This window comes from Ruegeria sp. BG6, from assembly GCF_056538465.1.
On sequence record NZ_JBQFTB010000001.1, the window covers coordinates 901,525 to 992,741 of the forward strand.

The 91,217-nt window shown below is 56.1% G+C and carries 92 protein-coding genes and 1 tRNA gene (1 of these 93 running past the window's edge); 38 read left to right on the top strand and 55 right to left on the bottom strand.

All coding sequences use genetic code 11. The features are described from left to right. A protein-coding gene (locus ACR0JW_RS04495; RefSeq protein ID WP_480713614.1) for an efflux RND transporter permease subunit crosses the window boundary here: on the top strand, nt 1–2,389 show its 3' portion. It extends 1,409 nt beyond the left edge of the window; the window shows 2,389 of its 3,798 coding nt (coding positions 1,410–3,798); its start codon lies off the left edge, out of view; its stop codon occupies nt 2,387–2,389. A 30-nt stretch (nt 2,390–2,419) separates the two neighbouring features. On the opposite strand, the gene ACR0JW_RS04500 is transcribed toward ACR0JW_RS04495, so the two are convergent. The 3 genes from ACR0JW_RS04500 to ACR0JW_RS04510 all read right to left on the bottom strand — a co-directional run bounded on the left by ACR0JW_RS04500 (nt 2,420) and on the right by ACR0JW_RS04510 (nt 6,270). Next, a complete protein-coding gene (locus tag ACR0JW_RS04500; RefSeq protein WP_480713615.1) occupies nt 2,420–2,830 on the bottom strand; it encodes a DUF2147 domain-containing protein in 411 nt (136 codons plus the stop codon). A gap of 64 nt (nt 2,831–2,894) precedes the next feature. Next, entirely contained in the window at nt 2,895–4,700 is a 1,806-nt protein-coding gene (locus tag ACR0JW_RS04505; RefSeq protein WP_170676349.1) for an ABCB family ABC transporter ATP-binding protein/permease, read from the bottom strand. Nucleotides 4,701–4,779: 79 nt separating this feature from the next. After that, entirely contained in the window at nt 4,780–6,270 is a 1,491-nt protein-coding gene (locus ACR0JW_RS04510) for a LysM peptidoglycan-binding domain-containing protein (protein ID WP_170676347.1), read from the bottom strand. Nucleotides 6,271–6,396: 126 nt separating this feature from the next. Here ACR0JW_RS04510 and ACR0JW_RS04515 point away from each other — a divergent pair, with 126 nt between their 5' ends. Further along, a complete protein-coding gene (locus ACR0JW_RS04515; RefSeq protein ID WP_170676345.1) occupies nt 6,397–6,948 on the top strand; it encodes a TIGR00730 family Rossman fold protein in 552 nt (183 codons plus the stop codon). Between the two features lie 52 nt (nt 6,949–7,000). Here ACR0JW_RS04515 and ACR0JW_RS04520 read toward each other — a convergent pair whose 3' ends face one another. The 3 genes from ACR0JW_RS04520 to ACR0JW_RS04530 all read right to left on the bottom strand — a co-directional run bounded on the left by ACR0JW_RS04520 (nt 7,001) and on the right by ACR0JW_RS04530 (nt 9,165). Next, the gene (locus tag ACR0JW_RS04520) at nt 7,001–7,459 is read right to left on the bottom strand and encodes a baeRF12 domain-containing protein (protein WP_170676343.1); all 459 of its coding nucleotides are present in this window, start codon (nt 7,457–7,459) and stop codon (nt 7,001–7,003) included. A 221-nt stretch (nt 7,460–7,680) separates the two neighbouring features. Further along, nucleotides 7,681–8,562 (bottom strand): metallophosphoesterase, encoded by an 882-nt coding sequence (locus ACR0JW_RS04525; RefSeq protein ID WP_170824618.1) that lies wholly within the window; start codon nt 8,560–8,562, stop codon nt 7,681–7,683. Between the two features lie 3 nt (nt 8,563–8,565). After that, a complete protein-coding gene (locus ACR0JW_RS04530; RefSeq protein WP_170676338.1) occupies nt 8,566–9,165 on the bottom strand; it encodes a superoxide dismutase in 600 nt (199 codons plus the stop codon). Between the two features lie 100 nt (nt 9,166–9,265). Here ACR0JW_RS04530 and ACR0JW_RS04535 point away from each other — a divergent pair, with 100 nt between their 5' ends. Continuing rightward, nucleotides 9,266–10,027: an FkbM family methyltransferase gene (locus ACR0JW_RS04535; protein ID WP_170676336.1), complete on the top strand. Its 762-nt coding sequence runs from the start codon at nt 9,266–9,268 to the stop codon at nt 10,025–10,027. A 102-nt stretch (nt 10,028–10,129) separates the two neighbouring features. Continuing rightward, on the top strand, nt 10,130–10,516 hold the full coding sequence (locus ACR0JW_RS04540; protein ID WP_170676334.1) for a hypothetical protein: 387 nt from the start codon (nt 10,130–10,132) through the stop codon (nt 10,514–10,516). A 51-nt stretch (nt 10,517–10,567) separates the two neighbouring features. Here the strand turns inward: ACR0JW_RS04540 and ACR0JW_RS04545 are convergent, their stop codons facing one another. The 4 genes from ACR0JW_RS04545 to ACR0JW_RS04560 form a co-directional block, all read right to left on the bottom strand. After that, nucleotides 10,568–11,134: a sarcosine oxidase subunit gamma gene (locus tag ACR0JW_RS04545; RefSeq protein ID WP_170610149.1), complete on the bottom strand. Its 567-nt coding sequence runs from the start codon at nt 11,132–11,134 to the stop codon at nt 10,568–10,570. Beyond that, a complete protein-coding gene (locus tag ACR0JW_RS04550) occupies nt 11,127–14,141 on the bottom strand; it encodes a sarcosine oxidase subunit alpha family protein (protein WP_170676332.1) in 3,015 nt (1,004 codons plus the stop codon). Before ACR0JW_RS04550 ends, ACR0JW_RS04545 begins: the two co-directional genes overlap by 8 nt. A gap of 67 nt (nt 14,142–14,208) precedes the next feature. Further along, nucleotides 14,209–14,538 carry a sarcosine oxidase subunit delta gene (locus ACR0JW_RS04555; RefSeq protein WP_170676330.1) on the bottom strand — a complete coding sequence of 110 codons (330 nt, stop codon included), beginning with the start codon at nt 14,536–14,538 and terminating at the stop codon, nt 14,209–14,211. An 89-nt stretch (nt 14,539–14,627) separates the two neighbouring features. Next, on the bottom strand, nt 14,628–15,872 hold the full coding sequence (locus tag ACR0JW_RS04560) for a sarcosine oxidase subunit beta family protein (RefSeq protein WP_170676328.1): 1,245 nt from the start codon (nt 15,870–15,872) through the stop codon (nt 14,628–14,630). 176 nt (nt 15,873–16,048) lie between these two features. On the opposite strand from ACR0JW_RS04560, the gene ccmI reads away from it, so the two are divergent. The 3 genes from ccmI to ACR0JW_RS04575 are packed head-to-tail and all read left to right on the top strand — an operon-like array spanning nt 16,049 to nt 17,990. Continuing rightward, nucleotides 16,049–17,278: a c-type cytochrome biogenesis protein CcmI gene (ccmI, locus tag ACR0JW_RS04565; RefSeq protein WP_170676326.1), complete on the top strand. Its 1,230-nt coding sequence runs from the start codon at nt 16,049–16,051 to the stop codon at nt 17,276–17,278. After that, nucleotides 17,275–17,739 carry a Holliday junction resolvase RuvX gene (gene ruvX, locus ACR0JW_RS04570; protein WP_170610139.1) on the top strand — a complete coding sequence of 155 codons (465 nt, stop codon included), beginning with the start codon at nt 17,275–17,277 and terminating at the stop codon, nt 17,737–17,739. Before ccmI ends, ruvX begins: the two co-directional genes overlap by 4 nt. 17 nt (nt 17,740–17,756) lie before the next feature. Next, nucleotides 17,757–17,990, top strand: a complete 234-nt coding sequence (locus ACR0JW_RS04575) for a DUF1289 domain-containing protein (RefSeq protein WP_170610137.1) — start codon at nt 17,757–17,759, stop codon at nt 17,988–17,990. Between the two features lie 138 nt (nt 17,991–18,128). Here the strand turns inward: ACR0JW_RS04575 and ACR0JW_RS04580 are convergent, their stop codons facing one another. The 7 genes from ACR0JW_RS04580 to ACR0JW_RS04610 form a co-directional block, all read right to left on the bottom strand. Then, the gene (locus ACR0JW_RS04580) at nt 18,129–18,857 is read right to left on the bottom strand and encodes a SpoIIAA family protein (protein ID WP_170676324.1); all 729 of its coding nucleotides are present in this window, start codon (nt 18,855–18,857) and stop codon (nt 18,129–18,131) included. 36 nt (nt 18,858–18,893) lie between these two features. Further along, nucleotides 18,894–19,679, bottom strand: coding sequence for a hypothetical protein (locus ACR0JW_RS04585; protein WP_480713616.1), 786 nt, complete (start codon nt 19,677–19,679; stop codon nt 18,894–18,896). Continuing rightward, complete coding sequence (locus ACR0JW_RS04590; protein WP_170676320.1) at nt 19,673–20,497, bottom strand: sulfite exporter TauE/SafE family protein; 825 nt, start codon at nt 20,495–20,497, stop codon at nt 19,673–19,675. The genes ACR0JW_RS04585 and ACR0JW_RS04590 overlap by 7 nt, the downstream gene beginning before the upstream one ends. Before the next feature lie 34 nt (nt 20,498–20,531). Then, a complete protein-coding gene (gene dusA, locus ACR0JW_RS04595; protein WP_170676318.1) occupies nt 20,532–21,527 on the bottom strand; it encodes a tRNA dihydrouridine(20/20a) synthase DusA in 996 nt (331 codons plus the stop codon). A gap of 387 nt (nt 21,528–21,914) precedes the next feature. Then, nucleotides 21,915–22,412: a winged helix DNA-binding protein gene (locus ACR0JW_RS04600; protein ID WP_170676316.1), complete on the bottom strand. Its 498-nt coding sequence runs from the start codon at nt 22,410–22,412 to the stop codon at nt 21,915–21,917. Between the two features lie 78 nt (nt 22,413–22,490). After that, nucleotides 22,491–22,748: a succinate dehydrogenase assembly factor 2 gene (locus ACR0JW_RS04605; protein WP_480713617.1), complete on the bottom strand. Its 258-nt coding sequence runs from the start codon at nt 22,746–22,748 to the stop codon at nt 22,491–22,493. Next, nucleotides 22,745–23,137, bottom strand: a complete 393-nt coding sequence (locus ACR0JW_RS04610; RefSeq protein ID WP_170676314.1) for a helix-turn-helix domain-containing protein — start codon at nt 23,135–23,137, stop codon at nt 22,745–22,747. The genes ACR0JW_RS04605 and ACR0JW_RS04610 overlap by 4 nt, the downstream gene beginning before the upstream one ends. Before the next feature lie 91 nt (nt 23,138–23,228). On the opposite strand from ACR0JW_RS04610, the gene ACR0JW_RS04615 reads away from it, so the two are divergent. Both ACR0JW_RS04615 and ACR0JW_RS04620 read left to right on the top strand, forming a co-directional pair. Then, on the top strand, nt 23,229–24,431 hold the full coding sequence (locus ACR0JW_RS04615; RefSeq protein ID WP_170676312.1) for a pyridoxal phosphate-dependent aminotransferase: 1,203 nt from the start codon (nt 23,229–23,231) through the stop codon (nt 24,429–24,431). A 13-nt stretch (nt 24,432–24,444) separates the two neighbouring features. After that, the gene (locus ACR0JW_RS04620; protein WP_170676310.1) at nt 24,445–24,846 is read left to right on the top strand and encodes a hypothetical protein; all 402 of its coding nucleotides are present in this window, start codon (nt 24,445–24,447) and stop codon (nt 24,844–24,846) included. Here ACR0JW_RS04620 and ACR0JW_RS04625 read toward each other — a convergent pair whose 3' ends face one another. The 4 genes from ACR0JW_RS04625 to ACR0JW_RS04640 form a co-directional block, all read right to left on the bottom strand. Beyond that, nucleotides 24,847–26,223 (bottom strand): MATE family efflux transporter, encoded by a 1,377-nt coding sequence (locus ACR0JW_RS04625; protein WP_170619122.1) that lies wholly within the window; start codon nt 26,221–26,223, stop codon nt 24,847–24,849. It lies immediately after the preceding gene. 91 nt (nt 26,224–26,314) lie between these two features. Further along, nucleotides 26,315–27,241 (bottom strand): polyphosphate kinase 2, encoded by a 927-nt coding sequence (ppk2, locus tag ACR0JW_RS04630; protein ID WP_170676308.1) that lies wholly within the window; start codon nt 27,239–27,241, stop codon nt 26,315–26,317. 117 nt (nt 27,242–27,358) lie between these two features. Then, nucleotides 27,359–27,967 carry a peroxidase-related enzyme gene (locus tag ACR0JW_RS04635; RefSeq protein ID WP_170676306.1) on the bottom strand — a complete coding sequence of 203 codons (609 nt, stop codon included), beginning with the start codon at nt 27,965–27,967 and terminating at the stop codon, nt 27,359–27,361. A gap of 128 nt (nt 27,968–28,095) precedes the next feature. Next, entirely contained in the window at nt 28,096–28,914 is an 819-nt protein-coding gene (locus ACR0JW_RS04640) for a class I SAM-dependent methyltransferase (RefSeq protein ID WP_170676304.1), read from the bottom strand. A gap of 171 nt (nt 28,915–29,085) precedes the next feature. Here ACR0JW_RS04640 and parE point away from each other — a divergent pair, with 171 nt between their 5' ends. From parE to ACR0JW_RS04655, 3 genes are all read left to right on the top strand, one after another. Continuing rightward, nucleotides 29,086–31,044, top strand: coding sequence for a DNA topoisomerase IV subunit B (gene parE / locus ACR0JW_RS04645; protein ID WP_170676302.1), 1,959 nt, complete (start codon nt 29,086–29,088; stop codon nt 31,042–31,044). Next, entirely contained in the window at nt 31,041–31,925 is an 885-nt protein-coding gene (locus tag ACR0JW_RS04650) for a DUF5677 domain-containing protein (RefSeq protein WP_170676299.1), read from the top strand. Before parE ends, ACR0JW_RS04650 begins: the two co-directional genes overlap by 4 nt. 249 nt (nt 31,926–32,174) lie before the next feature. Continuing rightward, entirely contained in the window at nt 32,175–32,456 is a 282-nt protein-coding gene (locus ACR0JW_RS04655) for a hypothetical protein (RefSeq protein ID WP_170676297.1), read from the top strand. 16 nt (nt 32,457–32,472) lie between these two features. Here the strand turns inward: ACR0JW_RS04655 and ACR0JW_RS04660 are convergent, their stop codons facing one another. The 9 genes from ACR0JW_RS04660 to ACR0JW_RS04700 all read right to left on the bottom strand — a co-directional run bounded on the left by ACR0JW_RS04660 (nt 32,473) and on the right by ACR0JW_RS04700 (nt 42,097). Then, nucleotides 32,473–33,243: an alpha/beta fold hydrolase gene (locus ACR0JW_RS04660; RefSeq protein WP_170676295.1), complete on the bottom strand. Its 771-nt coding sequence runs from the start codon at nt 33,241–33,243 to the stop codon at nt 32,473–32,475. A gap of 73 nt (nt 33,244–33,316) precedes the next feature. Then, nucleotides 33,317–34,156, bottom strand: a complete 840-nt coding sequence (locus ACR0JW_RS04665; RefSeq protein ID WP_170676293.1) for a DMT family transporter — start codon at nt 34,154–34,156, stop codon at nt 33,317–33,319. A gap of 72 nt (nt 34,157–34,228) precedes the next feature. Further along, nucleotides 34,229–35,374 (bottom strand): iron-containing alcohol dehydrogenase, encoded by a 1,146-nt coding sequence (locus tag ACR0JW_RS04670; RefSeq protein WP_170676291.1) that lies wholly within the window; start codon nt 35,372–35,374, stop codon nt 34,229–34,231. A gap of 65 nt (nt 35,375–35,439) precedes the next feature. Continuing rightward, complete coding sequence (locus ACR0JW_RS04675) at nt 35,440–36,822, bottom strand: aldehyde dehydrogenase family protein (RefSeq protein ID WP_170676289.1); 1,383 nt, start codon at nt 36,820–36,822, stop codon at nt 35,440–35,442. Between the two features lie 99 nt (nt 36,823–36,921). Next, nucleotides 36,922–38,283, bottom strand: a complete 1,362-nt coding sequence (locus tag ACR0JW_RS04680; RefSeq protein WP_170676287.1) for a glutamine synthetase family protein — start codon at nt 38,281–38,283, stop codon at nt 36,922–36,924. Between the two features lie 57 nt (nt 38,284–38,340). After that, nucleotides 38,341–39,378: a TRAP transporter substrate-binding protein gene (locus tag ACR0JW_RS04685; protein ID WP_170610097.1), complete on the bottom strand. Its 1,038-nt coding sequence runs from the start codon at nt 39,376–39,378 to the stop codon at nt 38,341–38,343. 57 nt (nt 39,379–39,435) lie between these two features. Continuing rightward, nucleotides 39,436–40,761, bottom strand: coding sequence for a TRAP transporter large permease subunit (locus tag ACR0JW_RS04690; protein WP_170676285.1), 1,326 nt, complete (start codon nt 40,759–40,761; stop codon nt 39,436–39,438). Next, complete coding sequence (locus tag ACR0JW_RS04695; protein ID WP_321252206.1) at nt 40,761–41,285, bottom strand: TRAP transporter small permease subunit; 525 nt, start codon at nt 41,283–41,285, stop codon at nt 40,761–40,763. Before ACR0JW_RS04695 ends, ACR0JW_RS04690 begins: the two co-directional genes overlap by 1 nt. Continuing rightward, the gene (locus ACR0JW_RS04700; RefSeq protein WP_170676283.1) at nt 41,282–42,097 is read right to left on the bottom strand and encodes an N-formylglutamate amidohydrolase; all 816 of its coding nucleotides are present in this window, start codon (nt 42,095–42,097) and stop codon (nt 41,282–41,284) included. The genes ACR0JW_RS04695 and ACR0JW_RS04700 overlap by 4 nt, the downstream gene beginning before the upstream one ends. Before the next feature lie 107 nt (nt 42,098–42,204). On the opposite strand from ACR0JW_RS04700, the gene ACR0JW_RS04705 reads away from it, so the two are divergent. Beyond that, the gene (locus tag ACR0JW_RS04705; RefSeq protein WP_170676281.1) at nt 42,205–43,074 is read left to right on the top strand and encodes a MurR/RpiR family transcriptional regulator; all 870 of its coding nucleotides are present in this window, start codon (nt 42,205–42,207) and stop codon (nt 43,072–43,074) included. 851 nt (nt 43,075–43,925) lie between these two features. Here ACR0JW_RS04705 and ACR0JW_RS04710 read toward each other — a convergent pair. Continuing rightward, a complete protein-coding gene (locus tag ACR0JW_RS04710) occupies nt 43,926–44,600 on the bottom strand; it encodes a TIGR04283 family arsenosugar biosynthesis glycosyltransferase (RefSeq protein WP_170676279.1) in 675 nt (224 codons plus the stop codon). Between the two features lie 73 nt (nt 44,601–44,673). On the opposite strand from ACR0JW_RS04710, the gene ygfZ reads away from it, so the two are divergent. After that, nucleotides 44,674–45,411, top strand: a complete 738-nt coding sequence (ygfZ, locus tag ACR0JW_RS04715) for a CAF17-like 4Fe-4S cluster assembly/insertion protein YgfZ (protein WP_170676277.1) — start codon at nt 44,674–44,676, stop codon at nt 45,409–45,411. A 106-nt stretch (nt 45,412–45,517) separates the two neighbouring features. After that, entirely contained in the window at nt 45,518–46,462 is a 945-nt protein-coding gene (locus ACR0JW_RS04720) for an ABC transporter transmembrane domain-containing protein (protein WP_170676275.1), read from the top strand. Nucleotides 46,463–46,516: 54 nt separating this feature from the next. Here the strand turns inward: ACR0JW_RS04720 and efp are convergent, their stop codons facing one another. Continuing rightward, complete coding sequence (efp, locus tag ACR0JW_RS04725; RefSeq protein WP_170610085.1) at nt 46,517–47,080, bottom strand: elongation factor P; 564 nt, start codon at nt 47,078–47,080, stop codon at nt 46,517–46,519. A 219-nt stretch (nt 47,081–47,299) separates the two neighbouring features. On the opposite strand from efp, the gene ACR0JW_RS04730 reads away from it, so the two are divergent. Then, nucleotides 47,300–47,620 (top strand): DUF6280 family protein, encoded by a 321-nt coding sequence (locus tag ACR0JW_RS04730; RefSeq protein WP_037310273.1) that lies wholly within the window; start codon nt 47,300–47,302, stop codon nt 47,618–47,620. A 64-nt stretch (nt 47,621–47,684) separates the two neighbouring features. Here ACR0JW_RS04730 and ACR0JW_RS04735 read toward each other — a convergent pair whose 3' ends face one another. Next, nucleotides 47,685–48,062 carry a hypothetical protein gene (locus tag ACR0JW_RS04735; RefSeq protein ID WP_480713618.1) on the bottom strand — a complete coding sequence of 126 codons (378 nt, stop codon included), beginning with the start codon at nt 48,060–48,062 and terminating at the stop codon, nt 47,685–47,687. A gap of 251 nt (nt 48,063–48,313) precedes the next feature. On the opposite strand from ACR0JW_RS04735, the gene ACR0JW_RS04740 reads away from it, so the two are divergent. Beyond that, nucleotides 48,314–49,771, top strand: a complete 1,458-nt coding sequence (locus ACR0JW_RS04740) for a cobyric acid synthase (RefSeq protein ID WP_170676270.1) — start codon at nt 48,314–48,316, stop codon at nt 49,769–49,771. Between the two features lie 4 nt (nt 49,772–49,775). On the opposite strand, the gene ACR0JW_RS04745 is transcribed toward ACR0JW_RS04740, so the two are convergent. The 3 genes from ACR0JW_RS04745 to ACR0JW_RS04755 all read right to left on the bottom strand — a co-directional run bounded on the left by ACR0JW_RS04745 (nt 49,776) and on the right by ACR0JW_RS04755 (nt 52,782). Next, nucleotides 49,776–50,540 (bottom strand): hypothetical protein, encoded by a 765-nt coding sequence (locus ACR0JW_RS04745; protein WP_170676268.1) that lies wholly within the window; start codon nt 50,538–50,540, stop codon nt 49,776–49,778. Nucleotides 50,541–50,614: 74 nt separating this feature from the next. Further along, nucleotides 50,615–52,033, bottom strand: coding sequence for a TolC family outer membrane protein (locus ACR0JW_RS04750; RefSeq protein ID WP_170676266.1), 1,419 nt, complete (start codon nt 52,031–52,033; stop codon nt 50,615–50,617). Nucleotides 52,034–52,128: 95 nt separating this feature from the next. Further along, nucleotides 52,129–52,782 carry a protein-L-isoaspartate O-methyltransferase family protein gene (locus ACR0JW_RS04755; protein ID WP_170676264.1) on the bottom strand — a complete coding sequence of 218 codons (654 nt, stop codon included), beginning with the start codon at nt 52,780–52,782 and terminating at the stop codon, nt 52,129–52,131. A gap of 225 nt (nt 52,783–53,007) precedes the next feature. On the opposite strand from ACR0JW_RS04755, the gene ACR0JW_RS04760 reads away from it, so the two are divergent. Together ACR0JW_RS04760 and ACR0JW_RS04765 are read left to right on the top strand one after the other, a co-directional pair. After that, nucleotides 53,008–53,081: transfer RNA gene (locus ACR0JW_RS04760), tRNA-Cys, on the top strand. Between the two features lie 162 nt (nt 53,082–53,243). After that, complete coding sequence (locus ACR0JW_RS04765) at nt 53,244–54,659, top strand: tyrosine-type recombinase/integrase (RefSeq protein WP_480713619.1); 1,416 nt, start codon at nt 53,244–53,246, stop codon at nt 54,657–54,659. 12 nt (nt 54,660–54,671) lie between these two features. Here the strand turns inward: ACR0JW_RS04765 and ACR0JW_RS04770 are convergent, their stop codons facing one another. The 5 genes from ACR0JW_RS04770 to ACR0JW_RS04790 form a co-directional block, all read right to left on the bottom strand. Then, nucleotides 54,672–54,998 (bottom strand): hypothetical protein, encoded by a 327-nt coding sequence (locus ACR0JW_RS04770; protein ID WP_170816635.1) that lies wholly within the window; start codon nt 54,996–54,998, stop codon nt 54,672–54,674. 8 nt (nt 54,999–55,006) lie between these two features. Continuing rightward, complete coding sequence (locus tag ACR0JW_RS04775; protein WP_170816636.1) at nt 55,007–55,897, bottom strand: AbaSI family restriction endonuclease; 891 nt, start codon at nt 55,895–55,897, stop codon at nt 55,007–55,009. Further along, a complete protein-coding gene (locus tag ACR0JW_RS04780; RefSeq protein WP_170816637.1) occupies nt 55,890–56,222 on the bottom strand; it encodes a hypothetical protein in 333 nt (110 codons plus the stop codon). Before ACR0JW_RS04780 ends, ACR0JW_RS04775 begins: the two co-directional genes overlap by 8 nt. A 116-nt stretch (nt 56,223–56,338) precedes the next feature. Further along, nucleotides 56,339–56,767, bottom strand: coding sequence for a hypothetical protein (locus tag ACR0JW_RS04785; RefSeq protein ID WP_260025167.1), 429 nt, complete (start codon nt 56,765–56,767; stop codon nt 56,339–56,341). A 75-nt stretch (nt 56,768–56,842) separates the two neighbouring features. After that, the gene (locus tag ACR0JW_RS04790; RefSeq protein ID WP_170816638.1) at nt 56,843–57,595 is read right to left on the bottom strand and encodes a hypothetical protein; all 753 of its coding nucleotides are present in this window, start codon (nt 57,593–57,595) and stop codon (nt 56,843–56,845) included. Between the two features lie 117 nt (nt 57,596–57,712). Here ACR0JW_RS04790 and ACR0JW_RS04795 point away from each other — a divergent pair, with 117 nt between their 5' ends. From ACR0JW_RS04795 to ACR0JW_RS04820, 6 genes are all read left to right on the top strand, one after another. Further along, nucleotides 57,713–58,531: a hypothetical protein gene (locus ACR0JW_RS04795; RefSeq protein ID WP_170816639.1), complete on the top strand. Its 819-nt coding sequence runs from the start codon at nt 57,713–57,715 to the stop codon at nt 58,529–58,531. Nucleotides 58,532–58,543: 12 nt separating this feature from the next. Continuing rightward, nucleotides 58,544–59,221: an ATP-binding protein gene (locus ACR0JW_RS04800; RefSeq protein WP_170816640.1), complete on the top strand. Its 678-nt coding sequence runs from the start codon at nt 58,544–58,546 to the stop codon at nt 59,219–59,221. 142 nt (nt 59,222–59,363) lie between these two features. Beyond that, nucleotides 59,364–59,660 carry a hypothetical protein gene (locus tag ACR0JW_RS04805; RefSeq protein ID WP_480713620.1) on the top strand — a complete coding sequence of 99 codons (297 nt, stop codon included), beginning with the start codon at nt 59,364–59,366 and terminating at the stop codon, nt 59,658–59,660. Nucleotides 59,661–60,303: 643 nt separating this feature from the next. After that, nucleotides 60,304–60,642 (top strand): DUF6626 family protein, encoded by a 339-nt coding sequence (locus ACR0JW_RS04810; RefSeq protein ID WP_170741129.1) that lies wholly within the window; start codon nt 60,304–60,306, stop codon nt 60,640–60,642. Between the two features lie 136 nt (nt 60,643–60,778). After that, nucleotides 60,779–61,351: a tyrosine-type recombinase/integrase gene (locus ACR0JW_RS04815; protein WP_480713621.1), complete on the top strand. Its 573-nt coding sequence runs from the start codon at nt 60,779–60,781 to the stop codon at nt 61,349–61,351. Between the two features lie 126 nt (nt 61,352–61,477). Next, the gene (locus ACR0JW_RS04820) at nt 61,478–62,596 is read left to right on the top strand and encodes a DNA cytosine methyltransferase (protein ID WP_480713622.1); all 1,119 of its coding nucleotides are present in this window, start codon (nt 61,478–61,480) and stop codon (nt 62,594–62,596) included. Here ACR0JW_RS04820 and ACR0JW_RS04825 read toward each other — a convergent pair. Continuing rightward, the gene (locus tag ACR0JW_RS04825; protein ID WP_480713623.1) at nt 62,561–63,385 is read right to left on the bottom strand and encodes a Cfr10I/Bse634I family restriction endonuclease; all 825 of its coding nucleotides are present in this window, start codon (nt 63,383–63,385) and stop codon (nt 62,561–62,563) included. The genes ACR0JW_RS04820 and ACR0JW_RS04825 overlap by 36 nt on opposite strands. A gap of 123 nt (nt 63,386–63,508) precedes the next feature. Here ACR0JW_RS04825 and ACR0JW_RS04830 point away from each other — a divergent pair, with 123 nt between their 5' ends. Both ACR0JW_RS04830 and ACR0JW_RS04835 read left to right on the top strand, forming a co-directional pair. Then, a complete protein-coding gene (locus ACR0JW_RS04830; protein ID WP_480713624.1) occupies nt 63,509–63,934 on the top strand; it encodes a very short patch repair endonuclease in 426 nt (141 codons plus the stop codon). 218 nt (nt 63,935–64,152) lie between these two features. Beyond that, nucleotides 64,153–64,959, top strand: a complete 807-nt coding sequence (locus ACR0JW_RS04835) for a site-specific integrase (protein WP_170824627.1) — start codon at nt 64,153–64,155, stop codon at nt 64,957–64,959. A gap of 517 nt (nt 64,960–65,476) precedes the next feature. Here the strand turns inward: ACR0JW_RS04835 and ACR0JW_RS04840 are convergent. Together ACR0JW_RS04840 and ACR0JW_RS04845 are read right to left on the bottom strand one after the other, a co-directional pair. Next, complete coding sequence (locus ACR0JW_RS04840; protein ID WP_170388915.1) at nt 65,477–68,038, bottom strand: ATP-binding protein; 2,562 nt, start codon at nt 68,036–68,038, stop codon at nt 65,477–65,479. 46 nt (nt 68,039–68,084) lie between these two features. Beyond that, nucleotides 68,085–68,564, bottom strand: a complete 480-nt coding sequence (locus ACR0JW_RS04845) for a putative pterin-binding protein (protein WP_170388914.1) — start codon at nt 68,562–68,564, stop codon at nt 68,085–68,087. Nucleotides 68,565–68,699: 135 nt separating this feature from the next. Between ACR0JW_RS04845 and ACR0JW_RS04850 the strand changes: the two genes are divergently transcribed. Beyond that, nucleotides 68,700–69,314 (top strand): response regulator transcription factor, encoded by a 615-nt coding sequence (locus ACR0JW_RS04850; protein ID WP_170388913.1) that lies wholly within the window; start codon nt 68,700–68,702, stop codon nt 69,312–69,314. Nucleotides 69,315–70,148: 834 nt separating this feature from the next. On the opposite strand, the gene ACR0JW_RS04855 is transcribed toward ACR0JW_RS04850, so the two are convergent. The 6 genes from ACR0JW_RS04855 to ACR0JW_RS04880 form a co-directional block, all read right to left on the bottom strand. Continuing rightward, nucleotides 70,149–71,456, bottom strand: a complete 1,308-nt coding sequence (locus ACR0JW_RS04855) for a TRAP transporter large permease (protein ID WP_170422451.1) — start codon at nt 71,454–71,456, stop codon at nt 70,149–70,151. Beyond that, a complete protein-coding gene (locus ACR0JW_RS04860) occupies nt 71,456–71,953 on the bottom strand; it encodes a TRAP transporter small permease (protein WP_171238378.1) in 498 nt (165 codons plus the stop codon). The genes ACR0JW_RS04855 and ACR0JW_RS04860 overlap by 1 nt, the downstream gene beginning before the upstream one ends. Nucleotides 71,954–72,018: 65 nt before the next feature. Continuing rightward, complete coding sequence (dctP, locus tag ACR0JW_RS04865) at nt 72,019–73,032, bottom strand: TRAP transporter substrate-binding protein DctP (RefSeq protein WP_170676256.1); 1,014 nt, start codon at nt 73,030–73,032, stop codon at nt 72,019–72,021. A 93-nt stretch (nt 73,033–73,125) separates the two neighbouring features. Further along, on the bottom strand, nt 73,126–73,737 hold the full coding sequence (leuD, locus tag ACR0JW_RS04870) for a 3-isopropylmalate dehydratase small subunit (RefSeq protein ID WP_170676254.1): 612 nt from the start codon (nt 73,735–73,737) through the stop codon (nt 73,126–73,128). After that, complete coding sequence (leuC, locus tag ACR0JW_RS04875) at nt 73,737–75,143, bottom strand: 3-isopropylmalate dehydratase large subunit (RefSeq protein ID WP_170824629.1); 1,407 nt, start codon at nt 75,141–75,143, stop codon at nt 73,737–73,739. The genes leuD and leuC overlap by 1 nt, the downstream gene beginning before the upstream one ends. Continuing rightward, the gene (locus ACR0JW_RS04880) at nt 75,140–75,943 is read right to left on the bottom strand and encodes a GntR family transcriptional regulator (protein WP_170676250.1); all 804 of its coding nucleotides are present in this window, start codon (nt 75,941–75,943) and stop codon (nt 75,140–75,142) included. The genes leuC and ACR0JW_RS04880 overlap by 4 nt, the downstream gene beginning before the upstream one ends. 146 nt (nt 75,944–76,089) lie before the next feature. Here ACR0JW_RS04880 and ACR0JW_RS04885 point away from each other — a divergent pair, with 146 nt between their 5' ends. The 8 genes from ACR0JW_RS04885 to ACR0JW_RS04920 all read left to right on the top strand — a co-directional run bounded on the left by ACR0JW_RS04885 (nt 76,090) and on the right by ACR0JW_RS04920 (nt 85,200). Then, nucleotides 76,090–76,656: a tautomerase family protein gene (locus ACR0JW_RS04885; RefSeq protein WP_170676248.1), complete on the top strand. Its 567-nt coding sequence runs from the start codon at nt 76,090–76,092 to the stop codon at nt 76,654–76,656. Beyond that, entirely contained in the window at nt 76,653–78,347 is a 1,695-nt protein-coding gene (locus tag ACR0JW_RS04890) for a hydantoinase B/oxoprolinase family protein (protein ID WP_170676247.1), read from the top strand. The genes ACR0JW_RS04885 and ACR0JW_RS04890 overlap by 4 nt, the downstream gene beginning before the upstream one ends. Continuing rightward, nucleotides 78,344–80,404: a hydantoinase/oxoprolinase family protein gene (locus ACR0JW_RS04895; RefSeq protein WP_170676245.1), complete on the top strand. Its 2,061-nt coding sequence runs from the start codon at nt 78,344–78,346 to the stop codon at nt 80,402–80,404. The genes ACR0JW_RS04890 and ACR0JW_RS04895 overlap by 4 nt, the downstream gene beginning before the upstream one ends. Next, nucleotides 80,405–81,025 carry a cysteine hydrolase family protein gene (locus ACR0JW_RS04900; RefSeq protein WP_170676243.1) on the top strand — a complete coding sequence of 207 codons (621 nt, stop codon included), beginning with the start codon at nt 80,405–80,407 and terminating at the stop codon, nt 81,023–81,025. Further along, nucleotides 81,022–81,888: an isocitrate lyase/phosphoenolpyruvate mutase family protein gene (locus tag ACR0JW_RS04905; RefSeq protein WP_170676240.1), complete on the top strand. Its 867-nt coding sequence runs from the start codon at nt 81,022–81,024 to the stop codon at nt 81,886–81,888. The genes ACR0JW_RS04900 and ACR0JW_RS04905 overlap by 4 nt, the downstream gene beginning before the upstream one ends. After that, complete coding sequence (locus tag ACR0JW_RS04910; protein ID WP_480713625.1) at nt 81,854–83,239, top strand: FAD-dependent oxidoreductase; 1,386 nt, start codon at nt 81,854–81,856, stop codon at nt 83,237–83,239. Before ACR0JW_RS04905 ends, ACR0JW_RS04910 begins: the two co-directional genes overlap by 35 nt. Before the next feature lie 831 nt (nt 83,240–84,070). Then, nucleotides 84,071–84,874, top strand: coding sequence for a VOC family protein (locus ACR0JW_RS04915; protein ID WP_480713626.1), 804 nt, complete (start codon nt 84,071–84,073; stop codon nt 84,872–84,874). Next, nucleotides 84,871–85,200: a hypothetical protein gene (locus tag ACR0JW_RS04920; RefSeq protein ID WP_170676236.1), complete on the top strand. Its 330-nt coding sequence runs from the start codon at nt 84,871–84,873 to the stop codon at nt 85,198–85,200. The genes ACR0JW_RS04915 and ACR0JW_RS04920 overlap by 4 nt, the downstream gene beginning before the upstream one ends. A gap of 319 nt (nt 85,201–85,519) precedes the next feature. On the opposite strand, the gene ACR0JW_RS04925 is transcribed toward ACR0JW_RS04920, so the two are convergent. Together ACR0JW_RS04925 and ACR0JW_RS04930 are read right to left on the bottom strand one after the other, a co-directional pair. Beyond that, entirely contained in the window at nt 85,520–86,197 is a 678-nt protein-coding gene (locus ACR0JW_RS04925) for an ankyrin repeat domain-containing protein (protein ID WP_170676234.1), read from the bottom strand. A 213-nt stretch (nt 86,198–86,410) separates the two neighbouring features. Beyond that, nucleotides 86,411–86,935: a GNAT family N-acetyltransferase gene (locus tag ACR0JW_RS04930; protein WP_170676232.1), complete on the bottom strand. Its 525-nt coding sequence runs from the start codon at nt 86,933–86,935 to the stop codon at nt 86,411–86,413. A gap of 529 nt (nt 86,936–87,464) precedes the next feature. Between ACR0JW_RS04930 and ACR0JW_RS04935 the strand changes: the two genes are divergently transcribed. After that, on the top strand, nt 87,465–88,136 hold the full coding sequence (locus ACR0JW_RS04935; RefSeq protein WP_170676230.1) for an ion channel: 672 nt from the start codon (nt 87,465–87,467) through the stop codon (nt 88,134–88,136). Between the two features lie 6 nt (nt 88,137–88,142). Here the strand turns inward: ACR0JW_RS04935 and ACR0JW_RS04940 are convergent, their stop codons facing one another. Beyond that, on the bottom strand, nt 88,143–88,907 hold the full coding sequence (locus tag ACR0JW_RS04940) for a bestrophin-like domain (protein ID WP_170676228.1): 765 nt from the start codon (nt 88,905–88,907) through the stop codon (nt 88,143–88,145). Between the two features lie 361 nt (nt 88,908–89,268). Between ACR0JW_RS04940 and ACR0JW_RS04945 the strand changes: the two genes are divergently transcribed. Continuing rightward, nucleotides 89,269–89,784 (top strand): hypothetical protein, encoded by a 516-nt coding sequence (locus ACR0JW_RS04945; RefSeq protein WP_480713627.1) that lies wholly within the window; start codon nt 89,269–89,271, stop codon nt 89,782–89,784. A 65-nt stretch (nt 89,785–89,849) separates the two neighbouring features. On the opposite strand, the gene ACR0JW_RS04950 is transcribed toward ACR0JW_RS04945, so the two are convergent. Together ACR0JW_RS04950 and ACR0JW_RS04955 are read right to left on the bottom strand one after the other, a co-directional pair. Beyond that, entirely contained in the window at nt 89,850–90,851 is a 1,002-nt protein-coding gene (locus tag ACR0JW_RS04950; protein WP_170676225.1) for an AraC family transcriptional regulator, read from the bottom strand. Nucleotides 90,852–90,981: 130 nt separating this feature from the next. Continuing rightward, nucleotides 90,982–91,217 (bottom strand): hypothetical protein (locus ACR0JW_RS04955; protein ID WP_480713628.1); only part of this gene is annotated, 236 nt, incomplete at its 5' end.

A 91,217-nucleotide genomic window follows, 5' to 3' on the forward strand; every position in this document is an offset into this window, starting at 1 on the left:
CGTTCTGTCATCCTCTCTGATTGTGGCGCTGATCTATCTGCCCGTGATGGGCGGTGTTTCGGGCCGGTTGAGCCGGACTTTTGACCGCACGTCGAACTGGCTGCGCGCGCGAACCCGCTGGTGGGTACGCGCCGTATTGGTGCCGCCATCGCTCTACCTGATTTTCCTGGGTGCGATGCAGGTGCTGAACCCGACCTATCTGCTTCCAATCGGCGGCACCGCAGGCAGTTTGTTCGGCGCGTTCCTGTTTCTGACGGGTGCCTTTGCAGGGTCGGTCACGCTGAGCGCGGCAAAGATCGAACGCCGCGAAGACGACCACGTGCACACGGCCAAAGAACACACGGTCTTTGGCTATATGGTAAAATTCCTCGTTGGCAATCCGATCATGCCGATCGTCTCGATCTCGGTGATCGGCTTTGCCGTTGTATCTGTGATGACGGCCTTTTCGAACAACAACCGCGGCGTCGAGTTTTTTGTCGAGACTGAGCCCGAACAGGCCACCGCCTATGTCCGCGCCCGTGGCAACCTGTCTCTGGCGGAAAAAGACGCAATTGTTCTGGCCGCTGAACAGACCATCAGCGCGCACCCGGCTGTTATCAACGTCTTCGCCTTTGCCGGTGAAGGTGGGCTGAACCAGAACACCGGTGGCGCGCAGGCCCCCGGCGACACCGTTGGCCGTGTGCAGTTCGAAATCATCCCGTGGGAAGACCGCCCGAATGTGTCAGAGCCGATCCTCGGCGGGCTGTTTGACCGTCATTTCATCGATCCCAAATACGACGGCGATAGGGTGCTTGAGGAACTGACCGCAAGTCTGGCCGAACTGCCCGGCATCATCGTCGAGCTTCAGCCGCTGGATCAGGGTCCGGCCTCGGCCAAACCGGTGCATCTGCGCATCAAGGGCAACAATTGGGAGGAGTTGACCTCAGCAACCCTGTCCGCGCGCGAGGCGTTCGACACCACCCCCGGTCTGGTCCGGATCGAAGACACCCTGCCCCTGCCCGGCATTGACTGGCAGATCGACGTGGACGTGGCCAAGGCGGGCCGGTTCGGGGCCGATGTGGCGACTGTAGGCGCGATGGTGCAACTGGTGACACGCGGTATCCTGCTGGGTGAGATGCGCCCGGACAATACCGATGAAGAGGTCGAGATTCGTGTGCGCTTGCCCGAAGAAGACCGCGTTCTTTCCACGCTGGATTCGCTGAAGGTCCGCACTTCGGACGGTCTGGTGCCGTTGTCGAATTTCGTAACCCGCAAGCCGGTTGAAAAACTGGCCGAGATCAACCGCATCAATCAGGAGCGGTATTACGACATCAAAGCGGACGTAGAACCGGGGCTGAGCAAAGTCGTTATCACCGACGCGGACGGCACAGAACAAAGGCTGGCCGTTGTCCGGGCGGTTGCGGAAGGCGCGGAGCCTAAGGACGCGACCCTGACCAGCCCCGATGGTGAGGCGTATGAGATTGTCGAGCTGACCGGCAGCCAGAGCGCCGAGGATATCCGGTCGGCGATCGAGGATGGCGACGCGCAGTTCTCACTGATCAACCCCAATGAACGGATTGCCGTCCTGACGGAGTGGTTGGATACTGGACCTTTCTCGAAAGCGGTCAGCTGGGAATGGACCGGCGACCAGGAGGAACAGGAAGAATCCGGCGCCTTCCTTGTGAATGCATTCATGGGTGCGCTGGGATTGATGTTCGTGATCCTGCTGGCGCAGTTCAATTCGTTCTACAACTCGGTGCTGGTGCTGCTGGCGGTTGTTCTATCCACAACCGGGGTGCTGATCGGAATGATGATCATGCAACAGCCGTTCTCGATCATCATGACCGGGACGGGCATCGTGGCGCTGGCCGGGATCGTGGTGAACAACAACATCGTTCTGATCGACACTTATCAGGAATACAGCCGCTACATGCCCCGGATCGAGGCCATCGTCCGCACCGCCGAGGCGCGCATTCGTCCGGTTCTGCTGACCACTTTGACCACGATGGCGGGTCTGACACCGATGATGTTCGGTCTGTCGCTGGACTTCATCAACGGCGGCTATTCCATCGACAGCCCCACCGCCCTGTGGTGGAAACAGCTTGCCACTGCGGTCGTTTTTGGTCTGGGTATCGCGACCGTACTGACGCTGATCGTGACACCATCGCTGTTGGCGTTGCGAGTCTGGGTGGCGACCTACACAATCTGGCTGGGCAAGGCACTGGCCCGCGCCTCGGCAGGCCGCGCCAGCCGGCTGGCACAGGATATGGCCATTGGACGGGCGGCGAGAAAAGCGCAGGCGACCGAGGTTATCTGGGAGGACGATGAGGTCACAGACGCTCTGTCCGTGGCGAAGTCGGACCAGGCGTCGGATCAACCACCTAATCCGCCCCTGAAAGCAGCTGAATAAAGATCATGGGCCGGCCAACACCGGCCCTTTTCATTTCTGCAATCGCGTCCAGGTCTGATGGCCGCAGAGGTGATGTTCACATCCTTTGACTTTGAGCGTATCGCCCTGCAACGTCATCTGAGGCACCGCCTCGACATCCAGCAGTGGCACCCAGAACTCTCCGCCGCCATATGTGCCCGAACCTTCGCTGGACACATCCCAGAACAGTTTCTTCCCGATATTGGGCGTCTGCACCTCATTTCCGGATTTGTCATAGGCCGACAAAATCTGACCGCAAAACTTGTCGCCACACGCCATGATCTTGATGTGCGAGATCAGGTCCTTTCGATCCGGCTCGGTCTTCCAGACGCCTTCGATCGGATCAGCTGCGGCCAGTGTGGGAAGGTTGATAGCCACGGCAAGTATGCCCGCAATTGTGCCTTTTCGAACAAATCGACGCATCGGAAATCTCCTGTATGAACAGGCTTGTTTTATCACAAAATCATCCTGTCGGACACAACGCGCGTCAGGCAGCCTGCGTGTCCGATTGCTGCCGGTTCCATAGCTGAGCATAGCGCCCGGCTCGAGAGAGCAACTCGTCATGCGTGCCCTGTTCCAGGATCTCGCCCCGTTCCAGCACAACGATGCGATCGGCCTCGGCAATCGTGCTCAGGCGGTGGGCGATGGTCAACACAGTGCGCCCCTCTCCCGCCCGCGCTAGGGCGTCCTTGATGTCCTGTTCGGTGTCGGTATCCAGCGCCGAGGTCGCCTCATCCAACAGCAGGATCGGCGGATTCTTCAGCAAGGTGCGCGCGATACCCACGCGCTGCTTCTCACCGCCTGAAAGTTTCAGCCCCCGCTCGCCAACCTTTGTGTCATAGCCGTCAGGCAGGCTGGCGATGAAGTCGTGTATCTGAGCAGCTTTCGCGGCCTCTTCCACGTCGGACTGGCTGGCCCCTTCGCGGCCATAAGCAATATTGTAGCGGATCGTGTCATTGAACAGCACGGTGTCTTGCGGCACGACACCGATGGCCGCGTGCAGACTGGTCTGACTGACATCGCGGACATCCTGTCCGTCGATTTTCAGCGCGCCACCGGTGACATCGTAGAACCGGAACAAAAGCCGCCCGATAGTCGACTTGCCGGACCCAGTCGCCCCGACGATGGCAACGGTCTGCCCTGCCGGTACGGTCAGGGATACCCCTTTGAGGATTTCCCGGTCGGCCTCATACCCGAATCGCACATCCTCGAGCGTTACCTGGCCGCCATTCACCTTCAGATTGGGTGCACAAGGCTTGTCGGTTACTTCAGCGGGCTGTTCGAGCAGATCGAACATCTGCCCCATATCCACCAGAGACTGGCGGATTTCGCGATAGACCGTGCCCAGGAAATTCAGCGGCACGGTGATCTGGATCATGTAGGCGTTCACCATCACGAAATCGCCCACCGTCAGGCCTCCGTTCTGCACGCCGATGGCCGCAAGAACCATGACACCGATCAGCCCGCAGGTGATCAGGAAGGACTGTCCAAAATTCAGAAAGGCCAGCGAATAAGCGGTCTTGAGCGCGGCCTTTGCATAAGCCTTCATCGAAACGTCATACCGTTCGGATTCGCGCATCTCCGCATTGAAATACTTGACGGTTTCGAAGTTCAGCAGGCTATCGATCGCGCGCTGATTGGCTTCGGTGTCCTGATCATTCATCTCGCGGCGCAGCTTGACCCGCCATTCCGTCACCGCGAACGTGAACCATATGTACAGTGTGATGGTGACGGCGACGACAACCAGGTACCACACGTCGAACAGCCACATCAGGATGATCGCAACCAGCAGCAGTTCCAGGATCAGCGGCCCAATCGAAAACAACAGGAACCGCAGCAGGAACTCTACCCCTTTGACGCCCCGCTCGATAATCCGGCTCAGGCCGCCTGTTCGGCGTGTCACGTGATAGCGCATGGACAATTGGTGGATGTGCTGGAAGGTTTCCAGCGCAAGCGCACGCAAAGCACGCTGTCCAACCGGTGCAAAAGCCGCATCGCGCAATTGCTGGAAGCCAACGGTCATCATCCGCGCGACGCCATAGGCCACTGTCAGCCCGACAGCACCAAGCGCTATGGGCGGCACACCTTCGCCCGCCAACGCATCGACCGCGCCCTTGTACAGAATCGGCGTATATACCGCGATCAGCTTGGCCACGACCAGCATCGTCAGCGCCAGAACAACGCGGCGCTTAACCCATGGCTCATCATCGGGCCACAGGTAAGGCGAAACCTTTCGGATCGTGCGCCAGCCAGAGCGCCGTTCGTCAGGTTCTGACCCGTTATCAGATTGCATTGGGGCTGTCCGTCGCTTCAAGTGTCTGTCCTGAGATCAGAAATAGGCCCCCGCCCCCAAAAGGGCCAGAGCCGGGTGGTCATTCGGGAATGGTAAAGATCTGACCCGGATAAATCAGGTCCGGATCACGGATCGAGTCGCGGTTGGCCTCGAAAAGTTTGACGTAGAGAATACCGTCACCAAAACGTTCCCGCGAAATCGCCCAGAGTGTGTCGCCTTTCTGAACCGTGACCGACCGGATTGCGGCGGTTTGGCTCTCGGCATCCGCTTCATCCAACTGATCAGCCGCCTGCAGCGTCTCGATTGGCTCTCGCTTGAATGGGGTTTCCAGTCGACTGACGACGGTTCCGTCCGGGGCTACCTCATCCACCCGCAATGTATAGATACCTGGGTCGATACCCTCGATCTCGCCCCGCCATTTTCCGTCTTCCGCGGACGGAAGATCGCCGACAAGGCGGTTGTCCAGATAAAGGCGCACAGCCGATCCGCCCTGCGCACGCCCTGTCAGCTCGACTTCGCCGGTTTCCGAATAGCCAATCGTATCCAAAGCAATCTGATCCGGCTGCTGAGTTTGCGTCGCAGGAGGCTGCACCAGTTCGACACCTTCTTCACCAGACCGCAATACGGCGACCTGCTGATCCTGAGAAGCCTCGGCTGCCGGTTCAGATACGGTGGGTTCAGTTTCTGCCTGTTCAGTTTCTGCCTGATCAGTTTCTGCGGTGTCGGTTTCGGCGGTTTCAGTATCTGCCGTTTCGGATTCGGGCTGAGGCTGATCCTCAGAAGATGCCTCTGCCGTCTGCTCCTCTTGCGAAATCACAGGCTGTTGGTCTATTCCCGTGTCTTCCGCTGCTGCGGTCTCGGTCGGTTCGGGTTTCGTGACTTCCACTTCGGATGCACCGGGCTCAACCGTTTGCACTCCGGCTTCCTCTGACGGCTCGGCCGAAGCCACCTCGGTCTGTTGCGGCTCGGGCGCCGGTAGCGCCGCTATCAGGTAATCATCCGAACGCGACGCCGTGTCTCCGTCGGATGTCTCCAGCACCAAGCCCCTTGCGATATCGGAGAACGGGATCACCAGAAACTCGGCAAATTGCCCGCTGGCATCGACCGTGAAGCTGTGCACGGGCTCACCATCCAGTAACACGCGGACTTCGGAACCCGGTTCGGCGGTGCCGGACAACAGGGCGTTCCCGTCCGTTTCTATGAAAACCTGATCCAGAGCAGGCGCGATGACCGGCGTGGGCGCAGGTTCAACTGCCTCCCCGGTCTCGGCCTTTTCCTCGCCCGCCGGTTCCGGTTGGCTCTCGCCTTGCCCGGCCTGATCTACAGACTGCTCAGGCTCCGCCGTTTCCGCAGGCTGCGCGGGCTTTTCAGCGGTTTCTCCTGCTTCGGTGGTGACATCTTCCTGTGGCGCTTCGGCAGCGAGTTCAGTCTGCTGAGGCACCGGAGTGTCCTGTTCATCGCCAAAAATGCCGGACAGATACAAACCTCCCGCTCCGATCAGAGCTGCAATTCCAGCGATCAATCCCCAGAGGAAGTTTCCAGAGCTTCCGCTTCCCGACTTGGCGTCCATTCTTTTCCTTTCACTCCGCAGCGCAAATGCTTTGACTTTCACACATTCTGCCTGACGGTTGAGGCAACCTATCAATCCCGCTATCAGGGGTCAAAACCTCAGACACAAGCCCGGAGAACCCATCTGATGTCTCAGAAATCAGTCTGTGTGTATTGCGGGTCACGCAATGGCACAAATCCCGCCTATGCCGCAGCCGCCGAAGCGTTCGGCACATTACTGGCAAATGAAGGCTGGCGTCTGGTTTATGGTGCCGGAGATGTCGGGCTGATGGGCAAGGTCGCGCGCGCGGCGCAGTCCGCCGGAGGGGAAACTTTCGGTGTCATCCCGGTGCATCTGGTCCGGCGCGAGGTCGGCAAGACCGACCTGACCCATTTCGTGATCACCGAGACCATGCACGAGCGCAAGAAGGTCATGATCATGAATGCCGACGCGGTTGTCGTTCTGCCGGGTGGCCCCGGGTCGCTGGACGAACTGTTCGAAGCCCTGACATGGCGGCAGCTAGGCCTGCACGACAAACCCATCCTGATCCTGAATGTTGATGGATACTGGGACAAGCTGCGCGAACTGGTCGCGCAGGTCATGGATCAGGAATTTGCCGATCCATCGCTAGGCGAGTTCCTGACCTGGGTGGACTCCCCAACAGGGGCCATTGAGGCCCTGCGTTCGCTTCTGACTTAACTTAGGATGTTCGGAACCCCGGGGACCCTTTGGCCTCCCGGGGAAAAAATAGTCAGGCAACCGCAGGCTTTGCCAAGCGCTGACGCAAAACCTGTTCGACCTTGTGCAACGGGTGGTTGGTCAGGGTCTTGTCGACCTCGGCGACCACTTTGGCCAGCACCTCGCTGTGAAGCCGTCGGCGCAACAGGCCCAGAACATGAGGGCTGGCGACAAGAACAAGCCGTTTGAACGCACCTTTCAGCCCCTTTCGATTCAGCAAATCCGCCACATCCTGAACGAACAAGGATTTGGCGTGGGCTTTCCAGTTCGTCTCTTCCATGGCCGACTTCTGGTTCGGCCCGGAATCGAACCGGCGTCCTGCCCTGTCCTTGGGTTTGTTGTCCGCTGTGTCCTGCTCTTCAACCGAGACGACGACAAGATTGGGATCTTCGGCGTCTGTGATGTTTTCCATCACCAGCGCCTTTTCCCCGTCTGCGATGATAACCCATGTTCCCTGTTCAATTGCGACCATAGTGATCTCCTGTATCGGCCGTTGAGGTCGCCCCCCGCCCTTTGGGCACAAGTCTTTTAAAGCGTGCCAACACTGGATTGGCGCGCTTACTGTCGCTTGTCTATTTGATTTGCAGCTCTCTCCTGCCGCCTACTTTACGTAAGGTCTGCGGGGCACGATACAATCCCGGCGAAGGCAAAAGTCGACGTATCGGCAGGTTTTCACCAGCGGTAAGAAAAGGATCAGGCCGACATTTCGATCACTGTAATCTCAGGCGTGACCCCCAGCCGAACGGGCAGGATTGAACAGCCAATACCGCCTGAAACCACCAGATCCCGCCCATCTTCCTGCACGTGCCCATAGGCGTACCGATTGCCATAGCGGGATGGCACCACGGGCGACCAGCCAAACAGGCGCACCTGTCCGCCATGAGTATGCCCGGACAGGGTAAGCGCAACTTTCTTTGGTACTTTTGGAAAAATATCCGGTTCATGCGCCATCATCACGACCGGCGCATCGTCCGTTACCTGACTCAAGGTGCCCGGCAGATCATCCAGCCCCTGATACCCGCCGCCTTTGCGCCGGATAGCCCACTGATCCTCAAGCCCGGCCAGCCAGAATCCTAACGCCTCAAGCTTGATCGCAGTGTTCGACAGAACCGGGATGCCTTTGCGTCCCAGCGCCTCGGCGTGGATATTCGGCCCACCACCCCGCTGCTGAGCCTGCCGGTCATCCCACCAATCGTGGTTGCCCAACACCGAAAACACCCCGTGCGGCGCATCAAGATCAGAAAGAACGTCGGCCAGATCGTCCGGCCTGACCGGCTGCATGAAGGTTTTTAGGTCTGCCGAGTAATCCCCAAGCAGCAATATGAGATCCGGCGCCAGTGCGTTGGTGCGCCGCACGATCTGGCGAATGCGGTCAAGCCCGATCATCGGCTCTCCGACATGCAGATCGGCCAGAACCGCAATACGAACCGGGGGCGCAGTCCAGTCGGTTCGTTTCAGGCGCCATTTACGTACGCGCAGCCGCAGGGCCGGCTCGATGAAAAAGCCATAAGCCGCAGTAAAAAGGCCTGCCAGCGTAACCGCCAGCAGACCTCGTATGAACCCTCGTCGGGTCAATGATTACATCCGCGATGCAACGTTTTCCCAGTTCACCAGATTGTCGAGGAAGTTCGAAAGGTAAGCCGGACGCTTGTTGCGGAAGTCGATGTAGTAGGAGTGCTCCCACACATCACAACCCAGCAGTGCGGTTTGGTTAAGGCACAGCGGGTTCACACCGTTTTCGGTCTTGGTCACGGCCAGCGAGCCGTCCGCATTCTTGACCAGCCACGCCCAGCCCGAACCGAACTGACCGGCACCAGCAGCACTGAACTGCGACTTGAATTCGTCAACCGAGCCGAAGCTTTCGGTCAGGGCCTTTTCCAGCTCACCGGGCATGGCGTTGCCACCGGGGCCCATCATTTCCCAGAACTGGTTGTGGTTCCACAGCTGGCTGATGTTGTTGAAGATGCCATTCTGGGCGACAGCGTTTGCGTCATAGGTGCCAACGATGATCTCTTCCAGCGACTTTCCGTCCCACTCTGTCCCGGCGATCAGCTTGTTGCCGTTGTCGACATAGGCCTTGTGGTGCAGGTCGTGGTGATATTCCAGTGTTTCCGCGGACATACCCTTGGCTGCCAGCGCGTCATGTGCATAAGGAAGATCAGGAAGTTCAAAAGCCATGTCGGCCCCCTGTTAAAATGTAAGTTGCGGTTCCCAAGGTTAAATGCTTTGGCAGCCGCCGCAGGTCAAGGGCCGAGACAAGAAAACCCGGAGGCAGGCGATGCTGACACAGGCGCGCAAGATGTTCTACCGCGCCCGCGGATACTATGCGGGCAACCTGAACGGCGAGCCGTTTCGCCTTGACCCCTATCATTCGAAATTCTGGCGCAAGGCGACTGCGGGTGACTGGGAACCCGAGACCTTCGCCGTCCTTGATGAGTACCTGACGCCGGGCAGCGATTACCTTGACATCGGTGCGTGGATTGGCCCCACCGTCCTTTATGGCGCACGCAAGGCGCGGCATGTCTGGTGTTTCGAGCCGGACCCGACGGCCTACCGACATCTGGCGTGGAATCTGGACCTGAACGACATCCACAACGTGTCGGCCTTTGGTGTGGCGCTGTCAGACCAGTTCGGTGTGGCCCGCATGGCATCCCTGCGCGGAGAGCCCGGCGATTCCACCAGTTCATTGCTTCATGACGGCGCACATGGCAGCGATGCGCTGACCATTGCCTGGGATCAGTTCGAGGCGGTGAATGATCTGTCTGGCGTGTCACTGGTCAAAATGGATATCGAAGGGGCCGAGTTCTTCGTACTGCCAACCCTGTTGTCATGGTTGGAAAAGGTACGGCCTGCACTGTATCTCTCTCTCCACTCCCCCCTGTTGGCCGACGAAGATCGCCTGACCCGCACATCCGAGCTGCTGGAAAGCCTTTCCTTTTACTCCAATGTTTGTGACGAAAGCGGGCAACCGGCAGACGTTCAGACAATGCTCAAACCCGAAGAATTGACACGCTATCGCGCGATTGTTCTGCACGGGTAGAATGCGACAATCCACCTTCTCATTTTACACGCGGTTCTGCTTGTTTCCCCGAGCTAAACCTGTTTCCTTCCGCCAGTAACTCATTGATGAATAAGATAAGAAATGAAACGACTATTTGGAATTATCATTGCGGCATTTGCTGCTCAGACGGCAGCGGCTGAAGATTTGACATATCATTGCAAGGTCAAGGGTCGGGAAGGCTGGATCGCACCGGAATACTACTTTCGCATTGATCCAGAAGCCAACAAAGCGCAGGTCGTCAGTAACTACCACGACTGGATGGACGCAAACCTGAATACCCGCAGAAACGACATTTACCAGATGAGCTGGAAGGTCACATTGCCGAGTTCGGACGGTCAGGCGGTGCGCATGCGGTATCAGGCAAACCTCGATCAAGCCAAAAACAAGATCAAAGTCCGCGGTAGCTTTGGCAACGTAAGTGCATCAAACAAACCATACGGGACCGGAAACTGCGCGTTGGTCAAATAAAAAAGCCCCGGATGACCCGGGGCTTCTATTTCAACTGCACTTAGGCAGAGGTCAGTAAACCCCAACTTCACTGCCCGGCTGCGCCGCGACTTTCAGCAGTTTGAACACATAATCTGCGGCGGACCGGAAACAAACCACCCGGAAGGTTTCGGTGTCATCCATCCAGAACGCACCTGCCACCTGTGCCAGACGCGAGCGCCGAATTTGGCCGGGCTGGAATGCCTCTTCCGAGAACTCGACCGGAGCCAGCTTGCCCAGTACCTCGCGAGCGCTGCCGCCCGAGATGCGGAACACTGCGCGGGCATCCGAGACGTTGACGGCCAGGGCGTGTGTGCCGCTCAGGGCATTGGTCATCGCGGCCAGCTTGGCTTCGACCTCGGCGTAGGGCACCAGCACCAGCAATTCGTCGGTCGACATCCAGCAAACGCCGGTATCGCCGTTCACCAAAGCCTCGCGCTGGCCAGGAACCTTTTGGCCCGTGGCGTCTTTGACCGCCTTGGCAAGCACCTTGTCGGACAGGTCGCCGCGCAGAGTGATCATACCCTGCAGACCGCATTCCTCGACCTTGGCAATGCCGTCGAAGCTTGCGTGATTCAGTGCGCTGATGGGTTCAGACATTCTGCTTCTCCCCGTCCTTGTCGTAGAAGATCGGATCCACGATCTTGGCTTTGTAGACTTTGTCATCCGTTCCCGGGAACTCGACAATCTCACCCATCCGGTCAGGCCCGTGTTTGATCAGACCCATGGCGATGCCCTTGTCCAGGTTGGCCGAGTAATAGGTCGAGGTCACGCGTCCGATCATATTGCGCTGACCGTTGGCGTTGACGCCCTCACCCACTGCGTAGGCACCATCCGGCAGAACCGATCCATCCACAGTCTCAAGCCCGACCAGTTTCCAACGTTCAGGATCGGCCATGTGGCTTCGCGAATGGGCGCGTTTGCCCAGATAGTCCTCTTTCTTTTTCGACAGCGCCCAGTGCAGCCCCAGATCCTGTGGGATCACGGTGCCGTCGGTCTCGTCGCCGATCATGATAAAGCCTTTCTCGGCCCGCAGGATGTGCAGACATTCGGTGCCGTAAGGCATCACGCCGAACTCTTTACCTGCCTCCATCAGCGCGTCCCAGAATGCCTGACCCTGAGAGGCCGGAACCGCGATTTCATAGGACAGCTCACCTGAGAACGAAATGCGGTAGGCGCGGCAATCGAAGTCACCGATCTCGCCATCACGCCATTCCATGAAAGGCAGCGCTTCTTTGCTGACGTCCATGCCGCCCAGCTTCTCAAGCACCTTGCGGGCGTTGGGGCCGACCACGGCGACCTGCGCGTATTGCTCGGTCACGTTGGCCACGAAGACTTTCCAGTCCCACCATTCGGTCTGCAGCCACTCTTCCATGTGCCCATGGATACGCTCGGCCCCGCCGGTGGTGGTGTGGCACAGCCATGTGTCCTCGTCGACGCGGGCAACAACGCCATCGTCGATCAGGAAACCGTTTTCCGAGCACATCAGGCCATAGCGGCATTTGCCGACCTTCAGCGTGGACATCATGTTGGTGTACATCATGTCGAGGAACTTGCCGGCATCCGGGCCTTTGACAATCAGTTTGCCCAGCGTCGATGCATCAAGCAGGCCAAGGTTTTCGCGGGTGTTCTTGACCTCGCGATTGACCGCGTCATGCACGGACTCTCCGGGACGCACGTAGGCGTAGGTCCGGCGCCAGTGGCCGACCGGCTCCCAGTCGGCGCCGTTCTTGTCATGCCAGTTGTGCATCGGTGTTTGGCGGATCGGCTGGAACACTTCACCACGCGCTTCGCCGCCGATCGCGCCCATCGAAATGGGGGTATAGGGCGGGCGGAAGGTTGTGGTGCCCACCTTCGGAATCTCGGATTCCAGCGCATTAGCCAGGATTGCCAAGCCGTTGATATTGCTCAGCTTTCCTTGATCGGTCGCCATGCCCAGCGTGGTGTAACGCTTGGTGTGTTCAACGCTTTCGTACCCTTCACGCGCAGCCAGCTGGACGTCGGAAACTTTGACGTCATTCTGGAAGTCGAGCCAGGATTTCATGCGCAGCTGGATTTCGGCATTGGCAGGCATCAGCCAGACAGCTTCCATCGCCGCTTCGCCGGTAGCTTCCCCAGCCGGGGCCTTAGTGTTCTTCGGTTTGAACCCGGCCGCCTTGGCCGCCGCTTTGCCAGCGGCATGGGCATCGGACAGCACTTCGCCCAGCGCCAGCGGACCGTTCGAGGAACCCGCGGCAAGAACGAAACCTTCACCATTTGCACCCAAAGGCGGGCGCGCCGGATCGGGACGGAAATGGGCTTGCGCCTCATCCCAGATCAGCTTGCCCCCACAATGCGACCACATGTGAACCACCGGAGACCAGCCCCCCGACATGGCGACCGCATCGCATTCAACTTCTTCGCGAGCGCCCCCGATGCCTTCCTGATTGCAGATCGCAACTTTCTTGACACGTTTGCCGCCTTTGACTTTGGCGATGGCCTTGCCCGGATCGACACGGATGCCAAGCTGACGCGCCTCTTCGGCCAACGGCCCGGCAGATGTACGTGCATCGACAACGCGCAGGACATCAACGCCCGCCTGTTTCATCAGGATCGCCGTGCGATAAGCGTCGTCGTTGTTGGTGGCGACGATGACACGTTCCCCGGGGGTCACGCCCCAGTTGATCACATAGTCGCGCATGGCCGAAGCCAGCATCACACCCGGCACATCATTTCCGGCAAAGGACAGCGGACGCTCGATCGCGCCTGTTGCAGTCACGATCTGTTTGGCCCGGATCCGCCACAAGCGATGACGCGGGCCTTGCGTGCCCGGTTTGTGATCGTTCAGACGCTCGTAACCCAGTACGTACCCATGGTCATAAACCCCTGCGCCCATGCAACGGGACCGCATGGTGACGTTGCTCATTGTTTCGAGTTCGGAAACCAATTGTTCCACGAACTTATCCACAGGCTCACCATTGACGGTTCCGCCATCAACCGGAGCGCGACCGCCCCAATGTGCAGTCTGCTCGATCAGCAGAACCTTGGCACCGGATTGCCCCGCAGCTTTGGCGGCCTGAAGACCAGCCACACCGCCGCCGATCACCAGAACATCGGTGAAGGCGTAGAAGTGTTCATAGGTGTCCGCGTCCTTGGTTTCCTTGTCCGGTGCTTTGCCCAGACCGGCGGACTGGCGGATGAAGGGTTCGTAGACGTGCTTCCAGAACGGCTTGGGATGGATGAACATCTTGTAGTAGAAGCCGGCCGGCAGGAACCGCGACAGGTGAGTGTTGACGGCACCGATGTCGAAGTCCAGGTTCGGCCAGTGGTTTTGCGAGATCGCCGTCAGGCCGTTGAACAGTTCGGTCGTGGTGGCACGCTGGTTCGGCTCGAAGCGGCCGCCCTGCCCGAGACCGACCAGAGCGTTCGGTTCCTCGGCCCCGCTGGCGACAACGCCACGCGGACGGTGATACTTGAACGACCGGCCCATCATCATCTGATCATTGGCCAGAAGGGCCGAGGCAAGCGTATCGCCCTCGTAGCCCTGCATCGCGGTGCCGTTGAAAGTAAAGGTGACCTGTTTCGACCGGTTAATCAGTCGGCCGAGTTTTGCGAGACGGGTGCTCATTTTGCGGACCTTTCGCAGGTGGAGGTGTCGGAGCCTCCGGCGGGAGTATTTTTGAAAAGGTGAAGCATCAGGAGAACTCTCTCCACGTCCAGCCGGGCCGTTTGACGGTGATGGCATCCTTGATGTCTTGCGGCGGTTCGGAGGTCTGAGCGGTGTAAGTGCCAAAGACCTCGAGCGTTTGGGTACAACGCGCGGCGTGGAACCACTTGCCACAGCCATTGGCGTGCCGCCAGCGTTCGAAATGCACGCCTTTGGGGTTTTCACGCATGAACAGGTAGTCGTGGAATTCGTCATCCGACGAGCCGGGGCCAAAGCGCTTCAGATGCGCCTCGCCACCAGCGGCCAGTTCGGTTTCTTCGGCGTCAACGCCGCAATAGGGGCAATTCAGGATCAGCATTTTGTCATCCTTTCAGCAGCAAGCCGTCGTTTGACGTCCGCGCAATTCGTAGTCAGGGGCAGAGACGATTTTTCGGCGAAAAATCTCCATCAATGCGCCACCCCGGCGGCGACGCTCTCGTCGATGAAGCGGCCCTCTTTGAAGCGGTCCAGCGAGAAAGCTTCGGTCAGTGGCGAATGACCGGTGGCCATCAGCTGTGCCATGCCCCAGCCCGAACCCGGGATCGCCTTGAAGCCACCGGTGCCCCAGCCGCCGTTGATAAAGCAGCCCTGCAGCGGTGTTTTCGACAGGATCGGCGAGCGATCACCGGTCATATCCACGATCCCGCCCCATTGGCGCAGCATCTTCAGGCGCGATATCATTGGGAAGGTCTCGACCAGCGCGCGCACCGTTTCCTCGATATGGTGGAACGATCCACGCTGGGTGAAGTTGTTGAACCCGTCCGTGCCGCCGCCGATCACCATCTCGCCCTTGTCGGACTGAGACATGTAGCCGTGCACGGTGTTGGCCATTACGACAACGTCCATGCAGGGTTTGATCGGCTCGGATACCAGCGCTTGCAGCGCGATGGCTTCCAGCGGCAGGCGGAAGCCTGCCATCTCGGCCAGTTGCCCCGAGTGCCCGGCAACAACGATGCCCAGCTTGTCACAGTCAATGGCGCCCCTGGTGGTATCGACGCCAACCACGCGGCCATTGTCCGAACGGACGCCGGTGACTTCGCACTGCTGGATGATGTCCATGCCCATCGCGGAACAGGCGCGCGCATAGCCCCACGCCACTGCGTCATGGCGTGCGGTGCCGCCGCGTTCCTGCCAAAGCGCGCCCAGAACCGGATAGCGCGGGCCGTCAAGATTGATGATCGGCACCAGCTCCTTGACGCGTTCAGGCGTAATCCACTCGGTCTTGACGCCCTGCAAGGCGTTGGCGTGCGCCGTGCGCTGATAGCCGCGGATTTCGTGCTGGGTCTGCGCCAGCATCATCACGCCGCGCGGGCTGAACATGATGTTATAGTTCAGGTCCTGGCTCAGATCCTCATAGAGGCTGCGTGCCTTTTCGTAGATCGCAGCCGACGGGTCCTGCAAATAGTTCGAGCGGATGATCGTCGTGTTCCGGCCGGTGTTGCCACCGCCCAGCCAGCCTTTTTCAATTACGGCCACGTTCTGGATGCCATAGTTCTTACCCAGATAGTATGCAGTGGCCAGACCATGCCCCCCTGCGCCAACGATTATTACGTCGTAGCGTTTCTTGGGTTCGGGTGACCGCCAGGCGCGTTCCCATCCTGTGTGGTAACGAAGCGCTTCGCGCGCAACGGCAAAGGCTGAATAGTGTTTCATAAGCGAATCCATCCGGTTCGGTGATTGGGCGCAGATATGACCTGTGGCGACAGTTTACCCCTGCCGCACAACGCCGCAATATCGCACTATTGCGACATGTACGCCATTCGCGGCCATTTGTCCCTTTTGTCGGGCGGCCAGCGGGTCTAAGTCAGGGCAAGCGTTTCGGAGATACTATGACGTTCTGGGTCCTGATCTTACTGACTGCACTGCTGATTGCCGTGTTTTTGGGATATTCCATGCTGCGCAACAGGAAAAACCGCGAACCTGCCGCGGCCTACGACCTGCGCGTCTACCGTGAACAGTTGGCGGGCGTGGACCGGGACCTGGCCCGGGGTGTAATCCCAGCAGCGGATGCCGACAGGGTACGCACCGAAATCTCTCGTCGCATTCTGGCTGCGGATGCGCAGATGCAGCAGTCTGCAGCGGGCAACGGCCCGTCGCGTGCCGTTACGGTCGGATCACTTGTTGTCGTGGCGCTTGTTCTGGTGGGTGGTGCAATGGGGCTTTATCGTCAACTCGGTGCCAACGGGTTGCCGGATCAACCACTGGAAATGCGACTGGAAATGGCCAAGAGCCTGCGCGCCGATCGTCCGGCTCAGGCCGAATTTGAAGCGTCGACACCACACGCGCCGGCGCCTCAGCTGGAAGAAAGCTATGTCGAACTGCTGGGCCAGTTGCGCGAAACCGTTGCTAGCCGGCCCGACGACTTGCAGGGTCATATTCTGCTGGCCCAACATGAGGCCAACGCAGGCAATTTTCAGGCTGCTTACAAGGCGCAGCAACGCGTGATCGAACTGTCGGGTGATGCAGCGCCAGCGGATGCTTATTCCCACCTGGCCGAGATGATGATTCTGGCGGCGGGCGGATATGTTTCACCCGAGGCTGAGGACGCGCTGAAACAGGCGCTGGATCGCGACCCGCATCATGGACCTGCTCGGTACTATTGGGGGCAGATGCTTGTGCAGACCGGACGACCCGACCTGGCCTACCGGCTTTGGGCCGATGCACTGGCCCAAGCGCCCGCCGGCGCACCCTGGGCAGATGCGATCCGCGCCCAAATTGACGAACTGGCCTTCAGGGCGGGCGTTTTCAATGCTCCGGAAATCCCGGCACCTTCCACCGAGCCAGGCCCTGATCAGGCCGCTGTCGACGCAGCAGCGGAACTGACGCCGGAAGAACGTCAGGACATGATCCGCGGAATGGTCAACCAGTTGTCGGACCGGCTGGCAACCGAAGGCGGATCGCCCGAAGAATGGGCCCGCCTGATTGCAGCACTGGGCGTTCTTGGCGAAGCGGAACGGGCAAGCGGAATATACGACGAAGCGCAATCTGTTTTCGCCGGCAATGCCGATGCGCTGGACATGCTGGCCGCGGCCGCCCGAAGGGCAGGTCTGGAACCATGATCCACGATCAGTTCGAAGATTTCGCCGCCGCGCTGGCCCCGATGACGGCGCTCATGGGGTTGGACCTTGGCGAGAAGACGATCGGCGTGGCGGTTTCGGACCGGATGCGCGGCGTGGCCAGCCCGCTCGAGACGGTCCGGCGCAAGAAATTCACGCTCGATTCCGCGCGGCTTCTGGAAATTGTTGCTGACCGCGAAATCGGAGGAATACTTCTGGGCCTGCCCAAAAACATGGACGGAACTGAAGGCCCCCGATGCCAGTCAACCCGCGCTTTTGCCCGGAATCTGTCGCGCCTGACGGACCTTCCCATCGGTTTTTGGGACGAGAGATTAAGCACAGTTGCGGCAGAAAAGGCACTGCTTGAGGCGGATACGACACGAAAACGTCGCGGACAGGTTATTGATCACGTCGCTGCTGGTTATATTTTGCAAGGAGCGCTCGACAGGTTGCGCTTTCTTTAAAAAGGCGGGTTGGCGCGATGACAAACATGGTTTGGAAAAGGAATGAGGTGGAAAGCCCCTGCGTCCAGATCTGTGTTGTGCACCCGACGGAACGTATCTGCACAGGATGCTACCGCACCCTTGACGAGATTTCGCGCTGGTCCAAGATGGAAAGCAGCGAGCGGGCGGAAATCATGACAGACCTGCCGGCTCGTAAACCGCGTCTCGCGAAACGGCGTGGTGGCCGCGCTGCCCGCCTGAACAAAGGCTGACACTTCAATTCCAGAATAGACCGATCTAAAGCTGCGCCGCTGCGGGCCGATTGAACTCCGAGGGGGTTGAGTTCGCGGATCGTGAGTGAGTGGCCAGCACAGCGGCGCGATCAGTTCAGTTGTCTCTCCGCGAAGGGATCAGCCAGCCGTAAGCCAGGATTTTGCGTTTTCGATTTCTTCCGACGGGAAATACTGCGTTCGCGCTCCCAACACGTGGCTTGCCACTTTTTGCGCAATCCTCTGCCAGCCCTTGTCGCCAACAATTGCTGCGCGATCAAGCATCCCGATATGCCCCTGCGCCAGACGGAAATGTGCAGCCAGTGCCGTCAGCCCCTGCCAGCCATCAAATTCCCGCAGATCGATCAGTAACCTGAACCCGTCACGCTCGCGAAGCAGGCTGTCCAGATCGGTCTCGGCCTGCTTGTATTCATCGGGGTCCAACTTGCCCATCAAGGAAATCTGAATACACGGGCCGCCCAGATCTGTGACATGAATGGCCCCGAGGGACTCGCGCATCCAGCGCCGGGCGGCTTCCAACTCGGTCATCTCGAATACCTGCACCGGGCACGGCAGGATCGGAGCTGCCAGCCGGATGCTAGTCTGAACCCAGCCTTGATCGGCCACCACTGCGATCCGGTCGAAGCCGCGCCAATGGCTCAGACCAAGTTTGGTGTCAGACCACGCGGCTCCAAGGTCGTAACCTTTGAACTCCGGATGCACGATCGCCAGAAGGCGAACCGCGTCATGCTCGGTCAAAGCAGCTTCGATGGCCGGAACAAGGGTCGAAGCATAGTCGTCGGCAGTGATCTGGCCAGACAGTTCAACTTCAATCTGTGCACCATCAGAATTCGTGTGGACGGTCATCATACCGAAAATCCTCCAAAGCTAAACAATGGCAGGACGTTACGGAGTTTCGAGCCACTCGGCTACACCCCCGGCACATTCCGGGCGGAAATAGGCGATCATCCGTCCGTCGGGCCCACAACTTGCAGCTTCACCCCACGGGGCGACCCCATGCAGACAGTGTCGATGCAAAAGATAAGCCTCGCCCGGTGCCGCCGGCAGTTCGATTCGCGGACATGTGTCGAAGACTTCTCGTCGTGCCGTCTGGTAGATTTCCGTCACGTCGATCTGATGCAGTGCCTCATCCGGGTGTCCGGCCATGGCGTTCCGAAAGGCAGCCCCCATGATCTTGTGGCTCCCCTCCCACAGAACCATCGGCGAAGCATCGGCGCTGGCCTTGTTCAGGGGAATTCCCAAAATCCACGCGTGCGGCTCATCCACATGCCGGCGTCGGCCAGTGCCAGAGGGGCGCAGTCCGTCCACATGGGCGGCATCCTTGTTTCGCCTGTACCGTGCGGCCGCCTCGCTTTCGCCACGTCGGGGACACGGGTAGCCGGGGTAGAAGACCGAGACCTGCCCTTTGTGCAGCGGCAGAACACCGTACTGCCGGTTGATGAAGTCCATCGCTTGCCCGGCCAGCGGCAGCGAACGCCCCACCCTGCCCTGGCGATCATTGGTCAAAGCATCGACTCCGATGAACCAAGTCCCCTCGCAATCGAGCCACGGAGCGTGCGCCGGGTCCGAGACCGAGCTTCGGGCAGCAGGCAAAGCCTCTTCAACCCATTCGGCCAGAACCGGATCATAAGGAAACGAGATCCAGCCCTTATCTTGAAAATGGTCTACCATCCCACCGCCTTGCGAAGCATGTTGAGGGCGACCAGTGTCAGAAACACGGCAAAAACCCGTTTTAGGGGTTTCGGATCCATCGCGTGGGCCAGTTTCACCCCCCAGGGCGCCGTCATCATCGTCATTGCGACCACCACGCCAAACGCAACCAGATTAACCGCCCCGATTGTCAGCGGCGGACGATGCTCGACCGGGATTTCCACAAACAGAAAGCCCAGAACCGATGGCACTGCGATAATCACGCCGAACCCGGCGGCGGTGGCCACGGCGCGGTGAATGGGAGTGTTGAACAGGCTCATCAAAGGCACACCGAAACTGCCACCGCCGATCCCCATCAGCACAGACAAAAAGCCGACCGAGGGCGAAAGAACCGCGCGACGCGCCCCTTTGGGCATGGCGTCACCCAGCCGCCATTCTGACCGGCCCAGCCCCAGATAGGCACCGATGACCATGCCGAGTATCCCAAACAGGGCCTGCAGCGCTTCTGTTCGCAAGGCCGAAGCCACCAGCACACCCAGAACGGCACCTGTGGCAATACCAACGCCCCATCCGCGCAGAATATCCCAGTCCACCGCGCCTTTTTTGTTGTGCGCAAGCACGGACCGGACAGACGTGACGATGATCGTGGCCAGAGATGTCGCCAGACACAGCTGCATCAGTTGCGGCCCGCCATATCCAAGCGTCTGAAACGCATAGAAAAACGCGGGTACCAGAACAATTCCGCCCCCGACGCCCAGCAACCCGGCCAGCACTCCGGCCAAGGCCCCGATCACAAGCAAAAGGCCCAGCATTTGGGCCAGCAACATCGTCTCGGGCATTGTCCCCCCAAACCGGTGTCAAACCGGATTTCGTTTAAACCTCAGCCAGTGGCGCAACCTGTTCCAGCGCCTGCAGCATCACCTCGGGCCCGGCCCCGGAATGTACTGCCCCCTCGGACAGTGCGCGTCGCCATGCCCGCGCACCGGGTCGTCCGGCGAACAATCCCAGCATGTGACGCGTGATCTGGTGCAGTCGCCCACCGTCGGCAAGGTGTTTTTCGACATAAGGCACCATTTCATGGACAACTTCAAACGGGTCGGTGGCAAGTCCTGTTTGAAAGATCAGCGGGTCAGCATCGCAAAGAATGTCGGCGGGCTGATGATAGGCCGAACGTCCGATCATCACACCATCCAGCCCGGCGTCCAGATGCTCCCTCGCTTGTTTCAGCGAGGTGATACCGCCGTTGATCGAGACATGCAGATCAGGAAAAGCCGCTTTCATCCGATGCACCAGACCGTAGTCCAGCGGCGGAATATCGCGGTTTTCCTTCGGGCTGAGCCCTTGAAGCCAGGCCTTGCGCGCGTGGATCGTAACGCGACCACAGCCTGCCGCGCGGATTGCCTCCAGAAACGCAGGCAGCACTTCCTCGGCTTCCTGATCATCGACACCGAGGCGGCATTTGACGGAGACGTCTATTTTGACAACATCAATCATCGTTGCCACGCATTCGGCGACGCGAGAGGGGTCCTTCATCAACACCGCTCCAAACGTGCCCGACTGGACCCGGTCGGAAGGGCAGCCGCAATTCAGGTTAACCTCATCATACCCGGCTTCCGCGCCCAGGCGCGCTGCTTGTGACAATTCTTCAGGATCCGACCCGCCCAGTTGCAGGGCAACAGGGTGCTCCTGCGGGCTGTAGTCCAGCAAATGAAGTGCCCCACCCCGGACCAATGCCGGGGCCGTCACCATTTCCGTGTAAAGCAGGGTTTGACGACTGAGCAACCGATGGAAAAACCGACAATGCCGGTCTGTCCAGTCCATCATGGGTGCCACGCTCAGACGCGCTGCTTTCTGTGCGTTTTTCGTCAAAGCGCTGGCTCCGTGTTCGTGCAAGCAAAGCGCCACGAGGTTTGGCCGGGCTGTCTTGCCGGTTTCGGGGCACTGGGGTTTCTGATTCGAGCGTGCCACGGTGTAGCATATTCGGTGAGAGCGAACAGCGACTTGAACGCGATGTGATCCGGTACCCGTCACGCTCAAGGTTTTACTCAAATTTGCCCGAAGGCCGGCGATCAAACCACGGAAGGAAGATGCCCAGTTAGCGTACTGGGCTTTTTGTTGAGAGGGCTCGAAGTTGTCCGGCCCTCGACCTTCAGTCGCTATTTGCCGCGAATACGACGTTCCGGTCAGCACCCGCAGAGCTTGGATTGCACACCGATACCTGACGTTCACCTTTTGCCGAGCGACGTGCCCGAATGCTTAGTAAATATAGCGGATCTGATCGGTCCAGTATCGCTCGACCCGGCGCAAAGACGTGGTGATACGTTCGATCCCGTCAAATTCCAGAACACCACGGCTCTGCAAGCCTTCGGCATGGCGCGAGAACAGCTCGGCCACGATGTCGCGAATCTCTCGGCCGCGTGGGGTCAGGCGCACCCGGACGGACCGCCGGTCAATCTCACATCTCTGGTGATGCATGTAACCCATTTCGACCAGTTTCTTGAGGTTGTAGCTGACATTGCTGCCCTGATAGTAACCCCGGCTTTTCAATTCGCCCGCCGTCACCTCGTGATCGCCGATATTGAACAGAAGAAGCGCCTGCACCGCATTGATTTCCAGCACACCGACACGTTCGAATTCATCCTTGATGACATCCAGCAGCAACCGGTGCAGCCGTTCGACAAGGGCCAGCGCCTCAAGATAGCTGGTCATGAACCCTTTGGTTCCCGGCGCGGAAACCTGCAATTCCATACTCATCCGACCCTCCGATTCAGTCGCGCAGTTTCTGACACGATGAACCGAATTCCCGAAAAATCGGTTAAGCGGGATTTTCCGTTACTTTTGAAAGGTCTGCGCGATACCCGCGATCAGGTCTGCAAAGTTCTCAGGAGGCCTGACCTGCCCAGTCACCCATTGATAAAGGTCCTGATCGTTTTCGTGCAGCAGCGCATCGTAGGCATCCAGACCGACCGTATCCATGCCCGCAAGGTTGCGGTCGGCATAGGCCGACAGGATCAGATCCATCTCTTTGATCCCGCGCCGCATCGAGCGCATTTTCATACGCTTGATCCGAACATCGCGTGTTTCTGTCACTGTTGAGGCTCCAACATCAGGCGGATCTTTTTCTCAAGCCGCGCTGCGCGTTCGGCGCTGGCGCGCATTTCGCCGCGAATTGCGCGCAACTCGGCGGCGACGCCTGCCAACTCCAGACTTTCGGCATCCTCCTCCAAGGGGGCGCCCATCCCCTCACCTTCTCCGGTCAGCAACCACATGATCGAGACATTCACCATGCCCGCCATAATCGACAGACGGTTCGCGCGCGGCTCGGACAGATCGTTCTCCCACGCGACAATGGTCGCCTTTTTGACACCCAGCCTGCGGGCCATCTCAGATTGTGACATCCCGGCCGCTTCGCGCGCGCCTGCCAGACGATCCCCAAACGTTGCTGCATCCGGTCCGAACCAGTCGTATTCATCAGTCATCTGGGGCTCCAAATCTATTTTTCATAGCGCTTGATCGTCATTCGGGCGCACCCTATGACAGACAGGCCAAACATACAAACCGAGGCCGCTCATGAGTTTCCTGTCTGCGACACTGTCACGCGTAAAACCTTCGCCCACAATCGCGATGACGGCAAAGGCGGCTGAAATGAAGGCCGCAGGACGCGACGTCATTGGCCTCAGCGCGGGCGAACCGGATTTCGACACCCCGCAGAACATCAAGGACGCGGCGGTCGCTGCTATTGCCGCCGGCAAGACCAAGTATACTGCCCCCGACGGTATCCCCGAACTCAAGCAGGCGGCCTGCGCCAAGATGAAGCGCGATCACGGGCTGGATTACACGCCGGCCCAGATTTCGGTCGGAACGGGCGGAAAGCAGACGCTGTACAACGCGCTGATGGCGACGATGAATCCGGGCGACGAAGTTGTCATCCCCGCGCCATACTGGGTCAGCTACCCGGACATGGTGCTTTTGGCCGGGGGCACGCCGGTTGTGGTCGAAGCCAAACTCGAAAACAATTTCAAGCTGACCGCCGAACAGCTTGAGGCCGCGATCACGCCGAAGACAAAGTGGTTCATCTTCAACTCTCCATCGAACCCAACCGGGGCTGGATACAACCGGGAAGAACTGAAGGCGTTGACCGATGTGCTGATGCGCCACCCGCATGTCTGGATCATGTCCGACGATATGTATGAGCACCTGGCTTACGACGGGTTCGAGTTCTGCACCCCTGCTGAGGTTGAGCCGGGACTGTATGACCGTACGCTCACCTGCAACGGCGTATCCAAAGCCTATGCAATGACCGGCTGGCGGATCGGTTACACGGCGGGACCGGTCGAGATCATTGCGGCCATGCGCAAAATCCAGTCGCAATCCACCTCGAACCCGTGTTCAGTCAGCCAATGGGCCGCGGTTGAGGCACTGAACGGCACCCAGGCGTTTCTGGCCCCCAACAACGAGACCTTCAAACGGCGCCGCGATCTGGTCGTCGAGATGCTGAATGAAATCGACGGCATTTCCTGCCCCACGCCCGAAGGCGCCTTCTATGTGTACCCGTCCATCGCAGGTCTGATCGGAAAGACCAGCCCTGCAGGCACCCATATTGACAGTGACGAAGCCTTTGCCACCGCATTGCTGGAGGAAGCGGACGTCGCCGTTGTCTTTGGTGCGGCCTTTGGGCTGTCGCCGAATTTCCGGATCAGCTACGCGACTTCGGACGCGGCCCTGAAAGAGGCGTGTACCCGCATTCAACGGTTTTGCGCCGCACTGACCTGATCGGAGAAGAATCTTGTCGACAGACCTGCCGGAATACTATTTCCGTGTCCGCGAAAACGGAGCGGTCGTGTTCAAAATCGACACGGCAAATCGACATCGTCGGATCGAAATGGATCAGATCGCCGTTATCAACATCCGCAATGACGACATCAAACCTCATGGGCAGCATACGCTTTCCGATGCTGACAAGGCCGAGATCGAACGCTGGATGACAGAACGTAAAGCCCTGTTGGCGAAACGTGACATTGACGACATTCACCGCGCGGTCGACTACCTGAACCTGACGACACAGTGGGCCCAGTCCAAGGCCACGGAAGAACAGCTTGAAGATGTCAGCGATCGGTTGCTGATGGCGATGCACGACCTGCGGACTGTGCTTGTAAGGAAGAAGGCCGATCGCCTGAACAAAAACTGATCAGGCCGCCGGTCTTTCGACAGGCAACCCGACCTCACGCACGGACCTGAGCCAGAAACGGGCCATCAGCATCACCGCAGCGCAGGCCAGCCCAATGACAAGGCCAAGCCAAACTCCGATACCCTCCATACCCCGCATGAAGCCAAAGTAGTAAGAGGCTGGAATGCCGATCACCCAATAGCTGAGCGCGGCCATCACCATGGGGATCTTGGCGTCCTGCACACCGCGCAACAGGCCCAGCGCGATGACCTGAGCGCCATCAACCAGCTGGAACAGGGCCGCCATGGCCAGAAGCCCGGTGCCGATCGCCAGAATCTGCGGACGCTCGGGGTTGTCCGCTTCCATGAACAGCGAAATCAACGGTTCGGCGCAGGTCAGAAACAGGATGATCGTCAGCACTGACACAACCAGCGACATCCCGGTTACGGCAATCGCGCCTTTTTCCAGGTGCGCTCGATCCTTCCGGCCCAGCGCGTTGCCTGCCCTTATGGTGGCGGCGTTTGAAAGGCCCAAATGAACCATGAACGTTGCCGAGGCGAGGTTCAGCGCAATACCGTGCGCGGCCAGCGGAACCTGCCCGATCCATCCCATCATCAGGGCCGAAGTGGCAAACAGGGAAACCTCGGCCAGCATGGTCAGGCCGATAGGAACGCCCAACCGCAGAACACTGTGGAACATTTCCCAATCCGGCCGCCAGAAACGCTGAAACAGGCTGTGTTCAGGCAAAACGCGTACCGCATAGTAGATGACGCAAATCAACGAAACGATCTGCGTCACAACCGATGCGATGGCGGCCCCCATGACACCAAGTTCCGGAGCCCCCCAATTGCCAAAGATCAGTGCGTAATTCGTCACCGCGTTCACCAGGGCAGCGGCAACGGTAATCCACAAAACGATCTGTGTACGCTCCAACGCAGCCAGATAAGACTTCAGCACCATGACCAATAGCGCCGGGATGATCCCCCACCCTGCGACACGCAAGTACTCCGACGCTGTTTGAGCAACCTCCGGCTCCTGCTTCAGGGCGATCAGTATGGGATAGGACCACCAAAGCAGCGGCATGATCAGGGCCGAGTAAATCAGCGACAGCCACAAACCCATGCGGGTTGATCTTCGGATGCTGGTTTCGTTCTCCTCCGCCGCGGCCGTTGCGACCATGGGCATGACCGCCAAGCCGAACCCTGCGCCGAACAGGAACAGAACAAAGTAGTAGCTGCTGGCCAACGTCACCGCCGCCAGCGCTTCGACCCCATACCATCCCAGCATGATGGTATCGGTCAGGCCGATCGCATACTGCGCAAGATGCCCGCCGATCAGGGGCAGGCCCAGAACGGCAATCGCGCGAAAATGGCCGGGATATGACATGACTTTGCTCATCGCAACAGCCATAGGCCCGGCCATCGTCAGGGACAAGAGCCGATCAGCGAATTTTCAAACTGAGACTCCGAATTCCCGAAAGGCCAGACTCTTACAAACGCGCTTCGGGATGCAGCGACGTACCCAGCACGTGATCCGAACGATGTATGACGTGATGCGCCTGCCCGACGATCAGGGGATCAGGCTCGTCAACCAATTCGTGATCCTTGTCCGGGTAATCCAGCGTCGACAAGAAATGCCGCATACAGTTCAGCCGCGCGCGTTTCTTGTCATTCGATTTGACGATGGTCCAGGGCGCATCGGCAGTGTCGGTGTAAAAGAACATCGCCTCCTTCGCCTCGGTATAATCATCCCATTTGTCCAGACTGGCCTTGTCGATCGGCGACAGCTTCCACTGCTTCAGCGGATCGGTTTCGCGGCTCTTGAACCGCCGCTGCTGTTCGGGCTGCGTAACCGAGAACCAGTACTTATATAGCTGGATACCTGATCGCACCAGCATCCGTTCCAGTTCGGGCGTCTGCCGCATGAACTCAAGGTATTCGTTTGGCGAACAGAACCCCATCACGCGCTCGACACCTGCCCGGTTGTACCACGACCGGTCGTAGAACACCATTTCACCGACCGTCGGCAGTTCCTGCACATACCGCTGATAGTACCACTGCCCCTTCTCTTCCCACGTCGGTTTGTTCAGGGCTACCACGCGGGCCTGACGGGGGTTCAGATGCTCCATGAACCGCTTGATCGTGCCGCCTTTGCCCGCCGCGTCGCGTCCTTCAAACAGCAGAACAAACCGCTGGCCCGTCTCCTGCGCCCATAGTTGCACCTTGAGCAATTCAGCCTGAAGCTTCGCCTTTTCCGCCTCGTAGGTTTTGCGCGCCATCTTGTGGCCGTAAGGGTACTTGCCGCTCTCGAAAGCGTGCCGGATTTTCTCGGCGCATGGCTGCGAGGCATCCTGAACTTCAGCCTGTACAGTATTGATCTGAGTGGGTTTCAAGTCGGTCTGGACGATTGCCGCCATGCATATGCTCCTGGGTTTCAATGTTTCCCGGAACGCCTAGCAGAAACTCATAAAATTCGCTTTGATCGGCATCAAACTCCGACAGGCGCAACAGCCTGCCCACGCCCGCTTGCGCCCTTACCGATGGCCCCAATCGTCGGGGTTGTCGGAGTTGTTTGGCGACAGTCCCAAAACATCCCCCTTGGTCGAACACCCCAATCCCAAAACTGTCCGGTTGGCATAGGAAAAATAGGAACAGACCTGATTGATCTCGAGGATCTCTCCGTCGTCCCACCCCGCACCTCGCAAAGCGATCACATCGGCCTCGGTCAGTTCGGCCGGCGCTTCGGTCAGCTTGCGGGCATATCCCATCGCTGCCACCTGTGCTGCATCCAGCGGCGCCGTTTCCGGCTGTCGCGCCTCAATCGCTGCGCGTATGGCATCACCTCGCACAGTATCACCCAGCAACCGCTGCAACCCGTTGAAGTGATGTTCCACACAATAGCCGCACCGATTCAGCGAGCTGACCCAGACACCCAGGACTTCGAGAAACCATTTGGGAATCTGGTTGCCTGAATGGTGCAGCACGTTCTTGTAGATCGCCATGTGGCCTTCCATCGAATGCGGGCGCAGGCTGTGCGCCATCATGATGTTGTCCACGTTGTTGTCAGGGCCGGTCACTCGCTCATACAGCTTTCGCAACTTACCTTTCGCCTCGTCAAACGGAATGGTTTTGATCCAGCTCATTCGCAATCCTCTCTATGGGCCAAACGCCCTTGGCCGTGAACCCTCAGCGCTCTGTCGGGATATTGATGCCAAAGGAATAGGCGGAACAAAAGTCCTGAAAACAGCAGACTAAGAAAAGCCCGGATCTGTCACGCTTGGGTCTTGCGGCAAACAAATGTCGTAGCCGACAACGGCATCGTCATTTCGCTTGGGCCAAAAGTGCGGTGCAGAGCAGACGCCATTTCCTTGGCAACGTCATCCGAAGAAACTCCGCCTCGGGATCTGATTTCATCAATCAATGGATTCCCGAAAACCAGAGCTTTCGCAAATGTCTCGGGTGCCTCAATGCGTTTGTTCAGTCGAATGGTCTCGTACCTGATGTCACCCCATCCTGCCTCGGCAAGGTCCGCCTTGACCAACTGTGGATCACCGTAGTGAAAGGGAACCTTATAAAACCCGGGCGGATCATCCGGAAAAAACTGTCGGGCCACTTCGTGAGCCATCTGCGAAAACGGGTTCTCAGACATTGCGCTCCACACGTTGAAAACGTAACGGCCGCCAGGCTTGATAACTCGGGCTGCCTCGCGGAACGAGGCAACTTTGTCGGGAAAGAACATCACTCCAAACTGGCAAACCATAAGATCGAAACGGGCTTCCTCAAATGGTAGATCCATTGCATCCGCGACTGAGAACCGGAGATTATCGCCCTCTTCGAGTTTCTTTTTTGCCACCTCCAGCATCGGCCCGTTCAGATCCGTCACCAGCAAACTGGCGCCCTTCGGTAATCTGTCGCGCAGCTTGCCACTGACAATTCCGGTGCCGGCGGCCAGTTCGATTACATTTGCCACGGCCTCTGCACAGCATTCGTCGACAAGCCGGTCTGCATAGTCGACAAAAATATTGGGCCCTAGCCCCTTGTCGTAATGCTCAGGAATCTCTCCAACAAAACCGGACGCGCTCGTGTTCATCACCCCACTCCTTTGCAATAAGGCCGTTGCTCGAACCCAGACTAGCAAATTACCGTCGATCAGGCGAAAACTCAGCCGCCAGCGCATGTATCCACAACACCTCGCGCCCCTCTTCCCCCCGCACACATCACCTGCCATAATGGAGCAAACCCAAAAACAAGAGCAGCACCCATGCCCGACGATCTGTTGACGCCCAGCGCCACCGCCGCCTATGACGCCTCCTCGATTGAGGTGCTTGAAGGGCTGGAACCTGTCCGCAAACGCCCCGGCATGTATATCGGCGGCACGGACGAACGCGCTTTGCACCACATGGTTGCCGAAATCCTCGACAACTCGATGGACGAGGCCGTGGCGGGACATGCCAACCGGATCGAGGTCGAGCTGCACTCGGATTACGCCTTGACCGTGCGCGACAATGGGCGCGGTATACCGATCGATCCGCACCCAAAGTTCCCGGATAAATCGGCGCTGGAGGTCATTCTTTGTACCCTGCACGCGGGCGGTAAGTTCTCGGGCAAGGCCTACCAGACTTCAGGCGGTTTGCACGGCGTGGGTGCGTCCGTTGTCAACGCTTTGTCGGATTCGATGGTCGTGCAGGTGGCGCGCGACAAGACGCTGTTCCAACAGCGGTTCTCGCGCGGTATCCCGCTGGGCCCTGTCGAGAAAATCGGTGCGGCCCCCAACCGGCGCGGCACCACCGTAACCTTCCACGCGGATGAGGAAATATTCGGCCATCACCGGTTCAAGCCCGCCCGCCTGTTCAAGTCGATCCGCTCCAAAGCCTACCTGTTCTCGGGCGTCGAAATCCGCTGGAAATCCGCCATCGATGATGGTGAAACCCCGACCGAGGCGTCCTTTCACTTTCCCGGCGGCCTGTCGGACTATCTGAAAGAGACCATGAACGGCTCGTCCACCTATGCCGAGCAGCCCTTTGCCGGCACCGTGGACTTTAACGAGAAATTCGGCGCCCCCGGCAAGGTCGAATGGGCGATCAACTGGACGCCCTCGCGCGACGGTTTCATCCAATCCTACTGTAACACCGTTCCCACGCCCGAAGGCGGTACTCATGTCGCTGGCTTCTGGGCCGCAGTCCTCAAAGGGATCAAAGCGTACGGAGAACTGATCAACAACAAGAAGGCCGGTCAGATCACCCGTGACGATCTGATCACCGGTGGCTGTGCGCTGGTGTCGTGTTTCATCAGCGAACCGGAATTCGTCGGCCAGACCAAGGACCGGCTGGCCACGGTCGAGGCACAACGGCTGGTCGAAAACTCGGTCCGCGACCATTTCGACAACTGGCTGGCCGCTGATACGAAATCCGCCGGGGCGATCCTCGACTTCCTCATCCTGAGGGCCGAAGAACGCCTGCGCCGACGGGCCGAGAAGGAAACACAACGCAAGTCCGCCACTAAGAAACTTCGTCTTCCCGGCAAGCTGGTGGACTGTTCCAGTTCAACACGCGACGGCACCGAATTATTCATCGTCGAGGGCGATTCTGCGGGCGGCTCGGCCAAAATGGGCCGGGACCGCAAAACGCAGGCGCTGCTGCCCCTGCGCGGCAAGATCCTGAACGTGCTGGGCGCAGCCAGTTCGAAACTGGGTACCAATGCCGAAATCAACGACCTGACGCAGGCGCTGGGTGTGGGCCTTGGCACGAGGTTCAATGTCGATGACCTGCGCTATGACAAGGTCATCATCATGACCGACGCTGATGTGGACGGGGCGCATATCGCCTCGCTGCTGATGACGTTCTTCTTCACCCAGATGCGCCCGATGATCGACGCGGGCCACCTCTATCTCGCCTGCCCACCCCTCTACCGCCTGACCCAGGGCGCCAAGCGCGTCTACTGTCTGGACGAGGCCGAGCGTGACAAATGGCTTGAGAAAGGTCTGGGTGGCAAGGGCAAGATCGACGTCTCACGCTTCAAGGGTCTGGGCGAGATGGACGCCAAGGACCTGAAAGAGACCACGATGGACCCGGCATCCCGAAAGCTGATCCGCGTCACCATAGACGAGGACGAACCCGGCGAAACCGGCGACCTGGTCGAGCGTCTGATGGGCAAAAAACCCGAACTGCGGTTCCAATACATTCAGGAGAACGCGCGGTTTGTGGAGGAGTTGGATGTTTGAGTAAAGCTGCAGGCTTTTCTGAGCAAACTCCAACACTGCAAGGCGTTCAATCTGCCCAATTAACTGCTGTCTCAAAAATTCGAGATCAAATTCTCTCGTATTTTCAAGACACTCACATTGTGTCGCCAGCTGTCGGCACACTTTATCGGTTGATGATGTTTGCTAGCGAAAGAAGTCAAAGCATATCTTTTTTGACAAGCTGGGGGTACATTTGGGATGCCGAAATTCTCCTACGCCCCTTCACAGAAACCTGCTCCAAGGTTTGGTTTATTTGTTACACCCCAACCGCTGAACAGCCAGAATTGGTCGAAGAGTTTTGGACGGACCTTGAACACGTTCATGCACATCAACAAAGACATAAGGCCCATTTTGCTCAGAGTTTAGCGAGTGAACACGGGACGCATCTCGATCAGCGTATTTTTGAAGCCCTCCGCGATGACACAATTTTCGAGTTTGGTGAGCAGAACAAGCAAAAGCGAAAACAATTAAAGCAAAAATGGTCATTTTCCGAAATTATTGACTTCTTAGATAAGCGCAGCTTTGAAGGTATCCCAACAATAGGTTTTCGCGCCTTGGCCCACATGTACGGACTTCAAAGCCATTTGGTACATGGCGACAACAAAGCACTCGATTTAATGCTAGATGAACAACTGCGCGAACCGTCAGAAACAAAACTGAAACAGGATTCACAAGTCTGTCGGATAATGTCAGATCAACTACATTTTTGGATGTTTTGCCAAATGGCTCTATCGAAGCACTTCGGAAGAGAGATGATGTTCTCGGAATTCCAGCCATTGCTGGATGGCTTTGAAAACGAAGCCAAAGTCTTTAGGCAGGCATTCTCCGATTCACAGGAGAAATTCTATTCAAGTTACGAATAGGAAGACTTCGAACTGCAGGAGAAAACTGCACCCGCCCATTGGGGCGAGTCCGGGTGTGCTTAATGCTTTGCATCAAGCATTGGGTGGACAGCGCAGGACTTCCCCACAACAAGCCCGCAAACACGCCCCTTGCCTAACCCGTTGATCTCGTTCACACTTGCGCGCAATCCGCCATAGAACAACGAAATTTTGAGGTTCCGAGCGTCCAAGACCCAAATTGAATAACGGATATCCGAACGGGAGGACGACATGAAAACACTAACCCTCGGGCTGGCTTTTGCCGTGCTGGCCAGCCAGGCAAACGCGCAGCAGGCTCTGCTCACCGCGTCACCGATTCCGGTCGGGGCAGAGTTGCGGTTCTGCTACTATCAGGGCATGGCCTATTCACTGGATTCCTTCGTTGTGATCTCGGGCGACAACACCGTCACCACTACCTCAACATCGCGAGAGGAACATCTGCTCCGCTGTGTCAAACGGGATGATGGCACGATGAGCTGGCGGCCACAAAGCAGCTTTCAGACCAGCCGGTGATGCAATGGCGGGCCTGCTAGCCCACCTTTCCATCCAACCAATCGGCAATCTGCCCGGCGGGTTTTTCCCAGCCGGGTTCCATGAACAGAAAATGCGCGTGATCCTTTACGGGCATAAAGGTCGCGCGGTCTCCGTACAGTTCGGCCAAAGCGCGGCAGGTGTCAGGGTTTACCGCCCGATCCTCTGTGCCTGAAACGATCAGCACCGGGCAGCCGACCTTGTCGATGTCGACCTTCATCGCGTGGTGGTCGTCGAACATCCAGAAGAACATCTCGAACATCACCCGGCCGCTTTCGGCGCCCAACTGGTCAAACACCGCGTGTTGTTGCGCCTCGGGCATCTTGTTCAGCGCAAAGGGCGCCATCAGGTCGAACTCGACTCGCATGGGTTGCTTCCAGAACGCCCCGCCCTCCATCAGCGCGCGCGGCACGGCGCGTTCGTCGTCGGTTTCCGGCAAGGTGCCCCAGGCCGCGTTCGGGTTGATCAGGACGATGGCGCTGGCCAACCCGCGCGAGGCCACCTGCTGGGCCACCACGCCCGCAATCGCATGGCCAAGGAGAACCGGCTTGCTGTCCAGTCCCTTCACAAGTTCCGCGATGTCGTCCGCATAATCCGTCACACTGGTATCGGTCAGGCCCGGATCAGGCTCGGCCTTCGGATCTCCGCCATGATGTCGCAATGCGGGGGTGTGCACGGTCCAACCCCTGTCGCGGAAGAAACCCGCGTAATCCTGCATGCACCACGGCCCGGCAAAGGCCCCGTGGATCAGAACAATCTCTTTGGTCATGAAAACGCTCCCTCATCACTCCGACTCAATATGAGAGATCGGGGGCGCACTCAGCAAGATGGTCTTGGGGGGATTAAACGGCCAGCCCGATCAGCGCCACGCCCACGGCCATCAGAACCGCAGCCCCAAGCCGCCGCATCCAGTTGCCTTCTTTCAGGAAAATGAACCCGATCAGCGCCGCGAAGATGACGGAGGTTTCGCGCAGCGCCGAAACCGCGCCCAGCGGAGCAAAGTTCTTGGCGTAAAGCACCAACCCATAGGCCGCCATCGACACCAGGCCGCCCAACAGGCCAACAACCCACACGTTCATAGGATAATCCGCCAGTTTCTTTCGCCTGCGGATGCCGACGAATCCAGCAATAAACAGGTGCAGAAAAGCCCCCCAGGCCCAGTAGCTGAGCGTGTTTCCCGACAAGCGCACCCCGATCCCGTCGAACACCGAATAGATCGAGATACACACCCCTGTGCCTATCGCGAATAACAGGGTCGAGCGCCCGAGCCCCGAACGCAATGCCCTCCAGTTGCTGAGATGGATACCAACCGCAATCAGAGCAATCCCGGCCCACGCCTGCAGGGGCAGCATTTCGCCCACCAACAGCATCGCCCAGAGGGACACCAGCGCGGGTACGATCCCACGGGCGATGGGATAGACGACGCTCAGGTCACCATGCTGATACGCCTTGCCCAGCATGAAATAGTACCCGAAATGCACGAAGGTCGAGATCAGGATGTAAGGGAAGCTCTCGGCACTCGGCATAGGCAGCGCGATAACCATGATCGCACCGGGAATAGCCTGCCCAAGAGCCACCAACCCCATCGTCGTGGTTCGGTCGGCCGCAGATTTGACTATTGCGTTCCAAACTGCATGCAGCATTGCAGCCGCCAAAGTGATGGCGATGACAAACGGGGTCACGTCCGAACCTTTCGTGAAACAAAACCGGCCCGCAAAACGGGCCGGTGTCCTATTGTCACAAAGAGAGGTGGATCACAACGCGGTGTTGAAGAGGTTTGTGAGGTTCTCTTGGGTAAGTTCGACTGGGTTTCCGCCGCAGGAGGGGTCGATGAGTGCGCCCTGGACGAGGTCCGGGATAGCGGCTTCGGTGACGCCCAGTTCGGAGAGCTTGCGCGGGATGCCGAGGCTGTCGTTGAAGTCCTGCACAAAGGCACGGAAGCCGTCAAAGCCGCCATCGATGCCCAGGTAAGCCGCGGCCAACGCGAACCGGTCGGCGATGGCCGGGGCGTTGAAGTCCAGCACGGCGGGCATGCAGACCGCGTTGGTGGTGCCGTGGTGGGTGTTGAAGTGCGCGCCGACGGGGTGGCTCATGGCGTGGATCGCGCCCAGGCCCTTCTGGAAGGCGGTGGCGCCCATGGCGGCGGCGCTCATCATCTGGGCGCGGGCCTCGATGTCGGTGCCATCGGCATAGGCGCGCGGCAGGTAATCCTTGACCAGGCGCATCCCTTCCAAAGCGATGCCCTGGCTCATCGGATGGTAGTGCGGGCTGGAATAGGCCTCGACACAATGGGCAAAGGCATCCAGCCCGGTGCCTGCGGTGATGAACCTGGGCATGCCCACGGTCAGCTCCGGGTCACAGAGCACGACCGTTGGCAGCACTTTCGGGTGAAAGATGATCTTCTTGGCATGGGTTTCGGAGTTGGTGATGACGCTGGCGCGACCCACCTCCGATCCGGTGCCCGCGGTCGTCGGCACGGCGATGATCGGCGCGATGGCATCTGCGTCGGCGCGGGTCCACCAGTCGCCAATGTCTTCAAAATCCCAGACTGGCCGCGTCTGACCCGCCATGAAGGCCACCATCTTGCCCAGATCCAGACCCGAGCCGCCGCCAAACGCGATCACCCCGTCATGGCCACCCGCTTTATAGGCCGCGACACCGGCCTCAAGGTTCTTCTCATTCGGGTTCGGGTCCACGTCGTTGAACAGGCCGCGCCCCAGACCGGCGGCCTCCATGATATCCAGCGTTGCCTTGGTGATCGGCAGATCGGCCAGCCCCTTGTCGGTGACCAGCAGCGGGCGTTTCATCCCGGCGGCTGCGCAGGCCTCGGGCAGTTCCCGGATTCGGCCTGCGCCGAATTTGATCGCGGTCGGATAAGACCAGTTTCCTTGAAGGTTCATGTCCTGTTTTCTCTCAATGTTCGGGCCCGTCCCGCAGAGGGGGAGAACGGGACGAGCGGGTATCCTCAGCCAGTCACCTTTTTCAGGTGATACGACTTTGGACGGGTCAGGTTGTGATAGCCGATCACGGACAGTCCGCCGCCACGACCGGTATTCTTGCAGCCGGTCCAGCACAGGCCCGGGTCCAGATAGTCGGCCCGGTTCATGAACACGGTGCCGGTCTCGATCCGGTCCCCGACCCGCGCGGCGCGGTCCACATCGCGGGTCCAGAGCGACGCGGTCAGGCCAAATTCGCTGTCATTCATCAGCGCGATGGCTTCTTCGTCCGAGGACACTTTCATTATGCCAACGACGGGGCCAAAGCTTTCGTCCCGCATCACCCGCATGTCATGGGTGACGCCTGTAAGAATCTGCGGCGTCAGATAAGCACCGCCATCATCCTCAGGGAAGGTGTCGATATGGGCCACCGCGCCAGCCGCAACCGCCTCGGCAATCTGCGCCCGCACCTCGTCGGCAAAGCGCACATTCGCCATCGGACCAATTGTCGTCCCGGTATCCAGCGGGTTGCCCAGCTTATAACCTTTCACAACCTCAACCGCCTTGGCAACGAAGTCATCATACAGGCTATCATGGACGTAAATCCGCTCAATCCCGCAGCAGCACTGGCCCGAATTGAACATCGCCCCGTCGATCAGCGTATCAACTGCCGCGTCCAGATCGGCATCCTCCATGACATAGCCCGGATCCTTGCCGCCCAGTTCCGTGCCGACACCGGTGAATGTCCCTGCCGCCGCGCGTTCCATCGCCCGACCGCCCCCGACCGAGCCGGTGAAGTTCACGAAGTCGAACGCATTGCCAGCGATCAGATCATTGGTCACGTCATGGCTCAGAAAAACATTCTGGAACACATCCTCGGGCACACCTGCCGAATGGAAGGCCTGCGCCATACGCTCCCCCACCAGCAGGGTCTGCGTGGCATGTTTCAGGATCACAGTGTTGCCCGCGATCAGCGCCGGTGCCACCGTGTTGATTGCGGTCATGTAGGGGTAGTTCCACGGCGCCACCACAAACACGACCCCGTGCGGGATGCGCTTGATATAGCGCCTGAACGTCTCATCCTCGCCCACCGCGATATCGGCCAGAGAGGTTGCGGCAATCTCGGCCATGTAACTGGCGCGCTCATTGAAGCCGCCGAACTCACCGCCATAGCGCACCGGGCGACCCATCATATGGGCCAATTCCGGCACGATCTCGTCATTCATCGCGCCAACGGCGGCTACGCCCGCCATTACAAGATCAATCCGCTCCTGCAACGGCCGCGCCGCCCAGCCCGCCTGCGCCGCGCGGGCCTTTGCGGCCAGCTCAAACGCAGCTTCGCGCGACAACACTTCCCGCTCGGCAAAAACCGATCCATCGACCGGAGAGATACACTTCAGTGTCTGGGCCATCCCAACCTCTTGACTGTTCGCAGGGCGCGCCCTGCTTCATCTTTTTCCAAATACTCTCGCCGAAGGCACCCGGGCGCGCAGCGCCCGCTCTCCCCTAGCCTACGCCCGCTCGAAGCCCCGGGCCACTTCCCAATCCGTCACCACGCGCTCGAATTCCTCAATCTCGACCTCGGCCGCGCGGGTATAGTGATCCACCACATCATCCCCCATAGCCCCGCGCAACATCGCCGAGCCATGCAGCGCGTTGCGCGCATCCTTCAAAGTGCCGGGGATCATGCCCGTGTCGCCCTGATAGACATCGCCCCTTGCAGGCGGTTGAAGCTCCAGCCCCTCTTCGATACCCGCAATCCCGGCCGCCAACATTCCGGCCATCGCCAGATAGGGGTTCATGTCCGACCCAGGGATCCGGCACTCCACCCGAACCGCCTTGGTGCCATCCCCGCACAGGCGGAACCCGGCAGTGCGGTTGTCCACCGACCAGATGATCCGCGTCGGCGCAAAGGTGCCCTTCATGAACCGCTTGTAGCTGTTGATGTAAGGCGCCATGAAGTACGTGTAATCGGCGGCATATTTCAGCAGTCCGGCCATGTAGCTTTTCATCAGCGCTGACATGCCCAGCTCATCTTCCGCGTCATAGAAGGCAGGCTTGCCATCGGCCCAAAGCGACTGGTGCACGTGAGACGAACTGCCCACTTTGTCGTGATGCCATTTCGGCAGAAACGTCGCCGCATGGCCATGCTGCCAGGCGATCTCTTTCACCGCGTTTTTGGCAATCGAGTGATATTCAGCCGTATCCATCGCCGGCGCGTATTTGATGTTCAGCTCTTCCTGCCCGGTCTCGGCCTCACCCTTCGAGTTTTCGACCGGAATGCCCGCATTCCACAGATGGTTGCGGATCGGTCGCATCACATGCTCTTCCTTGGTGGTCTGCAGGATGTGATAATCCTCGTTATAGCCCGAAATCGGTTGCAGATCACGGAACCCCTCCTTGCGGATCGCATCAAAGCTCTTCTCGAACAGGAAGAACTCCAGCTCGGTGGCGCACATCGCCTCATAACCCATCGCCTTCAGGCGGTTCACCTGCTTCTTCAGGATCGAACGCGGCGCATGCGGCACCTCTTGATGCGTGTGATGATCCAGCACATCACACATCACCATCACGGTCCCCTCAAGCCACGGCACCGGCCGCAGCGTGTCCAGATCCGGCTTCATGACGTAGTCGCCGTATCCCCGCTCCCAGCTGGTCGAGGCATACCCGTCCGGCGTCCCCATCTCGAGGTCCGTTGCCAGCAGATAGTTGCAGCAATGCGTCTCCTCCCACGCACCCGCAACAAAATGACCCCCATGAAACCGCTTCCCCATCAAACGGCCCTGCATGTCAACAAAACAAACCAAGACTGTATCAATGTCACCGGATGCGACCTGGGATTTCAGGGTTTCGAATGTCAAAGTTGCGGTCATGAAACAAACCTCTAGCTGCTGACGGGGGCACCAAACGCGGTGCCCCCGAGTTTGGTATCAATCGAAGGTATAGGGAGCACCGGCCTGGTTGATGACCGAGTTGTACTCGCGGAAGATGCCAACAATCTTCTGGTGAATCTCGCCTTCCTGCGCGACCTCATCCCAGAATTCAATGGCTGCGTTTTCAACCTCTTTCCATTCCGAGGCCGGAACTTGCCGCAGTTCCAGCTTGTCGCCGTTGGCACGCAACGCCGCTTCACCACCCCAGTACCACTGGTTGCGATAGGTGTGGCCCGCCTCGATCCCGGCCATGACAACCGATTTCAGGTGATCGGGCAGTTCCGCCCAGCGTTCCTGATTTGCGAACCACGAACCGATCCAGGCACCCGAGATGTTGTTGGTCAGGAAGTAGTCGGTCACATCGGCCCAGCCCACGGTGTAATCTTCGGTGATGCCCGACCATGCCATACCGTCCAGCTCTCCGGTCTGAACCGCCACTTCGGCATCCTCGTAAGGAATGTTCACAGGCACGACGCCAAACTTGGCCAGGAAGCGACCCGCCGTCGGGAAGGTGTACAGCTTCAGCCCGTCCAGATCGCCGAGCGTCTTGATTTCCTTCTTGGTGTTGAAGTTGCACGGGTCCTGACCCGCAGCAGACAACCACGCCACACCGACCTTTTCGTATTCCGACCGCCAGATATCGGCCAAACCGTACTGATTGAACAGCACGGGCACATCAAGGATATGTTTGGTCGCAAAGGGGAAGTAGCCGCCGAACTGGCGCAGCGGGGTCGGCGACGCCATCGAGTCGTCGTCTGAATGCACCCCGTCGATGGTACCGCGCTGCAGCGCCTGGAACAGTTCGCCGGTGGGAACGATCTGATCGGCAAAATACAGCTCGATCTCAAGTTCGCCATTTGCGTTGGCGTTGATGTAGTCGATGGCAGGTTTGGTCACGTGCTCGCCCAATGCGCTGCCGGCGTAGGTCTGGAACCGCCACTTGATGGCCGACTGTGCTTTGACGATTGCAGGGCTTGCCAGAGTGGCCGCCCCGGCCAGCCCCGCCGACCTTAGAAATCTGCGTCTTGTTGTCATTATCCTTCTCCTCTGTTTAGTCGAACTGAGTTTCGCCCCTTTGCGGGGTCTTCTGACTTATTTTCCATAGACATAATTCGGCAGCCAAAGCGCGATTTCGGGGAAGATGATGATCATGGCCAAGGCGCAGGCCATCACCAGAACAAAAGGAATGATCGAGCCGTAAATGTCGCGCAACGAAATTTCGGGCGGGGCCATCGCCCGCATCAGGAACAGGTTATAGCCAAACGGCGGCGTCATATACGCGATCTGCGTGGTGATGGTGTAGAGAACGCCGTACCAGATCAGATCAAAGCCCAGCTCTCCGACCAGCGGCACATATAGCGGGGCCACGATCACCAGCATCGCGGTGTCGTCCAGGAACGTGCCCATCAGGATAAAGCTGAGCTGCATCAGGACAAGGATCATCCAAGGGGACAGCCCCAGCTTTTCGGTGAACAGGCTTTCGATGGCCTTGACCGCACCCAGCCCGTCGAACACGGCACCAAATGCCAATGCCGCCAGAATGATCCACATGAACATGCAGGATATTCCCAGCGTATGCCGCATCGAGTTCTCAAACACTTCACGGGTCAGGCGCCCTTTCAGCGCTGCCGCCAGCAGCGCTGTGATCGCACCAATGGCCGAAGATTCAACCAGCGAAGTCCAGCCGTTCACGAAGGGGACCATCATCACCATGAAAATCCCGACCGGCAGTAATCCGGCCTGCAGAAGGCGCAGCTTCTCTCTCAGTGGAATATCGCGTTCTTCGGCTGGCAGAACCGGGCCCAGCGACGGGGTGATCCGGCACCGGATGATGATATAGATGATGAACATGGCGGCCATCATCAGGCCAGGAAGAACCCCGGCCAGCCAAAGTTGACCAACCGGCTGACGTGCAATCATGGCATAGAGAACCAGAACAACAGATGGCGGCACCAGAATTCCTAATGATGACCCTGCCTGGATCACCCCGGTGACCATGCGTTTGTCGTAGTTTCGCCGCAGCAGTTCCGGCAGAGCGATCGTGGCCCCGATGGCCATGCCCGCAACGGAAAGCCCGTTCATCGCCGAAATCAGTACCATCAGCCCGATGGTTCCGACCGCCAGCCCGCCCGACAGTCCGCCCATCCAGACATGGAACATCTTGTACAGATCATCCGCGATCCGGCTTTCCGACAGGATGTATCCCATAAAAATGAACATCGGCAGCGTCAGCAGCGGATACCACTTCATAACCTTGATCGCAGCCGCGAACCCAAGATCATAACCGCCCCGGTCCCCCCACAGGAACAAGGCAGACACCACAGCGACAAAGCCGATCGCGCCAAACACCCGCTGACCTGTCAGCAGCATCAACATCATTGATGCGAACATCAGCAAGGCAATCATCTCGTAGGACATCAGATTACCTCTCGGGGGATGTCGTGGCCGCAAAGGCGCAGGATGTCTTTGAAGAACTCGGAAATGGCCTGCAAAAGCATCAGGAAGATGCCGACAACCATGATCAGTTTGACTGGCCACAGATACGGCCGCCAGATGGTTGCGCTGCGCTCTCCTCCGTATTGGAACGAGTACATCAAGCTGTCCCAGCCGCCCCACAACAGGATGATCAGATAGACAATAAGGAACATGACGGTAAACGCGTCAGTCCACGCCTTGCGCCGATGAGACCATTCTCCGTACAGCAGATCCATTCGCACATTTGACCCCATCTGGATCGAGTACGGCCCGCCAAGCATGTAGTAGGCAACCATCGCGAACTGCGCCATTTCCAGGGTCCAGAGCGACGGAACAAAAAAGGTTTTCGAGATTGAAGACCACAGCAGGATCGCCATCATGGCGAACAACCCCCACATCATCACGCGGCCAACCCTGTGATTGACCGCGTCGATAACCCGCACATATATCTCCATCGCCCGGATCACATTTCCGTCCTTTCCCCGAAATCGTTCAACGTGCGGCTGATCCATGGCACAAGACACGCCGCCATCGCCTTTTGCTGATCCTCCGTTCGGATCAGATCATTCCGGATCTCGATCATCACATTCAAAAGCCCATTGGGCTTCGCCTGCGCATCCAGCGTATGCGCTACGCCGTCCGCGGCCGAGTACGGCTCGTTCAGGCGGGTTTCAAACTTCAGATCAACAGGTGCAGATGCCATCATGGCCTGCGCAAACCGGTCATCTTCGCCATGCAGCAACCCCAGCTCTACCGATCGGGGCTTGCCGTGATAGACCGGCGTGAAACTGTGGACCGTAACCATCAGCTGCAATGTGTTGTGATGCGATTGAATCTGATCGGACAAGCCGGTGCAAAAGGGCCTGTAAACATTGTCTATTCTGTCCTGCCGCTGCTGCGGGGTCAGATCGGCGTTGGCGGGGATTCGGATATCTTCGCTTTTCACCACCATTGCCCCGACCGCTTCGGGCGGGCGGTTGCAATCATAGACAAGCCGGGACACCCCTCCATGAACCAATACCGCAGACAGGTCCGCCGCGATCAGCCGGGCTACCGCCAACGCCCCCGGATCCCACGCGATGTGGCCTTCCAGTGCCGCAGCGGGCAACCCCAGATCTCCCAGCGCTTCGGGAACACGGTTCGACGCATGCTCGCACACCACAACCACGGCGGGAGCATCGTTTTTCGCTTCGATATGAACGACCGGTCCGTAGTCCAATGTGCAATCCCGTGATTCCAGAAAGCGCCCCAGATTGGGCGTGTGGAAAAAATTCCACATCGGACATTCACCTGTCAATATTTTTCCTGTACAAGTTTCTCCAACCTTGATTGCAGTGAAAAAATATTCACATCACAGTCAACGTCATCAAACAGGAGGGTCCAACCGTGCGGGTAACGGACAGGCTGCTGACACACCGGGACAAGCTGACCCCATCCGAAAGGCAACTGGTCAGCGTGTTGCTGGATGACTATCCGATGGCCGGTTTGGGCAGCATAACAGAACTGGCCAGCACGGCGGGGGTTTCCACCACGACAGTCGCGCGCATGTTGCAGAAAACCGGGTTTGACGGTTACCCGCAGTTTCAGGCGGCGCTGCGCCACGAGGTTAAAGAGATGATCTCGGGGCCCGAGGCCAAGCGCGATCTCTGGCAGAACGATCTGCCCGAGGAACACATCCTGAATCGCTACTCCGGGCGAACGCTGGAAAACCAGAAACGCACGATCGATGAAGTGGATCCGGCGGAATTTGACAGTTTCTGCCGGTTGCTGTGCGACCCGGACCGGCGCATTTTCCTGACTGGAGGAAGAATAACCGGCACTCTGGCGCAGTATCTCTACCTGCACCTGCAAATGATCCGGCCGGATGTCAGATTGCTGCCTGTGGCCGCCTCATGGACACATGACCTGCTGGACGTGCGTAAAGGGGATGTTCTGATCGCGCTGGATGTCCGGCGGTATGAAAACTCGACCTTGCTGATCGGGCAGCTCTGCCATGAGCGTGAGGCGGAAATTGTGCTGTTCACTGACCAATGGCGCTCACCTATTCACAGGCTGGCCAAGCACACGTTCAGCGCACGCATTTCGGTACCGTCAGCGTGGGACTCGATGGCCGCCATTCTGGTTTTGATGGAATGCGCCATTGCCGAAGCGCAAGAACGTCTGTGGGATTCGGTGAAAGCGCGGACCGACGAGCTGGAACAGGCCTTCGACCGCACGAAACTCTTTCGGAAATTCGGGCAGAGTTCGGGGTCTTAACATTTGCCGAATGGCGACCCATCCCAATCGGTACAACTGCCCGTGAACACTGTTGCCAGCCGGACGGCAGTCCGTACACTTTGAACCCATGACGTTCATTACGGAAAACCAGCTGCCACTGCTGATCCTGTTCTTTCTGGTGGGTTCGGTCGGAACGGCATTTTTGTTTCGCAAGCCGGCCGGGCACCGGGCCTGGAAACTTGCCGACTTGGTCTGGGTCGTGCTGGGCGGCATCGGCGCGCTGGTGGCGGTGCTGGCGGGCCTTTATACCTCGGACAGTTCTCGGCTGGACCGGCAGATCGACGTGGCCTATGCAGCAACGCTGGCCTTTGACCGCGATGCAGCGCGGTTCCGGCTGCGGTTCTGCGACCCGGCCTATGACCCGGATACAGCAGTTTTGTGCGACAAGGTCGAGTTCCTGTCGGCCTCAACCGCCAGCAATGCCGATCTACCCCTGTTCATTGCCGTCACGAACGAGGTAGCGCCGCTACAAGGTCTGCATTTTCTGTTCGGAACCGGGGCCAAGGACGACGTGGACGAAATGCGCGACATGGCCGCCACGGCCGACGCTTTCAACATCGACCAGTTTCTTGTCTTCACCTCGTTGGATGAAAAAACCCAGACCGCAATCGACAACATGCGTCGCAAAGTGCCTGCAATCGCCGGGGACTATCTTATTCTGGCGCAAAGCTATGATGACCTGATCGAACAGGTCGGCAAGCTGAAGGATGAATGGGAATACCTGCAGGCCAACGCGCATATTCTGGTTCTGCAGATCGTCGCTTTGTGCCTGGTCAGTTTCGCCGCTCCGTTCCGGCTGGGCAAATCGCTGGTCGAACTGCGCACCGCATTCAACGCCGATACTGCTGTGCCAGTTGTTCCGGATCGGCCCCCAGAAAATAGCGAAACACCAGCCACAGGTTCCGCCCTCCCCGACGCAGCCAGCCCAAACGCTCATAGCGCTCCGCGCTCGTAACGGCACGCACGGGCAGGATGCGCACGCGCGGCAACGCCCGGACCAGCGCGACATCCTCCATCAAAGGCTGATCCTTATAGCCGCCAGCTGCAAGATAGGTCTTGCGCGGCACCAGCAACCCCTGATCGCCGTAGGGCAAGCCAAACAGGCGGCTGCGCAGGTTGGCCCAGCCGGCGACCCATCGGGGCGCAATCCCCCTGGCCTGAAACTGCAACAGAAACGCAGCCGGTGCACCGGTTTCCAGATGTGAGGCCACCGCGTCGCTCCACCCATTTTGCAGGACCGTATCCGCGTGCAAAATCATCAACCACTCAGCCGGAGCCGCCTGGCATCCGCGCCGCAATTGTCCACCGCGCGAAGGCGCGCCTTCAACGATCCTGGCTCCGGCCTCGTCCGCCATGGCCAACGTCTCATCCGTTGACCCTCCATCGGTAATCACTAACTCGCGGATAAGACCCGCCTGCACCCCCTCCATCAGCGACTGCAAGGTTCCGGGCAGCGAGCCAGCAGCGTTCAGGGTCGGGATCACGATGCTGATTGGCGCGGGCACGTCCGTTAACCTCTGGTCATGGTCACGGAAACTCCTATATCACGGAGCCCAAGGAAATGACGAGGACCACCCCATGCCCAATCGCCGCATTTTGCGCCTTTCCGGTAAGGACACTGACAGCTTTTTGCAGGGGCTGGTCACGAATGACGTCAACAAGCTGGCCCATGGCCTCGTCTACGCTGCATTGCTGACGCCGCAGGGCAAATATCTGGCCGATTTCTTTCTGAAACGGGACGGGGATGCCATTTTGCTGGACGTTGCCGAAGAATTGGCGGACGGGGTGGCCAAACGGCTGGGCATGTACAAACTGCGCGCCGATGTGACCATCGAAAACAGCGATTTCAATGTGCAACGCGGAACCGGGCCTGCACCCGAAGGCGCCCTGCCCGACCCGCGCCATCCCGAATTGGGCTGGCGTGCCTATACATCGGCGGCGGAAGGCGATGATGGCACCGACTGGGACGCGATAAGGGTGCGGCACTGCGTTCCGGAAACCGGGGTCGAACTGACACCCGACACTTTTATCCTTGAAGCCGGGTTCGAAGCGCTGAACGGCGTGGATTTCAAGAAAGGCTGCTATGTCGGGCAGGAAGTCACGGCCCGCATGAAGCACAAGACCGAACTGCGCAAGGGTCTGCGCGGGGTGCGCATTGTTGGCATTGCACCGGTTGGAACCCCGATTACCTCGGGCGGAAAACCTGCCGGGACCCTTTTCACCCAGTCCAATGGCCTTGGGATCGCCTACCTGCGCCTGGACCGCGCCGGGGACGACATGACAGCCGAAGACGCGAAGGTTACATTGGCCCCTTAACATGTTGCCAAAGCGGCACGACTGCGCCCAGGAACTCTGCCATGCCCTTTGAACATGGCCACCCGCGCTGTCACACTGGTTTGAGTTCAGCAAACCGGATGCTTCAATGTTTCAGCTATACAGAGCGATCTGGCGTGCCAGCGCCGGGCGGCAGATCTTCCTAATCGTTTTGTCCATTGCAATCGCAGGTCTGGCGGCAGTTCCGCTTGAGTTTCAGCGCGATATCATCAACCACCTCACCTCGGACGATGTCACGACGGAAAAGCTGATTTATCTGGGCACGGGAATGATGTCCGTCATTCTGCTCAGCCTCGCGCTGAAATGGCTTTTGGGGTTTCGCGCCGGAACACTGGGCGAGGACATGATCCGCATGATCCGCCAGCGGTTGCTGGTGCGGGCCTCGGATGTAAAGGCGGCAGGCGAGGATGTTCGCAAGGGAACCATGACCACCGCCATTTCCGCCGAAGCCGAAGAACTGGGTAAATTCGCCGGCGGCGCGTTTTCAGACCCCGTGGTTCAGATCGGAACCCTGATCAGCGTGATCGGTTATATCTCTTCGACCCAACCGGGTCTGGGAATGATCGCCTTTTCGATGATCGTCCCGCAAATCATCATCGTGCTGATCTCGCAGCGTAAGGTGAACGTCTTTGTCGCCGAGCGAGTTCATATCCTGCGAGGCGCAACCGACAAGCTGACCATCGAGGAGATCGACGCAGTCTCGAAAGAGGTCGACGCCTTGTTCAATGATATTTATGAGACCCGGCGCAGAATGTTCCTCTGGAAGCTGTCCGCCAAGTTTCTGCTTAGCGTAATTAATGGGGCCGGAACTGTCGGCGTGCTGATGCTGGGCGGCTATCTGGTGCTGAACGGCAAAACGGATGTCGGGACGGTCGTCGCGGCCACGAGCGGGCTTGGCCGAATTCAGGGCCCCACCGCGTTCCTGATCGCGTTCTACCGGCAGGTCAGTGCAAACCGCATCAAATACGAACTCATGCTCGAGCTTTTCGGCCCCCACCCCGAGCGCTATCGGCAGATCGAAAGAAGTAGGTAAAAGACCGCGCAGTACGGAACCGCGCGGTTTTTCACTTTTCGAACAAGGGGCGCGTTATGCGCGCTCGGAATATTCCATGGTTTCGGTGTTCACCACGATCATTTCGTCCTGCCCGATGAAGGGCGGCACCATGACCTTGACACCGTTGTCCAGAATGGCCGGCTTGAACGAATTCGCGGCGGTCTGGCCTTTGACGACCGGCTCGGTCTCGACAATTTTGCAGGTCACTTTTTGCGGCAGCGTGGCGTTCAATGCTTCGCTTTCATAAAATTCGACAACAATTGTCATGCCGTCCTGCAGAAACGGGCGGCGCTCGCCCAGCAGATCGGCAGGCAGTTCGATCTGCTCATAGGTTTCGGAATCCATGAACACCAGCATGCCATCGGATTCGTACAGGAACTGCTGATCTTTCTGCTCAAGGCGGACGCGTTCGACCTTGTCCGCCGAGCGGAATCGCTCGTTCAACTTCGAGCCGTTGCGCAGGTTACGCAGTTCGACCTGGGCAAAAGCACCACCTTTACCGGGCTTTACGTGGTCAACTTTGACCGCGGCCCAAAGCCCGTCGTTATGCTCAAGCACATTGCCGGGGCGAATTTCGTTCCCATTTATCTTGGGCATTACATAAATCCTTCACAAACGGTTGATGCGTCAGTTCCCGTCCCTATATCTGGCGTGACCACACCTGACAAGACAACGACACCTAGTGCTGCACTTGCAGCAAGCCATGCACATGACGCAACGCAACCATGCATTTTAAGTGTATCCGAATCGCACCTAATAGGTCATAAGAGCCGCCACGCCGAAAATGCAAGAGCAAGAACAACAAGGATTGACGAGATGAGAGATTTCGTTGACGGCACTGCCTTTAACAACGAGCAAGGCAATCGTGCTCGCAAACTTTTTGCAGCCGTTGTTTTGGCTGCTTTGGACGATGCCATTGCCGATGACAAGAAATACGGCAACGGCCCGGAACAAATCGCCCGCTGGGCCCGTTCGCGCGATGGTCGCGAAGTGCTGTCCTGCGCGGGTATCGACCCCAACGAGCGGGTCGTCAGCGGACTGATGGAGTTCGTTGGCCGTGGCGTGCGCACTTCGGTCGCGCTGTCGCGTGAAGAAAGCGAGCGTCGCAACGCCGCACAGCAAGCTGAAGCCGCCTGATCAACGGCGTCTTCCGGTGAAAAAACGCGCCCCCAACTACGGGCGCGTTTTTCTTTTGGACGCTTCAGAAGAACAAAAGCCACTGGCGCGCGACCCAGATCTCGGCTGCCAGCATTGCCGCAAAGAACAGCTTGGCTGAAACCGACAACCCTCTTTGCCACAACAGCAGGTATGAACCTGCACAGACCGCGACGGACACAGGCGTGACCCATAGCGCGTGATGTGTGCTGTCCCAATAGCTGACCGGGCTATCAACACCCAGTCCGTCAGGGGCCAGAGGTGCGGGCGACCATCCCCTGCGTGCAGCAGGAAATCCATCGTCACATGCAATAGCGCGGCCAGGGTGGCTACGATCAGTAAGCGCCAGCCGCGCCAGATACCGATCAGCAACATCGCCCCCCACAGAAAGAAGGAATTGTCGATGGCAAAGACCGTTTGCCATGATTTCGAAAAATAGAGTTGGCCGAAAACCACTTGTTCAGGAATGCCCAGAACAAACAGCGACACGCCAGCCATAAGATAGAGCGACAAATCCGGCAGCAGAGACCCCAGCAGCGCCGCCGACAAGGTTCGGCCCCGGGCTGGTCGCGCAACTGCGGCCGCACCGATCAAAAGATGCGCGGGCGTGTTCATCCGGGCTTTCCCTTTGGCCTCAAATCAGGTCATCTGCGCCTCAACGTATAGGAGACGCCCATGGTTTGCGCCATCATGATTCAGGGAACCGGCAGCAATGTTGGCAAGTCGGTTCTGGTCGCCGGTCTGGCGCGGGCCTTCACAAAGCGCGGGCTGAAGGTTGCTCCCTTCAAGCCGCAGAACATGTCAAACAATGCGGCCGTGACCGAGAACGGCGGCGAGATCGGGCGCGCTCAGGCGTTGCAGGCGATGGCTGCAAAACGACCGACGCATACGGATATGAACCCGATCCTGCTGAAGCCGGAAACGGATACCGGGGCGCAAATCATCGTGCAGGGCAAACGCGCGGGAACAATGAAGGCTGGCGACTATCGCAAAGACAAATCCAAACTACTGGGCGCCGCGCTGCAAAGCTTTGACCGGTTATGCAGCGACGCCGATCTGGTGCTTATCGAAGGTGCGGGCAGCCCGGCTGAAACCAATCTGAGAAAGGGCGACATTGCCAACATGGGGTTTGCCTGCGCAACGGGGGTGCCGGTGGTGCTGGTCGGCGACATTCATCGCGGTGGCGTGATCGCCCAGATCGTCGGAACGCAGGCCGTTCTGGAAGATCGCGATCTTGCAATGATCAAGGGTTTCGCCGTCAACAGGTTCAAGGGCGATGTTTCACTGTTCGATGAAGGGCGCGATGACATTGCCGCCCGGACCGGCTGGCCCTGTCTGGGCGTGGTTCCGTGGTTTCACGACGCCTGGAAACTTCCCGCCGAAGACATGATGGACATCCGCTCTCATGGTGGCGGGGCGAGCAAGGTAGTTGTCCCGCAACTGGAGCGCATGGCGAATTTTGACGATCTCGATCCTTTGTCGGCCGAACCCGGCGTGACGGTCGAGATCGTCCCCGCCGGGCGGGCCCTGCCCGGTGATGCCGATCTTGTGTTGCTGCCCGGCAGCAAGTCCACCATCGGCGACCTGGCCTATTTCCGGGCACAGGGTTGGGATGTGGACCTTATGGCGCATGTCCGCCGCGGCGGCCACGTTCTGGGCCTGTGCGGCGGCTATCAGATGCTGGGCAAAACCATTTCTGACCCGGACGGCGTCGATGGTCGTCCGGGCAAAGTCAACGGTTTGGGCCTGCTGGACGTCGAAACTGTCATGGCCGGGGACAAGCACGTCAGACTGCGCACTGCAAAGGCACTGACGGGCGGAGAGACCGTCACCGGCTACGAGATACATATGGGACGCACCGACGGGGCCGATTGCGACCATGCCTGGCTGGAGATTGACGGCCGCCCGGAAGGCGCTGCCAGTCGAAATGGCCGTATCCGTGGCAGCTATCTGCACGGCATCTTTTCGTCAGACACGTTCCGCGCCAGTTATCTGGCGCAGTTCGGTGTGGCTTCAGACCTCAGCTACGATGACGGTGTGGAACAGACGCTGGATGATCTGGCGGATCATCTGGAACAGCACATGGATCTGGACCTGTTGCTGTCCCTGGCCGCGCCGCCGAACCGCCAGTAACAGTTTATTCGAGGTTCTGAGCAGACAATGCGCGGTGGATCTCCCGCCGCACCAGTTTGCGCAGATTTCGCGTGATGCGTTCCCCAAGAACACCCTGCAATTCCTGACGGACGACATCGGCCACCAATTCCCGCAATGCATCCTCGTCCAATGTGGGAACATCCAAATCGTCTGGATCATCTGCTTCAGGCTCTGCCCGTTCAGAATGTGACGCCTGCGAAGATCGTACAAATGTCGCCGAGAAGCTTTCGTCTTCAGTTTCGTCAATCTGGTCGTCAAGTTGCTCGGATCCAGCCCCGAACCCGCCTGCCCCATCCCAGCTCAGTGGGTTGACGTGTGTCCCCGAATAAGCGTCATCGCTATTCCCGTCAGGCTCCCACTGGTCCTCGGTCCGGGCTATGGCGGCCTCAAGCGCCTCGATCTTTGCGCTCAGACTGCCCGCGAGATCGTCCGCGGCCCCTGCTTTGGGTCCGTCTTCCAACACTGATGTATTGGCAGGCTCACGCTCACCGTTTTTGATGATGTCACTGGCGCTCAGCACCAGAGGTTTTGCGGTGCGTTCTGCTTCGCACCCGGGAACACCTTCCGGTGCTACCTGTTTTCTTTCAACCCTGACGGGATCATCGACCCGTAGGGAATCGGTCAGAACCAGCCGGCTTGGCTTGCGTTTGGACGCCAAATCGGGAACCTTGCGGCTTTCTTCGCTGACCAGACGTTTGACCGAGGACAGGACGTCCTCGATCCCTGCTTTTACGACATTATCCGTCATTGTTCTCTACCGCTCTATCCTTACGGATAAGTGTAGCCAAACAATTCGAACCTCACAACCGATAGTATTGCCCGTCAGTCACGACGCAACGCTTTGAGGACGCGATCCAGGTCACGGCTTTGCTTGCTGACCTGTGCCGGAGCCTTTTTGACGAGGTTATAGTACAGCGTCGGATCATAAATCTGCACGGCCAGACCAAGGCGTTCTGCGGTCAGAAGGCCCTGAGCCTGCAACAAATCATAGGCTGCGCGGGTTCGCTCTGTGCGCGATCTGACTTCGGCGAGTTGCGCATCCAGCAGATCCTGCTGAGCGTTCAGAACATCCAATGTTGTCCGGGCCCCCAAGGTCGCCTCTTCGCGGATACCATCGAAAGCAACCTGCGACGCACGAACCCGTTCGGTTGATGCTCTCAAGCTTGCGCTGGCCGCCTGAAAAGCCGCGTACTGGTTCGTTACGCCTTGCGTAATGTTCTTTTGAACATTCAGCAGATTGGCGCGCGACCCATCGCGTTGCGCCATGGCCCGACGGACGTTAGCTGCCAGTCGGCCACCGGCATAGATCGGCTGCCTGAAAGTTAGCGAAACACTGGCATCGTTGATGTAATCGCTGTTGTCATAGCGTTCTGTAACACCGGCGTCAGCATCCAGGGAAACGTTCGGACCCAAGTTTGCCCGCTGTTGCTGCACGATGAGATCCAGCGCTCGCACCTGATGCTGCGCCGACAGAATCGCTGGATGGTTACGTTGCGCCAAGCTGATCGCTTCCGCTTCGGAGCGAGGCAGACTGGGCAAACTTGGCTGACCGGCTGTTCGTCCGGGAGCATTACCGACCGCATTTACATATTCAGCCTGCGCGATATCCAGATCGCCACGTGCAACGGCCAGATCGGCCTGTGAGCCAGCCAATTGAGCCTCGGACAGTGCCACGTCTGTCCGGGTGACTTCACCAACCTCGAAGCGATCATTTGATGCGCGAAGTTCCTCTGCCGAAACCTCGACGTTGTTCTGGCGAATGGCCACAGTCTCTTCCTGCAGCAACACATCCAGATAGGCACTTGCCGCCCGGCTCAGAACTCCCTGCTCGATATCAATCAGGCTCTGTCGGGTCGCCAGCACAGTTTCTTGAGCTGATTGTTTCCCCAAGATCGATGCACCGCCATCATACACGAGTTGGTTTAGCGTCAGACCCGTGAAAAACCGAGAAGGTTCGTTGGTCGTGACCACATTATTGGTCCGTGCACGGGTGTAGTCCTGGCTTACCTGGACGGCCCAGTTGATGATCGGCCGCAGCGCTGATAGCGCAATGGCGACATCTTCGTCCGCCGCGCGCAACAACGCCCTGTTCTGCTCAAGCAAACCGCTTGTATTGTACGCGCCGATGAACGCATCGGTCAGATTATCGGCCCAAACCGCGCGGCCGGGTATTGCGCTCAAGGCAATGGCGGCGGTCAAGGCCGCTGCCCTGACCAGTCTACCAGTTGGCGTACCACGCATAACCAAGTCCTCTCAAATCAAAATAACACTGCTCGTTGGGCAGTTTGCTCCTTTGTTTTCAACTAATCAAGGCAGCGAAATAATCTGCTTTCGGACTATAGCGAAAATGCACTTTCGGCCGAAAATGCCTTCAGAACCGGCGCGCTGGCATTGAACGCATGGCGCCAGGTGACACGCCCGCCGGATTTATAACCGATGCGCACCGCCCCCAGTTCACCCTCCATGAACAGGCAGGCAATCCGGCCGTGATCCTTGAGTTGCGCCAGCAAGTCCTGCGGAACCTGTTCGACACCCCCCTGCACCATGATCACGTCATACGGCCCATGTTCAGCAGCCCCCTGTTCCAGAGGGCCGACATGCACGATGGCATTGTCGGCGTCAGCTTCCATCAAAAGCGTTTGCGCTTCGCCGGCCAGGCTTTCCTCTTCCTCGACAGCGACGACCAGTTGCGCCATGCGCGCTGCAACCGCAGTCGAGTAGCCAAGCGCCGGAGCGATGTCCAGCACCACCTCGTTGTTGGAAATGTTGAGCACATCCAGCATCTTGGCCAGCGTCCGCGGTTCGGTCATGTACCGCCCGTCGCCAAGATCGATCAGATCTTCGACATAAGCAGCTTCGCGCTGAGCGTGCGGCACAAAATTCTCGCGTTTGACGCTGAGCATCGCATCGATGATGGGGAACTTGGTGACATCGGAAGGCCGGACCTGAGTATCGACCATCGTTTGGCGACGTTTTGCGAAATCTGTCATTGGATCGCTCACTTGCTCTCTTGATTGTTTGGCTTGTGCCACATCCCATGCCAGCCAGCAACGGCTCATGCACTGAATCTTGCCGATGATGCCCGGTTTGCACACAATGCGGGACTGCATTTCCAAAGCCGGATGCCAAAATTGCAATCAATCCTCTGGACGCCCCAGACGAAAGCTGTTAAAACGCCTCTCACACCACGGCAAGTAATTGATTTTACTTAAAAAGGCGAGTTGGCGGAGTGGTGACGCAGCGGATTGCAAATCCGTGTACACCGGTTCGATTCCGGTACTCGCCTCCAAAATTCCACACAATACAGCGGCTTTTGCACCCAAAACCACAAGATGTTGTATTTTGCGTTTCGTGCACAATTCGTACACAGTCCGCGTGCAGATTCGACTGCATTTTGAGACCTTTTGCCGTATACTGAGAAAAAACAGGCAACTAGGCGAAGCAGCACGCGATGAGCTACGGCGTTACCACTATAAATGTGCACAAAAAACTGAAGCTGGATAAGCGCCAGGGCAGCGAAAATTGGTACGTGCGGCTGACTTTGGACAACGGCAAACGTGTTGTGAAAAGCACAAAGACAGACGACTTAGAGGAAGCAAAAGAACGCGCGATTGAGCTGTATCACGAAACCAAAGCGCGCATCAAAAATCACCTGCCTGCCCAAACCCGCAAATTCAAGCATGTTACTGAATACGCGATGGCGCGAATGCAGCGCGAGCTTGACGAAGGTGGCGGCAAGCAAGCTTACAAAGATTACTTCTCAGCGCTGCGCATTTGGCTCATCCCGTATTTTGGAAACACTGATGTAGCGAAGATAGATTTGGCTGCGCTGACTGCTTTTGATGCATGGCGTACTGAGACGAACAAAAAGCCTTTCTCACAAAGCGGCATCAATAATCACAATGCAGCGCTGAACAGAGTTTTGGACGAAGCAGAGCTACACGGCTGGATCGTAAAATCTATGCGTCCCACCCTGCTCAACAAAGGTGTTAAAAGCGAAAGCAGAGGCAGCTTCACGGACGCAGAGTACAAGAAAATTTATACCGCGCTGCGCAGCTGGCACAAAAAGACGAAAGACAAGAAAGCTATCGCGACACGCGAAGTGCTGCGAAACTACGTGCTGTTTCTGGCAAACACTGGCGTGCGACACGGCACAGAGGCTTTGCGGCTACGTTGGCGCAACATTGAATGGCAGGAGAATGACGGCGAGCGCTATTTGGTGGTGAACGTAGACGGAAAAACGCGAAAGAGAAGCGCAGTGGCGCGAGACACTGTGGAAGGGTACTTGGACAGACAAAGTAAGCTGAACCCTGCGCTCAGCTACGACAGCTTCGCTCAGCTCATCGCAGCCAAATCCAACGAACATGTATTCACGACGCGCTTAGGCGCAGTTGCAAACATCGCGAGCTTAAACCGCGCATTTAATGCGCTGCTGGATAACTTGGGATTGAAAGTTGGCGCTGATGGCAAATCGCGCACTCTTTACAGTTTGCGGCACTACTATGCGACGCGGGATTTGAAGCGGGGCATCAGCACACACGCATTGAGCAAACAAATGGGCAACAGCACAGCGATGCTGGACAAGCACTACAGCAAGTACAGCCCATTGCTTAACGCCGAATTGCACAGCGGGCGCGATATGCGAAAAAGCCCAAAGAAGGAAGTGACAGCGAACGGCGGCAGTGTGGTGGAAACGGCGTTCAAAATGCTTGCAGCGGGCAAACTAGATGAAACTGGGCTGCTGGCGGCTTTGGGCGTTGAACGACAGAACTACATGGTGACAGAAGAAATCGCGATGAAAGCGCTGGCGGCGAAGAATGACGACTTGATAGAAGGCGAAACTCTGCTGCGGATACTGAACGGCTGACAATCTGCCTGCTCACTCAATCTTCCCGCTCACATCGTCCTGCAGTTCAAATTCTTCATTTAATGACGCTAGAATTTGCTTTTCGTTGCGGTTGTAGCGGTCACTAATTTGCTGCCACTCCTTGTACTCTCCATCAAAGTAGCTTGTTAGCTTTGCACGAAAGTCAGGCGCATTTTCTGGTCCACCAAATGAAGCCAACCAGAACTCCACAACGCCAATGTTTTCCGCTCCTTTTTCTGCACATTCTTCGCATATACCGTATGTGACTGGAGCGATACCGCTTGAGATCGCCTCAACATTTTCTGCATCGCGGTTACAAATATCGCAACTGCTACACATTGGCTTCACTACTCCGTACTAGCCGCGATCGTGTCTACGCTGTCAGCAATTCGAACGAATACTCTCTTGAATTCATCGCTCTGTTTAGGATCATGTTCAAACTCACCAACGAACCTATACAGAACAGCACCTAGATTATCGCTGTAACGCGCGCATACGATCCTACTTTTCCACTTTTCTTCGTAAGTGATCTTGTCGTAACCGCCGCTGCCATCCTTCTTACGTTCAACAATCTTCAAGCCGTCAGGCGTTAGCTCATTATCCCAAGAGGCTGTTTCGTACAGTCGCGGGAACCAAACTGAACGCGCAGAGTCGCTAGATAAAGTCCACGCACCTCGTTGAAAGACGCCCTTCGCGTAGCCAAAGCAACGCAAAGCATGGTGTTGATATCTAAATACTGGGTTTGTTGCGGTTGACAAAAACCCTCGCTCCAGATGCTGTTTTGGATCGTAGCGTCCTTCAAAGTCCCAAGGCTCAAATACGCCTTTGGCAATCGCATCCTGTTTGAGTGACAGAACTTCTTTCAGAAAATCGTCCGCTTCGCGTGCAACAGTTAACAACGGCTTGGCTGTTGCCCCGTCAACTTCATAAACAGCAATACGTTTTTCGATTAGGTTTGCAGCGCTGACAATGTCATCAGTACGGCTGCGGTCCTCTTCTATGTGCTTTTCACCCGCGTGCTGCGGCTCATCAATTTCAAGAAAGACACCAAATTGAGGAAAGTACAAATCTGTGAGGGCACGACGCCCGTCTGGACGCCTCACGAGCTGCTGGCAGACAAACTCAATATCCCCATGCTCGTCCAACAGACCGTGTATAATCCTAGAAACAACAAATAGCTCCCATCTCTTGTGCTTAATCTTTGATAGGCTGCGAAGAATGTATTCGTCTTTATTCATTGCTACTCCGTGATTGTTCTAGTTCTGCTCTCAATCGCTCAATAATTTTTGGAACCCCTCGCTCGCGCCAAAACTTCCCGCAAATCCAACCACTAGACATGCCGCCGTGCGCAAACCTTTCGACGTAAAAATCATCGCAAAACGCCAAGCTCTGCCCAGTTGCCTCCCAAAACGTGTTTTCCAACAAGCGGTGCGCTTTGGAAATATCGCTTGGCAAATCAACCGCTGCTAGCTTTTCGCGGATTTCACGCCACAAAAACGGATCGCCTCGCAATCCCCATTGTTCTGGTTCATCACGAAACAAGTCCCCAAATTTTTCTGACAAAAAGCTTCACCTTGGCTGTATCCTCCTAAAAAACTTACCAGAATCCGCTGTAAGAAAAAAGGGTAGCGCAACGCGCTACCCCAAAAACACTTGGATATTTTCTTCGCCACTGGAGCTTATGAACGACTTTTCGAGCGCTTGGTGACAACGGTGCCAATTGCCTCATCCAGTTCACCAGCTTCCGTCGCTGCCTTCAACGTATTCAGCGCGACAGCAATATCCTTCAGCGTTTTCACGAAAACAGCGTTTCCATTGCCAATCGTCAGCGCCTTATTTCCGTATTTGCACAGCACGTACCAGCCACCGTCCTGTTCAAAGAACCACGGACGCACTTTGCGCAGCTTGTCCACCAGCACTTTTTCGCCCTGCTCGTTCTTGATCCATGTCTTGCGCGTTACCTCATAGGTTTCGCCGTTTACCGCAGTTGCAGCCACATTCACTTGCTCTTCGATTGCAGCGACAAGTTTGCGGCGGCGTAGTTGAACAGGATCTTGCTTGCTGGCACGAGTGACGGATTTGACAGTGAGTTTGGATAGTACAGACATATCATGGCTCCTATAGTTGCCTAATATGTCTGCTGCCTTCTGCGAAGAAAGCGATCTAAATCAGAAACTGCGCGGCTAGGGAAAAACACCTTGCCCAGCATTTTCAATCATTCGTTCAGCCTGCTTGATATAGCGTGAAACAGTGGCGGACACTGTGCGGCGGTAGTTTTCAACAGTGTTGATCTCGCCTTCCTTTTCGCGCTCTTTCACCTTGATCCTAGCACGCTTCGCCAACTCAAAATTGCTGATCTTTTCTCCCTGCGCTATCGCAGCTCGCTTTGCATCATAAAGGTCAAAGGTCTTTTTGAGTGCGTCTGGCACTACTGGCTTTTCCAAACTGTAGCGAGCCTTGCTCTTACGCACAGACTTCACAACACGTCCAGATTCAGGCTTTAGGTGTTTCTTCAGTATATTGTTGAGGCGCCATTCAATGTGCTTCCGCTGCGCATCAAGCGGGATGTTCACAAGTAGACGCTGAGGGTCAGATATTGCTCCTTCCGCCACATCAACGTCCGTAACGATCGAAACGGATTTGCCTGGCAATACTGGCTCTGCAAACAAATACGCACCACGGTCCTCAAGCGTGTTAACACGCTCATTCCACCAAACTTTAAATGCTGCGTGGCGATTACCTTGGTAGCGAACGTCGCCAAAATCCTTGTAAACAAGGTCAAAGCCTAAGCCACTATTCTCGCAAGCCGCAATGTACCCTTCATTTAGCGTCAACGCGTGCCACCACCAATAATACGGCGATGATTCGACCTTGAATGCAGCAGGTATCTCTGTCCTGCCAAAAGTTGGGTGCGGCGAGATAAAATATCTTCTCATTCGTTAACAACCATTGAAGTTACAAATCCCTGCATGAAGTTAATAGTGGCTGCCTGAGCTATAACTTAGTCATCGCTTGTTGATAAGCGTGATTTCTAAAAAATGTAAGGAAACAAGATGACTAAGACAACTAATCTCAATGAAACTGTGCTTACTGCATTCCAGAAGCGTGTTAACACTCTTACAGCTGATCGCGAAGAATGGCAGACAACTGTATATGCGACAGCCAATGAGAGCCTTTATGAACTGCTGGGAGCCATTTACACGCTTTACTTGGAAGCTAAAGACGGCAGTGACGTTGACGCAGACAAATACGACTGGCTGCTGAGCGAAGTACAAAGCCGCAAAATTCCAACTGCCAAAACACCCACCTTCATTCAACTCGCCACTAAGCTTGTCTTCTTCGACGGCAACGCTGACAGCCGCCGCGTTAACACCTATGCGCGTGTATTGAGCTGCGCAGCACAAGAAGGAGTTGGCACAGGCAACGCAATTGCAAGCTACATTTCTGATCGTGGCGGCATCGAAGAAATTCGTGCTGCACTTGCTAAGAATACCAAGACGCCAAAACAGCGCGCCGTTGAAGGTCGCCGCATTGCTGATGCCGCCAACAACATCGTAGAGATTGCATGCGATGAAATTGCGCAATACGCGACTGACGCAACAGGGCAATATGTCGTGCTTGTTGGCAAGCTTAATGCACGCGGCAATGTTGAAGTAAAGCACGTCGTTTTCGAGGACGAAGTGAGTAAAGAACGCATTGCAGGCAAAACAGTTGTCTCTGGCGCGCTTTCAAATCTCTACACCACCAAAGCAAAGGCAGCGAAGAAAACCGCTAAGCGCGAGGCTGAGGAAGCGACTGCTGACAAGCAAAGCAGCGCTTTTAATAAGCGCGTCCGTGATGAAAAGCACGAAGTTGAAAAGCAAGCGGCGTAAGGAGCGATAACAATGACAAACACTGCACCTCAATCTACTGCTGAAATGGTCTTTGCAAACAAAACCGCTGAAAACCAAATAGATGCGCTTCTTAGTGGCAGGTACCCGTTCCCAGAGAGTGGCAAAACTGCTTTGTGCTTTTACGGCACTTACGGCACTGGCAAGACAACTTACGCACACATCTTTTGCCGCGAATTTGAGTTGAAAAAAAGCGGTGAAGAAATCGAAATCTCGCCAAAATTAGTTTCTTGCCAAAAAACTGAAAGCATCAGGGAGATTTTGAAGACGTGCACGGCACAAGCCAAGTATGTGTCATGCAATGCTAGCTCACTTCACTATTTCATTTTTGACGAAGTGGACAACTTGACTGACGATGCACAGCGGGCGTTGAAAGCCTTTCTAAACACACCCAACATCGTTTGTGTTTTGACTACAAACTACTTGGACAAGCTGGACAAAGGGATGCTGAGCCGCTGCGTAAAAGTCAATTTCAATGCGGCTGACCCTAAAGCCATCCGCGCACGAACGCAGCAAATATTGCGGGACAACGGGCGCTACTTAGACACAGACGAAATTGACGAGATCATCAGGAACAGCGACGGCAGTTGGCGTGAAATTGTGCCCATGGCATTGATGCTCGCTGAACCTACAACGCACCCGCCAAGTTCAACCCTACGCATCGTCAAATAACTAATAAGCCTCAGCATTGCTGGGGCTTTTTTCTATTTCACTGCCTCGCATTAAGCGTGTTAACACGCTTTCCCGCTCAAACACCCCTTGCTCTCTCAATACTCCTTAGCTCGCTAAAGCTAAATACGGACAGGAGAACGAGATGAAATTTAATGACCTAGAGAACTCGCTGAAACGCCTGCAGGCTTCACACCACAGCAACAGCATTGCGGAGCGATTGACGATTGCAGGTGCACTCTTGGACCTTACGAGCCAATACATTCAGCAACTGAGCACAGAATTGAACGAAAGCGGCACGACGGCACAACGACGCAAAGCGAAAGAGCGAGAAACAGCAACAGACCCCAAGCCACCTGTCAAACCCGTGCGAGTTGCAGAGCCGTCAAAACCCAAAAAGCCAAAATACTCTGGAAATCACGCACCGTCTGCACGCAGATGATAAATACCTTTAACAGGCTAAGGCACATGCCGCCCGCCCTACAAACTGACCACAAGGTTAGCACGCCAGTCGTAATCGTGCTGTGAATCCGTTCTGCTGTGTGACGGTAAGCAATTGCATTGTCAGTAATGCGCTTCAACAGTCTACCCTGCCATCGCGCGCAGGATGCCTAAAGTGCACTGCCATTGCAGAACTGCGCTTACTGTTGTCGTAGTGGTTGTAGCGCAGAAATGTGCGAATTTTGTGAGACGGAACGACACGCTGCTTTGCAGTACCCGTCATCGCGTTGGATCAAGCTTTGCTACGCCAGCCCAACGCGTGCGTATGATGTCCCTATAATTGAGATGATAGCAAAACCTGCTCTTCCAGAAATGGTTTGGGGAGCGTAGCCAAAAACAGCGACGGGAAAAGTTGCCAATAGGATCATGCCGTAAACAGGCGTGATCCTATTGGCTCTGGGAAAAGCCTCATCCTCGAAAAGATTGCTTCAAGCAAGATTCAGAAAGCATAGCTCTGCTTGAAAATGCTGATGCGGCAAATGTGAAGCGGCAGCGAAACGATTTGCTGTAGCGGCTGCTGATGCGAAGCAGCAGCAAAGTACGGTGGCAAAGAGGTCATCGTATTAGACTTAAGGAGATTTCAAATGTCATTGATGGAACAAATATTTGCGGAACTACATGAGCACTCGTTTGTGCAATCTGCGGAGCAGTTCAGCACAGATTGGTGTTGGCGCAGCAAAAGCTGGTTTGCTGTACAGAAGACAAAGCAAAGCGACTTCTCAATCCCTACGGCAATCAACTGCCTGAATAAAACAAAGGTCAAAATCGCTTTTGCCCACATGAGCCGTAAGAAACTTGGAAGCATAGCTGACAGCGACCTTCGTGTGCTCAACGGTGTAAAGGACGAACTAGAAGCCTATCTGCTTGAACGTCACAAGATCGCGGCAATCGCGGGCAACGAAGCATTCCCAGCAAAATGTTAGGTTTCCAGTAATATCTAACTTCTTCACTGAACAGCCATTGATCTCAATGGTTTAGCATCAGCGCCTTTTTCGATCGTTTAGCAAAATGTGTGGCTTTACAATGAATTACAATGAAACCACACATTTAGGCTGAGACATGAAACAAGCAAAGCTACTGACGCAAGCGGAACAGAAACGCGTTCACGCAGTCATAGATGCCCATCGCTACAGCGCCCGCAACCGCGCCATTTTCGCATTCAGCTTCTTTGCTGGCTTGCGCGCATGTGAGATTGCAGGATTGAAAGTTGGTGATGTTTTTGACGCCAGCAGCAATCCGCGTGACACCGTTTTTCTTGCGGCTGCACAAACCAAGGGCGATGAAGCAGGAACAATTCTTGTCAGCAAACGGCTGAGCAAAGCTCTTTCTAAGTATGCAGCTGCCTACCCACGTCACACAAGCAATCCTGACGCACCGCTGTTTTTCAGCGCGAAGCGTGGCGGGTTCAGCCCTCAGACGATTGTGAACCTGTTTGCCAAGTTTTACGCAGCGGCAGGCATCAAGGGAGCAAGCTCTCACAGCGGACGCAGGCAGTTTTTGACTGAACTAGCAGACAGAGGCGTGAGTGTGCGCGTCATACAGGCGCTAGCGCGCCATAAAGACATCAGCACAACCCAACGGTACATTGACTATAATGAGAGCAAGTTGCGAAATGCTATCGAGCAAATTTGAAATGCAGCCATCTAGATTCTTGGTCAGCGATGCGTGTTTCGGCATCAATTCCACTAGAACGACCAAATATTCACTGCTACAACATGTTGTGGCAGCGTCGACAAATATAACAGGCAGGAGTTTTTCGTGGGCCAAGAACTAAGCTCAAAACACACCATTTTCTCGTTTTTTGCTGGCTCTGGTCTTTTGGACCTCGCCTTTGAAGACATTGGCTTCGAGGTCGCGTTCGTAAACGAGTATTTTGAACCCTTCGTGGCTGCATACAAGCATTCGCGCGAGCGGCTAGGAAAAGCTAAGCCAAAATACGGTCATCAGTGCTGTAGCATTGATGACTTTCTCAAGTCCCAAAAGCCCTTCTTGACTACGGCTGTTGAAAGCGAACGAAGTGCAGGAAACACAGTTGGATTTATTGGTGGCCCGCCCTGTCCAGATTTTTCAATCGGCGGGAAAAACAGGGGTAAGGAGGGAGAAAACGGTCGCCTCAGTCAGTCTTACATAGACCTCATATACACAATGGAACCTGATTGGTTTCTTTTTGAGAACGTGAAGGGGCTTTGGCGGACAAAAAAACACCGCGCTTTCTATGAAGCGATCAAGAAAAAGATCGCGCGAAAGTATCATGTTTCTGAACGCCTCACAAATTCCCTTGAGGCTGGCGCACCTCAAGACAGAGACCGCATACTTTTGTTTGGAACTTTGAAAAAGGGTCAACTAGCGCGAAACCTAGACCTTTCAAAGGGCTTGGCATTTCCTGGTAGAAGAGCATTTGACGAGTTCAACTGGCCTGACACAGATGACTTCAAAGAGGGCCATCAAACTGGATGTCCCAACAACATTCATAAAGAACTTTCTGTTCAGCACTGGTTTGACCTGAACGATGTAGAGAACCACCCAAACGCAAAGCATTGCTTTGTTCCGCGTGGTGGACTTTCTAAATTTCAGTCAGTGAAAGAAGGAGACGTAAGCAGAAAGTCCTCCAAACGCCTGCACAGATGGCGTTATTCACCAACTGCAGCGTATGGTAATAATGAAGTACATCTGCACCCCTATAAAGCAAGGCGGATTACCGTAGCTGAAGCCCTTGCCATTCAATCAATGCCAAAGGAATTTGAGCTGCCGCCAGAAATGTCGCTTTCCAATATGTTCAAAACAATTGGGAACGGTGTTCCCTACTTGTTAGGGCTGCACATTGCAAAAAGCATCAAAGAACTAGTCGACCAGAACGCGTTGGAAGAAGTCGCTTAGTTCTGCCCCACCAGAAATAGCGAAGACGGCATCAACTGCTTTTTCAGGCACTGAATTCACTGATAGTATTGAGTGAGTCGCAACAGTCTTTAGACCATCACGGTCAGCACGAGATACGGCTTGCGAAACACCGTAGTACTTCACGCCATTTGATCCATATTCCCAAAGCCTAGTCTTCAAATGCTCATACAAGGCTTTTACCAACGCCCCCTCATGAGATAATTGAAGTCGACGATCTGGTCGTAAAGACGTCTTAATTGACGCGAATCCTACTAGCATCTCAAAAGACAACTGACCAACAAGTTGCTGATAAAAATTATCTATTTGCTGCAAAGTGGCACTATCTATCAAAGCAACATCAGGAAGGTTCCACCCATCATCCCGCTCAACTATTACAAAATCAGGATTCGAAGAAACTAAGGTCACATCGTGATTAGTAGTTTTATCTTTCAAATCTTGGATAAAACCATGCACACTTTCGTCGTAGAGCGTGGAGTAGTCCAGACTTCGTACATTTGGCAGAGGCACAAGTATGCGGGTATCCCCTACGACGCTGTTCGCAAAATGAATGGCACCAATCGAAATCAACCACTCGTACCACGTCCCCCTCACATTATTTAAGGCACCTTGAGATGGTTGGAACTCAGTTCTGACAAGTCTTTCACACTCCGTCAGAACAGTTGAGAAGTCTTGTATTCCCAGCGGGTTGCGCGACCCAAGAGCAGAAACAAATGTGGCGGCTGCATCTATTGAGCGGGCACCATCTGGATTTACATATGAATACGGCAAGACAAACCTCTACAATGAGGCTCATAGATATCACTCAGAGCGATCATGTAAACACGAAAAACTACTTGGCGTTGATTGAAAGTATCCGAATTAAGTTGGCGGAAAGAAGCGAAATCCTACCTCATGGACAAGATCTCACCTGAAGCAAGATCCAAGAACATGCAGAAAATAAAATCTGCCAACACCAAACCTGAAATGGCAGTTCGGCGAAGTGTACATCGTGCTGGATTCAGATACAGCCTTCACAACAAAAAACTTCCTGGAAAACCTGACCTTACGTTTCCCGCTAGGCGGAAGATCCTTTTTGTTCACGGATGTTTCTGGCACCAGCACTCAGACCAAAAATGCCTTGATGGTCGAATTCCAAAGTCAAATCGTGAATACTGGGTGGAGAAGTTGAGGAGAAACGTTGAGAGAGACAAGAAGAACATCCGCCTCCTTACAGATGCAGGGTGGGAAGTGATGGTGGTGTGGGAATGCGAAACAAAGGAAATGGACAAATTGCTTCCTAGAATAGTAGATTTTTTACGCAACAATTCCTCTAAATAAGCTAAAGAAATTTGTGCGCATTTTTGCACACATATAATAAATTACAAAATATAACTTTGAATTTTATTGATTATTTTTGATGTCGATTTCTTGCAAATCCGTGTACACCGGTTCGATTCCGGTACTCGCCTCCACTTCCGCAAGCCGTTGATACGGATGCGGAAAATGACCGGGACGTTATGTCAGCCCGGTATGTTCACGGATTTTGTGAGGATACCATGCTGATCAAGCACGCCTTAGCGGCATATACGACCGACCATCTGGACCAACTGAAGCACGGTAACGAACGGCTGTTGCAATTGCAGCGGTTTCTTCAGGATTTCCAAAGTAAACACGTACACGAAATAACGAATCCCGATCTGACAAATGCGCTGTCACGGTGGAAGACCAGCACGCGCAACCGGTACAGATCGGCCTGCACCCACTTCTGGCGGTACTGTCGGGCGAACGGATGGACCGATCTGAACCCGACGCTGATGGGCGTGAAGGAATCGCCGCGTGATCAAGTGCTGTCGCTAAAACAGCTTCGGTTGCTCTATTCAGTGGCGGATTACCAAGGCGCGGCATGGTCGCAATTCCTGCGGCTGCTGATACTGACGGGGCAAAGACCCAGCGATCTGCGCCAGTTCTGCCCAGAGCGGGTGGACGGTCAGACCATGATCATCCCCAACACCAAAAACGGCACGACACACGCCATACCGCTGGCACCACGGGCGTTTTGTCTGGCGGCAATGATGCCGAACCAATTCGCGGATTTCGCCACGATGGCGCACGTCAAGAAACGCTGGTTTCATGACGCGTACGTCCCGGTTCGACAGTTCCAAATTCGAGATATTCGGCGCAGCTTTGCCAGCCACCTGTGCGATCACGGGGCGGATGAAAACGACGTGGATCGGCTGCTGAACCATCAGGCGGCTGCAACATCGCGCGGTGTCGCAAGGGTCTACAACCGCGCCCGCAGGATGCGACAGAAGCGCGAAATCATGTGCCTTTGGGAACGGCTGCTATTTCCAGAAGATCGGTGACCAACTACGAGAAAATTCTCGAAGTCTCACCTGTGAAAATCGGCCATTTTCCGGGGTGTCTGTGCGACTGCTTTGCGGACAAAGCTGCCGTTTCTTCAGAGCGGCGTATGAAGGTGATCTGAACTACCGTTTTACGAGCAAAGTTACATGACTTGCTTCGATGCCACGCTCGTGTGTGAGGTTTCTTACATTTCGAAGCGAAGAGAGAACCACACATTCAGCTTCACAGCCGGACGAATGATCACGGGTCTTGTTTTTCAAGTACTTGGCGGGCTACCTTGTTTTGTTGATTGGAAGCTACGACAGCTTCTTGCCCGCCTCGACCCAAGTTTTTTCGACAAGACCAACAAAAACACCCGCCGAACAACGTCGGCGGGCTAAGAACGATAGTTTGTTCCGGTGAGTGAGTACCGTTCTTTTGTTTTTGATCTCCGCATTATTTGCTGCCGATAAATTTTATCAACCTACCAATTAGAATAGCTCGGCAAGACAGAACTCGCCAAAAGTAGACAAAAAACTAGCTAATGTACGGGCGCGAACCGTCAGTTTTCTTAAAGAATTCTAGTTTTTCCATTCTCCGGCGAGTCTCTTCGGTCTCTTGCTTTAAGCGGCTTAAAGCGATTTCTAGTGAGTTTGTATCTGCCACGACAGCTTGCTTACGGGTGTGCTCAACAACTTTCGTCAACGAGCGAAAACCGAACAAAGCGGCTGCACCGCTGAGTTTATGTAGGTGGGATGCTAGTTCCCCTCTCTCATTCAAATCAGGAAGCATCTCGTGTTCCACACAGAAATTGAACATCTCTTCGAAGAATTCCCGCAGAGCATTCTCCATTTGCGCTTGACCTAGTGTGTCGCCAAGTTCTTGCAGTATTTTTGTATCAATTAAAGATGCATCTCCCCTCACAGGGCCCGAATCCAACGGTTCTCCCAGCAATACCTTTTGGAGATCCCGGAGGCGAATTGGTTTGGTTGAATAACCGTCCATGCCAGATTTCAGAGCATTTTCGAGATATTCCCCTTCATCGTAAGCAGAAAGCCCGTGAATCCGACTGGTTTTGTTCGGGCCACCCGACATTCTGATCCTCTCAGTCAGTTTACACCCATCAGTGTCAGGTAAACCAATGTCCATAAGAATGACATCATGCTTTGTGCTTATTGCCAATTCGTATCCTTCGTCCCCTGAGAGCGCACTTTGAACGTTGTGACCCAAGCTTGATAGCATTTCACAAAGAACCGAGTTGTTGACGGCGTTATCTTCAACGACGAGAACAGAAAGTTTCTGCACACTCGGGGCGGATCTTACTGAGTTTAAGCGATCGACCTTAGGTCCATTTCGCAGAGAGTCGGACGCTTTTTTCATGGGTATAGTTAGGGTAAAATGACTTCCGCGTCCCAACTGGGAGCAAACAGTAATGTCTCCCCCCATCATCCTCGCAATTTTTCTTGAAATTGGTAGTCCAAGACCATCTCCCCTAGGCAGTCGACCTTTGTCTAGTGTAAGCGTCACATAGTCTTCGAAAACTTTTTCAAATTGGTTTTCTGGTATCCCGTCTCCCGTGTCTGAGACAGTCAAAATTAAGTTAGTGATCTGCTGCGAGATGTTGCCGTGCAACTGGACATTGACACTTCCAACGGAAGTAAACTTGATAGCATTTCCAACCAGGTTCGTGACGATTTGGCCGACACGCACTTCGTCAGCAATGAAGTAGCCGTACAAGTCAGGATCAAGGTCGGTTTTCAGTTTCAATCCTTTTGCCATCGCCAATGGTTCAAGAATTGCAATGACTTGCGATATTTTATTGTGTGGGTTGAACTTAGCAGGTGACAGAACCAGAGAACCAGACTCTATTCGCGCAATATCAAGGGCTTCGTTTACCTGCTTCAGCAGAATTTCTCCAGACGCGATGGCCACCTCCAAGAAGTGGCTTTGTTTCTCCGTAAGGTCTGTGGTCTTGAGGAGGTCCAAAACTCCTAGAATGCCAGTGATAGGAGTTCGCATTTCATGGCTCATTATCTCCAAGAACCGCGATTTTGCCCTATCAGTTCGCTCTGCTTTCTCCTTGGCCTCCAATAGCGCTCGCTCATTGCGCTTTCTTTCACTTATGTCCCTCAGGTAAACGGCAACCAAGGGGCTACCGGCCTTTGAAGCCCTTATGACATTGACTTCAGCCGGGAATTCCTCCCCGTTTCGCCTAGTTCCCAAAATCTCAACTCGCTTATTTTCAGAAAACCCAGAAAGAAGATTGGGAAGTTCGATATTATCGGCCTCATTACCTTCTTGGGAAGGTACAGCAGGCAGAATCGTGCCTTCAATTTTCCTACCTAAAACTTCCTTCTTCTTCGAGCCAAAAACATGCTCAGCAGCTTGATTAAATTCTACAATTTCTCCCTTCTCATTTCCAATCACTATAGCATCAAGCGAAGCTGAAACTGTCGACTCTAACCGGGCTGTCGTTTCGCGAAGTGCGAGGTCGCGCTTCCTTGATATCCGCAACATTCTGTACAAAAACAGAAGCACAGCAGCCAATAAAATGACGACTGAAGTTGCGATCACACCGGCATTTCTAAGAGTTGATGAAAACTCTTGTCGGCGAGCTTCAGTTCTTTCGGCACCGATAGACACTCCCAGCAACGACAATTCTCTTGCCACTGGCTTGTAAAGTGTCGTCAAGTCGAAAAGTTCATCAACAACAGCGGGTAGGCTGTCGCTTTGAGTAAGTTTGGTAGCTTCTTCGGCGAATTGATGGAGTTGTTGCAACAGCTCCGTAGCACGGTTATCGCTCTCGATTATTTCTCGAGCGACTCCCTCACTAACGAGGTCTATTCGGCTCAAGGCGATTTGGGTCTGTATGTCGATCCTTGCACTGTCGGGGCTGAGACTTGAAGATTCCTCAAGCAAAACAGAACGCAAATTAGCAAACTCAGTGTCCAGCTGCAAAATTGTCCACTGGGCATTTTCGTTACCAGCAGTGGACAAAGCGCGCTGTTCAAGCCAAAGATTCCGCCCCAAGGCAACCACGAGCGCAACAAGAAATATCACGGATGCCGGAATAAGAATCCTGGCCAGTTTATCTTGCATCACAACTCCCCGAGACTCTGCCTTTTAGATTAGAGTCGCTTACAACTCATTCGAGAAGAACAATTCGTTGCAACTGCCAGATTGAGCGAGCGAAAGTCGACTCTGTCTGATAGTCAGGACTGTCGTCAAACGGAAACATTATCCAGTAAGGTCCTTTTTCACGAACCGATATTGTGGCGCCGTCAATACGGGTCGCGATTATCGGCACTTCCGCCTCCAACTCTGCAACGGGCATTTCTATTGAATAGTCGTTTAAAGCGAATAGTTTAAGCAGACTACCTTCGGCGTTGAGGTACCCAAGCAGTCCGGAAACCGGCACGCCGCTGAATTGTCGGACTCCTTCAGTCCAAATTGTAGAAGTAGAAAAGGAAACCTGTTCCAACGAATCCAAGTCCTCCAATGAGAGTTCTATTTGCTCTCCCCCAACAAGTACTACCGTCAATTGGATTGAATTTTGTGCGTTAGCTGATGAAAAACACATCGCGACAAGTGCTAAAACGATGCTCAGAACACTTTTTGATATCATAGAGTTGGCCTCCCCAAATGCATGGTGTTACAGTGATGTTATCATTTAATTGGGCAGCGAACATACTGTAAGGAAAGTCGAGCCAATCGCCGCTTGGTGGACAATAGTTCTTTTTCGGAGGCAACCTAGTTGTCGATGCATACCATTTTACTAGCCGATGATCACCAACTGGTTCGCGACACCTTGGCCGCCTATCTGACTGAAAAAGCTGGGTTTGAAGTAAAGGTAGCTTCAAGCGCTGAGGAAGCATACGTATCGCTTTCAGCTTTCAGAAACATCGATCTCGCCATTATCGACTATCAGATGCCAGGAATGGACGGGTTAGAGGGTCTAGTGAGACTCAGATCGCGGTTTCCAAACCAAAAAACAGTGATAATTTCCGGAGTGGCCTCTCCTGAAGTTGCGGATAAAGCCATTGAACTTGGGGCGCTCGCCTATTTTCCAAAGTCTATGCCTGTGGATTTGATGCTAGCTAGTATCAACGAACTGATTGCGAATAATCCTGTTGATCACTCAAGTGACAATTCTCTGGAACAATCTGAAGATAGACTGAAAATCTATGGCTTAACAGCTCGGGAGAGGCAGATCCTCCAGATGCTGGCATCAGGTCAATCCAACAAATCGATAGCGCAAGATTTAAGTTTAAAAGAAGTGACCGTGAAGTTTCATATAACGAATATTCTCGGAAAACTGCGGGTGAGTAATAGAACACAAGCCGCTTTGCTAGCAAATTCGAACTCTCCGCTATAGTTAGGACCTTTTGAACGCTCGCCCGATCGATGTGAAGTATCCGATTTGCTCAGTTCACGTTGCTTTTGTGGACCCGCCCCCATCCTAGACTTTAGCCTTGTTCGCGAACTCTAGAACGGTCAGGAGTAAACCCTGCGTTATGCTCGAGCGCAGCAAAAAAACTCAGTGAACTTGGAAAGCGGAAGTTTTTGCCTAACTTATTTTAGCGGAAAACAAATGAAGCATTCAAACAATCGGCTCAAGAAGCTGGTTCGAACGCTTTTCGTCAAGCATCGTTAAAAAATTTGTCGCTCCGCCCACCATTGGGAGGAGCGACCAGAATCGATTAAATGAAACAACCACTCACTGATTGCTACTTTAGTATAGGAAATCTGAATGCTGGAATCGAGAAAAAACATCGGTGTGACGTGATTAAGTTAAACTCGTAGCTGTTCAGCCTTTCGTCAAAATCTTTTCAGCGACAGTTTTGATGCAATGCAAACCTTATACGCAAAGAGCCTAACTATCAGAAATTGCCCGCTTAGGGCTCAACGCGGTCATCTGAGCACTTTTGTCGGATGTCCACAAAGCGGCTCAAACCGGACGCTCAATACCGGTCGGCACGCGGCAACGTCTGCTTTGACGTCCCACTGACCGCTTATGCAGGAACCGGACCTTGATTTGAAAAGGACCTACGTCCGAGTTGCGGACAAAGGTGCCGTTTGAATTTATTCAAAGCGAGTTCAGCGCGGATTGCTTACTGAGTCTTGCCTGTGCGCCGTCGCAAAAAACGTCCGCACTGTCGATCAGTGGCCTTCGCAAGGGCATTCATCCATCTTCCACAAAAGAACAGCCTTACAAGGACGGCAGGAACAAAGCCAGGTTTGGGAAAACGATCAATAGAACAACCAGCAGGATCGAGCAGAAAATAAACGGGAAGGCGGACGTATAGATTTCGCGCATCGTTGTGCCAGGCGGTGCGACACCTTTCATCACAAACAGCAGCAACCCAAATGGTGGTGTGGTGAAGCTGATCTCGAGCGAGAGCAACATTATCAGACCGAACCAGATCGGGTCAAACCCGAGTGTCTGCGCCAGTGGAAAGAAGATTGGCACGGTCAGCAACATGATCGAAATCTGCTCCATGAACATGCCAAGTAACAACAAAACAGCGAACATCACCGTCAGCATGGCCAATGGAGCAAGTTCAAACGCGATGGCCCAGTTCACCAGTCCCCGCGATGCTCCGGAAAATGCCAAAAGCTGGCTGAACGTGGCCGAGCCGAAGACGATCAAATAAGCCATCAGCGTAACCTTGAGTGCACCGATGACCGACTTTTTGATCGCCTCCCACGAAAGGCAGCGAAAAATCGCGGCCAGGATCAATACGCCCAATGCGCCAAACGCTGCTGCCTCGGATGGGGTGACAAAGCCGCGGATCATCAAGACAATAATCACGACCATGACACCAACCATCGGCACGACCTCAGTCATGAGCAGTTTCAGGCGGTAAGCCAACGACATAGGCTCGACGTCGTACGCAGGAGCCGCCTCGGGATCCAACCGAGTTTGGAGCCAGATCGTACCGATGTAGAACAAGGCGAGTATCAGACCGGGAATGACTCCGGCTATCAACAAGGCTGCGACGTCTATCTGCGCGAGCGTGGCCAATAGAACGGCAAGCGCCGAGGGCGGGATGATGATCGCTAAGCCACCGGTTCCCAAAATTGGTCCAATGCTCATGTATGATTTGTACCCGCGGCGGTTCATTTCGGGTACCATGAGCGATCCCAAAAGCGCGGTTGAGCCCATCGACGACCCCGACAACGTTGAAAACGCGGTACCGCCAAGAACCGTCACATAACTCAGCCGTCCCGGCAGTCGGCCAAGCAGCTTATCTATCGCGCTGAACATACGCCCACCCAACCCGGTGTGGAAGAATATCTCACCCATCAACAAGAACAGCGGGATTGGCATCAACGCGTATTTGGTCAATGCACCCAGCCCATTGTTGAGGAGTTGCGTGACGCCGCGCTCCCCCCCCATAAAGACCCAGGCGCCCAGAATGTTGGCTGCAAGAAAAGCCAGTGCCACAGGCATTCCGATGGCCATCAGGAACACTATCGACCCAAGCAGCAGGGCAAGCGCTTCGTACCACTCCATTACTCGTGTATCCCTGCTTCTCCGCTGTGCATCAGCTCGGGCCCGAAGACAAAGCGCGAAAATTCTATCGCCATCATTCCAAACGATAGTGGAAAGGCGATAGTCAGCATCCATCGGGGGAAATAGTAAGCGCGAGTGTCGTAGTCCCCGCGCTCGATATTCGTTAGGACCAGATCAGCCCCTTGCCAGCCGAGGATCAGGCAGACCAGCACGCAAGCGGCTGCCACCGTACGGCTGACAATCCGGCGCAAACCAACAGGCAGCGCGGCCGTCACCAGTTCGATGTGGACATGGCCCTTTTCCCGTACCAGCCAAGGCGCGCCCAGCATGGTCATGTACAAAAGCCCGTATTCTGCAGAAGTAAACAGCCACGCAAAGGGTTGCAGCCCGGCATTGCGCATCAGAACTGACGTGATGACGGATAGCATCAGCCAAACCAGCAATAGACCAGCGATAATGGCCATGCCAAACAGGACTGCGTCATAGATCCTTTTCATCATCCCGCCTGCTCTGCCCCTGGTAGTGAAAGGCCCGTCCGTCTGGAACGGGCCTGTCGGTGGTCTTAGTTCGCAGCGTCGAGATCGTAGAACAGCTCGATCAGGCGATCATAGTTATCGGTGCCGCCGGGCTGCTCGGCCATCAGGCCCTTCATACGCTCCCATGTCTTTTCGCGGGCCGCGGCAAGGTAGTTTGCCTTTGCCTCCCCTTCCAGCGTGACAACCGTCATGCCTGCAGCGTCCAGGGCCGCAAAGTCTTCGTCGCGTTTGCTGCGCAGGGCTTCAACACTGTCCTTTTCGTGTTGGATCGCAACGTCTTGCAGGATCGTGCGCGCCTCGTCAGACAGCGAGTTCCAGCGGTCGAGATTCACGATGACGCCGAGATCAGTCGAGAAGAAGCACGGTTCGATGCGATAGTTCAGGAATTCGTTCCACTTCAGGTCGATCAAGCCGATCTGGGTCCAGCCTGTCGCATCAACGACGCCACGCTGCAGGGCCGAGTAGACCTCGCCCGTGGGCAGGTCGATTACTTGCGCACCAAGGTAATTGGTGAAGAAAGCGTTGTAGACGTTGTTGCCGCGCAGCTTCAACCCTTCGACTTCAAGATTGCCGTCAGCATCGAAACTGGGCTCGTTACGGGTCCAAAGGTTGTAGCAGACGCCGCTGTCGAACCAGCCGAGGTATTTCAGGCCCATTTTGTCCTGATGGATCTGGTCGATCAGTTCCGTTCCGCCATTTTCGCGGGTTTCGATCGCGGTCAGGTTCGACGCGACCATCGCATCTTTCTCGGGCAGGGCGCCACCGTAGAACGAGCCCGGCGTGTAAACCATGTCAACGATCCCGTCGCGCACCGCATCGGGCTGTTGGAACATGCCAATTGCTTCCGGCCCGCCCCGTACGTCGATCTGAATGACCCCTTTGCCCGCTTCGTTTACCTTGTCGACAAAGTCCAGAAAGCTTTGGGTATAGATCAGCGTTTCGGGAAAGGCGTGAACCGCCGAGATCGTTTCTTCGGCTTTGGCCGTTCCGGCGACGATCACGGCCCCTGCCAAAAGGCCAGCCAATGCGTTCATCTTCATAGTTATTCCTCCACGTGTTTCAGGGGCATTTTCCTGGTTTCCCCTAATTTCAGGTCTCTTGACCCGTATTGCGTCGTCTTTGCGCGACTTGTCCTAATCCGGTTTGGTCGGCCAGGCCCAAGGGGCGGTCTTGTTGCGGTTATCCCTATGAGCATTGATCGCCTGCGTATGTTGCTGGGTCAGATCGATGTCGTCCCAGCCGTTGATCAGCTTCACACGCCATCCTTCGTCCAGCTCAAAGGTCGCTGTTATGTCCCCGAGGGTCAGGCGGTTCTCGGTCAGATCAATCGACGCAAGGTATGGGGCATCTTTCAGCGCCTGCTGCAGTTGCGCCACCTTCTCAGCGTCGACACGAGCAGGCAGCAGGCCGTTGTTGATGGCGTTGTTGGCGAAGATGTCGCCGAAACTGGGTGCGATGACCGCGCGAATGCCTGCGTCGACCAGCGCATAAACTGCTGCCTCGCGCGACGAGCCGCTGCCAAAGTTATGCCCGGCGACCAGAATGCTGATCCCCTCGTGGCGGTTCAGCGGAAAATCCGCAGAAAGCTGTTCATTGTCGTCGCGCCGCATGTCGTGCAGCAGATAGCGGCCATACCCCTCACTGCGCGGGACTGACATGAAACGCGCCGGGATCAGCTGGTCCGTGTCGATGTTATCGAACGCCAGTGCCAGGGCCTGCCCCTGTTGAGTGCTCCACCCCGCCATCACGCCGCCCTGCCCTGCAAAAGCGGCCTTACATCCGTAATTGTACCCGTTACGGCCGCTGCGGCGACCATCGCCGGGGACATCAAATGCGTTCGCGCGCCGCGCCCCTGACGTCCGCGGAAATTGCGGTTGGTTGAGGATGCGCAGCGCTTGCCCTCGGCCACAACGTCGCCATTCATGCCAACGCACATAGAGCAACCTGACGCGGCCCACTCCAACCCGGCATCTTGGAATATCCTGTCCAACCCTTCGGCTTCGGCCTGCGCCTTTACCCGCGCTGAACCGGGCGCGACAAGCCCCGGCACACGCGCCTGGCGCCCAGACAACACCAAAGCGGCCTCGCGAAGATCTTCAATCCGCCCATTCGTGCAGGAGCCGATAAACACCTGATCCACCGTGATACCGTCCAAAGGCTGCCCCGGCCTCAACGCCATGTACTCCAAAGCTTCTTGTGCTGAATTTGACTTTGCTGGATCAGTGGCGTCTGGACTGGGGATGTTGGCTGTTATGGGCAGGGCCTGTTCCGGGCTGGTGCCCCACGTCACGGTTGGTGCGATGTCAGCTGCGCTCAGCTTAACCTCGCGTTCGAAAACGGCCCCCTCGTCCGTGATCAGGCCGCGCCACGCCTGTTGCGCTCTTTGCAGATCTGCGCCCGAAGGCGCGTATTCGCGTCCTTCAAGATAGGCAAACGTGACCTCATCCGGCGCAACCATGCCAAACCGCGCCCCGCCTTCGATTGAGAGGTTGCACAGTGTCATGCGCCCCTCCATCGACAGATCCCGAATTGTCTGTCCTGCATACTCAATCGCGTGGCCCTGCGCACCGCCGCTGCCCAATTGCGCTATCCAGTTCAGGGCGATGTCCTTGGCAGTGACGCCGAATCCCAAGCGACCTTCGACGCTTATTCGCATGGCCTTGGGTTTTCGCTGCCAGACCGTCTGCGTCGCCAACACATGCGCAACCTCTGTAGCCCCGATCCCGAAAGCCAATGCGCCAAATGCCCCGTGAGTGGATGTGTGGCTGTCCCCGCAATTGATAAGCAGCCCGGGCAATGTCAGACCCAACTCGGGCCCGATTACGTGAACGATGCCTTGCGACGGGTCGCTGAGATCGAAAAGTCTGATGTTGTGGTCCGACGCGTTGTTCCGCAAGGTTTCGATCATCCGGGCGATCTTTGGATCGGCAATCCGGTCTCGGTTTCTCGTGGGCGCGTAATGATCTGCAACCGCAAAGGTGAGAGCAGGTTCAGCCACGGATAAGCCGCGCTCTGCCAGCTTGGCAAAGGCATGATGCGACCCTTCATGCACTAAGTGGCGGTCAACCCAAAGCAGCGACACACCATCCTCGCGCCTCAGAACCTCGTGCGAGGCCCAGAGTTTGTCGAGCATGGTGTGCGGTGCGCTCATTTCCCGGTCTCCTCGCTGCGTCCGATCGCGGGCTCCCAATGCCGGGATGAACCGGTTCCCACACGCGCCAAAGGCATCTCGAGCCGAAACATGTCAGAACGATAGAGGCCAGAAAGATACTCGACCCCATTTCCGTCGACATCGCGAACGATGCGCTTAAGCGATAGCAGAGCTGAGCCGACAGCAACGCCCAATGCCTCAGCCACGTCGGGCCCCGCCAACGTTGCGGAAACGGTCTGATGCGCCTGCTCAATCTGCACGCCACTGCGTTCCAGAAGTTTGAACAGCGGTGTCGTGGCGAGGTCGCTTTCCGAGTAGTTCTGCGCAATCACAGCCGGCACATAGGTCGTCAGATGCGAAAACGGGACGTCATCAGTCAGACGCACCCGCGTTGCGATCTGCACCTGATGGTCGCTCGGAAGCCCCATGGCCTTCGCCACCACCTCTGGAGCTTTGCCGTAAGAAAAGGACAATAGCCGCGCGGTTGTGCTCTGCCCCATTTCGACCAGCTGCGGCATGAGCGTATTGAAATCCATCGCTGCGGGTGCACCGAGGGTGGACTGGCCTGAAACCCGGGTACCACTACCCGCCTGACGCTCGATCAGGCCATTGCGTGAAAGCGCGTCCAGCGCCCGTCGTATTGTCACTCGAGATACACTGAATTTCTTGGCCAGCCGCTGCTCACCGGGCAGGGTTTCCCCCGCCGAAAGCTGTCCTTCGGTGATTTGATCGTGCAGATGCAGGTAGACGCGTTGCGCCTTGGTCCCGTCCGGTAGATTGGCCGCGTTGATCCTGTTCACCCGTTGATTCCCCCTTCACAGCACCCTCAATCGTAAAACCGGAACTTGGAAAATCAAGCTTTAGTATTATTGCTTCTCGCAAAATAGTCTTACAATAATTTAACAACCTGTATTACAGATAATACAATAATCGGAGGAGCTTTTGCATGCCGATCGTCGAATTGCATGTGATCGAGGGCTATAGCGCGCAAGAAAAACAACGACTTGGCGTGGCGCTGACCAATGCTGTGCGATTCGTAGTGCCTGCTGCGACAGAGCTTGTGACCGTCGTGATCCACGACATTTCAGACCAGAACTACTATCGCGGCGGCAAGAGCAGACATCCTGCTCGGGCCAAACAAGACCCCGAGCACATCGTGCGCGTCTTCCTGGCCGAAACGAGTGATCGCGCGTTTGAAAGCGCCCGGAAAAGGCTCAGCTCGGACTTCGTGATGCAGTTTCCCGGAACCGCGCCCATGCGAGATCTTGAGGACCTCAGGAGTTGGGCGGCAAACCGGTATCGCCGTATCGCGAAAACCTACGAGGGGTTCGACGCAATGCAAAGCGATGGCGACGCTGCGATCGTTTACTGCCGGGGAACGTTGTCCGGTGAATGGACCGATGGTTCAGCATTCGAAGGCATTCGCTTCATCGACCGGTTCGAGATTCAGAACGATCTGATCACACGTCAGGATGTCTGGAATGACATTGCAGAAACAAGGGCGCAGGCATGAGCGAGATTGACCCAATTACCCTTTCTGTACTTGCAGGCCGCATGGAACAGATCGCTGACGAAATGGACGCAACCCTATTTCGAGCGGCCTTTAATCCGATCATTGCCGAGGCGCATGACGCCAGCCATGGTCTGTATTCTGCAACAACGGGCGACACTCTTGTTCAGGGTAAGTCCGGGCTGCCGATCTTCGTGGGTGTGATGTCTTTTGCCGTGAAAGCGGTGATTGAAAAGGCCGCGGCTGACGGGGATCTGGAAGACGGCGACATCTATATCTTCAACGATGCACATATCGGCGGAACACATTTGTCTGATATGCGTTTGGTGCGTCCCTATTTCCGTGATGGCAAGTTGTTCTGCTATCTCGCGTCGGTTGGGCACTGGCATGACGTAGGCGGTGCGGTGCCGGGAAACTACAACCCCGCTGCGACCGAAGTTTTCCAGGAAGCCTTTGTTCTGCCGCCGGTAAAACTGGCGCGCAAAGGAGAGGTTAGCCAGGACATTATTGACATTCTGCTGCGTAACACCCGCCTACCTCAATCAGCGATGGGGGATTTGAACGGACAACTTGGTGCACTGGATCTTGGGGTCCGTAGGATGGACGAGCTGCTGGACGAATATGATGCCGAAACAGTCTCAGCCGCTCTTGAGGCGCTCAGCGATCGGGCCGAGGTGCTTATGCGATCTGAGTTGCAGGACTTGCCGGACGGTCGGTGGGAGGCCGAAGACTTCCTGGACAATGACGGTATCACAGACGATCCGCTTCGCATCAAACTGGCTCTTGAGATCAAACGCGATCAAATGGTGCTTGATTTCACGGGTTCGTCTCCGCAATGCGCCGGGCCTGTGAACATCGCCCTCCCCACGACCGTTGCAACCGCCTATGTGGCTGTTAAACACGTTTTTCCGGCGCTGCCTGCCAACGCCGGCGTGATGCGTCCCATCGAAGTTATCGTGCCCGAAGACAGTCTATTGGCGGCCGAGTTCCCCGCCCCGACAGGTGGATACACAGAAACCATTCTGCGAATGATCGATGTTGTATTCTCTGCCTTCGCAAACGCCGCACCGGATCGGGTTGTCGCCAACGCTTATGGGACAATCAATGCGCTTTCTATCGCCGGAAAACGCTCAAACGGACAGCCATGGGTGATGTTCAGCTTTTATGGTGGGGGGCACGGCGGCTCGGTCGAGAGCGACGGGCTGAACCACGGTAACGCTCCGATCTCGACGGCGACGATCCCGCCGATGGAAATTCTTGAAGCCGCCTATCCGGTCATGTTCCGCCAGTGGGCTCTGCGCCCCGACAGCGCAGGTACGGGTGCGCATCGCGGGGGGCTTGGGGCTGTCTATGAAATTGAAGTTCTGGAGGAAAACGGCGCTCAGGCGTTTCTGTTCGGCGAACGCGGCAAGTTCGCACCGAAGGGTATCGCCGACGGTGGCGACGGGGCCATGAATGTCTTCACGTATGAACAAGACGATGGGTGGAAGGCACCGCCACTGGTTTCAAAAATGAGAGGGATCGAATTGAAACAAGGACAAGCGGTTCGCCTTGAAACACCCGGCGGTGGCGGCTATGGCGCTGCGGGCCACCGCGCTCCTGCAGCGATCGCCAAAGATGTGGCTCGGGGTCTTGTGAGTGCCGAACAGGCGGATCAGGTCTACGGCACCACATGGCGGGAGGTTGCGCCATGACCGGACGTATGATCGGCGTGGATGTGGGGGGCACGTTCACGGATGTTTTTGTTCTGAACGAAGCAGACGGGAGCGCAACCGTCGCAAAGGTTCCAACCACACGCCCGGATCAATCAGGTGGATTCCTGGACGGGATCGGGCGCGAGGTCGATGATCCGTCCGAGATCTCAGTAGTGGTACACGGCACCACGGCGGGCACAAATGCTCTGCTGGAACGCAAAGGGGCCAAGACAGGAGTGATCTGTACTGCAGGTCTGCGGGACGTCTTGGAGATGCGCCGAAGAGACCGACCGCGCACCTGGGGATTGCGCGGGGATTTCGAACCCGTTGTGGATCGCCGCGACCGTCTGGAGGTGCCGGAACGTACACTGGCGGATGGCACCATTCGCACACCTGTCGATCTGATTGCCGTGCGCAAAGCAGCCGAGCACTTGCGAGAGCAAGGATGCGAAGCCATCGCAATCCTGTTCGCCAATGCCTATGCCAACCCTGAAAACGAAGCCGCCGCTGTCGCCGCCGTACGCGAGATTTGGCCGAACCCGCATGTGTCAGCCTCGTCAGAAATCCTACCGGAAATCCGTGAATTCGAACGGTTCTCTACCACGGCGCTGAATGCCTATCTGCAACCCGAAGTCTCAGGCTATCTGACCCGCCTGGAAAACGCTTTGCAATCCGGCGGGTTTGATGGCGAGTTCATGATCGTGCAGTCCAATGGCGGGGTAATGGGGGTCAACACCGCGTCCCGCCTTCCGGTGCGTACGGCCCTGTCTGGTCCGGCGGCGGGGGTGATTGCTGCAGGTTACATTGCGCAATCTGCTGGATTCGACAATGTGATCACGGGGGATATGGGCGGCACCAGTTTTGATGTTTCGCTGATATCACAGGGGCAGACGATGTTGTCGGCCCAGACCTCCATCGATTTTGGGATGGTTGTGCGCAGTCCAATGATCGAAATAACAACCATCGGAGCAGGCGGAGGGTCAATCGCCTGGGTCGATAAGGGCGGATTGTTAAATATCGGCCCTGAAAGCGCAGGATCAAATCCCGGTCCTGTTGCCTACGGTTCGGGAAATGATCGCCCCACGGTTACGGATGCCAATGTCGTGTTGGGTCGCATCGATCCGGACAACCCAATCGGAGGCAAACTGGAAAGGCTGGATGTGGAGGCCGCTGGTAAAGCGATCGATATCCACGTCGGCGAACCGCTAGGTTTGTCCAGGCTTGAAGCCGCCGAGGCTATCCTGCGCGTCGCCAATTCCCGTATGGCCGGAGCCATCCGTCTTGTAAGTATCGAGCGCGGCTTCGACCCCAAACGATTTGCCTTTATGCCGTTCGGCGGTGGCGGAGCTTTGCACGCAGGGGCAATGCTGGCCGAAGTGGGGATCGCCCGCGCAATCGTTCCGCGTTATCCCGGTGTCACCTCGGCACTAGGCTGTGTGATCGCCGACATGCGGCAAGATTTTGTACAGACGGTCAACACTCTGGTCACGCAGTTGGACAAGGCTGCTTTAGGCACATTCATGCAAGAGCACGCGGACCAAGGTATGGCGCTTCTTGACGCATCGCGGACCACATTCGACAAGCGTGAGATCTCATTCGAGCTGGACATGGCCTATGTGGGTCAAACGCATACCGTTCCGGTGCCGCTGACTGTTACGATGACAGATGGCAAGGTTACAACACCAAGCAAAGCCGACATCGAAGAGGCCTTCGATACGGCCTATCAAGCCACCTATGGAAGACTGCTGAAAAACGGCGTGCGGCGGATATTGAATCTACGTAGCTCTGTAACGGGCAAGCGACCGAAATTCGATCTTTCTTCCCTTGCGCCCACAAGAGAAGGCAGTGCTACGCCCTCGTCGACACGGAAAGTTCACTTCGGAGATGCTTGGCATGACACAACCATCTATGATCGCTTGTCGCTTCCGGTTGGCACGTTAGTCAAAGGTCCAGCCATTCTGACGCAACCGGACACGACCGTCCTGATCGAACCGGATTTTCAAGGGCGCGTGGACTCCTTTGGCAACACGATTATCGAACCACGGGAGGAAGACTGAATGAGCGAACCAGAAACCTGGGACCCGCGCAAGACGGCGCTGCTGACTATCGATCTTCAGAACGACTTTATTCATCCTGAGGGAGCCTATGGCCGGGCTGGCCAGTCGGCGCAAGAAATCGCGGCTCTTCCCGAACGCATCGCGCCCTTGGCGCGAATGTTGCAAGCCGCGGGCGGACGCTATTTTTCGGCGCAGTTCACACTTGTACCCGACCGCAACGGCGAGCCATTGATTGCGCCACACCTGAAGAAATTGCGCCCGTTCCTGACCAAGGGCGACTTTGCGCCGGGCGGGTTTGGTCACAGTTTGGTCGATACGTTGCAACCCTGCGATTTCGTCATCGAAAAGGTTGCCTACTCGGCCTTCTATCAGACTCGGCTGGAATATCTGATGCGCGCTTTGGGTATCGAGAACCTGATCGTTGGGGGCATCGTGACCAATGGTGGCGTTGCCTCAACTCTGCGCGATGCGCATTTGCGGGATATCGACACCGTTATGCTGACAGACGGATGTGCCGCCTTTCGGCAAGAGGTTCATGACGCAACACTCCTGTCACTGGGCACCGTCACCCATCAGCGAAGTTGCGATCAAATATTGAACTGGTTGGAGGGAGTCAAATGAGCCTTAAATCCCGACTGGCAAAAAAAGAAATTCTGGTTGCACCGGGCGTATATGACGGTCTGACGGCTTCGCTGGCTGAAAAAGCTGGCTTCGAGGCGCTATATCTGAGCGGCGCGGCTGTTGCCTACACGCGACTTGGCCGTCCCGATATCGGGCTATCCACGGCGTCCGAGATGGCGGACACGATGACGCTGATTGCCGATCGGGTCTCGTTACCCGTTATCATCGACGCCGATACCGGCTTTGGAAACGCATTGAACGCTCAGCGTACCATGCGACTATATGAGCGAGCCGGTGCATCCGCACTGCAAGTCGAAGATCAAACCTTTCCGAAGCGCTGCGGTCATCTATCGGACAAGTCCCTTATCCCGAAGCAGGAAATGGCTGGAAAGATAGCAGCGATGGCCGACGCGCGCGCCAGAAGTGACACGCTAATCATTGCCCGCACGGACGCCATCGCCGTTGAGGGATTCAGCGCAGCTATCGAGCGCGCGGAAACATATCTTGAAGCTGGTGCGGATGTACTTTTCCTCGAAGCGCCCCAAAGTCGCGAACAGCTGACGTCCATCGCTGACCGGTTTGCCCCACGCGTTCCCCTGTTAGCGAACATGGTCGAAGGCGGCGCGACCCCGATACTTGGTGCTGACGATCTAGAGGCTCAGGGTTATTCCATCGTCATTTTCCCCGGCGGGATCGTCCGGGCTTTGGCCAAAACCGCTCAGGCCTATTATCAGAGCCTGGCAGAGAATGGCTCGAACAAGCCCTTCGCACAGAACATGTTCGACTTCGGCGGTCTGAACGAAGTCATCGGAACCGCCGAGATGCTCGATGCCGGGGCCCGCTATGATGACGCCCAAGGTTGAGAGTGTTGCACCCGATCGGTTTGATCTGAAGATCGGTACCCTGATCATCGGCGCAGGGGCTTGCGGTCTGGTCGCGGCCCTGTCGGCGTCGGAGGCGGGACAAGACGTGCTGGTGATCGAAGCCGATCCGGTTCCAAGCGGTTCAACCGCGTTGTCCGCCGGGTTGATCCCTGCTTCTGGCACAAAAGTTCAACAAGCCGCGGGGATCATGGACGATGCGGTACTCTTTGCCAGCGACATTCAGTCGAAGGCCCACAGCGAAAACGATCAAGCGCTGGTCGATTTGTTGACCAGCAATGCCGCGGAAGTCATCGACTGGCTGTCTGAACGCCACTCCCTGCCCTTCTCGGTTGTCACGGATTTTGACTACCCCGGTCACTCGCGCCGACGGATGCACGGGCTGCCGACACGCTCGGGACAAGAGTTGATCGACGCGCTTCGCAGCGCCTGCGAGCGAGAAGGTTTGGACATCATTTGCAATCGCCGCGCGACAACGCTCTATCGGGATCAGGACCAGATTTCAGGTGTTGCCGTAACAGGCCCAGACGCTGCAGTGGAAACCATTGCCTGCGACCGGCTTATCCTTGCCTGCAACGGTTTTGGTGGCAACCCCGCCCTCGTTTCCGAGCATATGCCGCAAATCGAAGATGCATTGTGGTTCGGGCATAGCGGTAACCGAGGCGAGGCTGTTCTGTGGGCAGAGGGGCTGGGTGCCGGGCTGCAAAACCTGGGGGCATACCAAGGCCATGGTAATGTCGCGCAGCCACATGGAATCCTGATAACCTGGGCGGTGATTACCGAAGGCGGCATACAGGTGAACCGCGACGGTCATCGTTTCTGGGACGAGTCACAAGGCTATTCTGAGGCCGCCCGCGCGGTGCTGGCGCAGCCCGACGGAGAAGCCTTCGCCATCTTTGACGGCCGCATTGCTGCCATTGCGCGCCAGTTCGAGGATTTCAAGCGCGCGGAAGAGACAGGTGCGATCCGATGCGCTGATACAATCGAACACCTATCGAAGGCACTAGGCCTACCATCTTTGGCTTTGGAGCAAACAATACGAGAAATCCCCATTGGCGGCACGGATCAATTCGGCCGGGCTTTCAACCCGCCACCTTTGGCACCACCTTACATGGGCGTCCGCGTCACAGGGGCCCTATTCCACACCCAAGGCGGTTTGCGCGTTGATTCCTCTGCGCGCGTCCTCAAAGAGGGCGGTTCCGCATTCACCAACCTTTATGCAGGCGGCGGCACGGCTGTTGGTGTGTCGGGCAAAGGGGACAGCGGGTATCTTTCCGGAAATGGCTTGCTGAGTGCCGTTGTGTTGGGTCGCATAGCTGGGTTGAGTGCGTGATGCCAAATTTGTGCATTGTAACTATCGGAACCGGTGGTGTCGTTCTGTCTGGGAGCTAAACGTTCGAAGGCGGTTTGATGGTGTTCGGAAGAATAGGTTGGTCTGAAGGCAATGACATGGTTGCAGAACGCGAAGCAACTGCCAGCCTTGCTCGGCGGTCGAGTTTTCACGAAGACTTGCACACAGTGTCCGCGACTTGGGCGGAACCCGCCGCCGATGGATCAGAAGGCCGGACGACGTAAGATGCGTTCTACCCACTGTGTATATCTGATCACCCAACTTTGACCGTTGACGTTTAGTGACTTTAGAACCCCGGCTACAAAGCAGATAATGCACTCGTGTTTGGGGTAAGATTGCGGCTCAATCTGTGTCGAACGAAACGCCAATAAGAAACCCAATCGAATTCCCCATCAAGACTGCTTCTCGCTAATTCAAAGGTAATGCGGGAAGGTCACCTTTGGGCTCAATGCGGTCGTTCGCTACAACTCGCTTGAACGTCTAATTTGCGGACGGAGCTGCCTGATGCGTCCGCAGCGAAAAGCACCTTGATTGCTCGACCGATTCACTGTGTTGTCCGCGGCGGCGCCGCATGATTTCCAAAAACCGGACATTCGAATCGTGCAAAAGGTCCAAAACCAATCCGGCCATTCACTGCACGGCCGTCGTATGTTTCACATGCTGACGTAATCGCCGTTTGCTGAAATGCCGCGCGGGTAGATTTTCTTGGAAACCGAACCCCGACAGACCGTCAAGTGACGGTTGATTTGGCGGAGCCGGACTGATTAACTCACCGAGTTCGACCAAAGCGAATTGTTGGGATTTGATTTGATGATGAACCGCAGAATGATGCTGGGAACTTCCCTGGCTGCGCCGGCACTGCTAATCGCCGGATGCGCCGCTACGCGTCAAAGTATCGTGCCCGGCAGTTTTGCTTGGTTTGATCTGGTTACCAGCGACCCTGATGCGGCGAAGTCCTTTTATGGCGGCATGTTCGGCTGGCAATTCGGATCCCCGGCCAGTGACGGGTATATTCCTGTCAGCGGAGGTGGAGAGGCGCTGGGCGGTGTGATCGCTTCTGCCGATGCGGGCTCTGATGTCGAGTTTCCGTCGCAATGGGTCCCCGTGCTGACCGTCGTCGATACCATCGCCGCAACGAAGATTGCCCTGGGCAGAGGTGGCAAGCAGGTCAGGTCTCCCTTCGCCACATCTGCCGGGACGTTCTCGACCATTCGCGACTCAAGCGGGGCATTGCTGGTGCTGTTTGACGGGCCGGGCGGGTTCCCGCTGAACGGTTCACTGCGGGAAAACACATGGTACTGGGCCGATCTTCTGACTGACAACCCCAGCCGGGCCCGGTCTTTCTATCACGCGCTCGCCGGATGGGAGACCGCGCAGAAGAATGGTCAAACCGTCTTTTCCAGCGGTGGCGCCGTCCGTGGCGGGTTGGTGCGGATATCCCGACGCAAAGCGGAACCGACATGGCTGCCCTACGTTGGTGTCTCGGATATCGGTCGGGCCATTGCCCGGTCTCAGGAACTGGGCGGAGGCCCGCTGACCGTCGCCGAAGATGCAGCCGTGCTGCTCGATCCCACCGGCGCGGCGGTTGGGGTGTCGCTGATCGGAGGTGCGGCATGATGGTGCCCATACTGCGCCTGACCTTGCCCGTGACTCTTGTCGCTGCGACCTTCGCACTGACCGCCTGCGAGCCTACCACTGGCCAGCCCAACGTGCGGACCGGCGTTTCCGTCCATGTCGGCTATGGTCGTGGCCCCTGGTGGCGCTGGGGTGGATACTATCCGCGCCCGCCGGGCGTTCTGCCGCCCGATGTCTTACCACCTGAGCCCGGCTTGCCGATCGAACCCAGCCCGCCAATTGCGGTTCCGCTCCCGGAACCCGATTTTGGCGGCGGCGATTTCGGAGGGTTTGACGGCGGCTTTGATGCTGGCGGTTTTGATCTCTGACCCGGCAATCCAGCTGAGCAATCAAGGTGATTTCGCTGCATCAGCGACCGGCAGAAACGTCCGCGTTGCAGACATGGCCCCTTCAGTCTTCGCTGCGGACCAAACGAACGTCCGGTTCTAATGCTGCCCTGCGGCTGGCCAAGAGACACTGCGGGATGCCGCAGTTGCGAACTTGACAGAAGCAGGGTGTCTCCCTTTGGCTCAACGCGGTCATCCGCCGTACTTTCCATTAACGACCACTTTGCGGACCAAAACGTTCGTTCGCTGCGGCTAGGCACCTTTTAGGCGAGACTCACCGCTTCAGCCTGCTTGATTGGTTTCAGTCCTTTTTTTTTAGCCGATCTGCCATCTCAGAAAACCCGCGCAGCTCGGCGTGTTCGAGCGGCGTACTTCCGTTTCGATCGGAAATCGATCGGTCGGCACCCGCTGCCAACAATGCATCCAGAACTGCAAGATGATCCGAGCCGCCGTCACCAAGCACAACGGCTTCAATAACCGCTGTCCAGTGCAGATTGTTGACATGGTCCAAAGGCGCGCCAGCGGCGATTAGCCGTCGGACAATCTCTACATGACCGAGATGTGCGGCGGCTATGAGAGCCGTTCCGTCATAGGGGCTGGTTGTTAGGCTGGGATCGTTGCCTAACTCGATTGCGAGCGTCATCAATTCTGGATCGTTTGCAACGGCCGCAATCGTGACCACGTCGTAGTCCTGACCCTCAAGCGCATTCATGTCAGCACCGGCCTCAGCGAGTGCACGCAACGCCTCGTCCTCTGAAGCAAAGGCTGCCACATGGGTTGGTGTGCGGCCTCTAGGGTCCCGCGCGTTGACGTTTGCGCCCGCCGCTGCGAGCTGCCGGATCATTTCTTCATTGCCGGTATGAGCAGCTTCGAAAAGACCGTCGTAACTCGCGACCTCACCAACCGAAGGCGGTGTCTGCGCTGTGCCCGCATTGGCGGCGAGACCCATCACAAACGCAAATAGAAAAAGACGAAACATGGCCAATCCTTTTTGCTCAAATTCTGGTGAAAGTCTCCGGGCTTGCAGACCTTTTATCAAGAAACAACTGCAACATGCACCAACGACTGAACAGGGCAGCATAGGCAAAGCTACTGAACGTCGGGAATGAGCCAATCGCGAAAGTAAGTACGAAAGCCCCCTGTCCGCTTCAACCCAAGTTCACCGGACAAGACCATCGAGGTTTTGCTAGGCTTAATTTTCTGGCCCGGGATGACGCCAGATTTGCATCGCGCCCAGTACAGGGTGTTGAAAAGGTGCTTCGAACTCAGCGCCCAAGCGTCGAGCTAAAGCAAATGACCGGGGATTGTCTTCAAGGATCAAGCTGATTGCTGTCGTCCAGCCGAGAGCTGAATATGCAAACTCACGAGCTGCAAGCGAGGCTTCGAAAGCGATTCCCTTACCCTCACCGCCTTCGAACACAGACCAAGCGATTTCAGGCTCGGGCCAACCCTCGGGAAACCACAACCCTACAACCCCGAGAGGCTCGTCCGATACGCGGTCGGCCACGATCCAACGACCAAATCCGTGCAAAACCCAATGGCCAAACAGTTCACCGAATTGCCCATAGGCCTCTGAGCGCGTGAATGGACCGCCAACCGTGGACGCCCGTTCCGACATTCGGAACGCGACAAATGGCTCAAAATCAGACGCCAACGGTGCGCGAAGACGTAGGCGCCGGGTTTCTAGCATTGGGATATCTGCGAGGCGCGGTGTCATGTCTTCTCAAATGCTGAATGCACTTTAGCCTCAATCGGAACGTCACGCTATGACTGCGAAGGGCACGGCGCGGACATTCGCGGCATTACCGAGAGTGACCGCCTTGCGGGCAAAGTGGTCTTTCTCGGTGGTCGTACCAACGCCTTGCATTCGGGGTAGCCCCACACAAACTGCGTTAAAAGCCCTGTAGACTGAGCTGGGTCGACGTCACTCACTACCGACGACCCAGCAACGTGGGTACCTTATGCGAACCTCGCGGATCGCATCTGCAAGTATCATTCCCTGGCCGACGAGAACATCAACTTGCTGTAGCTTCTGAACTATTTCCTCAGGATTGTGTTTCTTGTTCGACATTCTCGGATCTCCGTTTCTCAAACATAACGGTGGTCCAAATCAAAAGGGTCACTTCAGCACAAACAAAGAAACTACCAGAGGAATTGCTCACTGTGCCACGGCGTATACTGCAAGCGAATGGCGGAATTGGGGCGACGGGCTCGCGCTTTGCTAGTACCGGTACTAAGCTTGCGTAATGAACGCTTTGAAATCTGTAACCTCCAAGATTGCCTCGTGGGGGGAACTTATGCTTCCGGCCTGCCTTTTGTTAATCATTTTTGGTTGGCCGTTCTTTTGGGGATCCCAAGTCTCAGAGCAGGTATTCGAAGGCGTCTTCCTGATACTCATTGTCGTAGCGGGTGCGGCGTCATCGACCGGTCGTGTGACATTCATCGCTGTGGTAGTATTCGGTCTACTCGCCTTCTTTTTCGACTCAGTTTCGGGCGACACCCGTCCGATATTCGAGCGGCTTGGGACCGTTTTTGATCTGTTATTCTCATTGGGCCTCACACTCGTTCTTACCGAAAGAATCTTTGGCGCAACCGGTGGCGTGAGTTGGAGAGTGGTCGCCAACGCTCTGAGTGTCTATCTGTTGATCGGTTTCGCCTTTGCTGCAATCTATAATCTAGTCGGGTTTGGGGATGTCTCGCTTGATCTTGGATTTGCGAAGGGTGACCCCGATCTGGACGCTTTCGCCGCAACCTATTTCAGCTTCGTAACCCTAACCACACTTGGGTATGGCGACATCACGCCTGAAAATGCGCGAATCGCCAGCTTAGCGGTCGTGCAGGTGCTGATAGGGCAATTCTACCTTGCTGTGATAGTGGCGCGATTGGTCGCGCTTGTGGTAGTCAGGTCTCAGGATTGAAAGCAGTTATTTGCCCTTTTCAATGGTCCGTTCCAGCACCTTCAAGAATGGTGTCGGCTGAATTGGAAATGTAGTGGAAAACGGGTGGGAGAAGCCAATGATGGCAAAAAACACCAAGCCATTAATGCCCGCGAACATACCGAGGAAAGATGAACGCACCAAACCGTGCGGCATTGGAAAGAACGACAAGCAGGTCAACACCAATCCAACGACTGCGATCATCCAGAACATCGGACTGATAGGTTCTTCAATATCGAAACTGCGTTGACCCCGCTCGTTCTCGATGTCGTTAATGTCGTCCAGCAGCGCACTAGCTAAGCTTGATCGGTCCGAGTTGTCCGCCAGATCGATGATTTGACGGTATATTACATCGACCAGTAAATCGGCTTTTTCCAGAGGACTTCCGGCTGCCATGGTCGGCCATTCCTCGTTAATAACCATCTTAGTATAACGCTCTACCGCGTCTTGGATCGCCTCAGCCTCAGCTGTGCCAAACCCTTGCAAACCACGATAGAGTTGCTCGATGGCCAACGCTTCGCTGTCGATGCTTTCCTGCAATTCGTTATACTCTGCTCGCACACTGGAAAAGGCGAGCGCCAGAATGAGAGCGTGAACCGCCCCGATCCTGACAGACCCCCACTTGGCGGCTTCCAAAGTTTCCTCTGACGGCTCGATTGGAAACAGCAAATGAACGCCTCGATGTGCAACCATTACTATCAACGCAGGGATAAGAAACCAAATCGCGGCGTCAAAGATCGGTAGAGCTGTCATGAAATACGTTCACGCTTCAAAATGATGCTGCCCAGACATTACGAGAAATGGATCCAAACCACAATTCCGGTGTTGTCAGTGGCCAGTCTGCCACTGTTTCCGTGAATCCGTCGGAGCAGCTCTCCGGCGAATGACCTTAAGTCCGCAATTCTGGCATTAAGCCTCTATCCAGAAACCAACCTACCTCCTGCATCTAAACAAAGAAACAACTGTGGTTGGCCCGGTTTCACTTCGCTTTGGCCGAAAAAGGAACACTTTTGGCTGAAATTCAGAGGAGTGATTGGACACGCCAAACCAATATTGAATGACGCGCCAAACAAAGCGCCTTGCAAGTTACAGAGATAGAGTTGGAGCGTCAGTCATGAAGACCGAAGCAGTCAGTGCCGTCGAAGTAATAAACATGCATTTGAACAGACACTATGAACCCGATCAACGCGCAGATGCCGTTGTCGAAATGTTGCTTGAAAATGAAATTTCCAGCGCAGATTTCTGGCCTTTGTTGAGGGGTTTATGGGGTGGGTTCGAAAAAATCGATCACACCATGTTTGTTCACGCGATGGACGCTGAAAAACGAAAATCATGTTGGGTTCCGACGGAACAGTGGCATCGGCTTCCCAATGCAATCTCGGTTTTTCGCGGTCAAAGCCTGGGAAAAGAAGTTGGCCTGTCTTGGACGACAAACTCTGATGCAGCATTGGACTATGCAATTAGATGTCATGGTTCGACGGCCAAAATTCCGATTACCCTTGAAACCAAAATCCCCAAGAGCGCTGTTGCAATGGTTATCGAAGAAGGTGAGCAAAATGAGCTTGTCTTGTGGAGAGCACCACAGATTTCAAACTGCATAGTCACCCAAATTTCCAACATTACGCACTAATCAAACAGCGGCGTTTCTCAGGTGTGGTCCAACAGCGAAGGTCGAAGTCAGGACATCGCGTCGGTTCAATTTTGTTTTTGAAATTCACGCGGCGTTAGCCCTGTCCAATGTTTGAATGCAGTGGAAAACGCGGGCTGGTCGGCAAAATCCAAGTAGAATGCAACTTCTCCGATGCCGAACCCGTCTTTTAGATACGTCTTCGCAAGATCGCATCTGATGTTTTTTACGATACCACGAAAACTCTGGCCTTCCTCATTGAGACGTCGCGAGAGAGAACGCGCGCTGAGCCCAAGGTTTGATGCCACTTCCTGCGCGCTTAAAATTCGTCCTGGGAGCTTATTCAATATCTGGGCCTCAACCTTACCGCGTATCCCTAGTGAACTCGCGGCACGCATTCTCAAAAGGTTGTTTCCGTAGTCCGTAAGATGGTTTCTGAGTGCGGGGTCATAGCTTGGAATTGGGAGATCAAGCGATGCAAGCGATAGATTAATTTCATTTTCTTCGGAACCAAAGGAAATCGTGCAGCCCGCCGCCTTTTTCATTGCGGATGCCGAAGACTTAACTACATGCTTGTACCGAACTCCCAGAGGGTGAAGTTGAGTATTCGTAACAATGCGCATCAATGAAATTGTCGAGAACAAGAGAAACTCGGTGCGTCGATGATACCTGCTGAGCTCGCCGTTAACAATTCGCATCCTGAGCGAAGCGTGGTTTTCTGACTCGACAAGTCTGTATTCAATACTCTCATCAACCAAAGCACCGTAGTGTGAAGCGTTTTCAATAGCTTCTTTCAGATTCTGTGAATACTTTGAGATATACCATACTATGTCGCGAGGCGTATCAAACGCCAAGCCAGCTATTGTAGCGAAGGCTCGGTCCCTTAAATGATCACAAGCCAAGCGAATAAACTGACCCTCCTTCAGTGGGTCGATCTCTCTGGTGGACTCTTTCAAGTCGACTCGCTTCAGACCAGAGCTTTTTAAGACTTCCTCAAATTCACTTGCATCTTCCGTGCGCTCCGCGAACATTTGGGCAAAATGCCGTAACCAAGCGTTGTCAACACCCATCTGGCTACTCCCATAATGCGCCGTGGTTTTTGAGACCGGATGTTCCTAAGTGATACTTATCGAAGGGCTGTACGTCACACTATAAAACACCAAAGATCACGTGTATTGACAGGAACATTTGCCACAAAATTTATCCAAGCAGTTTAGCGGCCACATCTGGCTGGCGTCCGTCGTCAAATCTTTTTGGGCAGATGGCCGCTTGATCTAAGAGAGGATCTGGCTCGCCTAAACGAGCGGCGAGGACGCATCCAGCACTTCCGGCGCCAACGATAATGACGTCAAAACTATCCGTCATGACAAAACCCCAAACTACCAATCCGGAAAGAGTGGCGGACAGTCTGCCCTTTATCAAGCAACACATTTTGC

What these genes read in the sequence shown, in the direction of transcription:
- ACR0JW_RS04500 (WP_480713615.1), bottom strand. Translation starts at nt 2,830, where the DNA reads ATGCGTCGATTTGTTCGAAAAGGCACAATTGCGGGCATACTTGCCGTG.
- ACR0JW_RS04505 (WP_170676349.1), bottom strand. Translation starts at nt 4,700, where the DNA reads ATGCAATCTGATAACGGGTCAGAACCTGACGAACGGCGCTCTGGCTGG.
- ACR0JW_RS04510 (WP_170676347.1), bottom strand. Translation starts at nt 6,270, where the DNA reads ATGGACGCCAAGTCGGGAAGCGGAAGCTCTGGAAACTTCCTCTGGGGA.
- ACR0JW_RS04515 (WP_170676345.1), top strand. Translation starts at nt 6,397, where the DNA reads ATGTCTCAGAAATCAGTCTGTGTGTATTGCGGGTCACGCAATGGCACA.
- ACR0JW_RS04520 (WP_170676343.1), bottom strand. Translation starts at nt 7,459, where the DNA reads ATGGTCGCAATTGAACAGGGAACATGGGTTATCATCGCAGACGGGGAA.
- ACR0JW_RS04530 (WP_170676338.1), bottom strand. Translation starts at nt 9,165, where the DNA reads ATGGCTTTTGAACTTCCTGATCTTCCTTATGCACATGACGCGCTGGCA.
- ACR0JW_RS04535 (WP_170676336.1), top strand. Translation starts at nt 9,266, where the DNA reads ATGCTGACACAGGCGCGCAAGATGTTCTACCGCGCCCGCGGATACTAT.
- ACR0JW_RS04540 (WP_170676334.1), top strand. Translation starts at nt 10,130, where the DNA reads ATGAAACGACTATTTGGAATTATCATTGCGGCATTTGCTGCTCAGACG.
- ACR0JW_RS04545 (WP_170610149.1), bottom strand. Translation starts at nt 11,134, where the DNA reads ATGTCTGAACCCATCAGCGCACTGAATCACGCAAGCTTCGACGGCATT.
- ACR0JW_RS04550 (WP_170676332.1), bottom strand. Translation starts at nt 14,141, where the DNA reads ATGAGCACCCGTCTCGCAAAACTCGGCCGACTGATTAACCGGTCGAAA.
- ACR0JW_RS04555 (WP_170676330.1), bottom strand. Translation starts at nt 14,538, where the DNA reads ATGCTGATCCTGAATTGCCCCTATTGCGGCGTTGACGCCGAAGAAACC.
- ACR0JW_RS04560 (WP_170676328.1), bottom strand. Translation starts at nt 15,872, where the DNA reads ATGAAACACTATTCAGCCTTTGCCGTTGCGCGCGAAGCGCTTCGTTAC.
- ccmI (WP_170676326.1), top strand. Translation starts at nt 16,049, where the DNA reads ATGACGTTCTGGGTCCTGATCTTACTGACTGCACTGCTGATTGCCGTG.
- ruvX (WP_170610139.1), top strand. Translation starts at nt 17,275, where the DNA reads ATGATCCACGATCAGTTCGAAGATTTCGCCGCCGCGCTGGCCCCGATG.
- ACR0JW_RS04575 (WP_170610137.1), top strand. Translation starts at nt 17,757, where the DNA reads ATGACAAACATGGTTTGGAAAAGGAATGAGGTGGAAAGCCCCTGCGTC.
- ACR0JW_RS04580 (WP_170676324.1), bottom strand. Translation starts at nt 18,857, where the DNA reads ATGATGACCGTCCACACGAATTCTGATGGTGCACAGATTGAAGTTGAA.
- ACR0JW_RS04585 (WP_480713616.1), bottom strand. Translation starts at nt 19,679, where the DNA reads ATGGTAGACCATTTTCAAGATAAGGGCTGGATCTCGTTTCCTTATGAT.
- ACR0JW_RS04590 (WP_170676320.1), bottom strand. Translation starts at nt 20,497, where the DNA reads ATGCCCGAGACGATGTTGCTGGCCCAAATGCTGGGCCTTTTGCTTGTG.
- ACR0JW_RS04600 (WP_170676316.1), bottom strand. Translation starts at nt 22,412, where the DNA reads ATGAGTATGGAATTGCAGGTTTCCGCGCCGGGAACCAAAGGGTTCATG.
- ACR0JW_RS04610 (WP_170676314.1), bottom strand. Translation starts at nt 23,137, where the DNA reads ATGACTGATGAATACGACTGGTTCGGACCGGATGCAGCAACGTTTGGG.
- ACR0JW_RS04615 (WP_170676312.1), top strand. Translation starts at nt 23,229, where the DNA reads ATGAGTTTCCTGTCTGCGACACTGTCACGCGTAAAACCTTCGCCCACA.
- ACR0JW_RS04625 (WP_170619122.1), bottom strand. Translation starts at nt 26,223, where the DNA reads ATGAGCAAAGTCATGTCATATCCCGGCCATTTTCGCGCGATTGCCGTT.
- ppk2 (WP_170676308.1), bottom strand. Translation starts at nt 27,241, where the DNA reads ATGGCGGCAATCGTCCAGACCGACTTGAAACCCACTCAGATCAATACT.
- ACR0JW_RS04635 (WP_170676306.1), bottom strand. Translation starts at nt 27,967, where the DNA reads ATGAGCTGGATCAAAACCATTCCGTTTGACGAGGCGAAAGGTAAGTTG.
- ACR0JW_RS04640 (WP_170676304.1), bottom strand. Translation starts at nt 28,914, where the DNA reads ATGAACACGAGCGCGTCCGGTTTTGTTGGAGAGATTCCTGAGCATTAC.
- parE (WP_170676302.1), top strand. Translation starts at nt 29,086, where the DNA reads ATGCCCGACGATCTGTTGACGCCCAGCGCCACCGCCGCCTATGACGCC.
- ACR0JW_RS04655 (WP_170676297.1), top strand. Translation starts at nt 32,175, where the DNA reads ATGAAAACACTAACCCTCGGGCTGGCTTTTGCCGTGCTGGCCAGCCAG.
- ACR0JW_RS04660 (WP_170676295.1), bottom strand. Translation starts at nt 33,243, where the DNA reads ATGACCAAAGAGATTGTTCTGATCCACGGGGCCTTTGCCGGGCCGTGG.
- ACR0JW_RS04670 (WP_170676291.1), bottom strand. Translation starts at nt 35,374, where the DNA reads ATGAACCTTCAAGGAAACTGGTCTTATCCGACCGCGATCAAATTCGGC.
- ACR0JW_RS04675 (WP_170676289.1), bottom strand. Translation starts at nt 36,822, where the DNA reads ATGGCCCAGACACTGAAGTGTATCTCTCCGGTCGATGGATCGGTTTTT.
- ACR0JW_RS04680 (WP_170676287.1), bottom strand. Translation starts at nt 38,283, where the DNA reads ATGACCGCAACTTTGACATTCGAAACCCTGAAATCCCAGGTCGCATCC.
- ACR0JW_RS04685 (WP_170610097.1), bottom strand. Translation starts at nt 39,378, where the DNA reads ATGACAACAAGACGCAGATTTCTAAGGTCGGCGGGGCTGGCCGGGGCG.
- ACR0JW_RS04690 (WP_170676285.1), bottom strand. Translation starts at nt 40,761, where the DNA reads ATGTCCTACGAGATGATTGCCTTGCTGATGTTCGCATCAATGATGTTG.
- ACR0JW_RS04700 (WP_170676283.1), bottom strand. Translation starts at nt 42,097, where the DNA reads ATGTGGAATTTTTTCCACACGCCCAATCTGGGGCGCTTTCTGGAATCA.
- ygfZ (WP_170676277.1), top strand. Translation starts at nt 44,674, where the DNA reads ATGCCCAATCGCCGCATTTTGCGCCTTTCCGGTAAGGACACTGACAGC.
- ACR0JW_RS04720 (WP_170676275.1), top strand. Translation starts at nt 45,518, where the DNA reads ATGTTTCAGCTATACAGAGCGATCTGGCGTGCCAGCGCCGGGCGGCAG.
- efp (WP_170610085.1), bottom strand. Translation starts at nt 47,080, where the DNA reads ATGCCCAAGATAAATGGGAACGAAATTCGCCCCGGCAATGTGCTTGAG.
- ACR0JW_RS04730 (WP_037310273.1), top strand. Translation starts at nt 47,300, where the DNA reads ATGAGAGATTTCGTTGACGGCACTGCCTTTAACAACGAGCAAGGCAAT.
- ACR0JW_RS04735 (WP_480713618.1), bottom strand. Translation starts at nt 48,062, where the DNA reads ATGGCAAACGGTCTTTGCCATCGACAATTCCTTCTTTCTGTGGGGGGC.
- ACR0JW_RS04740 (WP_170676270.1), top strand. Translation starts at nt 48,314, where the DNA reads ATGGTTTGCGCCATCATGATTCAGGGAACCGGCAGCAATGTTGGCAAG.
- ACR0JW_RS04745 (WP_170676268.1), bottom strand. Translation starts at nt 50,540, where the DNA reads ATGACGGATAATGTCGTAAAAGCAGGGATCGAGGACGTCCTGTCCTCG.
- ACR0JW_RS04750 (WP_170676266.1), bottom strand. Translation starts at nt 52,033, where the DNA reads ATGCGTGGTACGCCAACTGGTAGACTGGTCAGGGCAGCGGCCTTGACC.
- ACR0JW_RS04755 (WP_170676264.1), bottom strand. Translation starts at nt 52,782, where the DNA reads ATGACAGATTTCGCAAAACGTCGCCAAACGATGGTCGATACTCAGGTC.
- ACR0JW_RS04765 (WP_480713619.1), top strand. Translation starts at nt 53,244, where the DNA reads ATGAGCTACGGCGTTACCACTATAAATGTGCACAAAAAACTGAAGCTG.
- ACR0JW_RS04770 (WP_170816635.1), bottom strand. Translation starts at nt 54,998, where the DNA reads ATGTGTAGCAGTTGCGATATTTGTAACCGCGATGCAGAAAATGTTGAG.
- ACR0JW_RS04775 (WP_170816636.1), bottom strand. Translation starts at nt 55,897, where the DNA reads ATGAATAAAGACGAATACATTCTTCGCAGCCTATCAAAGATTAAGCAC.
- ACR0JW_RS04785 (WP_260025167.1), bottom strand. Translation starts at nt 56,767, where the DNA reads ATGTCTGTACTATCCAAACTCACTGTCAAATCCGTCACTCGTGCCAGC.
- ACR0JW_RS04790 (WP_170816638.1), bottom strand. Translation starts at nt 57,595, where the DNA reads ATGAGAAGATATTTTATCTCGCCGCACCCAACTTTTGGCAGGACAGAG.
- ACR0JW_RS04795 (WP_170816639.1), top strand. Translation starts at nt 57,713, where the DNA reads ATGACTAAGACAACTAATCTCAATGAAACTGTGCTTACTGCATTCCAG.
- ACR0JW_RS04800 (WP_170816640.1), top strand. Translation starts at nt 58,544, where the DNA reads ATGACAAACACTGCACCTCAATCTACTGCTGAAATGGTCTTTGCAAAC.
- ACR0JW_RS04805 (WP_480713620.1), top strand. Translation starts at nt 59,364, where the DNA reads ATGAAATTTAATGACCTAGAGAACTCGCTGAAACGCCTGCAGGCTTCA.
- ACR0JW_RS04810 (WP_170741129.1), top strand. Translation starts at nt 60,304, where the DNA reads ATGTCATTGATGGAACAAATATTTGCGGAACTACATGAGCACTCGTTT.
- ACR0JW_RS04815 (WP_480713621.1), top strand. Translation starts at nt 60,779, where the DNA reads ATGAAACAAGCAAAGCTACTGACGCAAGCGGAACAGAAACGCGTTCAC.
- ACR0JW_RS04830 (WP_480713624.1), top strand. Translation starts at nt 63,509, where the DNA reads ATGGACAAGATCTCACCTGAAGCAAGATCCAAGAACATGCAGAAAATA.
- ACR0JW_RS04835 (WP_170824627.1), top strand. Translation starts at nt 64,153, where the DNA reads ATGCTGATCAAGCACGCCTTAGCGGCATATACGACCGACCATCTGGAC.
- ACR0JW_RS04840 (WP_170388915.1), bottom strand. Translation starts at nt 68,038, where the DNA reads ATGCAAGATAAACTGGCCAGGATTCTTATTCCGGCATCCGTGATATTT.
- ACR0JW_RS04845 (WP_170388914.1), bottom strand. Translation starts at nt 68,564, where the DNA reads ATGATATCAAAAAGTGTTCTGAGCATCGTTTTAGCACTTGTCGCGATG.
- ACR0JW_RS04850 (WP_170388913.1), top strand. Translation starts at nt 68,700, where the DNA reads ATGCATACCATTTTACTAGCCGATGATCACCAACTGGTTCGCGACACC.
- ACR0JW_RS04855 (WP_170422451.1), bottom strand. Translation starts at nt 71,456, where the DNA reads ATGGAGTGGTACGAAGCGCTTGCCCTGCTGCTTGGGTCGATAGTGTTC.
- ACR0JW_RS04860 (WP_171238378.1), bottom strand. Translation starts at nt 71,953, where the DNA reads ATGAAAAGGATCTATGACGCAGTCCTGTTTGGCATGGCCATTATCGCT.
- dctP (WP_170676256.1), bottom strand. Translation starts at nt 73,032, where the DNA reads ATGAAGATGAACGCATTGGCTGGCCTTTTGGCAGGGGCCGTGATCGTC.
- leuD (WP_170676254.1), bottom strand. Translation starts at nt 73,737, where the DNA reads ATGGCGGGGTGGAGCACTCAACAGGGGCAGGCCCTGGCACTGGCGTTC.
- leuC (WP_170824629.1), bottom strand. Translation starts at nt 75,143, where the DNA reads ATGAGCGCACCGCACACCATGCTCGACAAACTCTGGGCCTCGCACGAG.
- ACR0JW_RS04885 (WP_170676248.1), top strand. Translation starts at nt 76,090, where the DNA reads ATGCCGATCGTCGAATTGCATGTGATCGAGGGCTATAGCGCGCAAGAA.
- ACR0JW_RS04890 (WP_170676247.1), top strand. Translation starts at nt 76,653, where the DNA reads ATGAGCGAGATTGACCCAATTACCCTTTCTGTACTTGCAGGCCGCATG.
- ACR0JW_RS04895 (WP_170676245.1), top strand. Translation starts at nt 78,344, where the DNA reads ATGACCGGACGTATGATCGGCGTGGATGTGGGGGGCACGTTCACGGAT.
- ACR0JW_RS04900 (WP_170676243.1), top strand. Translation starts at nt 80,405, where the DNA reads ATGAGCGAACCAGAAACCTGGGACCCGCGCAAGACGGCGCTGCTGACT.
- ACR0JW_RS04905 (WP_170676240.1), top strand. Translation starts at nt 81,022, where the DNA reads ATGAGCCTTAAATCCCGACTGGCAAAAAAAGAAATTCTGGTTGCACCG.
- ACR0JW_RS04910 (WP_480713625.1), top strand. Translation starts at nt 81,854, where the DNA reads ATGCCGGGGCCCGCTATGATGACGCCCAAGGTTGAGAGTGTTGCACCC.
- ACR0JW_RS04915 (WP_480713626.1), top strand. Translation starts at nt 84,071, where the DNA reads ATGAACCGCAGAATGATGCTGGGAACTTCCCTGGCTGCGCCGGCACTG.
- ACR0JW_RS04920 (WP_170676236.1), top strand. Translation starts at nt 84,871, where the DNA reads ATGATGGTGCCCATACTGCGCCTGACCTTGCCCGTGACTCTTGTCGCT.
- ACR0JW_RS04925 (WP_170676234.1), bottom strand. Translation starts at nt 86,197, where the DNA reads ATGTTTCGTCTTTTTCTATTTGCGTTTGTGATGGGTCTCGCCGCCAAT.
- ACR0JW_RS04930 (WP_170676232.1), bottom strand. Translation starts at nt 86,935, where the DNA reads ATGACACCGCGCCTCGCAGATATCCCAATGCTAGAAACCCGGCGCCTA.
- ACR0JW_RS04935 (WP_170676230.1), top strand. Translation starts at nt 87,465, where the DNA reads ATGAACGCTTTGAAATCTGTAACCTCCAAGATTGCCTCGTGGGGGGAA.
- ACR0JW_RS04940 (WP_170676228.1), bottom strand. Translation starts at nt 88,907, where the DNA reads ATGACAGCTCTACCGATCTTTGACGCCGCGATTTGGTTTCTTATCCCT.
- ACR0JW_RS04945 (WP_480713627.1), top strand. Translation starts at nt 89,269, where the DNA reads ATGAAGACCGAAGCAGTCAGTGCCGTCGAAGTAATAAACATGCATTTG.
- ACR0JW_RS04950 (WP_170676225.1), bottom strand. Translation starts at nt 90,851, where the DNA reads ATGGGTGTTGACAACGCTTGGTTACGGCATTTTGCCCAAATGTTCGCG.